The following is a 115,343-nucleotide window of genomic DNA, read 5'->3' as shown; positions in this document are numbered from 1 at the left end:
AGATCGCGGCCATCACATCCTGTTCCAATGTGACAGGGCTGAAGACGCCTTACCACGAGATTGCCGGGCTGATGCACGAACAGGGTGGGCTGTGTTTTGTGGATTTTGCCTGTTCTGCACCTTATATTGATATCAATATGCGGCCGGCGGAGCCAATGCAGCACCTCGATGCCATCTACTTCTCTCCCCATAAATTCCTGGGCGGGCCCGGCTCAACGGGTATCCTGGTCTTTGATCCCAAGCTGTACACCAACCGGGTGCCCGACAACCCCGGCGGCGGCACGGTAGACTGGACCAACCCCTGGGGCGGGCATAAGTATATCGACGAAATTGAAGCGCGGGAAGACGGCGGCACACCGCCTTTTCTGCAAACCATCAAGGTCGCCTATTGCGTCCGGCTCAAAGAGGAAATGGGCGTGGATAACATCCTTGCCCGGGAGCATGAGCTGCTCGACCGGGTTTGGAAACGCCTGGATCAACTACCCAACCTACATATCCTCGCGCCTCACCTGCGAGACCGCCTCGGCGTGGTCTCCTTTTATATTGACGGGCTGCACTATAACCTGGGCGTCAAGCTGCTCAATGATAAATTTGGGGTACAAACCCGGGGTGGTTGCTCCTGTGCCGGCACCTACGGGCACTACCTCCTCAATGTGGATCAGCAGTATTCCAAGTCTATCACCGATGAAATCAGTCAGGGTGTGCTGACCCACAAACCCGGTTGGATACGGATGTCCATTCACCCGGTCATGACCGATGCGGAGATGGATGCCATTCTTGATGCCATTGAGGCGGTGCATAATCATCATGAGGAGTGGGCGAAGGACTATGCGTACAACCCCACGACAAACGAGTATCAGCATAAAGACTTTACAGGCGATGAAACCGAACGGGTCGCTCGCTGGTTTAGTGCAAAAATGGCATAACATGGACCGTATTTATTTTGACAACGCTGCGACCACTCCGCTACTCCCGGAGGTCATACAGGCAATGACCGAAGCGATGGGGACTTACTATGGCAATCCTTCCTCCATCCACAACGAAGGGCGTACAGCCCGGTCGGTGATTGAGCAGGCCCGGCGGACGATTGCGGAGCAGCTGGGCGCTTCGATTGGTGAAATCTTCTTCACCTCCGGCGGCTCAGAGTCGAATAATATGGCTTTGAAATGTGCGGTTAGGGACCTTGGCGTTACCCGTATCATCAGCAGTCCACTAGAGCACCACTGCGTGCTCCATTCTATTGATGCGCTGCAGCGGGAGCACCAAATAGAGCGCGTTGAGGTGAATACCGATCAGGCGGGCCGGATAGATATGGCACACCTTAAAGCACTTTTGTCTGATAGTGATCAGAAGACCCTGGTTTCCCTCATGTACGCCAATAACGAAATTGGCACCCTGATTGATATGGAAGGCATAGCTGCCTTATGCCAGGAGCATGGTGCGCTCTTTCATTCTGATACCGTACAGGCGATCGGCTATTACCCGATCAATGTATCCAAAACGCCAATAGCTTTTTTGACCGGGGCGGCTCACAAGTTCCATGGCCCGAAAGGCGCAGGCTTTGTATACATCAATGGCGATAATACTGTGAAGCCTTTCATTGACGGGGGGGCACAGGAACGCAACATGCGGGGGGGCACCGAAAATATCTATGGTATTTTGGGCATGGCAAAAGCCCTGCAGCTGGCCTACGCGGAATTGCCGGAGCGCCGTGCCAAAATAACCGAACTGCGCGATTATCTGCGCGAACAGCTGGAAGCCAATTTCGATGACCTGGAGTTTAATGGGGATGCCCAAAACGGTCATTACAAGCTACTGAGCGTTAGTTTTCCACCCTCGCCTAAAGCGGAGCTGTTGTTGCTTAGCCTTGATATTGCCGGCATTAGTGTTTCCGGGGGCAGTGCGTGCAGCTCAGGAGCCGATGCGGGCTCTCATGTGGTCAGTGCCCTGCACGGAGATTCGCCCCGTAAGACCATGCGGTTCAGCTTTTCTCACCTGAATACCAGGGCTGAAGTGGATCAGGTCGTGGCAAAGCTCAAGGAAATCCTGCCGGTTGGGGTAGCTGGCTAAAAGTGCAACAGGCCATCCGGAGTGGTCCGGACAGCCTGTTTAAGTGCATGATTTCTGTTGGGTTTAGTTGCCGATAACCTGCTCGATAGGTACCCGTACACCATCTTCATAGGAGGCGATCCAGGCATCCTTGATGCCAAGGTTTTGGATTTGAGATTGCAGCTGCTTGGCTTTCTGGTAATCCCGGAAGCGCCCAAGGACGATTTTCTGGAGACCATCCATAGTCTTGACGCCCAAACCATCCTCGTTGGTCTGTAAATCAGAGTCGATCTTTGGGTCCTGATAAGCACCAATCTGCACGCGGAACCACGTGCCGTAGTCATCGGAGGTAGCCTGCAGTTCGCGGGTAACGGATTCCAGGGCAGCCTGTGCTTCTGCGAGTTCGTTACGCATATTTCCGTACTCCTGCTGCATTTCGGCCATTTTTTCCTGATAGCTGTTGGCTTCCCGGCTCATATCTTCGGCCTTGGCAGCGTAGTGTTGTGATTTTTCGCGGCAGTTGTCCAGTTCCTGCTGTGCGGTTTCGTACTTCTGTGCCAGCTCAGCCGATGACTTGCAGGAGAAAGTAAAAAAGCCAAGGCTAAGAGCAAAAAGAGACAGTTTAATCTTCATATTAATTTTCATTGATGTTTGGCCCACTAAACTAGGCAAGATTTTTCGATTTTCCCACGGGTAAATTTTTAGGGTAAATCTTGCATCAATAGTTCGGTAATTTTTTGAAGCATTTGGATAAAACGAAAGGAAGCATCATTTTAGTGATATGCGACTATCTACTAATGATGCTTCCAGCAAGAGCCAGGCTCTTGTGGAAACGATACTAAGCAAAATTGATGGCTTAAACAAGCCGAGACGAAATTTTATCATTTCGATCATTGTACTGTATTTATCTCTACGAGGTCGATACACGTTCAAAGGCATGGAGCGATATGGCACTTACTGTGAAAAGACCTACCGACTCCAATTTGAAAAGTCATTCGATTTTCTCCAATTCAATATTGAGTTAAGTAAAGAACATTTAGGTGCTCACCGGATTATCGCCTTTGACCCAAGTTATCTTCCCAAAAGTGGGAAGCACACCCCACAGCTTGACAAATTCTGGAGTGGTTGTTTGGGTAAATCCGTCAAAGGCCTTGAAATAGGTGGTTTGGGCGTAGTCGGCATAGATGATCATACGGCTATGCCATTGGAAGCTATCCAGACGCCTGGTCAAAAAGAACTCAAAGAAAAAGGACAATCCCTGGTAGATCACTATGCCCAGTTGATCATCGAAAGGAAAGAGCAGCTTCGCCAGGTATCTAAGTATGTGGTCGTAGATGGCTATTTCTCAAAGATTTCCTTTATCGGCCCGGTTTGCAAGCAGACCGATCTAGAAGTTGTTTCTAAATTTCGTAAAGACGCTGATTTGAAATATCTCTACGCCGGTCCCAGAGAAAAAGGGCGTGGCCGGCCCAAGAAGTATAACGGTAAAATCAAGCTGAAGAAAATTGACAAAGACCAATTCCAACTGCTCCACGAAGATCAGGAGGTGAAAATATGGGGATTGATCTGTTGGGCAGTCCGTTTGAAAAGAAAGGTCAATTTAGCCTATGTTGAGTTCCTTGACGAAGGTCAGCCTACAGGCCGGTATGCCGTATACTTTTCAACGGATCTGGAACTGGATGGCCAGTTGATCTACGCTTATTATAAGGCTCGTTACCAGATTGAGTTCTTATTCAGAGATGCCAAGCAATACACTGGTTTGACTCACTGTCAATCCAGAGATGAAAAGAAGATGCATTTCCATTTCAACACCTCCTTGACGGCGGTTGGAGTAGCCAAGGCCGCCCACTACCTGGACCAGGATGTAGAACTAAGAAATGGATTTTCTTTAGCTAACGTAAAGACCTCGTATTTCAATGAACTGATACTGGATTTATTTTTATCCAACTTCGAAATCGACCCAGAACTGGAAAAAAATAAATCTGCCTTGCAAAGGCTATTGAATTTCGGCAAGATTGCCGCTTAAAAAATTACCGAACTATTGTTGCATATTAGCGGGGAGGTTATTTATCTTTGCCAACCAATTCAAAATTAGGGCATTTAGCTCAGTTGGTTTAGAGCGCTGCCTTGACAGGGCAGAGGTCACTGGTTCGAATCCAGTAATGCCCACTGCACGGGGTCCGGTTTTGCCGGACCCTGTTTTATTAAGCTCCTTCACGCTTCCTTATGCCTTCAACCGGGAAATTAATTATCTACTTTGGTCTTTTCATCGTTTTGGCAGGCGTAATTGTTTACTTCTTTGGCGACAAACTGAGTTGGCTGGGCCGCTTACCCGGCGATATTCGGGTGGAAGGGGAAAATGGTTGGTTCTATTTTCCCGTCACAACGATGATCCTGATCAGCGTTTTGCTTTCTCTGCTCATCCGTTTGATACAGCGGGGTTTGTAGATCAACAGGTTAAGTTATCAACATTTTGTGGAAAACTACTACCACTTCTTGCACGCATTTTTAAAATAAGACCCTTACATTTATCGTAGATAAAAGAGCTTCCCAACTTCAAGCAAGAATAACCACCCTAAATGAGAGAGGGCCTGAGCCCTGTGTGTCGCCTGATGTCAGGCTTACGCTTGGGTACGGTCTGGGTTTCCGCCTTAAAATGGCCAAAACGGTCACCAATTTAAATAATCATTGCTAACACAATTCCAGGCGAATTAAGCCTGTGGATTGCCAAAATAGTATTACCAAAACCAGCCAAACAGATATTAAAATGGAGACGCCAGCAGTTACGACCCCAAAAGTTAAGTCTTACACTAAGAAGTACACCTTCGAAGAAGCTCTGAAGGCTTCAGTGGAGTACTTCAATGGCGATGACCTCGCCGCCAATGTATGGGTAAATAAATACGCCCTGAAAGATTCCTACGGTAATATTTACGAGCGCACACCAGATGATATGCACCGCCGTATCGCTGCTGAAATAGCCCGTGTTGAGACCCGTTACCCCGAGCCCCTTAGTGAGGAAGAAGTCTACGCTGTTTTAAAGGATTTCAAGTACATCGTTCCACAGGGTAGCCCAATGGCTGGCATTGGCAACCCATTCCAGATTTCCTCTTTGTCCAATTGCTTCGTTATTGGCAGCGGCGCAGATTCCTACGGCGGTATTGCCAAGGCGGATGAAGAGCAGGTGCAGCTGATGAAGCGCCGGGGCGGTGTGGGGCAGGATCTTTCCCACCTGCGCCCTAAAGGCTCGCCGGTTATGAACAGTGCCCTTTCTTCCACAGGTATTGTGCCATTCATGGAGCGCTACTCCAACTCCACCCGCGAGGTGGCGCAGGACGGCCGCCGGGGGGCATTGATGCTGACAGTTTCCAGCCGCCATCCGGATGCAGAAGGCTTTATTGATGCCAAGCTGGAGCAGGGCAAAGTGACCGGGGCTAATGTTTCGGTCCGGATCGACGATGCCTTTATGAAAGCAGCTATCGAAGGCAAGCCTTATCAACAGCAGTACCCGGTGGATTCGCCAAACCCGGATTTCAGGAAAGACGTTGACGCTCAGAAGCTCTGGAAGAAAATCATTCAGAACGCCTGGAAGTCGGCTGAGCCCGGAGTCCTTTTCTGGGATACGATTATTCGGGAGTCGGTGCCGGACTGCTATGCCGATCTGGGCTACCGTACCATATCAACAAACCCTTGCGGGGAAATTCCCCTTTGCCCCTACGATAGCTGCCGCCTGTTGGCTATCAACCTGTACAGTTACGTGGAAAACCCTTTCACGCCTGAGGCTAAGTTCGATTTTGAAAAATTCGGGCAGCACGTACAGATGGCTCAGCGGATCATGGATGATATCATTGATCTGGAAATTGAAAAAATTGACCGGATTCTGGAGAAAATAGAGAAGGACCCGGAAGCAGAAGACATCAAAGCGACCGAATACGAGCTGTGGAAAAAGATCCGCAAAACCTGTGTGCAGGGCCGTCGTACCGGCGTAGGCATCACCGCAGAAGGCGATATGCTGGCTTCGCTGGGTCTACGCTATGGCAGTGATGAAGCGATCAGCTTCTCCGTTGACGTTCACCGTACGCTGGCCGTCAATGCTTACCGCTCCTCTGCAATTATGGCAAAAGAGCGGGGCGCATTCCCTGTTTTCGATGCGGAACGCGAATCTGACAATCCTTTCATCAATCGTTTGCGCGAAGCAGATCCTGCGCTCTATGAAGAGATGCTGGCCCACGGCCGCCGCAATATTGCTTTGCTGACCATCGCACCAACGGGCACGACCAGCCTGATGACGCAAACGGCGAGCGGCATTGAACCGGCCTTCCTGATCACGTACAAGCGCCGCCGCAAGGTCAATCCGAACGATAAGGAAGCCAACGTAACCTTTATCGATGAAGTAGGCGACCACTGGGAAGAATATAATGTTTTCCACCATAAATTCCTGGTTTGGCTGGAAGCTAATGGCTACGATGTGGAGAAGGTCCGCCGGATGCCTTCGGAAGAACTGGACCCGATCATCGAGCAGTCCCCTTACCATTTGGCTACAGCCAACGATGTGGACTGGGTGCAAAAGGTGAAAATGCAGGGGGCAATTCAGAAGTGGGTAGACCATTCGATTAGCGTAACGGTCAATATACCGGAAGAAACTTCTGTGGAAATGGTGCAGAAAATCTACGAAACAGCATGGAAAGAAGGGTGCAAGGGCTGCACCATCTACCGTGACGGCTCCCGCTCTGGCGTGTTGGTATCCGATAAGGAAAAGAAAACAGGTGCCGCTAATGAGTTTCAGGAAACTATGCCGCCTAAGCGCCCTGAGGTCCTCGAAGCAGCTGTGGTCCGGTTCAAGAACAATGCCGAGGATTGGATTGCGGTAATTGGATTGTATGCCAACCGCCCTTACGAGATCTTTACCGGCAAGTCGGAGGATATTTTCATTATTCCAGGCTACGTGACAAAAGGTTGGGTGATGAAAAATACAGATGATGAGGGCCACAACCGCTACGATCTGCAGTTTGAAGACAAGCAGGGCTACCGGGTGACGATAGAGGGGCTGTCCCGCTCCTTTGACAAAGAATACTGGAACTACGCCAAGCTGATTTCCGGAGTGCTTCGTCATGGCATGCCTATCCCGTATGTGGTGGATTTGGTTGAAGGGCTCAATGTTGAGGAAGACTACATCAATACCTGGAAAAATGGCGTGGTGCGTGCGCTAAAGCAGTTCGTACCCGATGGCACCAAAGCTGCTGAAAGTGCCTGCCCTAGTTGCAATGATGCCGACGGGCTGATTTACAAGGAAGGCTGTCTCATCTGCAAGAGCTGCGGATACTCTGAATGTGGCTAAATCAGGTGAGGTATTAAAAGCGTATGGTTTATAGCACCTTATGCTGGCCTTGATATACCATTCCTGGTTAATGAAATAAATCTGCAGGCACTATCTGATAACTTCGGATAGTGCCTCTTTTTTTCAGCTGCTGAAAAGTACGTACATGAGTCAGAGGGCAGATGGGGGGGAGGGGCAGCTCAGTACGGGCACACGCTCATCGTCACGAAAGATAAGCCCGTGTTGTTCACTGCCATTAATGCACTCTCCTGGCTTAGGCCGGTTTACTGGCCATCTCCTCCAGTACTTCCACTTCATTTGCGATGCGGTTAGAAAGCATTTGCGCTGTTCCTGTCTCGTAGGGAGAAAGGTCCTCCAGGTCAATGGCGTATTTTGCCAACCGGTCGAAGGAAGCGGTCAGCCCCGTACCCTTAATTTTGTGGGCGTGCCTTTTGACCTCTTGCTCAGGAGCTTGGTTTTGGATAGCCAATTGAAGCGCTTCTGCGTCTTTCCGGAGTTCGCCGGACCGTACAATGCTCCAAATTTCCTCAATGACTTCCTCTAAAATGGCTTCATTCCCACCAAATCGTTCCAATAGAGTACTTCGGTTGAAAACCGGCGTTGAAGATTTTGGTGTTGTAGCCGAAGCAGCTTCACCCGGTTCTTCGGCATCTCTTCCTTGTTGTGTTTCCAGCCATTTTTCCAGCATTTGCTGAAGCTGACTGGCGGTTATCGGTTTGCTCAGGTAGTCATCCATACCTGCCTTCAGGCAACGTTCCCGTTCTCCTTTGATAGTGCCGGCAGTCAGCGCGATAATCGGGGTGCGGCCATTTCGTTCGGATTCCCGTATAGCCTGCGTTGCCTGATAACCGTTGAGTATAGGCATTTGGACATCCATCAGTACAAGGTCGGGCTGAACCTCATGGAATTTATCAATAGCAGATTTACCATTACCCGCCGTATGGATTGTTACCTGATCGAGGATATTGTTGATGAGTTCACGAGCCAGGATGACGTTGACGTGGTTGTCATCAACGATCAGTATGGTAAGTGATTGGCTCTTTACCGTTACAGGAGGTGCCGGAGCACTCGCGATGACTGCCGGCATCGCCTCTTCCTGCCGGTTGACTAGCGATAAGGCATCAAACAGGCATCGAATAGTAATTGGCTTATTGATTTGCTGCAAGACCTTATGTTTTTTGCAGGCTTTGTTGATTAAGCGGTCATCTGAAGCACTATGCAACAGAATGATTTTAAGGTCATCGGCTGTAAGCTCCAGTTCTTCCCTGATTCTCCTTATGACCTCAATGCCATCCATGTAGGGCATATGGTAATCGGTGATCAGGACGTCAATGCTACTATCCTGCTTCAGTTTTTCAAGCGCAGCGATCCCATTTGATGCCGAGGAAGTATAAACCTGTTGCAGGTGCAGCATTTCCCTGAGAATATGGAGGTTGTTGGGGTTGTCATCAACAATAAGCACATGTTCGATATCTGAAAGCCCATCCCATTGATTGCAGTCTCCTTCTTCAGTTTGTAAGTAAACCACAAAGGAAAAGGTACTCCCCAGGTTCAATCGGCTTTGGATTTCAAGCTGAGACCCCATCAGGTGCAGGAGTTTGTTGGAGATCGTGAGCCCGAGCCCTGTGCCCCCATACTTACGGGTGGTGGAGTTGTCTTCCTGAGTAAAAGCTTCCAGGATTTTATCTTTTCGTTCTTCGGCGATGCCAATACCAGTGTCACGGACTACAAACCGAAGCCCCTGATAACCATTTTCATCTTTGCCCGGCAGGGCAGAAATACCGATTTCTATTTCGCCCTCTTCCGTGAACTTGACAGCATTCCCAACCAGATTGACCAGGATTTGCCGGATGCGTACCGGGTCTACCCATGCATAGCGGGGCAGGTTGGGAGAGAGGTTGAGCAGCAGTTCGATACCCTTCTCATTGACTTTATACTTGACGATATCGCCCACCTGACTGACCAGCTCCCAGAGGTCGGTTCGTTCGTAGGAAAGCTCCAGCTTGCCTGCTTCGATTTTTGAGAAATCCAGGATGTCGTTGATCAGGTCCAGCAGAATGTTGCCCGACTGATGGATGAGGCTCATATACTGCTGTTGGGTTTCGTTGAGCCTGGTCTTCAGCAGCAGGTCTGTGAAGCCGATAACGCTGTTGAGTGGCGTACGGATTTCATGGCTCATATTCGCCAGAAAAGAAGACTTGGCGATATTAGCAGCCTCGGCCCGTTCCTTAGAGGCTTTGAGCTCTTCCTCATACTGAATGCGCTGCGTGACATCCTGCCGGATAGACAGGTATTTTTCGATCTGTCCGTCTTTTCCCTTAATCGGCGTGATGGTGGAGTCCACCCAGTAAAATGATCCATCTTTGGCTTTGTTCCTGACAATACCCCGCCAGATTTCGCCCTGATCAATGGTATCCCACATGTCTTTCCAAAAAGCTTTATTGTGGTAGCCCGAGTTAATCATCCGGTGGTCATTGCCTAGCAGTTCTGCTTCTGAATAACCGGAAATTTCTGAAAATTTGGAGTTGACCTCAATGATTTTGCCGTTTTTGTCCGTTGCGGACACCAACGCATTCAAATTCAGAGCAGAGTTGATAGACTTCATGGCATTGACCTGGACAACCAGTTCGCTCTGTGCTTTAGCCAGTTCTTCATTGCTGTTCCGGAGGTGGTCATTCAGGCTTCTTAATTTTTTAGTGTACGAAGCAATTTGTCCCAACAGCGGGTACATGATAAAGGTGGCGATGAACCCCACCAGGCACAAGCTCAGAACCAGCAGCGTACGGTTGAGCACAATCAGCCGGTCATTCTGAGCACTGCTGTTGTATTCGTAGCGGTTGACAATTTGCTCCATCCCTGATAAAAAAGTCTGTTGGTCCTCAAAGAGCATCTTCAATCTGGAAGGCTCCTTCTCTCCCTCAAAACCAATAGCATAGGCATTGCTGATCAGGCGCATTCGGGCATCCTCTATACCGTTGTTAATGGCAAGGGTCAGGGAATCATTCAGCGGATTGTGGAAATTGTTGCCTGGGCTGGCATCAAACAGGTAAAGGTGGGCATCGGTAAAGCGGGAAATACTCTCTCTTAAATTCTGCCGGATGATCTCCTGGTCTTCCTGGGGGATTTCATAGAAGAAACGAAGGGATTGAAGCGCAATTTTCTGAGAATGCGTCCTTTGCCGCCCGGCCAGATTGATGAGAGCAGCGCTGTCCTTGTTCTGTTTGAGGGCATTTTGGAGGGACAGGAAATAGAAAATGAACATGGCCCCAATAAAGGAGACAGAGACAAAGAAGGTTAAGCGGTACTTCCTGGAATCCATTGTGCATATTCGTTTGGGGGAGTAGGGAAACTCCTTTAGAGCCGTAAAATAGGCTTTTTTTGCAGAAGAGTAAAGCCCCGACTTAAAAGAAGCGCTTGATTTTTTCCGGAAAATTGACAAAAGTCAGGGTTTAATGTTGCAACTTTAGGTTGTCTCTGAATCATTTCTGTGATTGTAAACTATAGTATGAAAAAGCAACTATTATTCCTTTTAAGTGTAGCCGTAGTTATGGGATTGGGGTTCCGGCAGCTGCCTTCCGGCCCGGCTCTGGCAGATAACCCGTTCGTACCGGTTGAAGGCCACCAAAACTGGCTGCGGGTCAGGCCTGGTTTTTCACTTGGAGCAGAAGAGGCCTTGCGGCATTTTCAAAACATGCAAAACTGGCCACAGGGTGCGGTTTGGCAAAAGATGAAAATCCGTGAAGAAGGGGAGAGAAGCCACCATCTTTACCAGTTGTTCTACCAGGGCTTTCCCGTTCAGAGCAGTCAGTTGTACGTGCACACGAGGCAGGGCCAGGCTACTCTGATTAATGGTCAATGGCCTAAAGATTGGCCTTCCGTTCAGGGGGTGCCGGTTTTGTCGCCGGAAGAAGCATTGGATCAGGCGCTGTCGGTTGTCCCGGCTGAAGTGTACGCCTGGGAAAACGAAGGGCTGGAGGGAATGCTTAGAAAGGTGCGCCGCGATCCCAACGCTACCTACCTGCCAAAGCCTGAACTGGTATGGGCGGGCACACGTGCGAGTGCCCGTAGCGGATTAACATTGGCTTACCGGATGACCATAAACGCTCAGCGACCGCTGCAACGGGAGCTGGTTTTTATCAATGCCAAAGACGGTACGGTACTCAACCGCATCAACCTATTGCATACCCATAATACACCGGGCACAGCCGAAACCAAATACAGCGGGCAGCGCACCATTATGACCGACTCTATGGACAATGGGCAGTTCCGGTTGGTGGAAACCACCCGCGGGCATGGTATTGAAACCTACAACATGCTGCGCGGTGATGATGCTGAACAAGCCGAAGATTTTCTGGACGATGATAACTTCTGGGATAATTTTAACGCCAATCAGGATGAAGTAGCAACCGACGCGCACTGGGCCGCCGCTGCCACCTTTGACTACTTTGCCGAGCACTTCGGTTATATCGGGGTGGATGGCGATAGCATGGCGCTGATCAGCTACGTGCATTACGAGCGGGATGTGATTAATGCCTTTTGGAATGGCGACTGGGCACTTTTTGGCGATGGCAATGGCACAAGCTTCACTTCTCTGGCCACTACCGATGTGGTTGCCCATGAATTCATGCACGGCATTACCCAAAGCAACGCCAACCTGATTTATCAGGACGAGAGCGGTGCACTGAACGAGTCTTACAGTGACATTTTTGGCACCGTCATCGAATTCTATGCCTCCCCGGAGCTGGCAGACTGGACCATTGCGGAGGATGCGGATCAGCAAGGCAACGGCTTCCGGAATATGCAGGACACCAAAGAAGATGGCCATCCCGATACCTACCTGGGGCAGCACTGGTTTACCAGCTCGGGCGATAACGGCGGGGTGCACACCAACAGCGGCGTGCAAAACCACTGGTTTTACCTCCTGACCGAGGGCGGCAACGGAGTCAATGACCGTTTAGATACCTTCAATGTGGCTGGTCTGGGCATGGATACAGCAGCCCTGATTGCTTTCCACAACCTACGGTACTACCTCACAGAGTCTTCCAACCATTATGATGCCCGCCTTGGGGCCATTCAGTCGGCGGAGGACCTGTTTGGGCCTTGCTCAGACCCTGTGGTTCAGGTTACCAATGCCTGGTATGCTGTAGGAGTGGGCACGCCTTTTGCCGATTCGGACCTGCAGCCGCTGTCCATATCCAATCTTGACTCCCTGTCCTGTGGCTTGCTGGAAGAAACTTTCTTAACCGTCGAACTGGCCTACACCAGCTGCTTCACGGATGCGGGCGTAGGAACGGCAATTCCACTGGCCTTTCAGGTCAACGATGGCGCTGTTTTAGAGGATACTTTGGTCCTGGAAGAAGCTTTGGTGCATCAGGACATCCTGAGTTTTACGTTTAGTATGCCAGCCGCCGCACTTGCCGAGCCGGCAACGCATGAAATTAAGGTATGGGCCGCCTATGGGCCAGACAATATTGCCGCGAATGATACGCTCACTGTTGTGATCGAGAATATCCTGGCTCAGAACTCCGACCTCAGTGTGGAGTCCGTCCGCCACCCGGTTTCCGCCTGCTTTATGGGAGCAGAGACTGTCGAAGTGGAGGTGCGGTTTAATGGCTGCGATTCTATAGCGGCGGGCACGCCCATCACCTTGCATTATCAGCTGAATGATGGGGCCGTCGTTGCTGAAGAAGGCATGGTACCGGTGACGACTTATCGGGGAGAAAGCTTTTTCTACACCTTCCAGACTCCGGTTGATATTCCCATACAGAATGCTAATACGATTGATGCCTGGGTGGCTTACCCTTCTGACTTTCTCAATCAGAACGACACGCTTGCATTAGCGCCGGCCTCCAATCCGGTCCCGGTGGTCGACTACGGCGTACTCACCTTTGAAGCAGGAGCAGCATCACAGGATTCTTTCTTTGTCGATGCGGGCCCTTATGTTCAGATCAGCTTCTCAGAAAGTGCCGCCTTCACAGGTGGGTTCGGACTGCTGATAACCGGTACAAACAGTTTTGAAGCCTATCAGCAGGGGGCCTACACCCTGCCAATAGGCAGCAACGTTTGGAAAGTGAATCCTGATTATGGGGCACGGGTCTGCTTCTGTGCGGATCTGACTAATGTGGAGGACCCGCTGCTACAATTTGACTTGCAGCAAAGCTGGTCGCCGGTATTCCTGGCGAATGGGGTGCAGGGGAGTACCCCATTCGCTTCCGCGCTCCGGGTGCTGGTGAATGGCGATTCGGCTTCTCTCACGCTCAAGCCGGAGACCATAGTACCTGGCCCCTTTGAGACACGGCAGGTAAGCCTCTTACCCTACGCTGGCCAAAAGGTAGAGGTTTGTTTTGAGACCCGTACCGGGATAAGCCAGGAAGCCGACCCTTTTAACCGTGGCGATAAAATCCATCTGGACAATATCATAATTGGGGAGGCGCTGGTGAATACATCAGCTCCTGTTAGCCTTGGAAATCAACTCAAGGTTTATCCCAACCCAGGAAGGGAGGCGGTCACGCTTGAAGTAGCTGTAGCGACGGCCGGGCTGGCAGCCATTAGCGTAACGGCTCTTACCGGACAGGAAGTGCTGCGGCAGGAAGTGGTGTTGAGCCCTGGTACCCAACTACTGAACCTGAATACGGAAAGCTGGGCAGCCGGTGTTTATCAGGTAGTGCTGAATGGTGAAAGCTACCGTATCGTCCAAAAGTGGGTAAAGCTCTAATCCCTTTTGGTGAAGGATCAAAATAACAAAACCGCCTGGTGCATTGCGCGCCAGGCGGTTTCGTGTTTTTAAGGCAAGTAATCATTGTATGCTAAACCGGCCGCTGCCTTGCCGTTGATGGCTGCTCAGGCGGTAAAAGTACAATCCGGCGGGCCATTGTGCAGTGGGTAATTCAACGGAGTTGCCAGCGATGGACTGAGCATAGAGCAACTGCCCGTTGGCGTTCCGCACCTCCAGTTGGTAAACATCTCCGGCAGGATTCTTAAACTGAAGCGAAGCTGGCCCGGAAGCGGGGTTGGGAACGACCTTTGCCTCTAATTGTTGAATCAGATCCCGGGTGCCGGTAGGGGCCTCGTATTCCACACAAGGGTCCAGCAGGTAAGTGACGGTCTGCTCCTGATCGAGGTTGATGATCTCATCAATAACAGATATGCAAATGAAATCCTCCGTGACTTCACTGAAATGCACCCGGCAGAGGGGCTGGAAAGCATTACTTTTGTTAATGGTTGAATCCTGGTAGGAAATACCGATTACGGTTTGCCCGGCACCATAGGGTGAGATCGGATAAATAGTATCATCCACCAGGTTTTCGACCTGCTGTACGACCACGCCCTCCATCGTAAATTGGTAAGCATTGATCCGGGCAGAGGAATTGTGAAGCCCGATATCCACGTAGCCTTCCTCGAAATTGGTATCAAGAATGGTGAGCAGGGTGGTGTCCGTGGTGTTCAGTACGCCCGCCGGGAAGTTGCAATGGTCATGCGCGCCTCCTCCGGTATGCGGGTGCAGCGTGCCATACAGATAGCAGTTGGATAACAGACTGGCATCGTAAACGGTGATGCGGCCATCTTCGTTGAGGTCATTACATGGCGTGGGAGTCAGGTCACCATCCAGCGCATGCCCAACGTAGGCGTAGGCATCGGCCGTTTCCTGATTGCCGTTTTGATCGAGGTCGCCGCGCAGGGCAGTGCCGCCACAGTTGCCTTCACAGTCAATTACAGCATTGCCATAAGGGGTGCCTTCGCAGTCGATGTAGGGATCGCATTCCTCATCGAGGCTCATTTCCAGGCTGCCGGAAGAACGGTCTAAAAGGATGCAAACCTGTGCCCAGTTATTGAGGGTATCTTTTTCAATGCGGCCCAGCTTGTCGGGGGCATTATCCCAGTTGACACGGGTGACGAAGGTGTAGCGCCCGTCTGGTACATCGGTCACATCTATCCACTGGCACTCCAGAGCGGAACTGTATATGTCATGACAACCAGCTGTGATACCCATGTTGTTGCAGCCATACTGCGGGGAGCCGGTGGTGCAGCCGAGGTCAATGACGCAGAATCCGTTTTTGAAGCCAATTGGGATTTCCGTGCCATCTTCCTGGTAGAGTACGTACTCGGCGTAGCCATCGTAGTGGAAGTGTTCATGGCAGTTGTCGTAAGTGAACTGTGTATTGTCTGTACTGGGTTGCCCAATAAAGTAGTCGAGCTCCCCTTCATTGGCAATCCAGGTGGTAAAGCGGACAATATCGCGCTGCCCATAGCCATGCAGGCAGCCCTCTTCGATCAGGCAGGGGTCGGTGGAGTTGATGGTGGACAGATAAATACTGGAAGCCAGTATGCCCTGATCGACAACGAGGTCAGGCGCAGCCGGGCAGTCCGGGTCGCCCTGTGGCAGGCAGGAGCCATCGTCAATGGTGGCCAGTGGGTTGAAGTTGCAGGAGTTAGGATCCGTACAGCCTACCACCGGACCAAGGTAGGTCAATTCCCAGTTGATGCTGTCTGCACAGGCGTTTTCGTGGTCTCCGATCCGGATGTAATAGGTGAATGCCGGGTCAAAAAAAGCTTCTACCGTAGCTGCGGGCGCACAATCTCCCTCATCGTTATTATAAAATATGGTGCCTTGGTTATCCTCGGCTATCTCCCCCCCACAGCCATCATAAATCCAAATCTTGGTATCACAGTCATTCAGGCCACAGGTGGAAATGAGGTACGTACCCACCGAATCCGGGGTGAAGGCATACCAGCTGTCGTCATAATGAGCGGTATAAAACCCTTCAGAGACGGGCACGGCAGAATCACATTCTTCCCCGGGCGCGCAGTTGAAACTGTGGGCAGCTTCTTCTGTAAAGTTCTGCCCGCCCTCGGCAAGGGTATCCTGCTCACCAATCAACCGGTAGAAGCCAGGGGCAAAAATGCCGTCCCCAAAGCTGTCCTGAATCCGGAACCGAAGGCAGGTAGAGTCGGGTACACAAAAAGTAGACTGATAAAAACTGTGGTTGGCGTAATCAAAAAAGCTGGCGGATCCGTACACGGTACCCGCTTGATCGGATACCGTCCATGCCGTTTCATAACCATAGCTGTCGGTTTGCACTTCAACCGTGACCGAAATTTGCCCTTCGGCACAAGGGTCTTGCCCAAAGGCAGCAGTTTGTAAAAGTAGCAGTAGCAGGGGATAGAGTATTCGTCGCTTCATATTTGTGGGTGTTTTGACAAAAGTAAGGTTTCATCCCGGTTTAGAAACACAATTATAAACTGACCTTTCGCACGCGAAAGGTTATGATAATTGAAAAAATTAGCAGTATTCAGGGTGCTTGGCACAGCAATCCCACTCAGTGCATGGCACTGAAAAAGCACTCGCATGAACAAGTTAATCAAAGCCTTACCCCAAAAGAGGGGTGGCTAGCCCGTTTGGCGGCCCAATTGCAGGGACATAGGCTTTGAGCCTTTGCACCTCTTGAAAAGCCGCCCTGAGGGCATTGACATAAATTTTGGTTTTTAGGGCAAAGTGGTTGGTCTGCTCTTTTGCAGACAGCAGTTCGAGTTTAGTCCAGGCAATCATGGCAGCAAAAACATGGTTGCACTGGGATGTCTCGTGCTTGGTGGGGGACTTTTCCAGCCCCACGTTTTGTTTGAGCGATTTGTGGAATACCTCCACTCCCCAGCGTGTCCCGTAGGTTGTGCAGATAGCTGGGCCGCTTAGCTCCAGATCGTTGGTGACCAGGTACAAGTCTCCAGTTGAGCCGTCTTGGTTTATAAAGACCTGTTTGACCAGCTGGACTTGGAAGTCCAGCCCTTTAAGGTAAACAGTAATGGCCTGGCCTGCTTGCAGTTCTAGCCCGTCGACTCGGTGGAACTTGCCTTCCAGTTTGTCTTCCATGGTAAGGGCAGCCTTGCGGTTGCTCTTTAAGGCACTGATAAAATGCTTGCCCAGCTCATAGTGCACGAACTCAAAGTTCTCCTTGGCAGCAAACCAAGTGTCCCAGACCACATAGCGGAAGGGCACGCGGTTGTATTTGACAAGTGCAAAAAGCTGGTCGCGCAGCATCTCGTTCTTGCTGCGGGGGCTGCGCTTCTTTACCTGCCCGCTTTTGGTATCCACGTATTCTTGCGACTTGCGCACGATCTCAAAAGCAACAGGCAGCTCTATGCCCTGTGGGCTCTGGTAAAGGAAATTCAGGATGTTGATCCCTTTGGTGTGCCCCGCTTTCGGCTTCTTGGAGTGGTCCCAGTGCCAAGTGACCACTTCATTCTCCGTAGAGTGCGGCTTCTCCTCGATCGTGTCATCTATCTTGATGACCGCGTCCGGGTGCTCCACTTTACGTACCAAAGGCTTTATGCAACGCCAATAGTCCTTTGCCGTGAAGGCTTCCTGCCCTAAAAAACGGCTGATCTTGTCATGGCTCAGTGCCTGATCGGTCAGCTCGGACAAGCCGGTGGCTGTCGCCATGCGAAACGATGCCAGCAGGTAGTCCGAATACAAGTCTAGTAACTTTGGGTCTTTCATCTTTCGCTCCTTTGAGCTGCAAGATAACTGCCCTGACATTATTAATCAATTTTCCAAATATTTCGCGTGCGAAAGGTCAGTTATAAATGTATGTCCGACAAAAGCCTTTTTTGGGGCGCTCTGTCTTGATTATCAAGGGGCTAACAAAAGGCGCACGATTTTTTTGACTCTAAGCTTGCATGGAAAAAAAATCTCCCCTATATTTGCAGTCCGCTACGAAAGATGTGGCGCGTTAAAATAAAATCGCGGGGTAGAGCAGTAGGTAGCTCGTCGGGCTCATAACCCGGAGGTCGCAGGTTCGAGTCCTGCTCCCGCTACTAATTAGCCCTGTAAGCCATTGGTTTACAGGGTTTTTTGTTTTTCGATATACCGTTTTGTGTTCCGTTCCTACTTTTGAGCAATAAAAAAAGCCCTGCGGCTTGACAGGGCTGATAATTGATTGCGAGTGACGTATAACTCAACCTATGGGGTTAAGAAATAAACATCAAACGCAAGATAATAAAAAACCGTGCTCCCCACAGATAGCAGGGGCACGGCTTGAAAATGGATAAATACAAGCAAAATCTTTACCCTTCGTCAAATGCAGTGTATGCAGAATCCCGGAAGGTCAACCCCTGTACTTTAGGCTTAAAAACAAACCGCTTCCCGTATACGGCTTCTGTTTGCTCCCAGGTCATCAACGGCTGCAAATGGGGGTTGTCTTCAAAGAAACTTCCCGGATAGGTTTTGATGTGGTGGTGCTCACTGGCATAATTCAAAGCATTGGAGACCAAACGGGCATAGTCCAGCAACTGGGCGCGCTCCTGATCTTTCACGTAAATAATGTTCCTGGCGGCAATCCCTTCCTTTTCCTTTTCGGTCACAGGAAGGGGGCGGAACTTTTGCTTTGTGTCACTCCAGTATTTCTTTGGGTCTTTCGAGGTCGGGCCATTATAGTATTGCTCCCAGGCTCCCACCACTTCCAAAACGTCATCCGGTATCTTCCCCAGGGCGGCGGCGGCGTGGCGCGGAAGGATGCCCAATTTGTCATCTATCCGCTTTAGGAACCGTTCAAAAGCCCGTTCCTGAATATCCGCCCGGTCTGCTTCACAGTCCAAAAACGGTTCCAGGTCTTCAAATAGGGGTTCCTTCCTGAGTAGCTGTTTCACGCTCTCGTAAATCGGTTGGAGATTGTCAAAAATAGTGTTCCGGCGTTCTTCCAGGTATTGAATATCCTGGGCGGTCTGTGCTTCGCAGCGGTCAAATACTAGTGCGCTCATATTACATATTTATTTGATGTTTGAAAATCGCTATACACATTAAAAGTTTTTTAAATGCGTTTTGGGCATTTAGGGGGTTTTGGGCTGTTCAAAATAGAAAATCAAAACTGAGCATTTACAGGGGTTCCAGCCGTTTTTTATCGCTGAAAGTGCCTCCAAACGCTTCTGTACCCCGCCTGCGCCTGATGGTAAAATGAATTAAATCCACCTTTTTAGGGGGAAATATGCAGGGCGGGCGCTCACGTCAGGTCTTTTACTACCTGTATTTGCTTCCCTGCTTCGCTTATTTCCTTCCTTAGTGCGCGCTCAATAAACTGGGAAAGGGTAATGCCTTCCCGGTTTGCCAGCTCTCGCGCGGCTTCTTTGATACGGTTGTTTAGCCTCATACATACGGCGCTATCTTTCAGCACCTTTACATCTTGTTTCTTCATGTGATGCGCTTTTGAATTACTCAAAGGTGATACTATTGTTTCCAGAATGAAAGGACAGCCTTTGCCCCTGCTTTCATGCGGGCACATATCCCAGCCAGGAAGCCTTTACGCTTCGGTGGCTCGTTTGGTGCGGGTGCGGCGGCGCTCATCGCCTGGGCTTCCGGCTCCGGCTCCGGCTCCGGTGGCTCCGGTATGGGGGCGGCTGATCTCATTTCCAGCGGTGCTTTCGCCTGGGGGCGTGGTCGCCTTCCGTATTTTAGTCCTATGCCTAATCTTAGTTTCATAACTGTAAATCGAATGTTTGAATTAATGAATTGACCAATGGCTGTTCCGCTATCATTACAGCCAGCGTTTCCCGCTTTGTCCTGGGGTTGTAGTTCCAGGAAGCGGGCAAACCGTCATGGTCGATAAGTACGCGGTGTGTGCCGTGCTTTAGGTTGAGTTCTTCCCACTGCCAGCCAGGCGGAAGGGCAAAGCCTTCCTGGTCTTCCTGATCTGCCTGGGCGGTGGTCTGTTCCTGGTCTGGGGAAAGCAGGCGCTTTATAAAGTAGTCGGCAAGGTCGTAGCCTTCCCGGTGGTCTTCCGGTGGGGTGTTGTCTCTCAAATAGGTGGACACTTCCACAGATTCACAGGCGGCGGCTAATATCTTCGCCCGTTCTGCCCAATCTTCCGTACTGTCCAGGTCTGGGTAAAGTACAACGTTCCGCCCTTCCAGGGCTTGGTAAACTTCCTGCGCTGTCCACCTTGCCCCGTTCTTCCCGCCCGTAGCCAGCCAAAGGCAATCTGGGTAAACCCCTGCCATAATTACGGCGGTCTTTTCGCTCTCAACGATTGCCACAGGGGCGGAAGGGGCGGCGCTCAATAGGTGCTCCCCGAAAAGGCATTGCATAAGGTTCCCCCCTGGCTTTAGCTGTTTGCCTATAATGCGGGTTTTACCTTTGATTCTCCGCCCGGTATCTGGGTGGTACGCCATTATTTTGACCTGCCGGAGGTTCCCGGCTTGGTCGATCTGCCAGAACGCCACAGGAAGCCCCCCAAAGTCTTCCCACTTCTTTGAGGTGCCCAGCTTGTAAAGGTCAGCCAGGCGGGCGGCTTCGGCTTCGCCAAACAGCTTGACCAGGAAGCGGTAAAAGTTGTTGCGCGCCAATTGTTGCCGGGTGCGCTCCAAATACTGGGGCGGTATGTAATCCACTGGGGGTGGTGGCAGTGGTGGGGTGTAGGTCTTCAGGTGCTGATCTGATTGCAGCCAGGCGCGGGTTTCTTCCGTGGGATTGTCCAGGAAGTATTGGCGGGGCGTGTAATTATAGCCACATTTGTTTTCCCGGTTGCATCTACCAACGTGCGCGGCTATGTGTTGCCCGGTCTGGGTATCAATATACCGGGTGAACTCCCTGGGCTTGCCACAGCCTGGGCAGCGGTGCCGGGTGCTTGGCCCTTTGTACGGTTCTAGTATGGGACGGTGCTGTGTGGTGGTCATTGCTCAAAGGTTTATGCAAAACAGGTTGCCAACTTTGCCAACTTTGCCAACTTCTTTATAAGTCATTGGTTTTCAGTTGCTAAAGTTGGCAAACCTGATTGCCAACTTTTGCCAACTTAGATATGTATGGGATTGCAAGTACTTTTGCGGGTCTTGCCAACTTTTGCCAACTTTTTGCCAACTTTCGAAACAATTAAAAAATTGGTTTTCAATATATTAGCAAAATTCACTTTGTACACTTGGCAGAGTTGGCAAGGTTGGCAAGGTTTAGTATATCCTAGCGTAATTGCCGTAGCTGATTTTCTCAAAATAGGTTGGGTCATTCAGCCATTTCCTAAAGGTTCTATCGGGCATTCCATTGTTCTTTGCGATTTTAACGGCTTCTCCTGTTTTGAATATTTTGTTTTCAGGTAAGGCAAGGTAAACAGCTTGTTTATCCGCTGGCAATCGGTCTACGGGTGTTTCTCGGTTGATACGGTCGTAAACCTTTACGGATTGTTCCCGGAAGTATTCAGCGGTCAGTATTGCGCGCTCTACGGTGTCCAGCTCAATTTTGTCGTGGCTGTGCCCTTCAAAGGCAAACCAAATCATTTGCAGCAGCAAAGCCAGGCGGGCGGTATGTGTATCAAATTTACCGTGGATTCCTGCTAATTGGTCATTCTCTGCCGTGTTGCAAATCTTATTGTTTACATCGTTGTAGAACTCGAATAAACGCTTTTTGGCTTCCAGTGTGGGGCGAAGCTTCAGGGGCTTTTTTTGTATCCGCCCTTCCTGTTCTTCCATTTCCAAATTCAATAGGTTTTCTATGCCTTCCCGGTATTGGTTCAATAGGCTTTCGGGAAACTCGCTATCTGTCCAGGTGGGCTTTTTGATACCCTGGGGCCATGTGAACAGAAAGCGGTCAATAAACCCGTTTTTGTCCCCGTCTCCTTTGGTCATCTTTTCCAATACTCCCGGCTGAATAGTCCCCACAACTGAAATATAGGGGCTTCGAACATAGACAGGCGGGCGGTTCAATCGATCTACCTTCATAGGGGCATAACTCCACCACTCCAAAAACTTTTCCTGGTCTCCGCCTTTGTTGTATCGGTTGAAAGATTCAATAAACCCGCTGATCTCATCACGGAAGGCAGTTACCCCCCTGGGGTTGTCTTGGTGGACAACTCCCAAAGCTTCCACAGTAATATCATTAACCAGGCTTCGTTTCCAGGTGGGCTTTGGTTCTCCGCTTTCGTCATCGTGGTTGCCTAATTCCCGGCGGTAGTTTTGGTAATTCTCATTGTCCCGCTGCTCCACTGGGGAAAGGGCAAATTTAAAGGGCGCGCTTTTATTGCTGTTGGGGTTGCCAATGGCAGCAAAGTATAAATTCCCATATTGAACGGTGCCCCGCTTGATCTCAAAGGCGCGCGTCTTTCCGATAGCAGCGGAAGCGCCACAAAGGATTGCAGGGGCTAAATAGTCCGGGTGCATACCCCAACTTTCCTGGGCTTCAGATATGAATTTTTGAAAGAATGGGGGGAAGACTTCCGAATATGGGAATTGGGGTTGGTTGGATTTTGGGCGGGTGGTCTTGCCCTTGCTTCCATTGGTGTGGCGCTTTATATCTTCGCCCAGCCCTTCCGGTGATATGTTGCCTTTAGGCTGTTCGCCCCTTGTTTTGTCGGTATAATTAGCGTATCTTGCCATCACGTTATTGATTTATCAAAAAGCTCGTTCGGCTCTATCCGTTTGGGCTTTTTTTGTTTGAAAAGAGGTTGGGAAAAGCCCCAGGCTTTGGCACAAAGCCCAGGGAATTCCAAACCACATGAAACGAGAGTGTCTTACCTGCCTTGTGCCTGCTTCCATGCTTTCTCCATAGCCTTGTTGGCATCTTCAATTATGCGGCGTTCGTCTCGCGGCAATTTTGCCAGACTGGCTTTGCGGGCTTTCCGTTCTTGCTCCTCATCGGCTTTCACCACTGATTCCATAAAGGCACGGATTAAGTCCGCCATCGTGGTATTGTTGCGTTTTGCAACACGGGAGAAAGCTTCTTTCAGACCGCTGTTTAGTCTTACGTTCAGGTCTGTATCTTGCCGTATTACAGTTGTGATATTGTACATAGTCGTTTAATTTTTCATCAAAGTTAAGCAGGTGCCCAGGCAAGCGAAAGGACAGGGGTGCAGGGGCGTTTGTGCCCCTGCTTTCCGCCTTATTCCGTGCCTTCCTCAAGGATGCGCAAAAGGTCGCTTTCCTTGTATCTCACACTGCCTTTGATGTAGGAGGGTTTCAAATATTCTTCCCGTCTTAGCTTGTCAACGGTGGCAATGGAAACTCCCATAAACTGGGCGGCTTCCTTCCTGGTGTGAAACTTTTCCCTGGCTTCGGGTGCTGCTTTCGCCTGGGCTTGCTCAATCGCGAGGGCGGCACCTTTGCGGGCGGCATCTTCCAGGGCGGCTTTGTACTCACTTTCTGTCAAAACCAGCAGGTTTACAACGGGTACGGTGGTCGTTTTCAAAGTAGCTTCTGACATATCACACAATTTTTAGGTTCAGCTCAATTACAATACCCTTCCGGCGGAGGTGGTCTTTAAAGACTTCCTGCATATAGGCGGTAAGGGTCATTCCTTCCTGCTCTGCCAGCTCCACCAAAGCGTCTTTGATGTGGCTGTTTGTGTTTAGCCCTATGTAGGCATCGCGGGGGATTGTTGGTTGTGTTCTCTTTTTCATTGGTGGTATTTTTTAATGTTGGTACAAAGATGTGGGGACAGCAGGACAGGACAAAGGACAGCTAAAGCCCTAAAAATGCCATGTATGCTGTATTTTTTGAATTTGTAAAACGTTGTCAATCAATAGAGGGCTAAAAAATGCGGTTTTTACCACAGGACAGGGTGTTTTTGCCCTTTTAGCCCTTCAGCTCAGTATTGGCGGGCGTTCCAGCCCCAAAGACATTTCTGGTCAAAGAAAATTTGCCACAGGACAGGGGGTATTTGCATTTTTTGCCCTTCAGCCCAGTATTGGCGGGCGTTCCAGCCTCAAAGACATTTCCGTATGCGAAAAACTTGCCACAGGACAGGGTGTTTTTGCACTTTTCGCCCTTCAGCCCAGTATTGGCGGGCGTTCCAGCTCCAAAGACATTTGAGGTAAAAAAAAGAGGTTTAAAGCTTGCTGTGTTGGTCAGTGCGGGTAGTTGACTGTTTCAGTTGCTGCCCTGCTTTGTAAAAATGGTCACGTTTTAGGGTCAGCAGCATGTCAAAAGCTTTGGTAATGCCACTGTGGTAGGCTGCCCGCTTTATCTGCTCGTCTTTGTCATCGCCTGCAAAAGCTTCTTTAGTCCGTTTCCCGGATTTATTCAGCTCTGCCCCTAACAGCTTTTGCAGCTCATCTATCAAATTGGCTTTGTCAAGTTCTGCCCGGAGTAGTGAATTTAGTTCTGTCATTGGTCAGCTATTTTTTTAGGTTGGTAAAATGATCTTTGATAAAGGTCTTCAGCTCTTTTTCCGCTTCGATCAGTTGCTTTGTATTGCGGGCGGTCTTGGCTTTCCTTCGGAGGTGGTCCACGGTCTTCAGGTCTCCGTTGGTGGCTTCGACAATTCCCCGCAACCATTGGAAATTTTCATCTTCGCAAATGTCAATATTGAGGACCAACAGGGAAGGCGGTAACAACTCTTTACTTATTGTTGGGGCTTGGTGGCTCCCGTTCAGCTTCGCCACTTGCTGGGCGGCTTCCTTCCTGGTGGCGTGGTCGCTATCTGGGTGCCATTCTCCATTGGGGGAATGAAAGCCAACGGTGAAAAGGGTGGGTTCGGTCTGGATATATACATACATCGTTATACTGTTTTGAGGATGAATAGAATAAGCAGCACGGCGGAACCTATCAGAATATCGCGTAAGATGTTCCGCCCTTCGCGCTTCAGCTCTTTACGGTCGGTCTGTATTTTCACTTTCATGCCTTCCGCTTTGTGGCTTCCGCCTGGTTTATCAAATTGGCGTAGTGTTCCACCCACTGGGCGTTGTTGTCCAGGGCGGCGGCGGTGCGCTTTGGTACGGGCTTGCCTTCCTTCTCATACCGGAGGGCTTTTTGCTGATGTTTGCCCAGGCGCTTTTTGTACTCTTTCAGGCGTTGTTTGAGGTGCCGGAGGTCGGGCGTTTCATAACTGCTTTTCGTGTGTTGCTCCGGTGCTTCCGGTTCGTGTTTCGTGTGTGGTGTTCGTGCGTTATAAAGGGCACGGGAAGTATTGGCGGCTTCCGGGTCTGTGCCGGCGGTCTTAAATCCTATCTGCCGGCGCTTTGGCTGTATGTAAATTGTGTTGTCATCGTCTTCCCCTTCCACCTGCAAATTGATAACGATGTTTGCCAATTGCGTAGGGTCGTACAATTCAGCAGGGCGGGCGGGCAGTGGTGCGGCGGGGGTCTTTTCGGCAAAGGCGGTGATCTTTGACCGGAGGGCGTATTGCACCCGTTCCCGGAGGGCTTCCCAGGCTTCCACCAATGCGGGCGGGTTAACATCGTATTGGGAAAGCTCCACTGTTTCCGTTATCCCGCTGCCCTTGCGGTGTATGCGTTCCAGGACAACGGAAGCGGCAAATACCATTAATGCAACCACAGTAAACCAGCCCAGCCCGCCCCCATAGGCGGCAACGGTGGCGGCACGTTCGCCCGCTGCGGCTTCATTTGCTGCCTTCACTTCGCCCGCTGCGGTGCGGCGGTCAGCCTGGGCGGTGCCCAGTGCGGCTTTGTAGTCATTGCGGGCAGTGCTAAGGGCTTCCGCTTCCTGTGCTTTGAGTCCTGCCAGTGCGGCGGCGGCTTCCGCTTCCCGGTCTGCTATCAGTTGGCGGGCGCGGTCTTTCTGGGTGCCGTAGCTGTCACCCGTGCGGCGCTCCCGGTTGTACCAGTTGGACAGCTCCCGTTTGGCGGCGTTGACCTTCCCGGCTCCGGCGGTCTGGGCGGCGGTGATCTGGGCGGCGTACTGTTCCACAATACGGGCGCTATCATTTGCCCAGGCGGAAGCCAGGCGGGCGGCTTCAGCTTGGTAAATACTGTCAGCCTGGGCGGTGGTCTGTTCCGTAGCTTCCGGGGTGAACTCGTTTACTATCGTCTTTGAGTTACGGAAGGAAAGCAGACCGGAAGCGGTAAATAATACGGCGGTCAGTACCCAAATACTGATGGTCATTGCCAAATGAAGCCCTTTGTACCTGCAGTAAAGTATCGCGTCAACGGTCTGTGGTGCCAGCACTCGCAAACCTAGCTCAATGATAGCGGTGCCGATAATGGCAACGGCGGCGGCAAAGTAAAGGGCAAGGGTAGGGAAGACAGGCAGCAGGGCAGTATAAGCGGCGGCGTATATTCCGCCAACTTCCGTAAGACCTGAAACGATCTGGGCAAATAGCCCGCTTGCCTTGATTGATCTGGCTAAACGTGCGTACACGTCGAAAAATGCGCGCTCCTTTGGCGCGCTCTGTAAGGATTTCATAACTTTAACGGTTGTTTTTATTAACAATACCCGCCCGCTGGTGTCACTCGCCAAAGTACGTTCCAGCGGTGCGGGTTTTTACTTCCTCATTTATTCGCGCTTTTTCAGCACTTCCAAAGCCATTTTGGCAAATTGCCTGGCGGCTTGTTCCTGGCTTATGTCGATGTATTCAAAAAACTGCTTTTCGGTGGCGTGCCCGGTGATCTGCATAAGCAGGGCGGCGGGTATTCCAGCTTCCCAAAAATTACTGGCAAAGCTCCGGCGGGCGGCGTGGCTGCTCACCCGTTCCCATTTCTCCACTATTTCCGTTTTTGTCTGTCCGCCTTTGGAGTATATCCTTTGGAACTGGCTGTCTTTCAATACCAACTGGCATACTTCTTTGATATAGGCGTTAAACTTCTGGATTGAAATGTCTGGCAATTGGTACTCGTATTTGTCCAAAATTCCTTTGAGGATGGGGAAGACGGGAATTACAACCCTATTTCCTACCTTCTTTGTGACGATCTGGAGTAATTCCCCTTCCGGCTCCTTTAGGATGTGTTCCCGGCTCACCTTGTGCCAGTCAGAAAAGCGGGCGCCTGTGAAACAGCCCACCAAAAACAAGTCCCTTACCCGTTCCAGGCGGGGCGTATCGGAAAGGTCAACGGCTGCCAGGTCTTCCAGCTCGGCAAAGGTCAGCCGTACTTTGTTTTTCACCTTTGTACGGCGAAGCCCAAAGCCCGTTTGGTTGTAGATGGTATTTGAGTGCAGCCCCCTTTTCCCGGCTTCGCTCATAAACTGTTTGGTCACGGTAATAATCTTTGCAGCGTTGTTTTGGGAATGGCTCCGGGGCGGGGAATACAGCCAATTGATAAACTGGCTTCGGAACTCCCAATTTATATCTGAAAAGTCCAGGCTTTCTTTGCCCTGGTCGGCTGCAAATTCCCGTAGGTGGTTAAATACAGTAATGTACTTTTTCCAGGTGCCCCGCTTTGCGGTGGGCTTGCTTTGTTCGGTCTCAATAAATTGCTCTATAAATCCAAATAGGGTAGTGGCTGCGGATCTGGGCGGGTCTTTTCTTCCACTGCGGTAGGCAAGTTGTTCCAGGAAGGTATTTCTATCAAGGCGTTTGCCGTTGTCATATTCGATATAAATATCCTGGGCGATCTCGGAGAACGCTGCCAGGCGCTTGTTTATATCCCTATATTCCTTTTCCTTACCCCTTACCATTTTTAAGCGGGCGGCTTTGGTGTTCCAGTGCTTTGGGTTTACCCTTATCCCGGTGGAAAAGCTTACCCGTTTTTTCTTTGCTATGGTCATTCGTAAAAGAATCATTCGCCCTTCGTTGTTGGGGCTTACCAATAGAAAGCGGGGGGTGGGTATTTTTCGCCTGTATGGTTTCATCTGCTTTACTTGTTTGTCCCCCCAAATATACCGTTTTATTAAAGATATGGAAATATCTATTTTTAAATATAAATATATGGCAACTGTATTAAATTGTAATACAGGTTATTTGTGGCAAATATTGGTGTTTGGGATTTTCTTACGCGCTAAGGGTTCAAAAACTGCTCCCGCTACTAAGTAAAAGCGTAACAGTCGTACTGATTGTTGCGCTTTTTTTGTGCCCCTTATCCTCCTGAGGGGTTTATAAGCCTGCTATACCTGCTCACGGGCGTATAACAAATTGCACAAAACAGAAAGTGCCCACCGGCTATCAAAGTGCGATAGCTGCTGGGGTAGAGCTTCCCGCTCTGCTCCAGCTTATCCATGAATGCTGCCAGGCTATTCAAGTAGTGCAATGTGTTATGCACACCCTGCCCACCTCAAAATTGGAAAATCCAATTTTTCTGCTAAATTAAAGGCAACCAAAGATTCTTAACCAAATCCAGCCTTTTGGACCAGTGGAAACGGTGCCTGTACTGTGGGGCAGAAAACAACATAGCCAACTACACCTGCTCCTGCATTGCAGAGGAGCCGGCGCATGCCTACCGCGCCCTTGGGCTTCGCTTCCAGCTTAACCGGCAGGAAATAGCGGAAGTGAAAGCAGCTTTTCAGAATTATTGCTTTGAGGATGAGCGGGGGATGTTGCAGTACCCGCTATTGCCCAACCGGGAATACGCCGGGGGCATCAACCTGAAAGTCGGTCTAACGCCCCTTCATCTCCTGAAATCCTTTAGCAAAAAGTCTGGAGTACAGGTGTTTATCAAGGATGAGGGGCAAAACCCAAGTGGCTGCTTTAAGGACCGGGAGACCTTGTCCTGCCTGCTCAATACCCGGCGGCGCAAGCGAAGAAAAGCGGTAATTTACTCTTCGGGGAACGCGGCAGCCAGCGCGGCATTGTTTGCCCGGCAGCAAGGGTTGCAGCTCATCACCTTCGTGCCGGGGGACACCTACGCAGAAAAGATCACCTACATTCAGAAATGCGGCTCCGACGTGGTGGTGCTGGGCAAAGCAAGCACGTCCTTTGAGGAGGGCTTCCGGCTGTTTGTAGGCCTGAACGAAGCCAATGTCTTCGAAGAAGCCGGCTTTGACAACTGGGCGGTCCGCAACCCCTACCGGGTACAGGGCGACAAAACCACAGCGGTGGAAATCGCCCGGCAGCTGGAATCACAGATGCATGAACCGATCCCCGATGTCGTCATTGTGCCCTCCGCCAATGGCAGCAATCTGGCGGGCATATGGGAAGGCTTCAAAGAGCTTAAGCACCTTGGGATAACAGATAAACTGCCCCGAATGGTGGTAGCAGGCATCGCTAATGCCAATCCCATTTGCAAAGCGGTCCGGATGCAGGAACAGGAAGTACCGGTTGCGTGCGATCTTTCAGGCTTGCAGGAACAGGATGCAAAAATTGGCAGCATTATTGTAGCCGAAGAAGGGTACGACTCGGTGGAAGCCGCTAAAGCCGTACTTGAATCCGGGGGTACTGCGGTGGAAGTAGGGACGCACAGTATCCGCAAGGTGATGGTCCGCTTTTTGCACCGGGAGCGCAGATTGGCGCTAAAGCATGGGGTATTGCCGGAGCCGGCCTCCTATATCGCTATGGCCGCGGTGGAACAGTTGAGGAGCCGCCGGAAATTACGCTTCGGGGAATCCGCCGTAGCTATTGTGACCGGGCATGGCATTAAGGCGCAGGGCACTACCCGAAGACTGCTAAAAGGATACCCGGGGCTGCTCCGTACCACACAGCAAATCATTGGGCGGAAACGCCGCGAAAGCCCGGTGCTCAGCGGGAAAGCCCGGACCGGGCAGCGCCGTGTGGTTGCCGCCAATTTATCCGCCGTACAGCAGGCATTCTATGATCTGGCATAGACCGCCCATGCTTTGGCACCTTATCAAATGAATAGCTTTTTTACCACATGATACAGAACGCTTTCCAGCAATACGCAGAGACCGCACCATTAAGAGAAGTGATTATTGGCCGTTACGAAGGCTACCGGGCGCATTCAGCCTATGAGGAAATTGTGAATGAAGACCAGAAAAAAGGGCTGCCCGATGAAGCCACCCTGCGGTCTGAATTCCAGGCTTTCCGCTCGGCCCTTGAGGCAGAAGGGGTTACGGTTTACGAACCGGCCTACGTGGGCAAAATGGTCTACGATCAGCTGACGCCCCGCGATATCGGCGTGACCATAGGGCAGCGGTTTTTGATGTGTAACATGGCGCGCCGTAGCCGGCGGTACGAAATTGCCGGTGTATTCCCATTCATTCTCAGTCGGGGAGGAGAGGAGCCTAATCTGATCATTCCCGATGACCCCGCCGCCCTGATGGAAGGCGGAGACCTCGTGGTAGACAAAGGCCGCTTGCTGGTGGGCATTTCCCAGCGTACAAATGAGGCCGGCCTGGCTTTCCTGCAGGTCACCTTCGGGCAGGAATTTGAAGTCGTTCCGGTGCATTGCAAGCCTCTTTCTGAAGGCGAAAACGTGTTGCACCTTGATTGCACCTTCAACCCGGTAGGCCAAAACCACTGCCTGATCTACCCGGATGGGTTCCGCGAAGTGCCTGAGGTGATACGAGAATATTACCAATGGATTGAGGTCCGAAAAGAAGAGCAGGCGGCCCTGGCGACCAACGTCCTCAGCATTAGCCCCGAGGCGGTCATCAGCCGCGACCATCCGGCCTGCGAGCGGGTCAATCAGGAAATGGAGCGTATCGGGCTGCGGGTTATCCGCATTCCTTTTGACGGGGCGCCGGCTACGGGCGGTTCCTTTCGGTGTTGCTCTTTGCCGTTGGTGCGGGGAGGAGGGGGTTAGTCTTCCAGCTCGGCAAGCTTTTCTTTGAGCCAGTTGAGGCTGGCAACGTTTTTTGTCTCTTTCAGTTCCTTCTTGAATTTGTCGACAGCAGACTGATCGCCAGGCATAATCCGGGTAAGTTTCCGGGTGAAGCGGATGAGGTTGCCATAGTTTTTTCGGCGGTTGACCGGTATGTCTTTATGCCGGTTGAGGTAGGCGCGGAAACTTTCGAAAAGGCTGTACAGCGGCTCCATTTCATCTGTTTCGTAGTAGGTGGCCAGGAGCATGGCTTTGGAGCCGAGGTTGTAGGCAACGTCTTCGTATTCTACCTCCCTCAGGAGCTCGATCACCTTCTCGTGCTTTTTTTGATAGAAATAGACCTGAGCCAGGTTGTAAGAGATGGCGTTTTGGCGGAAGGCAAGAGGAAGTTTTTCTGAGTACTTGTTAATAAAGTGCTCTGCCCATGAGTAATTACCTAGCCTGAGGGCCAGAACGACGATATTTTTAAAGTCCCAGGCCCTGAGCCGGTCCTCCCGGAAAAGAATTTTTGTATCAATGAGTTCCTTGAATATTTTAAAACATTCCTCGACATATTTGGATTGGCCCTGATTGATCCGGCCAATACAAAAGTTGATAGCATAACTATACATATTGTAAGCCTCCTCACGGGAGAACTCCATGTTGTTTTCCTTCAGGATTTTGATAAGCTCATAAAAATAATCCTCGTTTTCTTTGTCGTTTAACAGGAGGAAAATCTGGAAATAAACAGCTATAGCAGGAGACCTTGATAGATTGTATTTGGTTACGCTAGAAGTGATCTCATCAATCATTTTGATATCATAGTCCTCCTCAACAATAGACTTTTGCATGAGTACCAAGCAGTAGTATTTGAGCTTTTCTGCAACGTAGAAATAGTCTAAGTTGATCGAAATTTTCTCAACATTGTTCCGTTCAGTACGTTTAATGTCAGAGTCTTTAAGCTCATAAAGGGCTTTTTCAACCAGATAATTGTTGAGGTAGAATTGAGCAGATTTATTGGGGTAATTTTTTAAGTGCCGCCCGGCTTCTCTTATGACAGTTGGAGTCAGGACTTTTGCTCGTCTTTTTTCAATGGCTTCCATCCTGTTTACTGTCTTTTGGAGGTCGCGTTTTTCGTAAATTTCCTGCCCAAGGTATCCTTCCACTAATTTTAGCAAGTCCGAGCAGTACTTCCGAAACCGCACATCATCGTAGGGCTTATCCGGCTGGAGCAATGACCACAAATAGGTTTTATCCAGCCCGCCGTTCTTTTTGCTGCTGTTGATGGCCTTGAGAAAGGCCTCGTACAGGGTAAGTAGTTCCTCGCTTCTGTTGAAATAGGGCGACTGAATGTACTTCCGGCACCGGTTCTGTTCGTACTTATCGAAGTGCTGTAAAATTGCAAACAGCTTACTATTGTACATGTCCATCAGATTGTATATATTTGTCGGTAGCAACGAATAGGAAACTACATCAAATCTACTCAGGCGCACCCTCCGAAGTCTGAGCCTTACAAAAGTAACGATATTTTTTTCACAACTGATACCTTTTTTGGCATCAAATGCCATTTAGGAGGTTTGATTTTAGGGTTAGGGGAGAAAAAATTCAGGACCTAATTTCGAAACAGAGCCTCCTAAATAGCGTAGAATTATCAGAATTGTTGTATTTTAGTCTTACAATAGCAATGCACGTCTCTTTGAGTCCACGGCAAAGAGAACAAATTCACAATCCATGAATGTATTTTTACGAAAGCAAAATCTAATCCTGCTCCTCGTTCTGCTGGGGCTCCCTGCGTTGGGGCTTAGTCAGACTACGGTGAGGGACACGATTTACGAGTCCCAGGGGTACCATCAGATCAGCACCACACTTTCCTTTACCTCCGAGCCAAACGACCCGGCATTGGTTTCTGCACCTGAGTATGGCTCTGTAAGCTGGACGGAAGTTTCTCCTTTCAACTACGAGTTGACCTACACGCGTACGGATGGGCAGATGGGGGCAGATGATTTCACGATGCTGGTCTGGACCAATGTCTTTTCTTACGAGCAAGTTAATTTTCACATTGTCGTTAAGGCTTCAGCAGTGGAGTGCCTTCACGATCACGCGACTACCAACGTCAATACACCGGTTAGTATCGATGTGCTGCAGAATGACCTGACGACCACCGGAATTATTTACCTCAAGAATATTCCGCTGGCCAACAACGGCTTCGCCACTTATTCAGCAACGGATGGTACAATTACCTTTACCCCAAGTACAGATTTTGAAGGTACGGCTTACCTTAACTATGTCGCCTGCGACAGCACAGGAACCTGCGATAATGGCACTGTAAGCATCAGCGTATTGGGGCAGAATGCAGGGCAATCAGACACAACAAGACTTTTTACGAAAAAGAATACCACGCTCCCGGTTTTTATCCCTCAGGAGTATACACTGACTCAGTCACCTGCTGAAGGTACCTATACGAATGATGGGTTTATTCCATATTACGAGCCGAACACCGACTTTGTCGGTATTGATTACCTCGCCTTTGATTATCAGGGCGCCGATAAGGTTATTGAAATTGACGTGATGGACCTGGAGGACAATTCCTTCGCGGTTGATGACGAGTTCCACATGACGCCTTTTGAAGGGCAGGTGGAAATTGATGCTTTGGAGAATGACTTCTTTGGTTCAGATGCCAGCTGTGTGCAGTTGCAGGCTCAGCCAGAGTATGGGACCGCGTCTTACAATCCTCAGGCTGACGGGCGGGGCGTATTCCGCTACACACCGCCGGCAGGCTTTACCGGCGTAGATTGGTTTACTTACACTTCCTGTCCTCCGGGCGGTACCGGCAGTCAGTCCGAAACAGCAACCGTTTACGTCTTTGTAAGCAAATATGAGCCTTCTGCTACCAACTTCCGGATGAGTACGCCCAAGCTGACCCCGCTTGTGGTGGGCTACAGCGTGCCTATTCAGTCCTATTCCTTTGATATTATTGAGAGCGGTAACCTGGGATCTACTATTTTCCTTGAGGGTGACGTGGATACGACCATCTTGGGTCAACCAATTACCGGCCATAACCTCATCATCTATACCCCTAATGATGGCATAGACAGCGGACTGGATGAAATTGAACTGGAATACTGCGTTAAAATTAATGGCAGCTGCGCTTACCTAAAGACAGTAAAAATTGATATTGATATCCTGGATATAGGAGACGGCTCCGAACCCATGTGCTTTGATGATTGTATCTGGTCTGGTGATGCCAACTTTGATGGCATTGTAGATATGGAGGACCTGCTGACAATTGGCTGGGCGATCGGTGAGGTAGGTGTCCCACGTGCAGATGCTAACCCTGATCTTTGGTATGGTAAGTATGGTGATGACTGGAATGATCCATTCCAAAGCCTGCCTATTGACCTGAAACACCTCGATACGGATGGGGATAGCCTAATCACTGCTGCGGATACGACGGCCATTAGCAACTTCTATGGTAATGCCCACTCTATGACGGCTTCCGTTATCCCGTTTTATGAAGATGAGATCGTGCTGGAGGGTGACCTTTATGTCAGCCCTGGCGATTTGGTGGAGCTGAAAATGAAGATGGGAACACCCGGTAATCCGGCAGAGAATGTCTATGGATTCACTTTCCCATTCTCTTATAACTCAGACTTGGTAGTACCAGGCTCTGTATTTGTTGATTTTGAATCCAACAGCTGGCTGACTTACAACTCGCCCATTTTGTATATGCAGCGGGATGATCAGGAGGGAACGCTTAATGCTGGCTTTACACGTACGAATGCCATTGCTGCAAATGGTTATGGGGTGGTAGGATCAGTTAGCTTCGTTATTAATGATGATATAGACGGTTTCCGCGACGACGATGGCGCACTAGCCCTGCAGGTAGGTGGTGGTTCCTCTACCGTGATGAATGGTGGTGGCAGTTCTTACGGCATTAATATAGGTGGAGCAACGATACACATCCGCTTGGACGAGGAAGCAAAAGACGAGCCGCTTGATGCCAATCAGCTGAAGCTTTATCCTAACCCGACCAACCGGGACTTCATCAATGTCCACCTGAACGGACAGCAGGATTTCGAACGCATCGTGGTGCATGACCTGACCGGTCGCCCAATGTTCGACTCCGATAATGTATTGACTAACCGCATGCAGATATCAGTAGGGGCCTTTGCCAATGGTATCTACGTTTTATCTGCCTATACTGAACGAGGCGTGGTCAACAAAAAATTCCAGGTGATCCGGTAAAGCATGCCGGATTGTCCTTTCCCCGTTAAGCCCTTCATTTCGTAAATCATCGAAAAAAGAGGGTGTATCGGGAAGTATGCAGGAAAAATATATACTATTTTGTACCTGCAAAGCGTTAATAACGCATCAAACTTGGTAATACATTCATTGTATATACATTCGTGGAATTATAATCATTGCTATTGAGTCGCACAGAAATGTGCGACTTTTTTTTTCGAGATCTCAATTTTTTTTCACAAGAATGCTTCTTTTTCCTCTTTATTAATGGGCTTCTGCTACAGATTTCCCTTTTTGTTTTTCACAAACCCTTATTTTTGTCTTTGTTCTTCCCTGGATAATGTTGAATATTTGTACTGTGAGAGAGAAGAAACGTTGTCAACGGACCGTAAAGCGCCTTTCACCATTAAGAATTGAATATGTTCATGGGATTATAATTTGTTAGTAGTGAGCCGTTCGCTACAATGGCTGAACGGCTTACTATTTTTTATAATCTCCGATTAAAATACAAGAGTACGATTCCAACTAGGTTAAACAAAGGTCGTTTACGTTTGGATACGTACTATTCGTGAGATTTTTTTAGATATGTTCATGGGATTATAAGCTAAGGCTGTGCTTTTCGCACAGCCTTTTTTAATACCCGTACCAGTCGTCCCACCATTCTTTCAGCTGCCGCTTCAACTTCTGCTCTGCGGCATTATCCTGTGGCTCGAAAAGCTTTTGCCCCTTTAGCTGATCCGGGAGGAAATCCTGCTGCACAAAGTTGCCCGGGAAGTCGTGGCTGTACTTATAGTCTTTGCCATAGTCCAGGTCTTTCATCAGTTTAGTAGGGGCATTGCGCAGGTGCAGGGGCACTGGTAGGCTGCCGGTCTGCCGGACGAGCTGCTGGGCCTGATTGATAGCCATATATGCCGAGTTGCTTTTTGGGGAACTGGCCAGGTAGATGGCCGCCTGAGATAAAATAATCCGGCTTTCGGGCAGTCCGACCGCCTGCACCGCCTGGAAAGTGGTGGTCGCCATCAGTAAGGCATTGGGGTTGGCCAGACCAATATCTTCTGCCGCTGAAATCAGCAGCCGGCGGGCAATAAACTTCACATCTTCCCCTCCTTCGATCATGCGGGCAAGCCAATAGACGGCCCCATTCGGATCGCTGCCCCGGATGGATTTGATAAAGGCCGATATGATATCGTAGTGCTGCTCTCCGCCTTTATCGTACCGGCTGATGTTTTGCTGTAGCTTTTGGGTCACCATTTCATTGGTCACGGTGATGGGCTCGGACGCCTTGCCGTAATTCGTCACCAATTCCAGGATGTTGTAAAGCTTCCGGGCATCCCCACCGGAGTGGAGGAGTATGGCATCGTAGTCCTCTATGTTGATTTTCTGCCCTTTCAAAAACTCATCTTCTTTGAGGGCCCGCTCAATAAGCCCGATCAGTTCTTCCTTGCTAAGCGGTTCCAGCACATACACCTGGCAGCGGGAGAGGAGGGCCGGGATGACCTCAAAGGAAGGGTTTTCCGTAGTGGCTCCAATAAGCGTGATTACGCCCTCCTCCACTGCCCCGAGCAGGGAATCCTGCTGGGATTTACTAAAGCGGTGGATCTCATCGATGAACAGGATCGGGTTGGGGCTATCGAAAAAGCGCTGGCTTTTGGCCCGCTGAATGGTTTCCCGCACATCCTTCACGCCGGAGTTGATAGCCGACAAGGTGTGAAAGGGCCGGTCAAGCTCATTGGCGATGATTTTCGCCAGGGTGGTCTTGCCGATGCCCGGCTGCCCCCAAAGAATAAAGGAGGGGATTTGGCCAGACTCAATAGCCTGCCGCAATACCGCGCCCGTTCCTACCAAATGTTGCTGCCCTACGTAATCTGCCAATTGCCGGGGGCGCATCCGTTCTGCCAGTGGTCTCATAAAAAAATAACTTTTTTTCTTTTCTCACCCAACGCTTCACCCAAATTGTCCGTGAAGGTAACTGAAAGCTTTGCAAAGCTGAATGAATTATCAACAACTGTAGTACAAAAAACGAACATGAAGAAGATTATTACAATGACAACCGCGCTTTTCCTAAGCGTTTTTGTTTTTGCTCAGAATCAGGTGACCGTCAGTGGGACGGTTGCCAATACAGATGGCACGCCGGTCGAAGCACTGGTCGTTGAAGTCTTTACCGACTCTCTGATAAGCGGCGGCTTTTTATCTGCTGTTGCCCTTACCGATGAAAACGGCGCCTACTCGGTTGAGTTCACCCTCGATGATGCGGATACGCAGGGATGGGCATACGCCAGGATAACCAACTGTGATCAAAACTTCCTCTTTGGTGACGGGACTTGGTTCCCGGGGAATAGTGAGGTGGTTATTGACTTCACTTACTGTGATGTTGAGATTACCTGTCAGGCCTATGTTTATCCGGACTGGCAGGATAATGTAGTGGCTGCCACAATGATCGGAACGCCGCCATTTAGCTACGAATGGAATACGGGAGCAACGACTCAGAGTGTTGTCCCGGATGGCAGTGGGTTGTACTGCGCTACAGTAACCGATGCCATAGGGTGTACGTCCACTGCATGTTATGATGCAACCGGAGGCAACGGTTCAGACTCTACCTGCGTAGTAAATCTGGTTTCTACCTCAACCGCTGCCGGGTTGGAAATCGAAGCCTTCGCTTACGGGTTGGGCGCGATTGATTACTCCTGGAGTACAGGTGAGGCGACTTCCTCTATCGAAGTAACAGAAGCAGGGACCTACTGTGTGACCACTACGGATGCAGAAGGCTGCGAAGCTACGGCCTGCACAGATTACTTCCCGACCCCATGTGGCGTTAGTATCGAGATAGGTGCATGGGGCATGGAACTACAGGCATTTCCGGAAGGCGTTGCGCCCTTTGCGTACAACTGGAATACGGGATCCACCTTTTCTTCAACAGATATAGACCCGAATGTGAATTTCTATTCTGTTACCGTTACTGATGCTGCAGGTTGCACGGCCACGGCTACTTACTGGTATCAGGGCGGGACAGACTCCTGCTCTGTTGAGATTATCACAGTTCAGAATGGGACGATGTTGGAAGCCGTTGTTTTCGGGGCGACCGGTGCAGTTACCTATAACTGGAGTACCGGAGCGACTACAGCAACCATTCAGGACGTAGAGCCTGGCAACTACTGTGTGACCATAACGACCGACGATGGTTGTACTTCCACGGATTGTATTTTTATCATTAACCCCTCAGCACCCTTCATCATTGACGGGTATGTTTACCTGCCCGACAGTATTAACGGTGGTGAGATGGAAGGTTGGGTTTATCTGATTGTGTACGATGAGGAAGAAGGCACCCTTACGGCCGTAGACACTACGGAAATGGAGAGCCTGGGCTTTGAGGGCGCAGCGTACTACAAGTTTGATGCGCAGCCTGCCGGTGAGTATCTGATCAAGGCTGCGCTGGCACCCGGTACGAATGGGTATGAAAACCATTTGCCAACTTACTACAGCCATGTCCTTTGGTGGGACGAAGCCAATACGGTCACCCTACCCTTCAACGGTTGGGGTTCTTTCAACTTCACCCTGATACCTGGCACCAATCCCGGCGGTCCCGGATTTATCGGTGGCTACGTTGCAGATGGCGCCAATTTACAGTCCGGCGAGATCGAAGTCCGCGGAAGTGGGCCCATGGAAGGTGTTTCTATTATTCTGCTGGACGAAGAAGAAAACCCGGTAAGCTATACCTATACGGATGCCAATGGTGAATTTATGTTCCCAAGCTTAGCATACGGTACTTACAAAGTGGTCATTGAGCACATCGGATACGAGCAGCAGTACTATTGGGTCACCCTGAGCGAGGATAACCCAGGTGCGGAAGGCCTTTATTTTGAAATCGGAGAAGAAAGCATCACCGATACGGACGAGCTGGCTGCGGAAGCTGTACTGTCTGTTTTCCCTAACCCGGCAACCTCCACGCTACAGGTGGTTGCTTCCGAAATGCAGGGGCAGGGCGCTATACAAGTGTGGAATGCGCAAGGGCAGATGGTCCTCAGCCGCACGAATGTAGACATGAGCGGCACCACTACTACGCTTGACGTGAGCACACTGCCTGCAGGAATGTACTACCTGCAAGTCACCGCAGAAGGCCAGCTGTTGACCCGAAAGTGGATGAAGCAATAACACCCTTTACGATACGGGCTCAATCAGGGAATACCCGGTTGAGCCCGGTTTTTGCTATTTTACACCAGAACAACCCACTATTGTAGCTTGGAAATAGACCCGAAGCTGATCAAGGATTGCCAGAATGGAAACCGGAAGGCACAGTTTGCCCTTTACCGGCTCTGCTATCCTTTGCTCATGGGGGTTTGCCTCCGCTACCGAAAAAACGAACCGGATGCAGCAGCCATGCTCAATCAGGCTTTCCTGAAAATTCTGGACAACCTGGACCGGCTACCCGGGCATGTGCCCTTTGCGGCATGGGCTAAGCGGATCACCATTAATACCCTGATTGACGACTTCCGCAAGAACCGGAAGGTCAAAGAGCTTATTGCCTCCACTTCTATCCAAGACCTGCCGGAAGCGCAGGGCGGGGTGGATTACAATGAGGCAGACAAACAGTTTGACGCGGAGCAACTGGAAGGCTTTATCCGCCAATTGCCCCCAATGAGTTCCAAGGTGTTCAACTTATTTGCAATAGATGGTTATCCGCATACGGAAATTAGTAAGATGCTGGACATCAGTGAGGGGACTTCCCGCTGGCATTTGGCTTCAGCCCGCAAAAAACTACAGGAAATGATACGCAACGCTATGAATGCTTCAAAGATCGTGTGATGATGGAACCAATGGACGAATTTTTCAGGAAGAAAATGGAAGGGTGGGATTTGCCCTTTAACGAAGCGCACTGGGCTGCCGCTCAGCAATTACTGGATGACCGCGATGCCCGCCGCGGGGCGATCTGGTGGTGGCGGTCCGGGTTATTGGCCATTGCACTAGCGGTAGTGGTCGTTGCCCTATGGCCTTCTACATCGAAGCCAGGATCCACTGCTTCTGCGACATTATCAGAAAAACCGGTTGCAGAAGAAAAGGCGGTGGAGCGCTTGCTATCAACTGATGTCTCTGCAGAGCCTGATCAGGCTGCCGGTCTTGAAAAGCTTGTTGATTCAGCAGAGGCCGCTGCCGCTGGCGATAAAAAAGAGCCTGTCTTATCGGCTGCATCCACTGGCAGTGTAAAATCGCCACAGATAGCCCAACCCGCAAATAGCGCTCCAAAGCCGGTCGAACGCAGTGTTCAGGCTGAAGCTTTTAAACTCGAAAATGATATCTTTAAAACGCTAATCTCATCGGAAAAAGCACCTGCCGCTGAGTCCACTGCCCCTCCTGTAGCGATGGAAAGTCAGGAAGAGGAACAGCCGGAAAGGCAAATGGTCGCCGTTTTTGATCCAATGCCTGTGCTCTCATTTGCGGTGGAAGGAGGTAGTCGCAGGGATGTGGGCGAATTACCGGATCCTTGCTGGCCGGTCCGCAAGCGCTGGTCTGTACAAACGATATTGGGAGGCAGCCTGCCTGCTCAGGGCAATCAGGCTGGTGCACTGTTGGGGTTGGGCGCAAGCTGGCCGGGGCGTGATGGCTTTGGGCTTTACGCCGAGGGTTTATACAGGATCAGGCCATTGTCTGGCCTGCCAACGCAAGCCTCCCTGCAGCGTACCTACGGATTTGGCGTTACAGAAAATGCGTTTGAACTGAGGGCCAACAGCCTGAACTACGTTGATGTCAATTTGGGGGCAACCTATACGCTTGCCCGTCATCAGTTGCACGCTGGTGCTGGTGCTACGTATCTGGTTGGTGCAAGGGGGCAGCTGGAGCAGGCGCAAAAGGCCGAAGCAGAGGTGGATTACGGGCCGGTTTCTGCTATTTCAGAAGGATGGATGATAACAGAGGGGCTTTCCCAATGGCTGTTCCGGGCGCAGGCGGGGTATGCATTTGAAGTCTATCCCAATCTACAGCTGGCAGGGCGCGTGCAGTTTAGCATTACCCCAATCCTTTCGGCTACGGCTCCTGAACAGCCCCGGTTATCCCCGGTTTCATTTGATCTGATGCTTAAATATAAACTATGGTAAATTACAAATGGGCAGTGGTACTTTTTGGGAGTATGGTGCTTGCCTTTATGGCATGCGATCCGACGGAGCTGCCGGAGCCTACCGATGGAGATCCTGTATTTCGGTTGGAGGGTAACCTAGGCAGTGCCGCATTTGAGCTGGCCGCCGGAGCAGATAATTTCTTCATGTTCACAGAATTGTCACCGGCCAATGATGGAAATTTAACCTCCTTAAGCCGCCTGGAAGAATTAGATTGCTCCACGGACTGCGCTCCCGGCTGGCAGTTCGAATTCAGTGGTAGCATTGCCGCCCTGGATAGCCTGCTGGGCGTAGGGCAGATCCCATTCATACAGCCCGGAACTATTATTACCGATACGACCTACACGCTTAATCTCACTGCCAACTCCAGCCACTCTGCCGGCGCACCAGCCCTCAGCCATGAATGGGCTTTTTATGATGGTTCCACAGCTGGTACCTCTACCGTGGAAAAAGAGATTCCGGGGCCCGGAACCTATGAAGTCGAGCTTACCACTATTACAGAAGGGGACTGCCAGAGCTATACCAGAAAAAGTTTCTCTTTTAACACCGTTCAGCAGGAGTGCGAGGTGGGCTTTACGATAGATACGACGATTCTTTCCGATTCGCTTATCGTGGCGACTTATGATCAGTTAGGGAACCCTGAACAACTTATATGGCAAGACTCTATTATTAGTCAACCCGGCGCTATTTATAGCTTTTTCCCGCCACAGGGTACCGGTCAGTTTACGCTTTGTTTAGAGGGGCTGTTTCCGGATGGTTGCAATGCCGCCTCCTGCCAGACCATTCTTTTACAGCAAGCTTCAGTTTGCCGTAACCACATAGACGGCGGCATAGAAACTGAAATAAATACAGTAGTGATCCCGGGGCCCTCCAGTGGGGTAGTTATCCGGTATCAGGATGAGCAAGGCAAGCTCTATTCCACCGCAGCAGGTAGCCAGGCTCCGTCGTTCAGTTTCAGTATTGAAAGTGCCGGGCCTTACGAAAACAACAGCCTCGGACAGCCAACCCTTCAGTTGGGCATCCGTTTTCAGTGCCAGCTATACGATGAGGCCGGTGCGCCCTGGAAAACAGCCGAAGCAACAGGTACCATCGCCGTAGCTATTCCTGACTAATGCGAATTAATGGCTGTTACGGCCTTTATAACTTACCTGCAGAAGGAGAAAATTATTCCTTGAATAACCCCTCTAATCTTAGTATCTTTGAAAGGCACTATGAATCAAACCCTATTGCTTTGGCGTAGGGAGAAAAATGGTGACTTTTTTGCAACCTTTGCTATTGCAGTGCCGTAAAAGCTGCTATACCCTCCATATACTCCCCGTTCAAGCATACATTCCTATTCCAGATTGAACAAGCAGCAGGCTACGGTTGCGTCTTGCATGCCGGTTGTGCATCAATAGTCATTTAGTTTAGCTGCTTTGGCATTTACCTCCCTGAATATGTCCCTGCGTTGGCTACAGGCAGCGCACTGTTAACTGTTACGGTCTAATTTACCGGGCATGTATGGCTAACCGTACAAGTCCAACTATGAGAAAACAAAAAAGTATGATACCTGGCCACGTACCCAGGGTGCTGACCTATTCAGGCAGCCCCTATCGGACATTGGAGGAGTTTTTCTTGAAACACCGCCCGCCTGAGCAGGTCTTTCTGATCAATGCTGCCCGCAACAGCACTATCGTTGGGGAAAAAGGGACCCGCCTTACTTTCCCTGCGCATTCGCTTTCCACTACCACCGGTCATCGGATTGATGGACAGATTCAGGTCCGGCTTACAGAAATCAGCAGCCCGCTTGAGCATCTGCTTGCTGCACGGCCCACCGCTTCGGAAGATCGCGTTGTGGATGCGGTCAGCCAGGTACAGTTCAACATATTTAAGGACGGCGCCCCTTTGCAACTCAGCGAGCCGGTTATGATGGAAATTCCGGTAAGCCCGCACAGCGTTCATCCTCCGGGCAGCGCTAAACTATTCGCCCGCAGCCTGCCTACGATACGTTCTGTAAAGAGTAATACTTTACTCGACTGGCGCCCGGTCAAAACCCAGGTGGAAGTACGCAAGGTAGGAAACCGGCGTTACTTTGGCTTTGCGGTGCAGCGCTGCTCCTGGTATCAGTGTGGTCATTTTTACGCCCGAAGAGATGCTAAGGTCATGGTGACCGCCAAAATTATTGCCAATACCGATAGTTTCGAAAGCCAGGAGGCCTTCCTCTGGCTGGATGGTTCCAATGTAATCACTAAATTGTACTCCAGTGACCGCCACTTCAGTGGGTTGAATATTCCGCGGCGGGCCTCCGGGCAGGTCATCGCTTATGGGATGTCGAAAGGGCAAATGCATTTTGGTGCTGCCCGCCTGAAAAAAGCTGCGGACAAATTGCTGAATGTTTATATGCGACCCATGGCGGAAGCCGAAATTATCGAAGCTATACAGCATTTATGACCACCCCCGAAGCCTATGTAAGCCTGCTAAAGGATGCCTTTCAAGCCAACGCTAACCCCGGGCAAGCCGCTCAGATGGAGGCCTATATGAAACACAGCGCCCGGTTTTATGGGATCAAAACTCCGGAGCGCAAAGCTATCGTCAAAAACCATATCGCTTCTGTGGGCATGCCGGAAGGAGCGGAGCTAAAAGCTGTATGCCGGTTGTGTTTCAAACCTGATGCCCGCCGGGAGCTGCAATATGCCGTCAACGATTTGCTACAAAAGTCACTCCGAAGGCTTACCCCTGATTTTCTGGATCTCGTGGAAGAACTAATTCCCCGGAATTGTTGGTGGGATACCGTCGATTTCCTTTCTCCCAAAATTGCCGGTGGGCTCTTATTGCGCTTCCCGGAGCACCAAAAAGATTACCCTGACCGGTGGATAGAATCTGACGACTTTTGGTTTCAACGTGCCGCAATCATTTTCCAGTTGGGGTATAAAGAAAAGACAGACACCGATCGCCTTTTCCGCTACATCCTCCGCCGGGCGGACAGCACGGAGTTTTTTGTGCAGAAAGGTGCAGGCTGGGCGCTCCGGCAGTATGCCCGAACGGCACCCGAAAGCGTCCGTGGTTTTGTCCGCCAGAACCCTCACCTGCCCAAACTTACCGTCCGGGAAGCCATCAAGCATCTGTAGCCCGCTCACTCCTACCGCAGATAAGACCCCCCATTGGCATCCAGCACACATCCAGTCGTATACGCTGCCTGCTCCGATGCCAAAAAAAGGATACAATGCGCCATTTCTTTAGGTTGGGCGACTTTGCCATTTGGAATTTGACTGCGGATGGCATCCCCGCTTTCGCCCTGCAGGTGCTCCGTTGTCATGTCTGTTTCCACAAAACCTGGAGCCAGCGTACCAATGAAAATGTTGTGAGGGGCCAGGGCCTGAGCCAGGGACTGTGCCAAAGCATTCATGCCGGCTTTTGATGCCCCATAGGCCGGGTGCGTAGGCTCTCCGCGGAATGCGCCACGGGAGGATACGAAAACGATACGCCCGCCGCCCTGCTCAATCATCTGTTGCGCAACGCAGTAGGTGACATTCGCGGCCCCCGTCAGATTGGTGTCCAGGGTCTGTTGCCAGGCTTCCTGCCATGCCTGATAACTCACTTCCGCAATCGGGTGAGGTATGAAAACCCCCGCGTTATTGACCAGGATATCGATACCGCCCATTTCTCCAGCTACTGCTTCCACCATGCGTTCCACCGCTTCCGGATGGCTGATATTGGCCCGGACCGCAAAGTGGCCTTCGCCAGTAAGGCTGTTGATGGCATCGGTCGCAGCAACTTTATTGCTGTTGAAATTGATGGCCACGCGTGCACCTGCTTCCGCAAAAGCCTGAGCCGTAGCTTTGCCGATGCCACGGGAGCCGCCCGTAATCAGAACTCGTTTGCCTGTAAAATTCATAGACTTGCAGGGTTTATCGCAATAAAGCGAATAGGAATTGAACGTAGACGATTTTGGTAATTAAAGATACGGGCAACATCAACGTGAAGCCAATATTGGGCAGTTTATTACCTGCTTTCTCCAGGGCAAAATCGAGTACCGCCGGCTGACTGGCCACCATGCCGGTCAGGAAGCTGAAGGGGATCTTCAGTAGTTTGTAACCGATGAACAGGGTCGCAATAGCCGTGATAAAACTGATGATCGTACCAGCCAGGAAAATAATACCGCCGCTGCCCTGCGCAACGGTATCCACGAAGGTGTGCCCGGAATTCACGCCCACTCCTGCCAGGAGCAGGATCAGGCCAATCTGCCGGAGCGTCAGGTTAGCGCTATAGGGCAACGTCCAGACAATTGGGCCCGTACGCCTCAGCGCTCCAAGGATTAGCGCCACGATGATAGGCCCACCAGCAAACCCCAGCTTAAAGGAAGCATCGCCGGGCAATTGAAAGGTAATCATGCCCAACAGCAGGCCAAGGGCCATGCCCAGCCCAAAACTTAGCAGGTTGATGCGGCTGAGGGCATCGTAGGAGTCCCCGAAGAGTTTGGAAATCTTGGGGATGTCCTGCCGGCGGGCTACAAAGCGGACCCGGTCGCCCAGCTCCAGCACAAGCTTAGAGTTGGCCAGCAGGTCAATATCGCCTCTTCTTACGCGGGTGATGATGGCGGCAAAACGCTCGTTAAGATTGAGGGTAGACAGGCGCTCCCCGGCAATATCCGGATTGGAGACAAATATCCGGCGGGTGTCATATTCCGACCGGTCGGAGGACAGGCGGAAGGGCATATTTTTGCCCAGTAGCGGAGTGACCCGCTCAATTTCCTCTTCATCAGCTACCAGTGCTACCTGATCGCCTACCTGCAAGGTCGTATCGTAATTGGTCAGCAGGGTTTCATCTCCTCTGACTAAGCGGCCAAATACAACATTTGCCTGGAGCTGCCGCTTCAAATCGCGTAGGGGGATGCCGGTAACATCGGGCTGAGTAACCTCAACGGTCTTGCTGGTTACCGTCTGCCGTACCGGGTATTTCTGTTTTAGCTCCCGCTCTTCGGCCAGATAGTCGATTTTCAGGAGGCGGTGCATGACATTGATCGCGATCATCACCCCGATGACGCCCATGGGGTAGGAGAGGGAGTAGCCAATTACCGCTCGTTCGCTCATGGACTTTGCGGCGGTATTGCCCAGATTGGCATTACTGATGGCATCCAGCAAGCCCGCCAGGGCCGGCGTATTGGTGGTGCTGCCGGCGTACAGCCCGGAGGTGGTGCTGGCATCAAAATGGAAAAGGAAATGCAGCCCAAAGGCAATGGAGGCCGACAGGGTGAGCATAACAATCACAAAGATAATGTCCCTCGATCCCCGTTGCCGGAAAGTGGCGAAGAAACTGGGCCCACTGCTCAGCCCAATCGTGTAGACAAACATGGCCAGCCCCAGAAAGATGATAATATCCGGAATATGGAGCTCCGGGCTGAGCCCGCCAACGCCAAGCCCGACGAACAGTACCGCGGCTACACCGAGGTTGCTGCCGCGTATCCGGATACTGCCCACACCGTAGCCCAGGCCAGCTACTACGAATAATAGCAATAGAGGGTTTTCGATGAAGGCGTCAACCATGCAGCTGTTTTATTTCAGGTTACCTACATACTTGAAGAGGCGGCTCCAGTTAATACCGTTGCCAATCGACCCTTCCTTGGTAGAGAACCAAATGATGATAGGCTTTCCGACGATGTGGTCTTCGGGGACGAAGCCCCAAACCCGGCTGTCTTCAGAGTTGTGCCGGTTATCGCCCATAGCCCAGTAATAATTCATTTTGAAGGTATACTCGTCCGTTTCTTCCCCGTTGATGAAAATCTTTCCGTCCCGGATGGCCAGCTCATTGCCTTCGTACACTCCAATAATGCGTTTGTAGAGGCTAATGTTTTCAGGGCTGACCTTTATTGTGGCCCCTTTTTCAGGCACATAAACCGGCCCGTAGTTGTCCACTGTCCAGCCGGGGAAGTTTTTCGGGTCGTGCGGGAAGAGCTTCTCCGGGTTGGTATCCAGTTCACCAATGTTCATAGGCTCCATGGTGATGCCTTCGTCGAGGCCCTGGATTTTGGCTTTTTGTTCATTGGAAAGAACGATAATGAAAGTGGTATTGCCCTGCTGAGCGATGATGTCCTCCGAAGAGATGCCCCAGTCCGAAAACTGACGGGTATTGATAGCGGTATTCGGGAAAGTCACCTGATACATATACTGCAGGTGCTCCGGGTTATCTGCCGGTTGCCCATTGATGTACACCTGCCGGTCGCGGATTTCCAGGCTGTCGCCACCTACGGCAATTGCCCGCTTGATGTAGTGGTCCTTTTTGTCCATTGGGCGTACAACGAGTTTCTTATTGCCCGTCTTGATCTGCCGGGCGTACTGTGGCGGGATAGCACCCCGATTGTAATCGTGTATACTCCAGGTCCGGCCGGGGAAAATGTAGACGCTGTCTCCCTCCGGATAGTTGAAAACAATGGGATCGTTGCGGTCAATGCTTTCGAGGGCAGGCAGGCGGTAGTAAGGCAGCTTGGGCTTCTTCAGGTACGACTCTGCGTCGATAACCGGCGCACGGTTATGGAGTAGCGGGATCATGGCCACCGTTTCCGGCGTACGGATGCCATAATGGGCCTTGCTGACAAACAGAAAATCGCCAACCAGCAGTGAGCCTTCCATAGAAGAAGTTGGGATCACATAGGCTTCAATCAGGAACATCCGGATGAAAGCGGCTGCAAATACAGCAAAAATCACCGCCTCCGCCCATTCCCTGACCTGAGACTTATGGTAAGGGTTGCTGCTCTGTAGTTTCTTTAGCTTGCGGGTTTGGTTCTCCTCTTGTGCCTCCAGGAGCTGTTGTTTGTACTCCGCCTCTTTGATCAGTGTGGGGCCATCGTACTGTTCCTCCGGCTTGAAGGCTAGATAAAAAAAGTAAAAAGGCGCGAAAAGCACCGCCAGCACACTGTCCAGAAAGCCATAGTGCCGGAACGAGCGCACCATATCAATAGCCATGCCGGCATAAATGAAAATATTGACAATGGGGAACAGCAGCCAGGCCGCATGCGTGCCTTTACGGCCGATGAGTTTGCACCATTCCACGAAATTCAGGCCAGGGACCAGGCCTTTCCACCCGTCCACACCCGCTTTCGGGAACAAAAAGAAAAGGCTGATGCTGAGCAGGATATAGCTGATCAATAAAAAGAGAAAGAAACCCATGCGGTGTTGATTTACTATTAGTAACGCGCAAATATACTCCTTCGGGACGGAAAAAAAATATACGGCCGCACTTTCGGCCGTTTGTCGCGTTGACAGCAGCCGTTACGGAGGTGCTTGTCAAAGCCGGGAAAGGCTGTTCCGGAGGATTAGCATAAGCAAAACGCCGGTCAAAGGCTTCCATTGCCGGCGGATGGACGAACGCCAGCGATTATCAGATGAACCGCTGAATTTTGGGTTGATTATGGTCCGGGTTTTGTATAATATGGAGGGCAGAACCAGGGGGGATTCCTTTTGTTTACAATAAAGACAAGGGTGATCCCTTCCCCGCCAGCCAATCGCCGTTTTTCGGATGATGGTCGAAAAAAAGTGGCAGCTTCGGGCAAAAGCGCTTATCATTGAATCTGAATCAATTCAGTCTATGGAACCGAAAGATTTCTTCGATTACGGTATCAAAAAAGTAAAATCGCAGTTTATGAGCGAATCAACAAGCGAGCGTAGTAAGCACGTCGATACAATTATCCGCAACCACGTGGTCTGGTCTATGGGGTCAGGTTTAATTCCGGTGTTGATTGCCGATATTTTTGCAGTCAGTGCGGTACAGCTGGACATGATCCGGCAAATGAGCAAGGTGTACGATGTGGATTTCTCAGAAACGCAGGGAAAGGCCATCGTTACTTCCCTGACGAGCTCCACGCTGGCCCGGATTGGTGCGGGCAGCCTGGCGAAAATGATTCCCGTGGTCGGTTCTGTAGTTGGCGGCATTACGGTATCGGTATTTGCCGGTGCTTCGACTTATGCCCTTGGGCAGGTCTTCAAGCGCCACTACGAGTCAGGAGGCACTATTTTAGATTTTGACCCCGCCCGCCTGAAGAAGATGTACAAAGAACAGTTTGAGAAAGGCAAAAAAGTGGCAGAGCAGCTGCGCAAAGACAAAGCCGCCAAACAAGCGGCCGAATCTGCTGCTGAAGGCAATCAGGCAGATTACGCTCAGCCGGGAGCTACTGACCCCACTGCCACTGAGCCTCCAAAAAGCAAAGAGGACGTGCTTGACCGCCTGCGGGAGCTGGGCAAATTGCGGGACGAAGGCATCATCTCCGAGGAGGAGTTCCAGTCGATGAAGGCGAAGCTGATTGCGGCATTTTAGCAAAAGATTTTCACGAATCCATCAAAACCGGGCTGCCGGCTGCACTGACTGATCTGTGAATTGCCCGGCCTGGTACTTAAAGTAGCCCGCTACGGCAATCATAGCGGCATTATCGGTACAGTATTCAAATTTGGGAATACAAGTTTGCCAGCCTTCTTTTTGGCCCATCTCGGCCAGCCCACTGCGTAAGGCCGAGTTGGCGGATACGCCGCCGGCAATAGCGATTTCTTTTATGCCGGTGCGCCGGGCTGCCTTGCGGAGCCGCTTAAGCAGAATGCTTACGATCCGGTCCTGTACGGAAGCACAGATGTCATTCAGGTGATGCTGAATGAAGTCCGGATCCTCTTTAATTTGTTCTTTAAGAAAATAAAGGATGGAGGTTTTCAGCCCGCTGAAGCTGAAATCAAGGTCCGGTATTCTCGGTTCCGGAAAGTCGTAAACGGGTTTGCCCTGTTGCGCCAGCTTGTCGATAATCGGCCCGGCAGGGTATTCCAGTCCAAGTAATTTGCCGGTTTTATCAAAGGCTTCCCCCGCGGCATCGTCCAGCGTTTGTCCGAGTACTTCCATTTGGTCAGGCGCATCCACTTTAACGATTTGGGTATGTCCACCGGAAACAGTCAGGCAGAGGAAAGGAAATCGGGGTTTGGGATCCTCTGCAAAATGCGCCAGCACATGCGCATCCATATGGTTGACCTCAATAAGCGGAATGTCAAGGCTGAGGGCCAGCGATTTAGCGAAAGCGACCCCTACAATGAGGGAGCCCATCAGGCCCGGGCCCCGGGTGAAGGCTACTGCATCAAGGTCGGTTTTTTTGATCCCTGCCTGCCTGATGGCCAGGTCCACAACCGGAATAATATTAATTTGGTGAGCGCGGGATGCAACCTCGGGCACGACCCCTCCGTATAAACGATGCGCATCCTGACTGGCAACACAATTGCTCAGGATTTTCCCATCCATAAGCACAGAAGCAGAAGTATCATCGCAGGAGGACTCTATCGCCAGTATGGTGGTAGGCATATTGCTGAATTTATTTTATTGACTGCAAACATAAGTAACAATCCCAAAATCAGTATAGATTATGCCTACAACGGGAGCTGCCGAATTGGAGCATAAGCAGGGTTGGCCTGTCATTAGCTAGCAGGCTGAAGGTCAGCAAGATTTGTTCCGGGAAGGTCTGAGCCGGTGCCTTTCTGCCACGATAGGGTAAAATTGCTCGCGGGCTGATACCAGTTTTTCGGGGGAAATTATTTATACTTGCGTCAAAACAAACCGAAAAATGAGAATAGTCATTAACCTGATTCTAGCCGCCATCGTAGTAGGTTTGGTCTGGGTACTGATCAGCAGTATTCAGGAGCCTATCGCTTTTAAAGCCGAGAAAGAAAAGCGGGAAAATGCTGTGATTGACAAACTGATGAAGATTCGTACGGCTCAGGAAGCCTTCCGGAATATCAAAGGCGGGTTTGCACCATCCTTTGATTCTTTATCTTATGTCTTGAAGAACGACAGCTTTGCCATTGTTAAAGTGATTGGTGACCCTGATGATCCGAACTTTACCGGTAAAATCATTTATGACACGACTTATCTCCCTGCCTATGATTCCATTCGTGCGGTGATGGGAATGTCATTAGATTCTCTGCGTTATGTCCCTTACGGTCGTGGTCAATCCTTTGATATCAAAGCGGATACCATTACCTACCAAAGCACAACGGTACCTGTTGTTGAAGTGGGCGTGCGCCGCAAAGAGTTTATGGGTGCCTTTAAGGACCCCCGCTTTGCTCGTTATGACAGCGGCTATGACCCCAATAGCGTACTGAAGTTTGGTAACATGAATGCACCAAACCTCTCCGGCAATTGGGAAAGATAATCCAACAGCTCATATCGCCAACTTTTGAAGCAAGTCATACGAAGACCTATGAACTGTCCATCCTTGTGGGGGTGGACAGTTTTGGTTTTGCCATACTTAGCGATCAGCAGCGGCTTCTGGCGCTTCGGCAGTATAGCCTTGAAGATACGCCCTTAGATGCGGATATGCTGGAGCAGCTTCACCGAAAGGATGAGCTCTTATCTGCCTCCTTTCGGAACATCCGCCTGGCTTTTGCTACCCCGAGGCAGGTCATTGTTCCGGACCGGCTTTACAACCCGGATGACCACCTCACTTATCTGGAAGGTACTACCCGGCTTTCGGATCGGGATACCGTTCTTGCCGATCAGGTGGCATCACTCCATACCTGTTTTGTTTATGCGGTGGAAGATTCGCTCGAAGCGGCTGCCCGCCGCCTCTTTTCGGGTTGCAGGATTTTCCATCTGGGCCATGTGCTTCTGGAAGGACAGCGCCGGTTGGTCAATTATAAAGATGGAGCCTATTTTCACCTGTTGGATGGGCATCTTTTTGCCAGCGTGCTGCAGAATGGGGCTCTGGCTTTTTTCAATGCCTACCGTTACCGGAGCGCCAAAGATTTTGTCTATTACGCTATGCTGGTCTTCGAACAGGCCGGGCTTAGCGCAGAATCCACGCGGGTGTATCTAAGTGGCCAATTGGTCGAGGCCTCCGAAATCTATCGCTTGCTTGCCCGTTATCTTCCCCTCATGGAGTTTATGGACACCCGGGCCATTTTCAAGTTTGATTTGGAAAACGACCGCGAGGTGGCTTACCAATACTTTGATTTGCTCAGCCTGAGCTTGCTATAATAATCTGTCTATGCGCATTATAGGAGGAGCCTTTAAAGGACGGCGCTTTAACCCGCCAGCGAAGAACTGGCCCACCCGGCCTACCACTGACTTTGCCAAAGAGGGGTTGTTTAATATCCTTTACAACACGTTTGACTTTGAATCTCTGAGGGTTCTTGACCTTTTTGGTGGCACGGGCAATCATAGCTATGAGTTTATTTCCCGGGGCTGCCGTGATGTTACGTATGTGGATAAGTTTCCAGGATGTGTCAAGTTTGTTAAAAAAACGGCACAGGAGCTGGGAATCGAAGACCAACTCCGGATCGTGCATAGTGACGTATTTAAATTTATGCCGCTGGACGGCCAGCAGTACGATTACATCTTTGCCGGCCCGCCTTATGGTTTGCCCGTTACTGACAGCATCCCTGATCTGGTATTTGAGCATGGCCTGTTAGCAGCTGATGGCTTGTTTGTGATGGAGCACAACCCCAACCATAGTTATCAGGATCACCCTAACTACGAGCAGGAGCGGCATTACGGGAAAACCATTTTCAGCTTCTTTGGCCATACTGCGGATGAACAAGCCTGATCTTCGTTTTTAGCTTGAAGGGAACTACCCACCAGACTGAGGTGTTGTCCAGTCAGCCCGGTTCCTGAAAATGTAAGAAATCTAATTTGCATGCTGCTATGAAATGGTCTTATCTACTACTGATCCTGGTCTTTCCGGCGCTTACTCAAGCCCAATATGACTTCACGGGTACCTGGACAGGCACTCTCACTCAAAATACAGGAGGGTACGCCCCGGAGTATGATTTTACGCTTTACCTGCAACAGGAAGGGAATAAAATCACCGGTCGTTCCTACGTTAAATATGGAGATATTTTTGCGGAAATGAAGCTGGAAGGGCAGTTGGTTGGCGATAAAGCCATTCACTGGGAGGAAAGTAAGATCATTGATCACTGGAAGCACGAAAACATGGAGTGGTGCTTTAAGCAAGCCACTCTTTTCATCGTATCTCAGGGTAAGGAGGATAAGCTCGAAGGCCCCTGGAGCGGCAATACCGGCGATTCAGAGTGCATCCCCGGCAAAATCATACTCAGGCGTACTTCTCCCCGCGCCTGATACGGTTATGCAAATGGGCTGCAGAAAGCTGCACGAAACTCCTCAAAAATTGATACTTTTGGCGCTTTGCCGCAATACCCTTATTAGATGAATATTATAGAAACGATTCAATCTGGCGTAGTACAGGCTGTTAAAAGCCTTTATGATGCTGACGTTACCGCTGATTCCGTGACCTTGTCTCCGACACGCAAAGAGTTTGAGGGCGACTATACCGTGGTGGTATTCCCCTACACGAAGATAGCGCGCAAAAAGCCGGAACAAATTGGGGAAGAACTGGGGCAGTACCTGAAAGATCAGGTGGCGCATGTTGCCGATTTCAATGTGATCAAAGGTTTCCTTAATCTGGAAGTCAGCGATAGCTTCTGGGCAGCTTTTGTAGGCGATATCTATGCGAAAGAAGACTTTGCCCGCTTGCCGGCTAACGGGCAAAAGGTGATGGTAGAGTTCTCTTCCCCTAACACCAACAAGCCGTTGCACCTGGGCCACATCCGGAATATCCTGCTGGGCTGGTCGACTTCCCAAATCCTGGACGCGGCTGGCTATGAAGTGGTGAAAGTGCAGGTGGTTAACGACCGGGGCATTGCCATTTGCAAAAGCATGCTGGCCTGGGAGCGGTTTGGAAATGCAGCCACACCTGCCTCCGCCGGTCAGAAGCCTGACCACTTCGTAGGGCATTTCTATGTAAAGTTTGAGCAGGCCTTCAAGGAAGAATACAAAACCTGGCAGGCTTCCGAAGCCGGACAGCAGGTATTCGCAGCCTGGAAAGCGGATGAGAAGGCTGTGAAAAAAGCGGAGAAAACGCTGGACGAGAAAGCCCGCAAAGCTATGGCGAAAGCAGAGCGGGAAGGCAAAGGCTTTGAGCCGGCTGAATACACGCTGGAAAAGCATTTTTTCGGAACGATTTATAAAAACACTTACTTCAACGAACACAGTGAGCTCGGGCAGGCTGCCAAAGCTATGCTGTTGAAGTGGGAAGCAGGCGATGAAGAGGTGATCGCGCTTTGGAAGCAGATGAACGGCTGGGTATACGAAGGCTTCGATGAGACCTATGAACGGCTTGGTGTGGAATTTGACAAATTGTACTACGAGTCTGATACATATCTGCTTGGCAAAGACACGATCAAGACGGGCCTTCAAAAGGGGATTTTCTACGAAAAGGAGGATGGCTCGGTATGGATTGACCTGACGGATGCCAAGCTTGATCATAAGCTGGTGCTGCGGAGTGACGGCACCTCCGTTTACATCACTCAGGATATCGGTACGGCACAGGAACGGTACAAAGATTTCGGCGTGGACAAAATGGTCTACGTGGTAGCCGATGAGCAGGACTATCACTTCAAGGTCCTGTTTGAGACCCTGAAGCGGCTGGGCGAGCCCTATGCTGAAGGGCTTTACCACCTCAGCTACGGCATGGTTGACCTGCCTTCCGGCAAAATGAAGAGCCGGGAAGGAACCGTGGTGGACGCGGATGACCTGATGGCTGAAGTAATTGCTGAGGCCCGGCAAAATACAGAAGAACGGGATACCCTCAATGATCTGAATACAGAGGAACGGGAAGCCATCATCCGGCAAATCGGACTGGCGGCGCTGAAGTTTTTCATCATCAAGGTGCAGCCGCAGAAGCGGATGGTATTTGACCCCAAGGAATCGGTGGACATGCAGGGGCAGACCGGGCCCTATGTGCAAAACGCCTATGTGCGGATTCAGTCGGTGCTGCGCAAAGGCGGAGAACAGGATCTGCAGGCTGCCGCTGAATACGCGACACTGGAAACCATCGAAAAGGCTCTGGCTGGCCAGTTGTATGCCTTTCCTGTTGTGATTCAGGAAGCTGCGGCTAATTATGACCCTTCGGGGGTTGCTAATTACTGTTATGATCTGGCCAAGCAGTACCATCGGTTTTACCATGACTTTAGCATTCTGAATGCAGAGTCGGATGCGGCTAAAGCCTTCCGGCTGAAATTGTCGCAGGCGGTAGCGCATACACTGAAGGCCGGGATGCAACTCCTGGGCATTGAAATGCCGGCCCGGATGTAATTTGCGATTTCAAAAAAGACTATTAGATTCTAAGAATATGAGCAACGAAACCAAAGAATCTCTAAACTTCATTGAGCAAATCATTGAAGAAGATATCAAAAATGGCAAGCACGGCGGGCGGGTACATACCCGTTTCCCACCGGAGCCCAATGGCTACCTGCACATCGGTCATGCCAAGGCTATAACAGTCAATTTCGAAATTGCTCAACGGTACGGCGGTAAAACCAACCTCCGCTTTGACGATACTAACCCCAGTACGGAGGAAACCGAATACGTGGAAAGCATCAAGCGCGATGTTAAATGGCTGGGTTTTGACTGGGAAGGGGAGGCTTTGTTCACCTCCGATTACTTTTCGCAGTTGTACCAGTTTGCAGTGGACCTCATCCGAAAAGGCCTGGCCTATGTAGACGACTCCTCTGCTGAGGAAATTGCGGAGCAGAAAGGGGATATTGGGGTGCCGGGTAAGGAAAGCCCTTACCGGAACCGCAGCGTGGAAGAAAACCTGGAGCTTTTTGAAGGGATGAAGGACGGGAAGTTTCCTGACGGTTCCAAGGTACTGCGCGCTAAAATCGATATGGGTCACGACAACCTGTTGCTCCGCGACCCGGTGCTCTACCGTATTAAGCGGGAAGACCACCACCGTACTGGCAGTGATTGGAACATTTATCCCATGTACGATTTCGCGCATGGGCAATCGGATTCCATTGAGGGCATTACCCACAGCTTATGTTCGCTGGAGTTTTTCCACCATCGGCCATTGTACAACTGGCTCATCGAAAAGCTGGAAATCTTCCCCAGCCGGCAGATTGAGTTTGCGCGTATGAACGTGGCCTATATGATCACAAGTAAGCGAAAGCTGCTCCGGCTGGTCAAGGAAGATCACGTGCACGGCTGGGATGATCCCCGTATGCCAACGCTTTCCGGTATGCGCCGCCGGGGCTATCCACCAATGGCTATCCGGACATTTTGCAACAAAGCCGGTACGACAAAGCGGGAAAACCTTATTGATCTCAACCTGCTCGAATTTTGTGTGCGCGATGAACTGAATAAGACCGCTCCGCGAATTATGGCGGTGCTTGATCCGCTCAAGGTGGTAATCACCAACTATCCGGAAGGGCAGGTAGAGCAAATGGAAGTGGAGAATAACCCGGAGGATGAGTCGATGGGCACCCGGGAAATGCCATTCTCCAGAGAGATTTATATCGAGCGCAAAGACTTTATGGAAGACCCGCCGAAGAAGTTCTTTCGGATGGGGCCTGGCCGTGATGTCCGCCTGAAAGGCGCATATATTCTGCACTGCGAGGATTATGTAAAGGATGAGGCTACGGGCGAGATTAAGGAAGTACACTGCACGTACTACCCAGACAGCCGTTCCGGTGATGACACTTCCGGCATCAAGGCGAAAGGCACCCTTCACTGGGTTTCCATTGCACATGCACGAAAGGCAGAAGTGCGGCTTTATGACCGCCTGTTTACCGATCCTACGCCAGACCGTCACGAGGACAAGGACTTCCTGGAGTTTCTCAACCCGGAATCACTGAAGGTACTGGAAGAGGCTTATGTGGAGCCGAATGTTGGGCGCATGGAAGCCGGGCAGCAGTTCCAGTTCTTACGGATGGGCTATTACTGCGTTGATCCCGACTCCACGGCTGACCATTGGGTATTCAACCGGACGGTGACACTGCGGGATACCTGGGCGAAGCTGCAAAACAAAGGTTAGTCAGACGGAGTGTAAAAAGGTTTAAAACCCCGGAGATTACTGTTTTTCTCCGGGGTTTTCTTTTGGATCATCGATATGGTCCTTCTTTTGGATTAGCCGCAGGACCTCCTTAAACTCTTCGATATCCTGCTCTTTTCGGTCTTCGAACATGCGGGCAATATTTCTGCCGCTCATGAACTCGCCGCTGCGGTGTATGCCCCGCAGGAAGGAATCATACCCTTTGCCGTGGTGGTAGTAGCCCAGGGGGGCAATCACATAACTGGCCACGAATGACCCGCAGGACTGGCACTGCACAAAAACCTTATCTGACTCGCCGATTTTCCGGACCAGGATATTCCTCATATCCGTAGAATCACAAAATTGGCAATGCTGAGCGTGAAGTTCCATAGGTTAGGGTTTAAAAGAATAGGGGAATATAGAAAATACTTGTGATCGCAGTACCGATCAAAGCCAATAAAGTTAGGATAAGGCCTGCAATTAGCATATCCTTTGCCTGCAATAGGCCGGAGCCAAAGGCAATCGCGTTAGGCGGAGTACTTACCGGTAGCGCCATTGAGGTGGAACACATGATGGCGATAGCAATGGAGAACAGCAGCTCATTGCCGGGCAGAGAAACTGCGACCGGTATCAGGAGGTTGGCCGTAGCTGTATTGCTCATCACGGTAGTCATGCCGGCCGCCATAAGGAGCAGAATAGCAAAGACGAACATAAAGCCCTGATCCATAGGTATGGCATGAGCGATAGTGTCGGTCAGCCCGCTTTCGTCCAGTACCACGCCCAGGCAGAGGCCGCCACCGAGCATGAAGAGGATGTCCCAGGAAATATTCCGGAAATCAGCCGTATTGAGCAAGCCAATACCGAAGCTGGTAATAATACATAACAGCCCAACAAATCCAGTACTGAGCCCTGTCATGCCACCGGTAAGCCAGCCCAGGATAGTGAGAACGAAGATGACCATGACAATCTTTTGCCTTACAGTAAAGTTATCTGCTGAAGCCGGGTCTTCATCTATGGTAATTTCAATTTCTCCGGGAGGATAGAGCCGCAGCAACAGTTGCCATAGCGCCGCAAGCAACAGTAGCAATAGCGGAATACTGATGATCATCCAAAGGGCGAAGGAAATTTCTATGCCCGCCCGGTTGAGGTATTCCATGGCGATGGCGTTGGGCGGCGTACCAATAGGCGTACCCAGCCCGCCAATATTACAGGCAAAGGGAATGGCCAGAGCGATGGCTTTGGAAAAGGCAGACCCTGCCGGGATTTGAAGAATCAGGGGCCCCACAATGGCAAACATCATTGCAGCCGTAGCTGTATTGCTCATCCACATGGACAAGAGTGCAGATATGGCAATCAGGCCCAGGAGTACCCGTTCGGGGGCACTGCCGGTCTTTTGGATCATCCAGTTAGCGATGCGGCGTGCCAGCCCGAATTTGTTGAGCAGAGCAGACAACACAAAGCCACCCATGAATAAAAGGGTGATATCCCCAAAAAAGGCTTGAAGGAAATCATCCTTTTGGGCTGTTTTGCCTAGTCCTTCGAGGACAGGGAGCAACCAAAGGACACTCATTGCCAGTACCCCCATACTCGTAATATAAAGGGGGACTGTTTCTGTAATCCAGAAAAGTGCTGTGATCAGAAGAATAGTCAGCGCCACAGATTCGCCCGGCCCCAGCCCCAAGACAGCCCGGTACAGACCGAATGAATGGGCCAATAAAAAGGCGATTGCGATGCTTAAAGCAGGCCAGTGAGGTCGGAGTCGTTGGAAAATCAGTTCCATCTCTTTAGAATTAAGCGCCAATATTAGGTGATCTCACCGGGATGCCAAAGTTTGGCCTGGCTGATATTTATCACTTTGAAAATGAGTGTATTCTGTATTGTTTGTTTTGAAGGGGTATTTGCCAATTATTGACGGGTGAATTGCCAGTTTTATCGAAAAAAATAGAAGAAAAATGTAAGTGTGAGAAAATTTACTATATTTATCCCCCAACTAACAGCAGGGCTAAATCACAAATCTGCACCCCGGTTCCAGCCCGTCAGGTTATTGGGACACAAGCAAAATTAGCGATTCATAAGACCGGAAGCTGTCTGGCTTTTTTAGTTCAGCAGTATAAAAACCATGTGCCACGGATGTGTACCTGGCTCTATTATTATGTCAAAGTGGCTTAATGCCACCGTGCTTTGCATTCATTAGTTCATTAAACTCAAAATTGTATGAATTACGCTACAAAGTTCAGCATGCTGCTGGCTTTGCTGTTCACTACTGCAACAGCAATGGCTCAGTTCAATGTGACTGGCAACGTAACCGATGGGAGTGGGGAACCTCTGATTGGGGTTTCCATCATTGTCAAAGGTTCCACAACGGGTACCGTTACTGATTTTAACGGTGATTTCAACCTAAATGTTAAAGGGGAGCGTGCAGTCCTTCTGTTCTCCTACACCGGCTTTGCCTCCCAGGAAATAGAGGCTACTCCGGACAACAACCGCCTGAATGTTACCCTGGAAGAAGACATTGCCGATCTCGAAGAGGTGGTGGTGACGGGCCTTGCTTCTGGTGTGAAACGCTCCAATCTGGCGAACAACGTATCTACCATTTCGAGCCAGGAACTTACCGAGGTGACCACTCAGCAGACCATAGATGGTGCTTTGTACGGTAAAATGACCGGCGTAAACATCATTTCCAGCTCCGGTGCGCCCGGTGGTGGTATTGCTATGCGCCTGCGGGGGATTTCCTCCCTGACGGGCAACAACCAGCCGCTGTTTATTATTGATGGGGTCTATATCAGCAATGCGGAAATCCCGAGTGGCCTGCGTTTTGCTTCCGGTGCGAACTCCGGCTCTGAGGAGAATGCTTCCAACCGTTTGGCAGACCTGAACCCTGAAGATATTGAAAGCATCGAGGTCCTGAAAGGCGCTTCAGCCGCTGCTATCTATGGTACCCGGGCCAACGCCGGTGTGGTCATCATCACGACCAAGCAGGGGCAGGCTGGCAAAACCAAGGTCCGCTTCGAGCAGGACTTTGGTGTGAACACCATTCAGCGCTTCGTAGGCCGCCGTCAGTACACGGCTGCTGAAGTGGAAGAAGCCTTCGGTCCGGATGAGCGGGCTCGTTTCGAGCGAGCCGTAGCAGATGGTGAAGTGTTTGACTACGAGCAGGAGATTTATGGCAATGACGGTTTCATCACAGATTCCCGTTTGTCCATCTCCGGTGGTAATGAGAAAACGACGTTCTACTTCAACACCAGCTACCGGGATGAGGAAGGTATTATTGAAAATACCGGCTTCGAACGCTTCTCCATGCGTTTGAATGTGGACCACCGCATTTCTGATAAGATCAAAATGGGCGTTAATGCCAACTACATCAACTCTTTCGCCAGCCGGAGCTTTACCGGTAACGAAAACGAGGGTGGCCTGAGCTACGGTTACAACCTGGCATTTACACGCGACTGGGTGAACCTGTTCCCGGATGCGCTGGGCAACTACCCGACGAACCCTAATGCGGCAGGTAACCCTATTTTTGTTCGCGATAATACCTGGAACGAAGAGCGTAATAACCGCTTCATTTCCGGTGCCAATATGGAGATCAATCTTTATCAGACCGACCGTACGATCTTTAAGCTGACGGGTAATGTGGGTGTTGACTTCCTGCTGAACGAGACCTCCGTTTACGTGCCGGAAACCCATCAGGCACAGGCGGGCGGCAACAACGGCTTTATTGGTGAGGGCCGCAATGGCTTGCTGAACTACAATTATCAAGCTTTTGCCGTTTTGGACCATTATACGGAGAGCAATATTAACTTCAACACACAGGTAGGGGTGACTTACCTCAATTTTGACCGTGATCTGGTTCTCAACCGGGCCACACAGCTGATTCCAGGACAGACGAACCTGCAGAACTCTGGTGCACAGCAAATCAGCCAGGCTTTGGCTACAGAAGAAGACTTTGGTTTTGTTGCTCAGGAGCAAGTCAACTGGGACGACAAAATCATTGGTACTGTAGGTATCCGCTTTGACAAGTCGAGCCTGAATGGTGACCCCAATCAGTTTTTTGCCTTCCCACGGGCATCGCTGGCGGTCAACGTAGCCAACTTTGACTTCTGGAGCATCAATAGCATGAATCAGTTCAAGCTGCGGGTAGCTTACGGTGAAACGGGCAGCAGTGCCTCTTTTGGATCGCTGTTCACGACGCTGGCTTCCACTAATATTGGCGGACAGGTAGGTATCCGTGCAGGCGGTAGTCTTGGTAATCCAAACCTGGAGCCTGAAACTTCTCAGGAACTGGAATTTGGAGCTGACTTTGGTATCCTGAACAACAAACTGAATCTTGGCGTAACTTACTACATCCGTGATGTAGAGAACCTGCTTTATGACTTTGACATCCCATCTTCTACAGGCTGGGCGGATGAAAGCCGGAGCGATTTTGACCTTCGTAACCAAGGCTTGGAGGTACAGCTGGGCTTCACTCCGGTCAATCGTGAGAAATTCCAGTGGAACTCTACAGTAAATTACTGGTACAACCGTTCGGAAGTGACCCGCCTGGGCGTACCGCCATTTGTTCCGACCGGTGTTGCTTTTGGTCTGGGGCTGGGTACCTTCTTTGTTGAAGAAGGCGAGCCTATCACACAGCTAAAGGGTAATGGTGCAGAGGGCCCTGTAACCATTGGTGATGTGGAGCCTGACTTCCAGTTGGGCTGGTTTAACCAGATTAAGATTGGCAACAACATCGACTTTACCTTCCTGACCCATTGGAAAGAAGGAGGCGACGTACTCAATCTGTCCCGCCTGCTAACCAACCTTGGTGGTACAACACCTGAGGAATACGCTGACCTGGTTGGGTTTGTAGAGGATGCTTCCTACTTCCGTTTGCGTGAGGTTGGTCTGTACTACACCCTGCCTAAATTCAGCAATACCATTAGCCGTCTGCGTGTTGGTGTTTCCGGCCGTAACCTGCTTACACTGACAGACTACAGCAGCTACGACCCTGAAGTTTCCACCAAAGGAACAACTGGCTTGTCTACAGGTATTGAAGTAACGCCTTTCCCAAGTACACGTCAGGCTTATTTCCATGTTACTGCTGAATTTTAATGACACCGACCTATTGTTGAATTTAAAAAGGAAACATTCCTATGAAAAATATAAATCTGATCATAAGCACATTATGCCTGCTGGTCCTTGGTGCCTGCACTATCGACGAGCAGTTTGATCCCAACGCGCCCAGTGTGAGCGCAATTCTTTCCGAAGCAGAGCCTAATGAGCTGGACCTCTTGGTCTACGGGGCAGAAGCCCGGATGCGGACGGCCTGGGATACCTATATCACTTCCACAGGTACGATTGCCAGAGAGCTTTACATCTTCAATGCAGACCCTCGTAACACCGAGGATTTGCTGGGCAAAGAGGGGCGCAGCCTGGACAATAATACCTTTTACCTCACTGCACCGCGGGGGACCCGCTATCAGGTAGTGAAGAACGTAAACCTGCTGCTGGAAGCGCTCCCCAATGCTCAGGGGGCTTCTGAAGCGGAGCTCGCCGGCTACCGTGGCTATGCAAGAACCGTTAAAGCACTGATGTTCCTGCAGGAGCTCATGCGCCTCAACGACAACGGCATTCGTGTGGATGTCGCTGATCCGGAAAACCTGGGACCATTTGTCAGCAAAGCAGATGCTTTCACTGAGATTTTCAGCCTGCTGGACGATGCCTATGATGATCTTCAGGGTGCCGAATTCCATTTTGCACTCTCGGCAGGCTATGCCGGCGGCTTTGATACACCGGAAGGTTATGCTGAGTTTAACCGCGCTATAGCAGCCCGGGCGGCTACCTATGCACAGCAATACGATAATGCGCTCAGCTACCTGGAGGATTCCTTCCTGGACCTGGATGGCGATATCACTGTTGGACCGGAAATGATCTTCAGCACCGCTTCCGGTGATGTACTGAATCCGGTATTCAAAATTCCCGGGCAGAGCGGCGACCAAATTATTGTCCACGACTCCTACATTGAAGATATCCGGGAAGGCGATATGCGTTTGTCGAAGTTCCGCCCACGGGTGGATGCTACCTCTCAGGACGGGCTGAATGGTACGCATGAGACAGCTCTGTATGAGTCTGCGCTTTCGTCAATCGATATCATCCGTAACGAGGAGCTGATCCTGATCTATGCGGAAGCGAGCATTCAGGAAGGTAGCCTGGATGATGCAGTGACGGCACTCAATGTGATCCGCAATGCGCATGGATTAGGCGATTATGATGGAGATGTTAACCGCGATGCACTGATCGACGAAATGCTGTACAACCGCCGCTATTCTTTCTGGGCGGAAGGGCACCGTATGTTTGACCTGCGCCGCTATGGTTTGCTGAATGCGGATAACCTGTCGATTGACCGGCCTGGTGATCAGGTATTCCAGCAGTTCCCGATTCCGCTCAATGAGAATCAGTAAATAGCAAGTAAGGGCCTTAGGTACTGATTGCAGTATGCCCCGGAAGCGAAATAATGGCTTTCGGGGCATTTGTATTTTAACAGGCCGAAACCGACCGTTCCGTAAAGCTTCATTTCAACCGGGCTGTACTTATGGCAGATTGTTATATCTTTGCCGCTACTACAGCAACAAATCAAATCTCCAATCTTGATTACCCCGGTCAGCCTTAAATCAATTTCCAGGTATTGGAAACGGGCGGTCTGATCTATAGTACAGGCCGGGCTCCTTATGCTTTTTGTTTCCGAAAAAATGAATCGCTATGAATATTCGCTTAGCAGGCTTTGGTCTCTTTTTGCTGCTGTTTGGAAGGATAGGTTTTGCTCAGGATTGTGATAATTTCACCATCACGGTATCAGGAGACACCACGCTGTGCACGCCTGGCGAACCGGTGCCGGTTGCTGCTTCTTTTTCGGTCACGCCATTTAATTTTCAGTGGTCGCCCGGTGCGGGGCTGGCCGACCCCTCAGCTGCTGTGACGACTGCAACCCCGGCAACGACTCAAACCTATACCATCACCGCACAGGCGATAGGCGAAAACCTCATTTTCAACGGCGACTTTGAACTGGGCAATGCCGGGTTTACGACCGATTACGGGCAGGGGAGTGGCGGGCCAAACGGGCCCCTGCATAACGAAGGTGAGTACCTGATTAGCAACAACCCGATGTCTACCCATGAGGACTTTGCCCCCTGCGGCGACCACACCACCGGCAATGGCAATATGATGGTGGTGAACAGCTCCGATCAGCAAAACGACGTCTGGTGTCAGGTGGTGAGCGTTACGCCCGGTACAGACTATGCCTTTTCGGCCTGGGTCGCTTCCGTGACTATCGAAAACCCTGCGAATCTACAGTTCTCCTTCGATGGGGTTTTGTTGGGCAATACCGCAGCAGCCACCCCGGTGACCTGCGATTGGGTGCCCTTCTATGCCACCTGGAATTCGGGGGGCGCCACTGATGTGGAAATTTGTATCACCAATGTCAACAGTGAGTCTACAGGCAACGACTTTGCACTCGATGATATCAGCTTTGGGCCGGTTTGTGAAGCCACTGCGGAGCTAACCATCACCGTGGGCGAAACGCCAGATACAGTAACGGATGTAGTTTGCGAAGTTGGTACGAACAGCATACTCTTATCCTGGTCGCCTACGATGGGGGCAAGCACTTACCAAATAGATGTACTCGACGGGCCGGTAGGGACCTTCACTTCCGATACGACTTACCTGATCGAAGGGCTGACGGAGAATCAGCAGGTCAATTACGAGTTGTTTGCTTTGTCAGCAGAAGGTTGTCTGAGTGATGTTTATTCCGGAGGGTGCACCACACTGGAATGCCCGGGTTACACGTTGGAACTGGAAGGGGCAACCGAGATTTGCGAAGGGTCGCCTCTGGACCTGGCCCTGCTGATTGAGACAGAAAGCCCGGGCCCCTTCACTTTGGAGTATACTTACAACGGACTGACGAGTACCCTTCCGGGGTTGCAAGCCGGGGTGAACACCTTGTCTGTGCCGGTTCCCGGCAGCGGGAGCATCGCCATTTCCAGCTTTTCTGACAGTAGCGCCCCGGCCTGTACCTACGATGGCCTCTTTCCGGCTCTGGACTTTACTGTCGTGCCTTTTCCAGCTGCCGGAGTAGGGAAAGATCTGGACTTTTGCGCAGGACTGGACAGCCTGTTAGAGCTGAGCGCCATTCTGGCCGGAGCTGACACAGGAGGGACATGGGCGGTTACAGGAGGAGGTGTGCCCGATGATGCACTTGATGCCTCCACCGGACAATTAAACCTGGCGCAACTGGCTATTCCGGGAGCGGTTCAAATTGCCTACCTGCAAAACAATGGCATTTGCCAGCCGGACTCAGCCTTTTTCAATCTGGATATTCTTCCGGTACCTGTGGTGGAAACCGGTGGGCCATACAGCCTCGACTGCGATAGGGAGGAGGTCGTTATTGGCAGTCCCGCTATGGCCGGGTTTGCTTATGCATGGACCCCCCTGGACGGAGGCGTGCTTTCCGATACCGGCATCGCTAACCCCACTGCCTCTGAAGCGGGCGATTACGTGCTGGAAGTTACGAATACGAGTACCGGATGTGCCAATGCCGACACTATAACTGTAGCCGACAACCGCGCTACCCCTGAATTGGTCGTCAGTGTCACTAATCCGGGCTGCACGCCAGATGGTACAGGAAGCCTAAGCGTGGATAGTGTCGTTGGTGGTCAGGCGCCCTATTTGTTTGGCATAAATGATCAACCCTTGCAGCAATCTCCGTTTTTTTCGGGGCTGGAAGCGGGGAGCTACAGCCTCCTTGTACAGGATGGCGGGGGCTGTGAAGGCGTGGCTGTATTCGACCTGGAATCAGAGGCTCCGGCGGCGTTTCGGCTGTTCTCGCCCGGGCAGGGGGATGAGCCTATCATTATCCCAGGCGATTCTATAGACCTGGTAGCGCAACCGCTGGATGCGGGTACGGAGCTGCCCGATAGTTTGGTTTGGGAGCCGACAGTATGCCAGGGTTGTGCAACGGTGCGGGTGAGCCCGGAGCGCACCACCACCTACACCGTTACCGGCCTAACGAGTGAAGGCTGTACCGTTACGGCAAGGATCGTAGTGGAAGTGAATAATGTGGAGCGGATTTATGTACCTACGGCCTTTTCACCGAATAACGATGGTATCAATGATGTGCTCCGGCCCTACGCCGGTCCGGAATTTGTCCGGGGGGTCAGCTTCCGCGTTTTTAACCGCTGGGGTAGCCTGGTTTATGAAGCAAGCGATTTCCAGCTTCCTGCCAGTCAGATGGGTTGGGAAGGCATGTACAAAGGGGAAACGGCTCCGGCAGGCGTTTACGGGTATCATTTGGTGCTGGAACGAGGCAATGGCATCACCGTGGAGCGGTCAGGTGAGGTGAATCTGATCCGGTAGCTCGTCAGCTAACTCCCCTTTTTGAGGGTGAACCCAAAAGTAGAGCCCAGGCCGGGCGTACTGCGTACATTGATGGTCTGCTTGTGCGCCTCAATGATGTGCTTCACAATGGACAAGCCCAGCCCCGAGCCGCCACGTTCTCTGGAACGGCTTTTGTCCACCCGGTAGAAGCGGTCGAAGACGTGGTTGAGGTGTTTTTTTGGTATGCCCAGCCCATTGTCCGCAACTTCGATGAGGATGTTACCGTCCATGTCGTAGAAACCGATGCGGGTGCGTCCATTTTCTTCCCCGTACTTGATGGAATTGCTTACTAGGTTGGTCAGCACCTGACGGATGCTTTCCCGGTCAGCCTGCACCTTGAAGCCCTGAGAAGCCCCATCCTTAAACTCCAGGGTGATGTTGCGCTGCTTGGCCTTGAACTCCAGATCTTCAAAAACCTCTGCTGCCAGGGCGTGTATGTCGAAGCTTTGAATTTCCAGCATCAGCTCTCCGGATTCGAGGCGGGAAATGGCTTCGAGATCCTCCACTATGATGTGCAGGCGCTCCAGGTTTTTGGCGGCTTTTTTGAGAAAGGTAGTGTTTACGTTTGGGTCTTCCAGTGCCCCGTCGAGCAGGGTGTGCAGGTAGCCCTGAATATTGAAAATAGGTGTTTTGAGCTCGTGGGAGATGTCGCCAACAAAGTTGCGGCGGTACTCCGCCCATGCCTTATACTTGTCCAGTTCCTCCTGTTGTTGTTCGGCCCATTCTGCGACTTGTTTTTCCACCTCGTCGATGATGTTTTCGCGCACATCAATGTTCTTATTTTTCTCCTGTGGGGAGACTTTGTGCTTATGGATGGTTTTATAGATGAGTTTGATCTTGCGGTAGATATATTTACGCAGGTAAAAAATGGTAATCAGGTAAGCAGAAGCAAAAAGGGCTATGCCGAGCAGTGCCAGGGTGAACATCCAGGTGAGCTCAAAGCGGGCACGGACGCCCTCAAGCACGCCCCAGACCAATAGGGAAGAAACCGTAATATACAGCGCTACAATTTGTGCGATTTGCTGTGGCGTAGGGTTTTTCAGCATTAGGTTGTGGTGGTTATCTTTAAAGGGGATTATGAGGCGGCTGTACCGGGCCTAAAACTCAAACTTATAGCCAATACCTTTGATGGTTTTGATGTAGTGGTCTCCGATCTTTTCCCGGAGTTTCCGGATGTGGACATCAATGGTGCGGTTGCCGACGATGACATCGGTGCCCCATACTTTGTTGAAGATTTCCTCTCTGGAAAAGACTTTTCCGGGTTTGGATACAAGCAGGAAGAGCAGCTCGAATTCCTTTTTAGCCAGTTCTATAACGTCTTCTCCTTTGGTGACCGTGACCCGGTCCCGGTCGATGATGAGATCGCCGATAGACAGGGTGTTCGGTTCCTCCTGTTCTTCCTCCCAGCGTTCGGATCGCCGGAGCAGTGCTTTGATCCGGCTGAGAAATACCCTGGGACGGATGGGTTTGGTGATGTAGTCGTCGCCACCCACATCAAGGGCTGCAATTTGGGAGTAATCCTCCTCCCTTGCAGTCAGGAAGGTGACCAGGGTATTTTCAAATCCTGGTTTACTACGCAATTGCCGGCAGACTTCCACGCCGTCCATTTTTGGCATCATGATATCCAGGATGATCAGGCGGGGTTTGACTTGTTCGGCAGTCTTGATCCCATCTTCTCCATTGGATGCGGTAAAGACTTCAAATCCTTCCTTAACGAGATTATACCGGATGAAATCAAGTATATCTGGTTCATCATCCACAATGAGAATTTTGACAGGGTCCATCTATGTGAGGATTGGTTGAAAAAGGGGCTATATAGAGTAGCCTAAGTCGCATGCCGTCAAAGTTAATGGCTTCGAAAGCTGGATTTAGCGAATGAGGCATTAAGTATATGTTAAGAAATGGAGGTCAGTCCCGCTCTTCCGGTTTTTTGGCCTTGGCGTTGAGTTGTTCCACGCGCTCCATCACCTTGTCATAGAGGTCCTTCATTTCTGCCGGTTTTTCGCGCATGGTTTCCAGGGTTTCCTGCACCTCCACTGAGTCTACCCCGTGTATGGTGTAGATTTGCTGGTAATAGGCCTGAGACATGCTGTCTTTGGTTTGCCCTCTGAGGGCCTGCAGGGCAGCTTCTGCAATATGGATATCAGCCAGCACCTCAACCAGCTTTTCCTCTGGCATAGTAGGTTTTTCTTCTGGGGTATGACAGCCAGAACACCATAAACCAAGGAAGCAGGTTAGCAATAAATAGGCAGTATATCGCATCAGGAAAAATACTGTTTAGGGTAATGAAATTCACTCAGGCGGCCGGTTTGAGCGGTAAATGCAGCCCAGTCGTCCACTTCCGCATCTACTCTAAACGTCCCACAGGTCGGAATATTGGCAATAAAAGTCTCGGCAAAGGAATTGGCAAGGGTGGTCCAGGTAGGGTTGTGCCCGAAAAGGTACACCACTTTCCATGCAGGATCAAACTTTTCGATCAGCCGCAAAATATCTTCCGGGAAGGCTTCGTAAATGAGGGGCTCCTCCTGCACCTGGGCTTCCGGGTATTGAAATGCTGCAGCATAGAATTTAGCAGTAGTACGGGCGCGAACGGCAGGGCTTGTGATGATGCGGTCAGGGGCTAAGCCCTTGGCATGCAGCAGCTTGCCCATGAATGGTGCGTCCCTGAGCCCCCGCTTATTCAGGGGCCTTTGAAAATCTCTTAAACTGGGATCCTCCCAACTGGATTTTGCATGTCTGACAAAATAAATGGTCTTCATAGTTTGATGTGCGGATCGGAGGTAGCCTTTTTGCAGGCGCCTCAGGGTTATGGGAAGGTAATTTAAGGCTTTTTGCAAAAGATTAAATCGTTTACAGTTGCAATGTCGTTTTGTGGGTTTCGAAGGTGGCCCTAAGAGAGATTTTGGAGGCAGCATCTGAGGATTCGACTTTTTTCGGTTAATTTGCAAAAAAAACGAGGGATGCATTTCAAGGATAAAGTAATTTGGATTACGGGGGCTTCTTCCGGGATAGGCGAGCATTTAGCGTATGCTTTTGCTGAGCACGGAGCAGATCTGGTATTGTCTGCCCGTAATAAGCAGGAATTGGAGCGCGTGCAGCAAAATTGCCCCCGTAGCAGCCGGGTATTGCTCCTGCCGATGGATGTCACGGAATACGATAAGGTTTCTGGTATAACTGCCCGGGCGATCAACCATTTCGGTAAGATTGATGTGCTGGTCAATAATGCGGGTATCTCTCAGCGCTCCCTTGTGGCGGATACAGATTTGTCAGTAGACCAAAAGATCATGGATGTCAACTTCATCGGTACGGTGGCGGTAACCAAGGCGGTGTTGCCATACATGTTGCGCCGCAAGCAGGGGCAAATTGTTGCCATAAGTAGTGTGATGGGGAAAATCGGTACACCGAGAAGGTCCGCTTATGCAGCGTCCAAGCACGCATTGCATGGGTTCTTTGACTGCCTCAGGGCTGAAGTCTATGAGAAAAACATTGGGGTGACCCTGATCTGCCCGGGCTACGTGCATACCAATGTCAGCATCAATGCGCTGACCGGTGATGGTTCTCCCAATAACAAGATGGCACAAACGACTAAGCAGGGGCTGGAGCCCAATGATTTTGCCCGCAAAGCACTGCTGGCGATCTATAAAAAGAAAGAAGAGGCGTACATTGGCGGTAAGGAAATTATGGGTATTTACCTAAAGCGTTTTCTGCCAGGTGTACTGTCCCGTGTGGTGCGGGGCATGGATGTAAACTAGTGGTCTGTCAAGGCTAAAACTAAGGGTTGCCTGCGGCGACTTTTGAGGCTACTCTTCGTTGGATAACCCCTTACGTAGCGCTGCTATGCGCGGGAACATCCGCCTTGATTAGCCTCAAAATTCGCTCCCACTCAACCCATAAATTAACACTTGACAGACCACTAGTGCAGCGGCTCCTCACTCCAGGTTGTTGCATTGTAAACTAAAAGCCCCGGCAGAAATTCCTGCCGGGGCTTTTTAGCGCTGTTTTCTTACTGCTTCACTACACTTTTCGTGCTCGTCCCGTCTTGAGTCGTGATTTGGACCTGGTACAAGCCAACTGGCAGGCCGCTCAGGTCAAATGCTGCCTGATGCGTGCCGGAAGGCAGTGTCGTGAACTCCTGTGTGAGGAGGGCTTGGCCTGTAGCATTGATGCAGTTGAGTTGCACCGGGCTACTTTCATTCAGCACATACTGCACCTGCACCAAATCCTTTGTGGGGTTTGGGAAGACGGACCACCCGGCTACCGCTTCCGCATTAGGAGTACCGCTCACATTGGCTGCAGCCAAAAACTTCACAAATACTTCTGTACCCTGAAAATTACTGATGTCGGCAATAGAGGTGCCATACTCATCCAGTACGAGAATAAACCCGCCTTCATTGATGCCGTCACCTTCCTCATCGTAGAATCGCAGTTCATAGCAGCCTTCCGCTTCAAGGGACAGGCTAACTTCTTCATAGGTACTGTTGGCCAGCGTACCTTCTGCTACCGCATTGCCATTCTCATCGACAATTTGCCAGCGGTTGTTATGGTCTTCTGCATCGCTGTCAGATTGGATATAAAGATCAAGATTCACAGAGACCAGAGGGGCTTTGACGAAAGGTACCAGGACCTCGTTGTTGGAAAGGTCATCATCGTCAGAAGGGAGTACCAGGGAGAAGGTATTCAGTCCCGGCTGTAAGTCTACGTTTTCAAAAAGGACAGGGGCTTCCGCACCGGTAGGCAATTCGCCAATCCAATCGTAAGTGTCTACAAGTTCTCCATCGCGCCGAAGTTCTATTGTAGCAGCGGTCAGCGGTTCACTGCCTGTGTTGTAGAGGTTAGCGCTGACAAAACCATCGTAGCAGGAGCTGTTGCCGATTTCATAGGTGTGAATGGCCGCGTCCTGTTCCAGTAGAGGCTCATCATTGCAGGAAAAAGCCTGACTGACCACGTAGTTGACAGTCCAGGTATTTATTCCAGACCACATCTGCGGAACTTTTACTTGCATATCAGGACAGATCATGACCACCGTGGGGTACCCCAGCAAGCCATAAGCCGCCTGAAGCTGAAAGTCTTCCACATCAATTATAGGGTAGGGGGTGCCATTGATCCAGTTGCCTTGTGAAGGCCAGGCTTGCCCGGTGAGTTGTTCGTAGGAAGTGCTGGGGTCCCCCTCTATGAAAAGGACCATGATTTCGTCGCTGCCATCCGGGCCATAGGTTTCATAGACTTCTTCCATTACACCGCTTGTATGCAAATTCCAACAGGGCGCGCACCACGTTGCTGAGATGATCATTACCACGGGTTTGCCTTCGCTAAGGTAATCGTAGAGCCTGTGGTCATTGCCATAGATATCAGTTAGGGTGAAAGGGGTTGCCCAATCGCCTGGCTGTAGCTGGGCTTTGCCTGCAAATGAAGTGATCAGGGAAAGAAGGAGAATGAGGTAGTGTTTTTTCATGTTGATTCAGGTGATTTAATGGTGAAAAATTACCACTTAAAAATACCTGAATTGCCGGTCTGTCGCAACAGGATTTGACGAACACCATCCTTTGACCGATAAAAGGTTGGCGTGAATACCCGAAGCGGATCACCAGAACACAACAAAGCATCTGATTATTTTACCGCTGTTCTGCCGCACCCAAACCATGGGTGACCGTTTCTGATCTGTTTCGGTTTTTAGAATCGGGCGGGCCTCAGGGTAGGGGAGCCATTGTACCTTAGGGTGAGGCGAGATCAGCCAGTCGGGCTTTTGCGGGATGAAGAAAGCTGCATTCCGGAAGGCCTCTAATTCCGGCAGGGTTAAGTAACAGCCTGCAATACAGTCCTGGTTAAGTGGGGCAACGTCAAGTTCCTGTTGCTGATAAGGCAAAAAGAGTTGTGCCTTAAAGCATAGCCTTTGCTCCAGCGCCCCGGCCACCAACCCGTATGGTCTCAGGTACGTACTTGTTACTTCACTGTGCAAAAGGGGGAATTGTTTGCGGTGCAGCTTTTTCAGTTTCTGTACCAAACGGTCCTTTCGGTTGGGCCCAATCCAGGCACCTAAAGGTGTTTCGTGTTTTTCAAGGGTATCGAAGAGGTAAAACTTGTACGCCACTTCGAGGTGAACGGGCTGGCCTTCGAGGTAAAACAGGGCATCGATTTCACCCACCGTTCGTTTGTCCTGCTGTATTTGAAGATTGTCGCAAATCCAGGAGACCGAAGGGCGCTTTTTGAGCGCATTAAAAACAAAAGCCTCCGCCAGTTTGCCAAGCCGGTGCTGATCAAAGGAAGCTTGCTCCGCCAAAGGCTCAGGGCTAAGAGAAAGCGCTATTTGCCGGAAAGGGGATACGGTCGTGCCTTCCCAGAGTGGTGGGGTGGCGAGGCAGCCGAGATAACGTTGCTGAGTGCGTGGATCCATACTTTGCTGAAAGTACGAATCATTTAATAGATTTTAGAGTAGTTTTCCCGGTACCAGGTCTTCCAGTCTGCGGGAGTGATAGAATTAAAGATGACGAGTTGTTTCTGAAGCTGCTGCGTAGAGTAGCCGTCCAGCTCTTTGGCTTTTTTGCTGACCAATTCTGAAACCGAAATGGCCTTTTCTGCGCAAGGCGCATCAGGAGGGACCATCAGGAGCATATCGATGGCTTTGCTGAGGTCCTGCCGGGAGCCGCTATTGGCAAGGATGGTACTCTTTTTAATGATGACATCACAGGCGTAGGCCTGATGCTTATCCAGTATGGCCTGCTCCGCATTGCTTTTAGTTTCCTGACAATTGCTTAGGGCATCATAGTATCCCAGCAAGCTGTTCGCTTTTGCCATTTCATGGTTGGCGAGCCGTTCATTAATGACGCTTGTTATTTTTGTGCAGGTTCCAAGGTTTTCCTGAATGTATTCCTGTATAAAGGCATGGACCTCATCATAATGCGCCCTGTCTCTAGCCATGGTAGTGCCTAATTTGGTGGCCAGGTCTTTCTCATTGGTGCCTTTGCATTTGATGGAAAGCGTTTTGCTGCGGTTTGGCAGCCCCTCAGCAGACAGGGAGTAGGTCAAATCTGCATCAGCGACGGTGTAGGTATCCATACCATTGATGGTGTGCATCTCACCGAAGTTGCCTGTTACATGCAGTGTGATGTAGCTGGAGGATAGTACATCGTAGTCCTTTTTTAGTCTGTTTTCCAGTTTCTGCTTTACTCCGCGAGCTGCGAAGGCATTGTCCTCTATTTCTACCTGTCCTATTACGAGGCTTGGTTTGGCTTCCTGCGCGAAAGCAAAAGGGCTGCCAAAGAGCAGCGTCAACATTACGGATACCATTATTCTCATGATCAGAGGCTTGAAAGGGTGATGGTAATGGCGCTACCGGTGATGGTTCGGTCTGCTTTGATGCCTTTTTCCCGGAAGTGCCGCCTGAAGTCTGTCGCAAATGTTGAAATCCGGTAGTTTCTGCCCATATCATCTTTGAGAGGTAATTTTATGATATCGAATATCATTTTAGTTTCGCTTTGCCCCTGTATATGGAAATAATGGTTGTGGGCGTTTTCAGCAACCCATTCTTCGATCAGTTCAGAGAGGTAGTAGCCGCTGTCGTCTACTTCTGTGTCCAGGTTGAAGTCTGTACCGATTTCAATGCCCACTTCCATGGTAATTGTACGGCCGTTTTCAACCATGTCGTTGAATTTTTCCTGTATGGTATTGAGCAGGTTGTCCACTTCGGCTTCGATGGCTTTTTGGGTAAGCTTTTCGAAGTTTTCAGTATTGAATTTCGGACTGGAAGATACCTTATTCGCCAATGACTCACCGGAAAAGGCATCGTAAGCAGTCAGGATACAGGTAACGCTGTTGCCAGTGTTAGTACGGTCTTTATTGGCCTCTATTTCCACATAAATATCAGCGCCGGACATTTTAATGACCTCATCCTTAAGCGACATTTCCTGGTCTTCTGTCAGTGCCTCAGAATTTTGCAGCTGCTTTAGCTTTGCCCTGAAGTCAATGGTGTTCACGCCTCTTTGGTCAAAGGCTTCCTTCACTTTGGTGATGGCTATCCTGTTGAGCTCGCTGTACTCATAGGCTTTCCTGGTGCTATTGCCCTCTTTGGCGAAAGGAATGACCATGATCGTGGGCTGAATCGTCGGTTGTTCCTGTGCAGTCAGACTTACTGTCAGGAAACATATGGATAAGATTGTCAGTAGCTGGTTCATAAAATTTAGTTGAGGCTAAAGTCCAAATTTTTTCGTGATGCCTTCTTCCTGCAAGAAGTTTCTTAATCCCCGAAGGTCAATTTTAATGACCTGATCCACAAAGGTGACCCCGCAGGAAACTGAGGAGTGGCTGGTATAGGAGTCCATAATAAACCGTTTATAGCCCTGATTTACCAGCAGTCTTTCCAGTATAACACCATTGTCTTCAAGGGCCAGATATTCATTGGGGACCATTGGTGATTCCTGATTGGTGTTGGGAATGCCTTTGAAAAGCAAATTTTCGAAGGCATTCCGCTCCGCATGGTAGACGGATTTGTCCAGGTGCTCCGCCTGCCCCTGACTGCTGAGCACGACGATGGCATTCTCGTGGCTTATGGCGTTAACTTTTCCTGTTCGCTCATAGGGGATTATGGTTTTGCTGCAACTCCATAAGAGCAGAACAAGCACTAAAAAACCGAATGGGTACTTCATATGCCTTTAATATCTGACTTTAAATCTGATTTTATCACCGTTGTCCAATGCCTGCTGTAGTTCCTTCTCACCTTTCGTGACCTTAACTTCCGCAATGGTGTTCGTTTTCTTTCTTTTTGCCCACACTTGCCCTATTTCTTCTTCTCTTTCTACCGTTCTTCCGCCAACCGTTTCCTCGGTGATTTTCATGATGTATAAAGTTGAGATATTCTCAAACCCAAAGGCACTGTAACCCAAAAACTCCTTGATTTTACCTTTTTTCTCTTTGGTGATTTCCAGGATTTCCAGGTCTTTATTCATGATATCCATGCACATATTGACGATCTGTACTTTCCTGTTAGGCGGTAGCTTGAGCAGCCCGCCGACCCCACTGGCTTCTTCGTGCTCCAATCCCACAATCCTTCCGGTTTGTACATCCGTTGCTTTCATTCCGGTTGAAGTTTTTTCGAAAATCACTTCCACACCCTCTTGTTTATCCTGTACGGCTTCCATTTTGAAGTCCATGAATTTTTCAGCGGTATACTGGTCTGTGAAATAGCTGCGCTGCTGGTCAAAGTTTCGTTCTATAAGCTTTGTAGTCGCCACATCCAACAGGATGCTTTCCAGGTACAGCTCGCACATAAAGCACTCCCCTTTGACTTGTACACGCTTCATAGGCTCATTCCTGCGATTCGCCTCATTGATCAAGGCCGTGCTCCTTGCGAATACAATTTCGTCTCCGCTTTGCAGGGCTTCGGTCATCTTTTTCTTAGCAAATACAGAAGGTACGGCTTTCGTCCGGTCCGGCCCAGCCTGGGTTACTTCCACTATGGAAAAGCCGGAAACCGGGGTATACATTTCAAAGTCTCCATATTTAGAAAGCTGATACATACTCAAAACATCGCCTTTGGCAATGTTTTCGGTAGATTTGGCATCTAAGTAGAGCTCACCCCATTTATCTTTTTCATCCAGCGTGAATTCATCCACTTTAAATAATCGTTTGTCTCCGGAAGCTTTGACCAGTCTTGCGAGGTCTATATTTTTGCCATACGATTGGACTTTTTTGGTATAAAATTCATTAATACGCTTGAGTTCCACCTTTTTAAAAGCCTTCATTTTTTCATTAAAGACCTTTCTATTGCGCTCCAGTCGTTTCGGGTTGTCTCCAAAATACTTTTTGAAGTCGGTTACCTGATAATGTTCCTGAATTCCCCAGTCTTTGGTATCAAAGGCATGCACCGCGATGACTTCCGAGGTAGGCAGGTCAATCATCTTAAGCCGCGGCCCTATCTTATGCGGGTAGTAGACAAACATCCGCAAGACATTGCCTAAAGTATCTACCTGATAATTGGTTTTCAGTGTTTTTTCAAAACTGAACTGGGTATCGAGGTAGAGTGCTTGTTTGATGGGGATTGTACCAAAACCCTCGCCGTTCAGCACTTCGATGGGTTCCGGATTGGATTCGGGGTTTTCATTCCAGGTATAAAATTCGGTATGTGGAGGGCTTTGATTGTTGTACTTTTCTACGATGGCCTGAACAAAAATCTTGTTGAATTCCCCCTTATTGGGAGCTGTATCCATGAGTACAGCGGTGCCAAAGTTTTGAGAGAAAGCATAGACAGTTACCAGGACGAGTAGGCTGGTGAGTTGGCTTTTCATGATTTGTTATAATGCTTTTGTTTGTATAAAAATATTATCGGATTAATGCTCCGTATAGCTGTTCATTAGCGTTCAGCGCATTCATTACTGCTTCACCATTTTTGGTGACTTTCAGGATAGAGAAGTTGGCATCCTGAATTTCATCGATTTCGCCCATGGCAATCACTTCTTTGCGTTCGTATTCTTTGCCACCAACGGACTCTACTACGAGCTTGTAAATTTCGTAGGTATCTTTTTCCTTAGCTCTTTGATTGTAGCCAATTGCAAAAAGTAGATTTTTTGCTTTTGACTTCATTTTTTTGTCTGTGCACCTCAGGATCTCATACCTAAATTCAAAGCAATCTGCATTTACTTTTTCGATGACTTTGTTGATGGCAGACTGCAGGTTTTTGGGTGTACCAAGGATGGTGTGTCCCAGTTCTACTTCCTGGTTTGATATGACCGTCCCTTTTTCAATATCATACACTTTGACCGAAAGAAGCTTTTCCTTTTTGTCATAAATCGGGTAGTAGCAATACTCAAAGCCTTCCTGCTTGCCCTGATTAACGATATAGCCGTCAATGAATTCTTCAGACTTTTGGCGGTCCTGCTCATCTTTAATGAGCTGTATATTGGCTTTGTCGATAACGATGAAGCGGTCATCGCTTGCATAATGGGCAACGATCTGACTGCTGACCTGTCCCAGGCCTGCTATAGAACCGGCGGTGGTCTGTACATTAAAAATAGCAATTCTATGCTGCCCGAACAGAGATAGGCTAAAGAAGAGCCCCAACGATAAAAAAGAGAGTCTCATATTAGTTAATGCCTTTGTAATTTAGAGCCTAAAATTATTACAATTGCAACAGAATACTGCAATCTTAGCCCGGTAAATTGCAAGTGGTTGCGAGGCATGTGCTTCGCTTTTTCGATTTTGGAACCTAATACAAAGGCAATTTTCTTTGTTGATGCAGAGCTTATGCTTTACTGGACCGCATCAAACTCATGAGCTTCTGGTACACTCCTCCGTTTTGGAAATTCACCCTGAACATCAGGGAGATCAAATTTCCGGTTTCTTCTCTTCCGAGGTCGATTCGCTTTGTTTCGCAGAGGGCAATCAGCTTGCTTGCCTTGTCAGCATCCTGTTCCTGTATCCCTTCCTCTATTCCGCGCAGTAACACTTTGGATAGCTCAAAATTGCTCATATCCGGGATCGCTTCATTATTTAAGATAGTGGCGAGGATCTCCGAATGATTATTAGCGGTTTTCACTTTTCTTAGCGCCAGGATTGTCATATCATCCTTTTGCAGGTCCTTGTATTTATGATAAATCTGCTTCAGCCCCTGCTCCAGGCTAATGGTGTTGATGGCCTCGCGAATATCTTCTTCAAAGGTGGTGGACAACCCATGGAATCCATCGGTTGATAACACCATACCATCAATACCCTCCGCGTCTTTTGTTTCAATTCCGAAACTAACCTGTTGGCTACCCATGACATTGGTTATGCCTTCTGCGGTAACGGCTATGCCCGAAACAATCATGGGTTTACCATCTTTTTTCCGGAGGATAACGGATTTTACTTCATCTGTGCTGATTTGGCTCGCCTTGTTATTCGAAAAGGCATAAATCCTGGAATCCCCAATGCTGGTATAATGCACTTTTTTCTTTCCGATGTCCCATACCACCCCGCAGAATGTGGTTTTCATCCCATTGCACCGGTCTGTGGTGAGCAAGACTTCCTGATTAGCGGCTTTCAGGGCTTGCAAAAAGCGCTCAGTGATATCCTCATTGTTATCCGCCTTAAAGGCTTCAATGAATTTTTGGCAACTGACCATTGAAGCTTTCCAGTCACAGGGGCTGCTCCCCACACCATCCGACAGGGCCAGAACAGCCAGGTGCCCGTTTTCCAGAAGCTCAAACGTACAAAAATCACCGTTCCTGTTTTTCTCCGGGTCTTTATAGGACTGCTTCGAGAGTTCTACTTTCATTTTTGGTTTTTTAGGGTCGTGATTCAGGGCTGCTCCGCCGGCTGCTCCGCCGGCTGCTGTAAACGGCTCTGAACGTTAAAAACGGCTGCAAAAATAGGCTGATCCCAATCAACCTTTCAGCAGCAGGAGTGTCATATCGTCGAATTGGGTCAACTGGTTCAGGTACATGATTTCGTCAAATTTGCTCTCCCAGTTATCGGAACCCAAAACGAGGGCAATTTCCTGCTTGTAGTTTTTCCGGTTCGTGTAGACCCCGTCAGACATTAGGGCAAAGCAGGTCCCTTCCTTTAAAGAGCCTCCGCTTTTCACCCTGGACGGCAGTAGGTCCGGCTGTATGCGAAATTCGCATTCCGGAGTCAGTTCTTCAATTGCGCCCTCTTCAAATTTAAGGATCAGGCTGTCCCCAATCCCGAAGTAGAAATATTCCCCTGACTGCCGGTCAATGATAACGGCCACCAGGGTAGTCAGCATACCCTCGCACCTGCCTTTGGTCCAGTATATCCTGGCAAAGGTCTTCCTCAGGCTTTGTGCGATGCCTTCCTGCACGCCAAGGGATGCAAATTCATTCTTATAAAAATAGACCAGGTCCTCACAGGCCTGTTCCGATGCTTTCCAGTCGCAGGCATTTCCACCCACACCGTCCGCCACACAGGCAATCTGCACCCGCTCGTCCTCGTAAAAACCGAAGTGGTCTCCATTTTTAAGTTTCCCTTTTTTGGGGAGGCTTTTGGCGATGTATTGCATTGGTTTTGAAGTATATATTTGCCTTTGATCGTTATCTGTTGTGTTGTTGCCTCAGGAGTCAATAGCACTTATGCCCCCTTGGATCGAAAATAAGTTAGCGAACAAGGCTATTGGGATATCCAGTATTTTACCGCAAATGGCAAGGAATTTCAAGTACTAACAACAAAGAATACCGGATGAGTTCCAGCGAGTGCTCTTTCCTAGTGCCTCAAGTCATAGATCTCTGAAATTTGGGGTGTCAAGGGTTTATAGCTTGATGTACTAGTGATTGAGAGGGGAGGTTACTCTCCAAAGTCTTCTAATGAGAGTGTGGTGGGAGAACAAGGAGGGATTCCGTTATAGAGCTGTGATGGGCTTCTCGTCTCATTATGGCGAAGTGGCCCCGCCAGGACTCGAACCTGGATCTAGTGTTTAGGAAACACCTATTCTATCCCTTGAACTACGGGGCCTGTGTGGGTGGATTTTGAACGCCCCAAAGATAAAAAAAATATCAAGCCACAAAATGTCGATGTGCTTTCCTGCCAAACGATTAACTTGAGGGAAAAAGAACACCATGAATATCGAAGCTTTCCGGGCCTATTGTCTCAATAAACCGGGCGTGGAGGAGACCCTTCCCTTTGGGCCGGATACCCTGGTCTTTAAGGTGATGGGCAAAATGTTTGCAGCTACCGGGCTGGACGAGGAGGCTTTTCGGGTCAACCTCAAATGTGACCCGGAGTGGGCACAGCAGTTGCGGGAGGAGCATCATCAAATCATTCCGGGATGGCATATGAATAAAAAGCACTGGAATACGGTTTACTTCGAAGATGGACTGGAGGAGGCTTTGTTGCTCAAACTGATTGATCACTCCTATGATCTTGTGGTTTCTAAGCTACCTAAGAAAGACCGGGCGTTTATTGAGGAGGCACAGGAGCGACGCTAAGCCCTTGCTTTTTCAACAGGCGGAGCACGCCTTTGCCGCCGTACAGGTGGCCGGCGCCAACTGCGCAAAATACGGGCTGTCCGGCGATCATCTTTCCGATACGCTCCGCCATAATGGCATTGCGCCGGTACAACATGGGATACCGCATACCGGAAAGGCTGCGCTTTGAGGATTGATGCAACTGAGGGAGATTGCCTGCTGCATACAATGCCGCCAACCGGAGCAAATGCCGCCGGTGCTGCCTGAAATGGCGTGCCATAGCGACAATAGACTGTGCCTGCACTTCCGGTGGGATTTTTTGCAGTACCTTCAGCTGCTCTTCGTAGGTTTCAATGCCCAGTATGGTTTTGTCTGCCTGACGGGCGTATTGCCATAGCATTTCATCCAGCGCTATAGGGTGGTCTTCTTCCAGCAGGCGCTCGTTGATGATGTTGCTGACCAGCAAAGGGGACAGATGCCGCAGCGGAAATATGTCTACGCTCAGCGCCCGCAGGAAGAACTTCCGGATTTTCTCCAGTTTACGAGAGGGCAGCAGGGCTTCCAAAGACTGAGCAGGCACCTGTTGCATAATAACGGCCTGAGTATCCTGATCCATACGGCCCAGGTCGAACTCCAGCGCCATCGCTTCGCATTGGTCTATGCAGCGGCAGGCTTGTTCATAAAAGGTATAGGCGCGGTGGTCTCTGACATGCATGGTGCCAAAGAGGTAGGACGGTGCCATCAGGTCGGGAGACCGAACAGACCACAGCATGGTATGGTGTTGCTTTGCTGCCATAATAGAAGTTGTGCCAACTACAAAACGCAAAGCCGTTGCTGTAGGTAATTCAGCAACGGCTGTGATCGGTGTGTCATGCCATAGTATGCCGGGCGCTTACTCGTAGCGGTAAGGTAGGACTTTGGCGTCTTTTACAGTGGAAAGGGTCATGAGCGTCTTAAGGCGCTCAATTTCATCAATCTGTGAAAGTGTCTTGAACAAGAGTTTTTCGTAGGTTGGAATATCCTTGCAAACGATCTTGATCAGGAAGTCCGCTTCCCCGGTGATGATGTAGCATTCCGTGATTTCCTCGATTTCCTTGATTTTCTCAAGGAAGTGGTTGAGGGCATTTTCCTTTTGCCAGGCCAGGGATACCAGTACGAAGGTCTTAACGTTCAATCCGATTGACTGCGGATTAACCTTGGCGTGGTAGCTTTCAATTACGGTAGAGTTTTCAAGCTTCTTCACACGCTCCAGGGTGGGAGCGGGGGAAAGACCAATACGCTTGGAAAGCTCCAGGTTAGTAATTTTGCTGCTTTCCTGAAGGATTTTCAGAATTTTGAGGTCAATTTTGTCCAGTTTGTCCGACATTTTCCTGTTGATTATTCAGTTTTTACAAAACCGCTCCAATATATTGACAAAAACAGCTAATTGCAAACCTCATAGGGGTATTTGATAATAAAATATTTTGCAAAATAGCTTTTCGCCAAATATACTAAGGGTGTATGTTTAGACAGCGGGCACGTTTTGGGTGCCCGCTGTACGTTGTATATTGAGGAATGCTCCGCAGTTTATGGGAAAATTCCAAGCGACAGGTAGTCGCTGCTGATCTTGTTGATCGCGCTTACGAAGGAGGCCGTCCGCAGATCTTCCACCTTGCGCTTGCGCATCATGATCTCCCGAATCTGCTGATAAGCAGTGATCATCGTCTCTTCGAGCCCGGAGCGGACCAGGTCGATTTCTTCCGCGCCGCGGGCAACCATCATACGCTCCCGGTCGGTCACGCTCTTTCCGGTTGTCCGCTCGATCAGGTCAACCAGGTTTTGGTTGATTTGCTGATTGAAGCGTTTCTCCATACGGCCAAAGCGCATGTGCGACAGGTTCTTGAGCCATTCAAAGTAAGAAACCGTCACACCGCCGGCGTTGAGGTATACATCAGGAATGATCAGCTTGCCATTCTTAAGAAGTACTTCCTCTGCCATAGATGTAATCGGACCGTTGGCCGCCTCAGCGATGATTTTCGCCTTGATGCGGTGGGCATTTTCGGTCGTGATCTGATTTTCCAGTGCCGCAGGGATCAGGATGTCGCACTCGAACTCCAGTACCCGGGTACGGTCCTTTTTGTCCAGATTTTGGGCACCGGGAAAACCAAGGATGGAGCCGGTTTCTTTTCGGAATTTCAGCAATTCGTGAATGTCGATGCCTTTCTCATTATAAATGGCACCTTCCACTTCGCCCACGCCCACGATGATCGCATCGCCTTCGTCCTGCGAAATGGTAGCGGTGTAGGAGCCCACATTACCAAGGCCCTGCAGTACAATCTTCTTGCCTGCAATACCCGGTTCCAGCCCCAGTTTTTTCATATCCTCCACCTGATCGCAGGCTTCGCGGATACCGTAGAACACACCCCGGCCAGTTGCTTCCGTCCGGCCACGGATACCACTTTGGTTCACGGGTTTGCCCGTAACACAACCAGCAGCATCAATGTCGTCGCCCTTAAAGGTGCGGTAGGTGTCATAAATCCAGGCCATCTCCCGGGAGCCGGTCCCGTAATCGGGCGCGGGTACATCCACAGAGGGGCCGATCATGTTCCGGCGTATCAGTTCGGTGGTGTAACGGCGGGTAATCTTCTCCAGCTGCGAAGGCGTGAACTCCCAGGGGTTGATTTTTACTCCACCCTTGGCACCTCCGAAGGGAACATCAACGATGGCACATTTGTACGTCATCAGCGTTGCCAGTGCCATCACCTCTTCCTGATTGACGTGATTACTGTAACGGATACCGCCTTTGGTAGGGGTACGGTGGTGGCTGTGCTGTACGCGGTAAGCTTCGATGACTTTGTACTCATTGCCTACTTTGACGGGGAAGCGGATTTGGTAAACGGCGTTGCACTCCCGGATCTGATCCAGCAGCCCGCGGTGCAGGCCTGTGTGCTGCGCTGCTTTTTCAAAGTAGTTCTGAACACTCTGATAGAAGCTCGTTTGTGATTTCGGTTCGAGATCAATCATTGTCCTTAATTTGGTTCTCTAATTTGGTTAGTTTCCTGTCGAGGTAAATGAGGAAAAGGACAAGACCGGCAAATATGGCCAGGATGACGGCGACTACGACGTAGATCTTCCCCGTGCTACGCATGAAGTCTGTGTCTCCGGTTTGGGCCTGGAGCGCAGAAAAAAAGGTCAGGAAGACCAGGATTGAAGATAGGCGTCTCTTGATCATAAATGGTCCTATTTGTTTGGCTTGGTTAGGATTTCCCCATCCGGTTACCGACAATAGAATTTCGGGGGCTAAAGTCGTTTTTATTTTCCACTCCGCAAAATAAAATTTGGCTTTTCGGAGTCAAATTTTGGGTTTATTTAAAAACGGCTGCAGCCTGCGTTTCTTCCAGAAAACACTAACGGTGCTTTACTGTTCGTAGTGTGCAATGAGGGCTAAAGTTTTCGATTCGTCCAGCCAGCCTTCAAAGGTATTGGTGCCCAGCCCGTCGTAGTACAAAAACCAGGTTTCAATAATGTGGCGCGCGCCATCATAATGGATGCTGAAATCGGTGAAATCCTCAGGTGTGATGGTCTGCAGCGTGGCATCCGTAGGAATAGCGATGACCTTAGTGTCCAGTTCGCCTTCATCTATGAGCTGCAGGGAACCAATGGGGCGCGCCTCAACTACAGTGCCGGTAGGCAAAGCTGCACAGAGCAGCAGTACATCCAGGGGGTCTCCATCACCACCTGCCGCTTTGTCCATTTGAGTGGATGGGATGAAGCCATAGTTGCCAGGGTAGGGGAGAAAGTCAATCTGCCTGTCTTTTCCGTCGCGTTGATCCGCTTCGAAGCGCTGACTATTTTTTTGATATTCTATCTTTATGTTGGTGCCGGCGGGGATTTCCACGACCACGTTAATGCCATTGGGCGTGCGTGCAGGATAGGCGTCCGGGTCGGCCGGAGCGGCTTCCGGCTGACAGCTATATATAAGGAGTGCTAAAAAAAAGAAAGACCAGTGGTTTTTCATCGGAATGGGGTTTAGCTTTTTCGTAAAAACAGGGGCAACTGCTTTACAGCGCCCCTGTCATTTTACCATTAAGAAGGTAACTTTATGCATTCACCGCCTGCCCCTGTACAGGAACAATCCAGCCGTGCTTGTCTTCAATTTTGCCCGAACGCATGCCATCGATTTGAGCTTTGATGAACGGCCCGACCTTGCGTTCTTCCACCGGCGGAAGCTCCATCTCAAAGCCATCGTAAGCGACCTTGGAAACATGCGCCACCACCGCAGCTGTACCGGAGCCAAATACTTCCTGTAATTTGCCGGCTTTGTAGGCGTCTACCAGCTCGTCAATTGCGATAGGGCGCTCTTCCACTTTATACCCATGCTCAGGCAGCAGTTTGAGGATCGTGTCCCGGGTGATGCCAGGCAGGATACCGCCGTCCAGTTTCGGGGTCACTACAGTGCCGTCGATCACGAAGAAGATATTCATAGTGCCCACTTCCTGAATGTACTTGAACTCACGGCTGTCAAGCCACATGACCTGATCGTAGCCTTTCTCATTCGCCAGTTTGGCAGGAAGAAGAGAAGCGGCGTAATTGCCGGCGACTTTGGCCTCTCCGGTACCGCCTTGTACGGCTGCACGGGCGAATTGCCTGTCCGCTATCAGGCTTACTGGTTTGGGGTAGTAAGGACCTACAGGCCCGGTGAAAATGATAAACCGGTAAGTCGCAGATGGCTTTACCCCGATGAATTCATCTGTAGCAAACATGTAAGGGCGGATGTAAAGCGCACTGCCTTCCTGCGGAGGGATCCAGTCGCTATCCAGGTCGACCAGCGTATGAAGAGCTTCAAGAAACAGCGCTTCAGGGACTTCGGGCATGCACATGCGGCGGGCTGAGTTGTTGAGCCGCTTGGCGTGCATCTCGGGGCGGAGGAAGAAAGGCGTGCCATCGTGAGATTTAGAAGCCTTCATGCCTTCAAAAATAGCTTGCCCGTAGTGGAGGACCATAGCAGCAGGGTGCATTTCGAACCGGCCAAAGGGGACAATCCGCGGCGACTGCCACTCACCGTCTTTGTAGTCGGCCACAAACATATGGTCTGAAAATACCCGTCCGAAAGGAATGTCGTCAAAATCCACTTGTCCGAGCTGTGAATTTTGAGCTTTCGTGATTTTTATATTAAATTTCATCTGCAATATTTTTTATGCGAAAATAAGAAAAAATTATAATTATTCTATATTTGGAATAAATCCATATCTTTTCTTATTGATTATTTGGTAGAAAGCCTTAATTTAAATCAAAAATTTTGAAGTCAACCTTTTTAGATTTCCATCTTTTTCCTGTTCCGGAGCAAGCTCAGCCTAAAAATGGCGTCAAAGGAGCAGGAGATAAGGGCATTTGGGTATGGTACGAGGCCGAAGTGGCGCAGCAGGAAGAAATAGAAGGCTTTCTGGCCAAAGTGTTCGGTGCTGCAAAAATTGACCTCGCACAACAGGCAAAACACATCTGTTTAACAAAAGAGGAATCCATTAGTTTCAGCCGGGTGGAGGGGAGCAAAACGGCGAAATTCGTTTTTCTTTTCGGAGTCAGTGGCAAACGGCTGGGTTTGCATTTTCAACTGCAACCGTATCAGCCTGTGCAATTTGGCGCTGCCACCTTCATCCTTACCGACAGCATCGCTGATATATTCGAGGAGCGGCAGGCGGGCGGAAAAGAAAAATCCGGACAGCTTTGGCGTACCCTCAAAGCTTGCTTCAACGTTTAAATCCTATCAACAAAACCTAATTATACTCCATGCAATCTATTGTATTCGCAACCGGCAACCCCAACAAAATATCTGAAGTCAGCCAGTTGCTGGAAGGCAAAATTGAAATCCGGGGGCTAAAGGATATCGGCTGCGACGAAGTACTGCCGGAAACCAGCCCAACTATTGCCGCCAACGCCTCAGAAAAAGCGTGGTACGTCCACAATAACTACAAGGTTGACTGTTTCTCTGAAGATACCGGCCTGGAAGTGGACGCGCTGAATGGCGAGCCGGGGGTCTATTCTGCCCGCTATGCCGGCCCTGCCCATGACGATGAGGCTAACATGAGCCTGTTGCTTGCCAATATGAAAGGGGAGGAGGACCGCAGGGCCCGCTTCCATACGGTGATTAGCCTCATCATTGATGGGAAGGAGCATCAGTTTGAAGGCACCGTGGAAGGGCAGATTATCCATCACAAAAAAGGCAATCAGGGGTTTGGCTACGACCCCGTCTTTATGCCTGATGGCTTCAACCGCACTTTCGCACAAATGTCTGCTGAAGAGAAAAGCAGCATCAGCCACCGCGGGCAGGCCGTGCGCAAGCTTGTGGCCTTCCTGAAAACGAAAGTTTGATTTAAAGGAAGTTTTTCTTAATTTGTTTGGCTGGAACAACGACTTTAAGTTGTTGCAGAGAGCTTATATGCCTCATTAATGTATTTCAATCATGAATGCCGAAACCTTTAGCCGATATCTGCAAGACCGGTCTTTGCTGCATCAGCTGCCCTACGAGGAGTTGAAGACCATGGCGATGCAGTATCCTTTTTGCCAGCCATTGCAATTGTTGCTGCTGAGAAAAAGCCTGCAGGACCGCCGGGAAGACTGGGAAACTGCCCTGGCAAGGGTAGCGGCAACCACGAGCGACCGGAGCCTGCTGTATGCGGAAGTGGAAGCCTACCTGGAAACGGCACCGGAAGAAGAGGTCTTTCAGCTGTCAGAGGATTATCTGGAACTGAACAGCCTTGAAGAAAAACCTGCAGAAGCCCTGGAGCTCTCTGATTTGGATATTAACCCTGAACCCTCAGAATCTGTTTTGGAACTTGATTTTGGTTTCGATACCGATGCCTCCGGTGAGGCAGATCATAGCCCCGAAAGCGATACGCCTGCTGCTGGTGTGGGTGAAGAACTTAACCTTTCAATGGCAGATGAACTGAATTGGCAGGAAACGGATATTGAAGCCTGGAAAAACCAGGAACTGCAGGCCTTAGAGTCCGCTCTGAATGAAGTTACACCGGACGGAGCTGCTCATCCCGAACTGGAGGAGCCATATTTCAGTGGCATAGCCGAGGAACAAGTGGGCGATCCCTCACTTGAAGCCTCCTTTTTTAACGCCATAGCCGATGCAGTAGCCATAGCGGGGCTTATCAGCCAGGTTACTTATTCCGAGCAGGAAGAGTCACCTGGTGCAGACCGTATGGCGCCACATGAGCCATTGCATGGGCCTAAGCCCTCTCCACGCCCCAAGAGTTCCTTCAGCAGCTGGGTGGCGCAGTTCCAGCCCCCGGATATACAGACTCAGCTTAGCGAAATCATGGAGTCCAAAAAAATGGAGGACAACCGGAAAACGCAAAAAAAGGAGAAAAAAGCTAATCCCAATAGTAAGGTAGATGAAATTGTGCTGCAGAGCATAACTGAAAACGGCGACCTTGTCTCCGAAACGCTGGCCAGAGTGCTGGCACAGCAGGGGCAGCACGAAAAAGCCGAAGAAATGTATCGCCGCCTGATGTTGGTTTTTCCAGAAAAAAGTGATTACTTTGCGCAGCAAATTTTGAATATAAAAAGCGATTAAGATATGCTGACTACCATGACTGTACTGATTGCCCTTGTCTGTGTGCTACTGATGGGCGCAGTTTTGATCCAGAACCCTAAGGGCGGTGGCGTTGACTCCACCTTTGGTGGAACGCAAGCCAATCAGATGTTTGGCGCAGCCAAGTCTACCGATTTTATTGAGAAAGCGACTTGGTACCTCGCCATTGCTCTGTTCGTGCTTTGCATCGTAACAAGCATGATGGTAGGTGGTACAGAGGGTGCGATTGAGCAACTGCAGTCTCAGTAATAAAATCTGACAGCATCTGTTGCTGTTGAAAGGGCTGAATGAAAGTGTTTACCGCTTTGTTCAGCCCTTTTTAATTTAATGAAGCTTTCTGAAATGCGCCCCTTGTTCGTTTACGGTACCTTGCTCTTTCCGGAAATCCTGCGCTTGCTGCTCGGCCGCCTGCCCGGCTCGTCCGAAGCAGTACTTCATGGTTACCATCGTTTTTCGATACACGATGGGGCTGATATCCGCCCGTACCCGGCTGTGTTCCCGCGGGCTGCCTCCGAAGTCCGAGGATTGTTGCTATATGGGCTTTCGCCGAAGGAGCATACTGTGCTAGATGCCTATGAGGGTGAGGATTACGTGAAAACGGCAGTCTCTGTTTTACAGGATGATCAAAGGGTTGAAGCCAGTGTTTACATCTGGCGTGCAGACAAAAGAGGGCAGCTGAGAGGAGTATGGGACCCGGAACAATTCATGAGGCAGCACCTTGGCGCCTACCTTAAGCATATGAAATAAAAAAACTTGTCAGGCAAGATTCACCTGGCCATCCTGATGGCGTATTTCCTCTGGCAGAGTTTCGAAAATATAATTTCTTTTTCCTAAATTGTGAGCCTTCCTAACGACCAATTACCGGCAACACTATATCAAGACTTTTATAACCCATTTGACCATTTGCAGCGCTTGTAAATGGTGCACAAAACACAAGTAAGCATGAAAAAAACGCTCTACCCACTTGCATTGCTATGCCTGTTTTTAACCCTCCCTCATTTTTCATCCGCACAACAATGGTTTAAAGATGCCCATTTGCAGGACGCGCAGCGGCTTGGCGGCATCCGTCAGATACAGCCCGATGAGGCCCGGATCATCAATGTAGATATGGAAGCGGTGATCTCTGCTTTGTCTGAAGCCCCAATGTGGCATACGCCTGATGCGAGAGCTAACGCGATATCCCTGGAATTGCCTCTGCCCAACGGGCACAATCGGACTTTCAAAGTCGTAGAGGCACCGGTGATGGCGGAAGGCTTGTCCGCCCGGTATCCCGGGATGCGCTCCTTTGCGGCCTATAGCCCGGAGGATGGCACGGCTTATGCCCGTTTTGGGTACACCCACAAGGGATTCCATGCTATGATTCTGTCCGGGCTGTACAGTACGGTTTTCATTGATGTCTTCTCAGAAGGGCAAACCCGCTACTATCAGGTGTATTACAAATCTGACTATAACGGCATCCCCGGTAATGAATTCAGCTGCCGGATGGATACCGATGCAGCCAGTACTGCCGGTCATTCAGACACAGCGCCCGCAGCGTTGCTCGGCGATTGTTCCCTGCGTAACTACCGGCTTGCTATTGCCTGTACAGGCGAGTATGCACAGTTTCACGGTGGTACGGTACCGGATGTCCTTGCGGCTTACAACGTGGCCATGACCCGGGTCAATGGCGTGTATGAGCGGGACTTCACAGTTCATATGGAGCTCATTGACGAAACCGATCAGGTCATTTTCCTGGATGGAGCCACAGATCCTTTTACTAACAACAGCGCCGGTACGCTGCTTAGTGAAAATCAGGGTGTCGTAGATGGCCTGGTGGGCTTCGATAATTATGATGTCGGGCATGTGTTCAGTACAAGTGGAGGTGGTGTGGCCTCTCTGGCTTCTATTTGCACCAACCGAAAGGCCCGTGGCGTTACAGGGTTACCATCGCCAGTCAACGATCCGTTTTACATTGATTATGTAGCCCACGAGTTTGGTCATCAGTTTGGCGCAAATCATACCCAGAACAATAATTGTAACCGGGTGGCTGCTGCAGCCATGGAACCTGGCAGCGCCTCCACGATTATGGGGTACGCCGGGATTTGCAGCCCTAACGTTCAAAACAATAGCGACGACCACTTCCATGCCATCAGCATACAGGAGGTTACCAACACGATAGAGTTCGGCGCTGGCAGCACCTGCCCGGAGCTGATTGATGTCGGGAATACAGGGCCAATACTTACAGATGAGGAGGACGTGCTGTTCCTGCCTGTATCCACGCCTTTTTTCCTCAAGGCACAAGCGATGGATGCTGAAGGGGATGCATTGACCTATTGCTGGGAACAAATGGATAATGAGATAGCAACCATGCCTCCGGTTTCGGCCAGTACAGGTGGGCCGGCTTTCCGGTCCTTATCGCCAACTCCTGATCCGGTGCGCTACTTTCCCAATTTGAATGCAGTGGTTGCCAATACGCAAGATACCTGGGAGGTGTTGCCTTCCGTTTCCCGCACCATGAGCTTCCGGTGTTCCGTCCGGGACAATTTCCCGGGGGGCGGATGCGTGAAGGCTACGGATGTGGAGCTGGTTTTTTCTGATGACGCCGGGCCATTTGTAGTACAGCAGCCCAATACCAGTGTAGTCTGGGAAGTAGGCGATCTGGAGACCGTCACCTGGGATGTAGCGGGTACCGATGGTGCACCGGTGAATTGCAGCGCTGTGGACATTTACCTGTCCAAAGATGGTGGTTTCACTTATCCGGTTCTACTGGCTCAGGGCGTGCCTAACGATGGGGAGCAGGAGATTCTCGTTCCGCTTGAACTGACGAGCACGGCAAGGATTCAGGTGGTCGCTTCCGGTAGCATTTTCTTTGATATCTCAGATGAGGATTTCGAAATTCAGCTGCCGCCCAGTCCGACAGTCTTGATGGCCTCCACACCTTTAGCTCAGGCGCTGTGCAATGACGAAAGTGCTACGTTTGAAATTTTCACCACTCCAGTTGCCGGGTTTTCTGAAATGCTGGACTTGTCGGTGACCGGGCTTCCGGATGGCGCCACGGCTACTTTCAGTGCCAATCCGGTCGGGGCAAACGCCTCAAGTATTCTTACCATCAGCAATCTGGCGGATGCCGCTTCGGGCGTGTATGAACTCTCCCTTATGGCGGTCAGCCCCTCTGTCAGCAAGAGCATAGAGCTTACTCTGGACGTCGCTGCGGGTGCCCCTGTGGCGGCCACTCCTGCCGCACCGGCTGCGGGCGCCCAATCGGTGCCCTTGAATCCTACAGTCAACTGGTCCGCCTCCGCTTTTGCTGATCATTATCTGCTGGAGGTCGCTACCTCGCCGGCATTTGGTGCAAACACAGTCATCGAAGAGACCGTCTTAGATACGACTTATGAGCTGTCAGGGCTCGATGAATTCACCGTCTACTACTGGAGGGTCATACCCGTTAATGAATGCGGCGGGTCTCCTGATCCGGTATGGTCAAGTTTTCAAACCCTCGGTAACAACTGCACGGTTTACACCGATGCCGAACCTGATTTGGTGATCCCACCCAGCGGATCGGGTGAATTCACCACCACACTGGCTACTGATGGGGACTTTACGATACAGGACCTCAATATAGGCTTAGCTATCGATCATACCTGGCTTGGCGACCTCTCTGCGACCCTTTCGTACGAAGGTGGCCCATCCGTCACCCTGTTTGATCAGCCGGGCGTCCCGGGGTCAGACTTCGGGTGTTCTCAGGATAATATGCTGGTGGGTTTCGATGATGAGGCATTGCTCACCGCTGATGATTTTGAGAATTCGTGTGAGGCAAGCGGGCCCTATGGTATTTCCGGCAACTTCCAGTCTCTAGACCCACTGTCTGCTTTTGCAGGCTTACCAGCCTCCGGTACCTGGACCCTCACCATTAGCGATGCCTTCAATCAGGATGGCGGCAACCTGGTGTCCTGGTCGATTGAAGCCTGCCCGCCTTCCGATGTGCCAGATCCTGCAGAAGTTTTAGCTAATCAAACACTGGAAGTCCCTTATGCACAGCAGGAGGCCATTACCGCTGATTTTCTGGCTTTTGAGAAGGGTGCCCTTGCTCCGGAAGACATTTTCTATACCCTGACCGCTCTGCCTGAGCATGGGGTACTGCAACGGAATGGCAGCGAGGTACTTTCCATTGGTGATGAGTTCAGTCAGGCAGACATCAATAACGGGCTGCTGTCCTATCAGCACAATGGGAGCGCTGCCACAACCGATCAATTTATGTTTGATCTCACGGATATAGAAGGCGGATGGCGCCCGGGCGAGACGTTCGAACTGCTGATTTTGGAGCCTGCTGTATTATCAGGCCTGGCCAGCATCACTAATCCACTTCGTTGTGCCGGAGATACGGATGGTGCGATTGAAGTCGCCATAGCCGGTGGGCTGCCGCCTTACACCTTTGTGCTCAATGCAGGAGCACCACAGGATACCCCGGTTTTCGAAGACCTGGCTGCGGGGGCATACTCCATCGTCGTGACGGATGATGCGGGTCAGGAAATCACCCTCCCTGTAGTCGATCTGCAGGAACCCGACCCGCTGGAGCTGTCCGCAGGCTTATCGGTCAATACGCTGGTTTTGGAAGCTACGGGGGGCACGGCGCCTTATCAATACAGCCTGGATGGCGGTGTGGCCTTCGGTCCGGAGTCCTCCTTTGAGGGACTGCCCAATGCCGTCTACAATATCGTGGTGGAAGATGCCAATGGCTGTCTGGCTTCCCTTGACCTGGAAGTGAATTTGTTGCAAAGTGCAGCCTTTTCGGTAACGGATAACAGTTGTGCCGGTGCCGCTGATGGCAGTATCACTGCTACGAATATTCAGGGTGGGGTAGAGCCTTACAGCTATAGCCTTAATGGCGGGGACCCCCAGCCGGGCCCGGAGTTCACGGCTTTACCTGCCGGCAATTATGACCTGCTGATTACGGATGCGAACGGTAGCGTGTTGCAGTTGGATAATATAGAGGTCGGCGCACCGGATCCGCTGCAGTTCAGTACCGGTCTAACCGGTAACGATCTAACTCTTTCCGCCACAGGTGGTACACCGCCCTATCAATACAGTATTGATGGTGGCGCCACTTTTGGCGCAGCTTCGGCGTTCAACGACCTGCCCAACGAGACCTACGAGCTGGAAGTCCTTGATGCGAATAACTGTTCGGTTACAGGTAGCATCACCATCAACCTGATTGTTGCCGCGGAGTTCAGTATCACCGATGCTTCCTGCAGCAATACCGCCGATGGCAGCCTAACGGTCGTCTCCATCGAAGGAGGAGAAGCCCCTTACACCTATCAGTTAGGAACCGGCGCTGCGCAGGACAGCCCGGTGTTTGAAAACTTGTCCGCTGGCGATTATGCCCTTACGATTACGGATGCGAATGGCAATCTGTACCAAATAGCTGGCTTATTGGTTGGCGCTCCGGCCCCACTTACCTTATCTGAAGAGGCTACACTTAATGACCTCGCCTTGTTGGCTGAGGGTGGTACACCGCCCTACAGCTACAGCATTGATGGCGGCGCTACATTTGGCGATGACTTCATATTTGCCGGGCTGCCTAACGGCACCTATGCTATTGTAATAGAAGATGCGAATGGCTGCACGGTTGCGGGACAGGCAACAATCAATATCATCACAAGTGCTGCTGCATCCGTAGTGGAGGTAAGCTGTGCCGGTGCCGCAGATGGGCGCATTGATGTGGACGAGGTATCGGGTGGTCTGCCTCCCTATACCTATAGCCTGAACGGAGGGGACCCACAAAGCAGCAGCATATTTGAAAACCTGACAGGCGGTACCTACACCCTAACCATCATCGATGCCAACGGCAGTACTTTCCAGGTGACGGAGATTGTGGTGGGAGAGCCCCCGGTGCTGGAACTATCCGCCAATGTGGAGGACAACACCCTGACCCTGCAGGCATCAGGTGGTATACCGCCTTACGCCTTCAGCATTGACGGGGGGAGCAATTTTCAACCTTCCGGTGTTTTCTCCGGGCTGGACAACGGAGACTATACCGCTCTTGTGGTGGATGTGAATGGCTGCACCGTTTCGATTGGCGCTAACGTCAATATCATTGTTGAGGCCAACATTGAGGTGCAAAATGTATCTTGTGCCGGTGAAGGCGATGGGGCCATTGAGGTACAAAATGTAACCGGTGGCATAGCCCCTTACACTTACCAGCTCAATGAGGGAGGCTTTGGAGGCAGCCCGGTATTTTCAGATCTTGATCCTGGTATTTATAATCTGGAAATCCAGGACAGCGAAGGGTTTATTTATAGTGCCGCAATTGAGATTACTTCGCCCGCACTGCTTGAGGCCACCGTTGAAGTCGTTGAAGATGTGATTACTATTACAGCCTCCGGTGGAACGCCACCCTATGTCTACAGTATTGACGGAGGGGCAAATTTTGATAGCCCATCCTCCAATACCGGCCTGCCCAATGGCGTATACGAGGTAATAGTGATGGACAGCAACGGCTGTCAGAGCGAAGTGCAAAGCGTCACCGTTATGGTTTCCGGTGTAGGTAGCTTCCCGGCGGACTGGGCTGTACGGCTTTCGCCTAACCCCACGAACGGTCCTTTGATGATGGAGGGCAATGGCTTTGAAGTGTCCGAACTGCAGTGGTCGCTCGTAAGCCCGCTGGGGCAGGTGCTGCAATCGGGACAGGTGCCGGTTGCCCATCAGCAGTGGCAATTACCGCTTTCACTCGGACAGCTGCCCTCAGGCATCTATTGGGTGGAATTGCGTACGGCAACAGCCCGCGGTGCCTGGCCTGTGATTAAGCAGTAGATTGATTAAATTGAAAGGATCGAAGGAGCGCTGGGTTATTCAATTTCCCAGCGCTCCTTTCATTTTTTGCATCAGGCGAGCCACCCGGCTGTGGCGAACAAGCCATATTCCAAAAAGAACAGCCCCCACACGGCCTGGTAGTAGCGCATGATGGACGCCTTTTCCGAGAGGTCTACCCGGCTGGCCAGGAGGAGAAAACCCAATAACAGGCTCAGGTGCCCCAGGCCAAAGAGCAAATGATGTACCTGGAGGTCAGCCCATAGAGGAAGAGTGGCCAGCAAGAGAAACAGTCCGCCCAACAGGCTGTTGCCAATCCAAAATACGCGCCGGAGGCCAACTTGCAGGGAGAGGGTCTGAATACGGTGGGCCTCATCTCCTGCCGTATCCGGCATGTCCTTAAACCAGGCAATAATGAGCCCGTAAATGAAAATGGCAACAGTGAGCCAGATAATGATGGGCGGAAGTGCCGTATCTCCGCTCAGTTGATTGTAAAAGTGGAGGAACAGAAGTAGATTCACAATTAGCCCGCGCACCGCAATAATGCAGAAGGCGGCCCAGAAGTGAAACCGCTTCAGCCTCAACGGGGGCAGGGAATAGGCAATGCCCAGCAGCAAGCTCAGCCCAACGGTCCACATCAGATAGGGCCCTCCGTACACGGCAAGGGCCAGCGCAATAAATAGTGCAATACCAATAATGGCTTGTCCGGTACGTACAGTGTAAGCACCCGATGCGAGCGGCAGGTAAGGCTTATTGATGCGGTCAATTTCGATATCGGTCAGCTGATTGAGCCCAACGATGAAAATATTGGCACCCAGGCAGCTGACCCAGGCAGTCAGGAAGATATTCCAGTCTCCGGTTGCTTTGCCCGCGTAGCTGAGGGCGAGCAGGTAAAGGGCCAGCACACTCAGGCTTGTACCAATGATCGTATGCGGCCGGCTGAATCGGATGAAGTCCATCATAAGATTACACAGGTTTTTGAGCTTGCAAAACCCCAAAGCAGATCGTCCCCTGCTTAAACCCCCGGGTCATATGCCGCATGGCCAGTGCACCGCGAATGGTAGGCAGGCCGGCTTTGAGCAACCCACTCAGGCTTTTCAGTTTCAGGGCAGACTGGATCACCGCCTGCCAGAAGGGAGCTACCTGAGCACTCCAGTCCTCCGTTTGCAAACCGGTGAAACCAGCTTTTTCTGCATCCTGCCGCAGCCCGGACAAGGGGGCCAAAGGCGGAAGGTGGTACAAATGCCGGATACGGCTTAGGATATGTTCGTCTTTTGAGTTCAGGGGCGGCGGGGTTTCGCGGTGGCACCAGGTAGCCATGAGGAGTTGGCCACCGGGCGCCAGTAAGTCATAAAACAACTGTAGCATTTGGGCTTTGTCCTCAATATGTTCTGCGCTTTCCATCGACCAAACCAGGTCAAACGGGCCGTCCTCAGCTCGGAGCGACATCATATCTCTGGCTTCGGTTTTGACAATGGTGCTTAGGGCTGCTTCCCGGTTGTAGGCGGTGCCGCGCTCCGCCTGTACGGTACTCAGGGTGCAGCCCAGGACATGCTTTGCCTGCAGTTTCTCCGCCAAATACCGGGAGCTGCCGCCTACGCCACAGCCGGCATCCAAAATCCGGTCTGCTTGTTTAACATGGCCCCATTCCAGCATCACATTGACCAGGTCAAGCTGCGCCTGCCGGTGGTCCTTGGCGGAAGCCCCATCCCCGTAGTAGCCATGATGCATGTGTTCTCCCCAGGTGTCAAGCCACACCTGAGTGGAGCGGTCGTAAAAATGAGCGATCTTGTCGTTGAGCACGGGCAGTGATTTTACGGTATGAATCAATTGTTTTACCGAAACAAAGCAATAAGCAGGATGATCATTAGTGCTGTAACGATCAGCGCCGCAATTTGATACCGGTTGAGGCGCTCCCGCTCGGCTTCCGGGATATGCGACTGATCAGTAAAAGCCATGCGGACGTAGCCCAGCAGGGCTGCCGGTATGAAAAGGAATCCTGCCAGCGACCCAATCAGTACCCGGAGGATCATGAGCAAACGCCTGCCCGGGCCCATTTTTTCAGGTTCAGGCTCAGTTTCAGGTATAGGGGGTTCGGGTTGCCCTGTGTTTGCGGTCAGCGGTTTACGGCCGGCCAGTGCAATGCCATATTTCCCTTTGCCATCCACCCACTGCGGCTTGACATAGCAGACTTGCAGGTCCTCAAAGCCTGCCTCCCGGAACCATTGCCAGTATTCTTCTTCTTTGGGAAAGAGCATCCAAAGTTCTGCGATAAACCGCCCCACGGGATTAGCCGGCTCCAAAGGGCCAATCATCAGTGCCAGCCCGCCAGGCTTCACTATCCGGTAGGCTTCGCGTATGCCTTTGGCGGGGTCTGGCCAGTATTCGATACTCCCCGCAGAGACATAGCGGTCGAAGCTATTGGAAGGCAGGGGAAGATTTTCGGCATCCCCCTGAAGGAAGGTGCATCCCTGTAGTTCAGGCTTGGCTTTCGCCTTTGACATTTGGTGCGGGCTTTGGTCCACACAGGTGACCTGCTGGGGAGGGACGATCTTTACAATCCCCTCTGTGTTAAAGCCGGTGCCCGACCCTACATCCACAACTTTAATACCGGTTTCCTCCAATTGCCCGAGCTGCAGCGCCTTGTCCCGCATGGGGACCGTCCAGAAAAGCGGATTGACAATTTTGTCGTAAAAGATGGATAGAAAGCGGTAAAACCAATACGCTTCCTGCTTGTGTTGTACTAATCTCATAATGCCGAAGGGTTAACGCCAGATATTGTTGGCGAGGATCGTCAATATAAGACTTAAAATTGACCTACAGCCTGAAAATGGGTTTCATTTTTAGCTCATTTTCTGTCCGTATGCTGTAGTGTTTTGGGCGCATACCTGAGTCTTGTTTTTATTAGACTCTATTGTGAATTCGCTTTTGGAGCGAATGTGGTCAAATTTCATTCTGAACAAAGCGCGATATACTTATAGTTCTCCAAGGCGAGATTAATGCATTTTGACTTGCTCTTTTTTCCGCTCGCTGCGTTGAAAAGCCTCGCCGTCCGTACGGATGCCTGCGTTTTTCGCCTTGCGAGCGAAAAAAATACCTGCGTCAACTTTGCACAAATCCTGCCTTGGAGAACTATAGATTCAAGAATGAGAAAAAAGAGACTTACTCTTGAATCACTTAGCCAGAGCTAAGCGACTGAAGAGTAGCATTATTCCTCTTCTTGAGGAAGTAGTTGGGTAAATAACGGTTATTCCAATGCGATTTTAAGAACGCTTGGTCGGCTACCATGTGTATAAATAGGCGGCATTCTTGCATCAAAAACAACGCTGTCAGGGGTGATGACGAGCCCTTTCCTTATAACATCTGATCCAAGCAGAGAACAGTAAAGCAGACTATCAACAGGATTGACCTCTACGGCAGCAATGGGGTCATCTACGTTTATTAATTTAGACTTTTGGGTTTCAAGATCGGCAATGCCGATTTGCCGGGACTTAGGGCTGGCCCAAAAAAGCTGGTTGTGGATGCTGTCAACAGAAAGTCCATCTGGGTAAAGCCCGGCATTGGAAATAAAGTCGGGCTCTACCTCGAAGGTAAGCAAGTCTATTCTTCCTATTTTATGATTGGACACATCTGTCCAGTAAAGTTTCTGGTTCACAATATCCAGCTCTACAGAAGAGGGCTTGCCCGGCAAATGGTTTCCAAAGGCGGAGTCGAGAAGTTGCCCCTCATAGTTAAAGACTTTAATGGTAGAATCGCCATAATCAGCGCAGAACAGCATCTCTTTGTCCGGGTATAGCGCAATGCCTGCGGGGTACTTTACCTGTTTAATATGCTGGTCCTTTAGGCTGCCAGGGATGATTTGTGAGTTGGTACTGTTTAACCGGGCGCAGGAAATCCCCAGATAAGATTCGCTGGAATTGGAATTGGCCCAGAAAAGCAAGTGGTTTTTATGGTCATAGTCCATACCGGTGAGGTATCTTCTGTTTGAGATCACTTGAATGGGCAGGTCCTCTTCTGCAAGCATTACTGCAATTCCATTATCATTTCTGAAGAGGAGTAAAGTTGCTGGGAGGGAATGAGTTGGTGCAGAGATACTAATGATGATAAGAAAACCGACCGTAAGAATAGCACAAACGGCAACGATTGCAGGCTTAAAGAAAGCATTTCGGGGAGAATCAGCTACCGGGATTCGATTGTCTTCCATATCCTCGGCTTCTTCTTCTGCAATATCGATGATGGCAGGAACTTCGGGGGTATTGGTTTTGGCATGGGCAATTCTGCCATAATCATCGTAGGACTGGTAACCCATGTATATGGCAAACATGTTTCGGGTAGTCCGGTTGCCTTTGCTCTCACCAGTGATGAAAATCCGCCGGAAGGAATCATAGGAAATGGTAGACCCACTAGGTATTGCCCCGTTTTTAGGCTGTTGCCAGCCACAGACTTCAATCAGGGCAGGATTTTCAGCACAACGCTCTTGCAATTGCTGATGGAAGTATGTGAGAAAGGGGTCGATCTCTGACTTTGTCCATTTTTCAGGTGGTTCTCCACCGGTGTCCTTGAAGATGTGTTCGGCTACATCAATCCAAAATTGTGTTTTTGTGCTCATTTGTTTGCAGAAAGTTTGCAAAACGCAATTGCAAAGGCGGCTTTTGATTGCGTTTTGGGATTTTGTCTGATATTGACATTGTGAATGTATGGAAATTCAATGGTAGCAGCCCCAATTGGAGGAGGCAAATTTCCAGGTGAAGCCATCTTTTTTAACCATTAAATCCCGGTCATGAAGCGAATCGCTTTCCATTTTTTGTTTGGGTGCGTTTTTACCCTGTGCCCTCTGTTTTTACTTGCTCAGCCGGATGGGGGCTGCGGTGCAGAGCCAACCGTATCATCTATTGCAATAATGGATAGTTTGCAAAAAGAAGTAGATGCCTATGTCGCGCAGTATTTTTCCGGTGAAGTTTTAGCTCCTCAGGCGAGTGTGCCCGTACAGGTGCACATCATTAGGCGTACTAATGGTACCGGTGGGCTTAGTATTAGTGCATGGAATAATGCTTTGAATAACCTCAATAGTCTTTATACTGGTGCCAATCTTAACTTTTTTGAGTGCAGCCCGCCGAATATCATCAACAGCAATACCTATTTTGATCTCAACCAATCCGAAGAAGGAGCGCTCCACAGTCTTCATGGGGTAAGCAATGTCCTAAATATTTATATCCCGGGAGGGGATCTTATCAGCAGTTCCGGAGGAAGCCTTTGCGGCTACGCTTACTTCCCCTTTGGAGGTTCGCCTGATCTTATTGTGGTGAAATCCAGCTGTATGACAAGTGGTAATACTTTTGCGCACGAAATCGGGCACTATTTCGGGCTTTATCATACCCACGGAAAAATCAACTGTGGGTCCATCACCGATGAATTGGTAAACGGCAGCAACTGTAGCTTTGCCGGAGATGACGTGTGTGATACTTCGGCTGACCCTGGTCTTCAGGGGATTGACTGTGACGTATGGCAGGTCAATACCGCTTGCCAGTATACGGGTACCTTCGTAGATGCCAACGGGCAGCCATTTGACCCTGACCCCACCAATATTATGTCCTATTCCCGCAAACAATGCCGCGATTTTCTGTCAAACGGGCAACTGGGACGAGCCAGCTTTTACCAATCTAACTATCGCAACAACCTTAACTGCCAAGTGCTTTGCGGGCCACCTACCGGGCTGGAAGAAACCAACAGCGGCTATGCTTTTATTTCGCTTGACTGGGATGCAGTCCCTGGAGCTACGGGGTACCAAACACGTTACAGAACTTTGGGGAATACCAGTTGGACAGAGGGGTTAGTGTTCTCCACACCTGGTGTGACCTGGGGTAACATCCCCCCCTGTTCAACCTATGAGTTTCAGGTGCGGGCCGACTGCGGAAGTGGCTTAGGCGACTATAGCAGCAGCCTGATCGCCAGTACAGATGGCTGTGGGGATAATTACTGCTACAGCTATGGCATTAGCTGGGACAACTGGATTGAAGGAGTAAGCATGGCCAATCTCAACAATTCAAGTGGAAATGGTTTTGGATACACCAATTACACCAACCTCTCTGCTACTGTCGACCGGGGAGAAACATACAGCATTACGCTGGACCCAGAAAGGGACAATAACGTCTCCACCGTGTACTGGCGTGTTTGGATAGATTTTAATCAGGATGGAGATTTTGCTGACGCTGGCGAACAAGTTGTTTCCACTAGCGGTAGCGGTTTCGCACCAGTGACGGTCAGTTTAGATATCCCTTCCTCTGCAAGCCTGGGTACGACTCGGATGAGAGTCGCTATGAACCCTAATGTTTATCCCGGGTATTGTGCTACCGGAAATGAAAGGGATGTGGAGGACTATTCAGTGAATATTCAGGGGTTTAATTGTACGCCTCCCACGGGGTTGACCACATCATCTGTAGGCTATTCTCATTTTCAACTTAGTGCGAATCTTGTCCAAGGTGCGGATTTGTACCAATCCAGGGTTCGGGCTTCAGGGTCTACATCCTGGACGGTAGGAAGTTGGTTCACTAATCCAGCTAATATAGTTTGGGCTAATGCACAGCCCTGCACCACTTACGAAGTACAAATCAGAAGTGACTGTGATGGCATTTTTAGCGACTATTCTTCATCCCATCTGTTTACTACGGCAGGATGCGGAGATGACTATTGCTATAGTTACGGCTTTTCATGGGACCAATGGATAGATGGGGTAATCTTTTCTAATCTTAACAATAGCTCCGGAAATGGTTATGGCTACACTAATTTTACAAATCTATCCGCTGCCGTGGAGCAAGGGGGGAGTTACAACATAGGGTTGAATGCGGAGACTGATGTTAGCGCTACCACAGTATATTGGAGGGTTTGGATTGACCTTAACAATGATGGAGACTTCAATGACTCTGGAGAACAAGTACTTTCTGTTACGGGCAATAGTAACGGATTGGCATCTGGCAATATAGATATCCCCGCAAGTGCTAGCTTGGGTACCACCCGTATGCGGATTGCGATGAGCCCTAATGGATACCCATCCATTTGTGGTACCGGTGGTAACCTGGATGTCGAGGATTACGGACTGACGATTTCTGCCCCGCCTTGTCCACTGCCTGATAATTTCAATATACAATCCACTGGGGTATCCCACGTGGTCCTCGATTGGGACAATGTAACTGAAGCTTCCAGTTATACCACACGAAGGCGCAAACAAGGTACTACAACGTGGGAAGATGGGAATAGCTTTGCTTCATCCTCTGTCATTTGGGGCAATTGCGAGCCTTGCACCACTTACGAATTTCAGGTTATGACCAATTGCAGTAATAGTAACAGTAATAGTGGTTTCAGTAACACCATCACTGCTACAACACAGGGCTGTGGGGATAGCTATTGTTATAGCTATGGACTTTCTTGGGATCATTGGATTTCCGGGGTCAATGTGGCTAGTATCGCAAATGCCTCCGGAAATGGATATGGCTATACGGATTACACAAACATCAGTGCAAATCTCACCAAAGGCGACAGTTACACCCTCAATCTTACTGCAGATACAGATGTAGTACCTTCCAGCGTTTATTGGCGGGTTTGGGTGGATTTCAATAATGATAATGACTTTACAGATGCTGGTGAGCAGGTGTTTTCTGCTACCGGGCTCAGCAACGGAATTACCACCGGGAGCGTTAACATGCCTTCAACTGCAGTTACCGGAACTACCCGAATGAGGGTAGCAATGGGTAGAGATAATTATTCTTTACCCTGTGAAACAGGGAGTTCTATAGATGTAGAAGACTATACTGTTAATATACTGGCGCCCAATTTTTTCCTAAATGTTACACCTCTTAATTTGTCCTTCTCTTCGATCGGTGGCTCGTCCGGCATATCATTGAGTTCAAATACATCATGGACGGTAACCGACAACGCCAGCTGGATTTCAGTAACGCCCTCCAGTGATACTGGTAATAATACCCTCACAGTAGATTGTAATGTTTACACCGGGCTGGTACCCCGTACTGCAGAAATCACGATCGCCACTACTGATGGGCTGATTGTCCGGCAGGTTCAAGTCACTCAGCAGCCAGCAGACCCACTATTGGAAATCAATCCTGCCGTGCTGAATTTTGGAGCAAATGGTGGAAGCGCATCCGTCAACGTGACCTCCAATCAGGACTGGTTAGTCGGTACGCCCGGAGTAAGTTGGTTTCAGGTACTTACAACAGGCGGTACAGGAAACGGTGCCATCACAGTACAGTGTAACCCCAACCCCAACCATAATAGCCGGAGTGCTACAGTAACCCTCACTGGCAGCAGCGGCGGTACGGCAACCCTTAGCGTCACACAACAAGGCAGCCAAATATGTGGTACGCCACAGGCCCTGTCTGCAACCCTTCTTAAGCCTACTCGGGCAACGGTATCCTGGGAAGCGGTCAGTGGGGCCACCGCCTACTCGCTTGAAGTGAGACTATTGGGCAATAACAGCTGGGAATTTTTCACAGTTGCTACTACACAGGTAGAGCTGGCAGGCTTTGCCCCCTGTGAATTTTACGAATTCAGGGTGATGGCCAATTGTGGTAATACGTTCTCAGTACCTTTTACCTTTCAGACCGAAGGTTGTGGTCCTTATTGCGACAGTTATGGTACGCGCAATCTGCAGATACTGGATTAATTCTCTTAAAGAACTATTCAAAAGATCGGAAACGATGAAAAATAATATAGTATTCGGCATTCTGGCGGTCCTTTTTTTACCGTGCCTGGCTCAGGGTCAAGCAGAAGCGGTTAAGCTTTCCAACCGTTTTGAGAAAGCCTATGAAGAAGTCCAAAAAGCGACTAACCATGAGCGGTTACAACAAATTATTCAGGAGCAAAGGAAGGAAAATGCCCGTTTAAAGATTATTCTGGATTCTCTGGAGCAGGCAGGTGTGAAAACCCGGGGCGAAGGCTGGCAGGTAACCGGTATTGATGAGGCAGGAAAACTTATTTATACGGCTAATAACAGCAATCTCATTGCCGCCGGCACAACTTCTACTGATCAGCTTTGGGGGGGGAGTTATAACCTGAATGGTGATGGGATGTTTGCAGGTATTTGGGAGGTTGGTGAGGTGCCATTGGTTTCGCATCAGGAGTTGGAGGGAAGGGTAATTCTAAAGAATAGTACCTCAGCCGATGATCATGCCACCCATGTTGCAGGTACGATGATTGGAGCAGGAGTAGAGCCTAGTGCCAGAGGGATGGCTAATCAGGCTTTGCTACATGCCTATACCTCGCTATTTGATAATTCCGAAATGGCATCAGCTGCCTCAAATGATAATCTGCTTATATCCAATCATTCATATGGTCAGATTACGGGCTGGTACTACGGAGAATTTGTAGCGAGTCTAGGTACAGGATATTATTGGTTTGGTGATTTTAACGACACCGAAGATGATCGTTTTGGTCGTTATACGAGTAGGCCTCGTGGATGGGATCAAGTGGCCTATAATGCTCCTTACTATCTAATTGTTAAGTCAGCTGGTAATGACCGAAATGATACCGGACCTTCCTCTGGAGAGTATTTCGTTAGAAATGATTTTGGTAGTTGGGTCAGTAGCAGCGCCTTTCGGGAAGATGATGGTGGAGCGGAGGGATATGACTGTATACCTGAGGGCGGTGTAGCTAAAAATATCCTTACAGTAGGTGCAATCAATGATTTACCGGGTGGATATACCAATAGCATGGACGTAAGTATGTCTTCTTTCAGTAGTTGGGGTGGGGCCGATGATGGTCGCATTAAGCCGGATATTGTAGGCAATGGAGTAGGGCTGTATTCTTCTACCGCAGGTTCAGATACCAATTATAGCTCCTTTAATGGAACCTCTATGTCGGCTCCGAACGTATCAGGGAGTTTATTACTGTTGCAAGAGCTTCATGCAAGGGAGACGGGTAGTTTTATGCGTTCTGCAACGCTAAAGGCGCTTGCCATTCACACTGCTGATGAGGCGGGCCCTGCGCCAGGGCCCGATATGGCCTATGGTTGGGGAGTGCTGAACGCTAGGAAAGCGGCAGATTTCATACTCAGTAGCCTCGATAATGATGGTGCAACAACCATTGAGGAAACACTCAATACCAATGGCACATTCTCTCAAAATATTGATAGTGAAGGTGGACCGATCCGGGTAACGCTGGTTTGGACTGACCCCCCGGGACCATCCTGCTCTTCGTCAGGGTGCCAGCAAGCATTGGTAAATGACCTGGAGCTTCGAATCGTGTACAATGGAACTACTTATTTCCCTTACACTATTCCCCAGCCCGGAGCTCCCGCTCAGACCAATCAGCCAAATAGTGTAGACAATGTAGAACAAATATTTTTGCCTTCTACAAACTCAGGCTCCTATCAAGTACAGGTTTTCCACAGCGGTCAACTGCAAGGCGGTAACCAGGATTTTAGCCTGTTAATTTCCGGAGGCAGTGGTTCGGGCAGTGCCTCTAACCAGGTATTCATTCAGAGCAGGCAATTGAGTGGACAACTAAAAGACTCTGGGCCAGATTATGGGTATGCTGACTTTACAAACGAGTTTCCTGTAAGCCTGGACCCCGGACAAAACTTCAACCTAACGCTTACTGCCAATGGTGATGGTGCCTTCCTGCCGGTGTATTGGTATATTTGGATAGACTTAAATCAAAACCAGGTATTTGAATCGCCCGGTGAACTCATACTGAACAGTGGCCCGGTTCAAGATGCAGTTTACAATAGCAGTATTTCGATTCCATCTACAGCAATCAGTGGAGGTACTCGTATGCGAATTACAGTAAGCCAGGAATCGGGTACTGGGCCCTGCGCAGTACATAGCGGTGAGACGGAAGATTATTCGGTGCTAATCGGTGCTCCTGCAAGTATAACTTTATCTCCCGGTCAGCTGAGTTTCCTGCCAGCCGGAGGCAGTCAATCGGTCGCTTTATCTACTAATTGTAACGATTGGTCCTTCTCTAATGTCCCCTCGTGGTTGCAGGTACAGCCGGCTTCTGGAAGTGGGAATGCCAGTATTTCGGTAACGGCAACAGCCAATGGTCAACCCAGCCCCAGAACCGCTACCGTGACCGTATCAGGCTGCGGAGCCAGTACTACTCTAAGCGTCACCCAAAATGGTCAAAGTGGTGGTAGCGGGATTAGTTTTACACCAGCTAATATTACCCTGGACTGGACACAAGGGAGCTCGGTACAGGGAGATGTTGTAGTTGGTAGCAGTGCTTTTTGGACTGCCCAGCCTAGCGCTTCCTGGATACAGCCGAGCCAATTTACAGGAACTGGGCCTCTTACCCTTACTATCTCGGCTTTATCTGACAACACCACCGGGCAAGCCAGGTTTGGCACTATTACTATGGCCTCCGGTGGGAACAGCTTTGTCATCAATGTAGAACAATTGCCTGAGCCAACCACCGGTATTTTGCCTCCATGGGGAGAAACCACACCGACAAATCAGGCAGGTACTTTTATTGGGCAGGTCCAGGTAGAAGGAGTGCCTGCAAATGCGGCAGACTGGGTCGCAGCCTTTGACGAAGAGGGCAATGTGGCTGGTAGCAGCCAGGTACTTATCAGTCAGGGCATCGCCTATATTAACATGGTAATTTATGGAGACGACACACAGACCCCTGAGGACGAGGGGGTTGGTGCTGGTGAAGCCTTTACCCTTCATCTTTGGGATGCTAGTGAAGATGAAGTCTTGGATTATCCGTTTACTGGAGCTGCTACTCTTTTTACAGATTGGGTTAACACTAATGGGGCTCCAATGCCAGCTTACAGCAACCCTAATGCCATTTACAATTTCGAGCGCTCCATCATGGATATTATACCCTTGCAACCGGGATGGAACTTGGTTTCCACCGATGTGGTGCCCACCGATAGCAGTGTAGTCAGTTTGTTTAGCGGTTTGCTACCAGGTAACCTCAGGTATGTTACGGGTTTTGATCAGGAAGCTTCTTTTTATGATCCAAACCTGCAACTATTTAGTACGCTAACTCATTGGACGAGGGGGTATGGATATTGGGTTCGAGTCACCCAGGAAGATACTTTGCGCATACCCGGACAGCGTATTCCGGATACCTACTTCAAGCCTATGGACGATGGGTGGAATCTAATAGCCTATTTGCCACAGGACACACGAACTCCACAAGACTATTTAGGTGATTTTATCAGCGAAAGCCAATTGGAAATTGCTACGGGTTTTAATGGTGACTATGTCTATTTTGATCCCGAACTCTTGCCCATCTTTAATGGCTTACAGGAGATGGAAAATAGTCTGGGGTATTGGATTAGGCTTCAGGATGTTGATCCCCTTCAATCTGTGGATATTCGAAACCTTTCACAGCGCCCGAACCTGAATTATGCATTTTTGTGGGGTAAAACCAATGCACCAGCAGGCTCCATTATTGAGGTACTTAACGAGGAACAGCAACAGGTAGGAGTTTTGGAAGTCCGTGAAGAGGGCTTAATTAAGCCGAAGTCTTTCTACGGTGACGATTTGTCTACAGATGCTGTAGATGGCATTGCCGAGGGCTCCCGTTTGTCTTTTCGGTACCGTAACCAGTTGGCTGACACTTTACTTACCTTTTACAGCGACCGTTTGCTACATCAGTTGTCGATCCAATTCCCAAAATTACCTGCCCGGAAAGCTTTGGTCGCCTCACCTGTGCCTTTTTCAGAGGTGCTAAATCTGGAGTATACGCTGCCTGAGGGTGGTATGGCTCTGATCATAATTCGGGATGCGCTGGGAAGAACCATACATCAGCAGCAACTAAAACATAATTCTGGGGGAACCTATCAAACGAGTTGGGCGAGCATATCTGTTCCGGAAGGTATGTATACAATCAGTTTAATTCACAATGGGAAAAAAGTAGAAGCCTTGCCTGTAGTCCTGCAGCGGTAGTTGAACCCTTGAAGCAAAAAAAACTGAGATCATGAGATTAATTTTTTACTTTTTGGTTACTCTTTGTTTGTGTATGCTGCTCAATACGCAATCTCTTAGGGCTCAACCCTCTGGCTTTGTCTATACTCCAACTATATTTTCTGGTACCCTATTGGGACAAGTAGAACTCGATGATTCACCTGTTCCAGTGGGCAGCTGGATTGCCGCTTTTGATAGTGCGGGGAATTGTGCCGGGGCATCGGAGGTGATTCTGTTTGAAGGTATCACTTATGCCAATCTCAATATTTTTGGAGATGATGCTACAACGGATACTATAGATGAGGGCATGACGGAAACAGATGTGTTCACATTACTGCTTTATGATCCTGCGCAAGAACAGGTTTTGGTGTATTCAGAAAATGGGCAAACAGTACAACTAGATGGCTGGATAAATAATAATGGTGCACCTATACCTGCATATAGCGACCCTTCCCGGGTGTTTTCTTTTTCTTCGGAATCAATAGCATTAGAGGTTGCTTACGTGGAGACCGATTCCCCCACCTGCGCTGGTGACGCCAACGGGAGTATCGCGATTACTGCAGAGGGTTTCTTCCCTCCATTTTCATTTGTTTGGAATACTGGCGCAATAGGTTCTACATTGACCGGGATTGGGGATGGAAGCTATACCTGTACAGTTACAGATGCACTAGGGCAGATTTTTACGTTTGGGCCTGTTTCGCTGCAAGAGCCTTCTCCACTGCTACTAGAAGTTGCAGATGGTCTTGATACCTGTAATGCCGGTCTGGGACTGCTGGCGGCGGTAGTGGATGGAGGTACTCCACCGTATAATTATTCCTGGACACATGGGGCAGAGGGAGAACTGGCACAGAATCTTTCTGAGGGCATTTATACCTTACAAGTAACAGATGCAAATAATTGCAGTATCTCCGCAAATGCTACAGTTCAGGCTTCTCCTGGACCGGATATTATTTGGCAGAAAGAAGGACCTTTTTGTTTTGGAGGAGAAGATGGAAGTATTGAGATAGAAACAGAAGGCGGAGTTCCTCCTTTCTCCTGGTTATGGAGTACGGGAGAGGATTCTGGCTCTATTCAAGACCTGCCAGCTGGCACTTACAGCCTCACGGTAACAGATGCGTATGGCTGTACCTTTGTATCCCAAGAGCAGTTGCTTCAGCCAGACTCACTAGCCGTATCCTTTGAGGTAGAGCCAGCTACAGGGCTAAGCGGTGGCAATGTATTTACTACTGTAATTGGCGGCACACCTCCGTTTTTCTACGAGTGGGGCGATCCTGTTTGGCAAACTACCGCTAACCTGCTGCAAATAGAGATGGGCACTTACACATTAACAGTCACGGATGCGGCGGAATGCATCTTAGTAGACAGTGTACAGGTGCCTCTTGAGGTGAGTACAACATGGGATGGCTGGGAAGAAAAAGCCCGGTTATTTCCTAACCCCTCAGCCGGGGAGTTTGTGTTTTTCGAGCTTGGAGGCAACCTTCCACCCTTAGGTAGGATTGAAATCTATAATATTGACGGCCGGTTTATCGGCGTGTTCCCAGTGAGCAAGCATGGGGAGCGCTACCAAGCTAGTATATTAAGTATACCAGCTGGAGTCTATCAGGTCTTTTTTCCCGAACTAAAGAAAAGCCTCCCGGAACTGTGGATTGTAGATGAATGAGGTTTCGTAAATGTACATTCGTAGCGACTAAAGCTGGAAAACCACCTCCATTTCCACCCACTTCGTCCCGGCCTCCACTCCCGGCAGCGCTTGCTGGTAGTCCCACATTAGGGTCTCCCACTCCTGTACCTTAGGATTGACCGCATCAAGACGGGCTTTTTCTGCCGGGTCGAAGTCATCCTCGGTTTCCATGATCATGCACAGGCGGTTGGACCAGCGGTAGATGGTCATATGCCGGATACCGCTGCCTGTTATGCTGTCGAGGATTTCCGGCCAGACAGCTTCGTGGTAGCGTTCGTATTCTGCGATGAGTGCCGGGTCGTCTTTCAGGTCGAGGGTATAGCAGTACGTTTTCATCAGCTGTATTTAGAGGGCACGGTCCAGGTGGACGTAGCCGCCATCGATAAAGAAATGCTGCCCGGTGATGTGGGAGGCGCGGTCGGAGAGCAGGAAGAGGGCCATGTCTGCCATTTCTTCACAGGTCGTCATGCGCTGCCCGAGCGGGATTTTACTTTCGATACTGCGTTGTTTGGCAGCCGGGTCATCGAAAGTGTCCAGCCAGGTCCGGTAGAGCGGGGTCATCACCTCGGCAGGTACCAGGGCATTGACGCGAATGTGGTAGGGGAGGAGTTCCACCGCCCACTCCCGGGTGAGAGCCAGTTGGGCGCCCTTTGCGGCAGCGTAAGCAGAAGTATTGCCCTGTCCGGTTACGGCGGTTTTAGAACTGACATTGATAATACTGCCTTTACGCTGCTTAAGCTCGGGGAGCAGGTAGTGTGCCAAATAAAAATAGTGGTGCAGGTTCTTTTGCAGGGAGTTGATCCAGGCTTCCGGGCTGCCATTTTCCAGCCCTACGCCATCATTGGCACCGGCGTTATTCACCAAGCCGTCTACTCTGCCGGTAAGTTGAAGGGCTTCTTCGACGACCTCGCGGCAGCTCTCTGTGGTGCCCAGGTTTTTTACAATTTGAAAGCCCATCCCCAGTTCTTCCAGGATTGCGTCCCCTTTAGCTTTATTGCGGCCAACGATAACGGGCAGGGCGCCTTCTGCTACCAATGCCCGGCTGATGCCGGCTCCTATTCCGCTTGCGCCACCGGTGACGAGGAATACTTTATCTTTTAGGTTTAAGTCCATGGTTTTTTAGTTGAGTTGGTAAAATTGGGTAGCCGTCGCTCCCAGAATAGCCGGTTGGGCTTCCGGGGCGTATTGCTGAAGGTACATCTGCACTACATTCACCGTTTCGTGGTAGGAATCAGCAGCGAGCAGGCATACGGGCCAGTCTGAGCCAATCATCAGCCGCTCGGGCCCAAATGCTTCCATTGCGATATCCAGGAAAGGGTAGAAGTCCTCTCGTTGCCAGTTGTTCCAGTCTGCCTCGGTGACGAGCCCGGATAGCTTGCAGTACACGTTGGGGTGGGCGGCGATGGACCGGATATGGTCTTTCCAAAGCGGACTGGGCCCTCCTTCTATAGTGGGCTTTCCCAAATGGTCCAGCACAAAAGGTTGATCGGGGCAGGCATCCAGGAACTTCAGGACTACCGGGAGGTGGCGCTCGAAGACGAGGATGTCATAGGTATAGCCCTGCTGTCCCAGTTTTTGCACACCACGCAGAAAGTCCGGGCGAAGCAGAAACTCATCATCCGGTTCGTCCTGAACAATATGGCGTATCCCTTTGAGCAAAGGGTTGCTTTGGTAGTGGCCCAGTGTTTGTGCTACATCAGGTGCCTGCAAGTCAATCCATCCCACCACACCTTTAATGAAAGCATATTGTTGAGTAAGATGTAGCAGAAAGTCAGTTTCTTCGGGAGATTGCCGGGCCTGTACCGCCACACAGCCACCTATGCCTTCCTCTTTCAGTAAAGGGCTAAGGTCGGTGGGCAGGTGGTCCTTCCGGAGTTTAGGCATCGCCTCAGAAATCCAGGGATAGGCAACCGGGTCATATTCCCAAAAATGTTGGTGGGCATCAATGCGCATTTTTATCGTTTTTGCCAAAGTACTATTTAAAGTGTGCGGGCGGTAGGCATTTGTAACCCTATGGTGCAGCGGGATTATCTGCGGGGGCGGAGAAATCCACAGAAATGCGTATCTTTTATGAAAAATATGCCCAGGATATACGTCAATCAAACGGAACTTTACTACGAAGAGTATGGTCAGGGAACGGAAACCCTGCTGTTTGCTCATGGCTTGCTTTGGAGCAGTCGCATGTTTGCTGATCAAATTACGTTTTTTAAAGACCGATACCGGGTCATCGCCTACGACCACCGGGGGCAGGGGCAGAGTTCAGTTACAGAAGGTGGGTACGACATGGACACGCTCACCGGGGATGCTGTGGCTCTGCTTGATGCACTGAAAATTGATCGTTGCCACTTCGCGGGGCTGAGTATGGGCGGCTTTGTCGGGCTGCGCCTTGCCAGTCGGCACCCGGATCGAGTCCAGTCATTGACACTTATAGATACTTCTGCCCAGGCAGAGCCTGAAGAGAACATCCCGCGTTATCGGATGCTCAACCGGATCGTGAAAATGCTGGGGGTTTGGGTGGTCAAGCGCCCGGTCATGAAAATCATGTTTGGCCCATCCTTTCTGCAGGACCCAAACCGGCGTTCGCTCAGAAAATATTGGGAGCAGCAACTGACCTGCAACAGCCGGAGCATTACGCGTGCGGTGGAAGGTGTCATTGAGCGGGAAGCAGTGCCACCCGAGGCCTTAGCTGATATTCAGTGCCCAACGCTGGTATTGGTCGGGGCGGAGGATGTTGCCACTGTTCCCGCCAAATCAGAATACCTTGCTGAGCACATTCCAAATGCCCAATTGCTCATCATACCCCGTGCCGGCCATACCTCATCCGTAGAAGAGCCGGAGGCGGTTTGTGAGGCTATGGCTGCCTTTCTGGATAAACAATAAAGCAGGGCCTACTCCGGATGATAAATCCGAACCGCGCCGTTTAGCACCGCCTCCTTATCCAGCGTCATCGGCTTAAGTTCCTGGCTGGTGAAGCGCTGCATTTGGTCGGTATAGTGCGGGCTGTCGGGGCGGGCGGAAGCCCCGTAGGCGTTGATGCTTTCAATTTGAACCCCTTCCTCACTGTAGCGGACAAACTGTATATAGGAATCACCGGAAACCGGGCGGAGGCGGCCATCCTTTTGTAGTTCACTGCGTACTGCGGCGAGCACATCCGGGCCGCCGCCCATAGGCAGGCTGATATCGCCCCGGCGGTGCTGCTGTAGCTTGCCGAGACGAACTGTAGGTTGCCCAAAGTGCTTAACGAAATGCTCCTGCGCGAATCGCAGGGCTTCCGCAAGCTCTTTCTCTGGAAGGGTGCCCGGTTCCAGCATCGACTGTCCGGATTTTAGCGCAGATTCCAGGTGGTAATAGGCAAGAATGGCCGTGGCAGCGGCCTCGCTATTTGCATCTGCCACCCGGTCCCAATCCCGCAGCAGCCGGATTTGCTCCTGAATATCCGGATAATCATCAGGGTTGAGATGGAATATGGGCTCAAACCAGGGTACAGCTACCATGGGCTGCTCATAAGCCTGATCGTACTTGATGCGCTTGAAGTCCTCGTAGCTTACCTGATCGTATTGCTGCATCAAAGCCTGGAAGCGGGCGCCCCGGTTGGTGAGGTCGTTGGGGCGTTTGTAACCCATGTGGGGCGGTATGGCAGTGGTGTCAGGGTTGTCTTCGGGAGCGGTACTCCGGAAGGGAGTGTGGTTGCAGTTGTAGACATAACCTGAAGGCGGGTCAAGTACCTGCACCAGCTGGTCTACCGGGTAAAAGTCATTCTCCCATAGGGTGGCGGAAGTGTCGCCGGGCAGTATGCCTGACCAGTCGTAGTTGGGGTCTCGTTTGGGCAGCAGCCCATTCCCGAGGTGATAAATATGCCCTTCTCGGTCCGCATAAACGATGTTGGTACAGGTAATGCCCTGCAGGTCCAGCGCCGCCCGGAATTCATCCCAATTTTGGGCTTTATTCATGCGGTACCACTGCTCCGGTGCTTTGATGGTCTGATTGGCTACCGTGCGCAGGGCGAAAAACCCATTGGGCGTTTCGAAAGTAATGCCGTATTTGCTCTGGTAGAACTTCTGCTTTTTGCCTACCGGCAGAAAGCCCAGTAGCCGGATGCGTGCCTTGTAAAAGTCAGGTTGCAATTCCAGCCATTTTCCGTCAAAACGGTAGGTCAGTTTCCGTTCCGGGTGCATCTTCAGTTTGTAGATATCTGTAAAGTCAGGATAATTGACCGTATGTGCCCAGCCGAGGTAGGGATTGGTACCCAGGAAGAGGCTGACACCACCCGGGAAATTCGCGCCCAGCATATTCCAGCCCTCCTCGCTGCACACATGGGCCTCGTACCAGGAGTAAAGCCCTTCCAGGGGCTGATGGGAATTGGCGAGCAGGAAGGTTTCGCCGGTTGTCGTTTTATGGGGGGCAACGGCGGCGGCATTGGAGCCTCTTTCCTGATTGACTTCCTGCCCCATGCGCCCGCTGAAAATGGCGCCCAGGGGTTCATCAATTTGCGAAAGCAGTGCCAGCCCGAGCATGTAGGAGGGAATGAGGTCTTGCCCATCCACCGGGAAAAGCTTGCGGTGGAGGACTTCCTTTGGGTGCCTGGCGGCATAGGCGTTGAGCCCATCGGCATAAGCTTCGAGAATCTTTCGGAAATCCGGGCTGAGGTCGGTGGTGTAGCGCTCCCGGGTCGTTTTTCTTGCGCCCAGCAGGTGCACAATGACATCAAGCTGAGCGCCTTGTTTGCCAAAGACCTGCCCCATCAGCCCCTTAGCGGGCAGCAGCTGCTTTTGCATGGTGAGAAAGTCATCCTCGGCAGAAGCCCAGGCGAGCCCGTAGGCGACTTCCGCATCCGTAGGGGCAAAAATGTGGGGCACCCCCCATTGGTCGCGGGCGATTTGGATATTTTGGGGGTCTACCTGCGCGCGCAATGGTATGGCGATGGTCAGGACCAGAAACAAGCGGAAAAAGAGCATTATTTTCTATTTTTGATAAGGCATTTTTTGGGAACTGAATGTAAGCAGAACCTTTTGAGTAACGGAGGATATTTTATATTTTTGCTTCTGACATTGTTTCATTAACTTAGGATGCGTTTCTCTCGTTGACTTCCTCCCAAAATTCAAGTAAAACGGATAAGCGTTCCAAATTATCATTTTTATCATGAAGTATCTACCCTTGTTGCTTAGCCTGATGGCTTTGATGATGAGTTTTGATGTAGCCGCTCAGGACGATTTGGCTGCTAAAATGAAAAAAGAAGGCGTTGTCCCCGGCGCTATTTACCAAAAAGGTAAAAAAACTGAGGGGTATATAAAGACGATCACCTATCGGAGCGATAATGGGGAGTACACTTCTCCCTGGGCTTATCAGGACGACTTCAAATTTATTGAGGCTGAAAAATTTCTCAAGAAGGATAAGGTTAAAAATAAGGATTTTGAAAAGTACGGACCTAAAGATATTGATGGCTACGACTATGAGGATTTGACATACGTATCTGCGAAGTACTCAGATATGACTGCTGTAGGAACTAATATGATCGCCCGAACCCGTTTCTTCCGGAAGATAAAGGACGGTAAGGTTACCATCTACCACTATTATTCGGCACCACCGCCGGTAACAAGCGGTGATTATGATTACACACCACATTTGACGCCGCAGCCGGTCTACCGTATCGGTGACAAAGGTAAGCTGACTCTTGTCGCCGATATGAAAGTGGAAGAGGAGCTTAAGGATTGCCCTGATGTGGTTGAGCAATACAAGAGTGGTGCTTACGATGTAATCGGAGGCGATAAAAAAGGGCTCTTCGCCATTAATAGTGGGTTTTGTATTTTTAGCAGATGAAAGACACCGAACTATTTGCAGCAGCCCTAGCGCTAAAGTCACCGTGGTATATCAAGAAAATTGACTTTCGAGATGCAGCACAAGGAGAAAAGGAGCTCCATATTGAAGTAGACCACCATAAGCGGGTCAAATTTGAGTACGAGGGCGAGCTGTGCCCTGTGCACGATCATCAATTGCGGAGTTGGCGGCATCTGCGTTTTTTCCAACATGACTGCTATCTGCACGCACGTGTGCCGCGGGTGAAGACGGAGTCAGGAGAGGTACGCCTGGTAGCTGTGCCCTGGGCTGAGCCGGGCAGCTCCTTTACCCTTTTGTTTGAGCTTGACGTTCTAAAGCTTATGGATAAAGGCATGAGACCCCCTGCATTTGCCCCCACTTCG

91 protein-coding genes and 3 tRNA genes (1 of these 94 running past the window's edge) are annotated in these 115,343 nt (G+C 50.3%); 42 read left to right on the top strand and 52 right to left on the bottom strand.

Annotated features, from left to right (window positions below):
- Both IX84_RS26515 and IX84_RS26510 read left to right on the top strand, forming a co-directional pair.
- Positions 1 to 926, top strand: partial view of an aminotransferase class V-fold PLP-dependent enzyme gene (locus tag IX84_RS26515; RefSeq protein WP_044228326.1) — the 3' portion only. Its footprint begins 568 nt before the window's first position; 926 of the gene's 1,494 nt are visible here — the last part of the coding sequence; its start codon lies off the left edge, out of view; the stop codon is at positions 924 to 926.
- Between the two features lies 1 nt (position 927).
- A complete protein-coding gene (locus IX84_RS26510) occupies positions 928 to 2,070 on the top strand; it encodes a cysteine desulfurase family protein (RefSeq protein ID WP_044228323.1) in 1,143 nt (380 codons plus the stop codon).
- Positions 2,071 to 2,133: 63 nt separating this feature from the next.
- Here IX84_RS26510 and IX84_RS26505 read toward each other — a convergent pair whose 3' ends face one another.
- Positions 2,134 to 2,682: an SPOR domain-containing protein gene (locus tag IX84_RS26505; RefSeq protein ID WP_152605260.1), complete on the bottom strand. Its 549-nt coding sequence runs from the start codon at positions 2,680 to 2,682 to the stop codon at positions 2,134 to 2,136.
- Between the two features lie 148 nt (positions 2,683 to 2,830).
- Here IX84_RS26505 and IX84_RS26500 point away from each other — a divergent pair, with 148 nt between their 5' ends.
- From IX84_RS26500 to IX84_RS26485, 4 genes are all read left to right on the top strand, one after another.
- The gene (locus IX84_RS26500; protein WP_052515835.1) at positions 2,831 to 4,075 is read left to right on the top strand and encodes a transposase; all 1,245 of its coding nucleotides are present in this window, start codon (positions 2,831 to 2,833) and stop codon (positions 4,073 to 4,075) included.
- A gap of 68 nt (positions 4,076 to 4,143) precedes the next feature.
- Positions 4,144 to 4,218: transfer RNA gene (locus tag IX84_RS26495), tRNA-Val, on the top strand.
- Positions 4,219 to 4,275: 57 nt separating this feature from the next.
- On the top strand, positions 4,276 to 4,497 hold the full coding sequence (locus IX84_RS26490) for a DUF2905 domain-containing protein (RefSeq protein WP_044228317.1): 222 nt from the start codon (positions 4,276 to 4,278) through the stop codon (positions 4,495 to 4,497).
- Positions 4,498 to 4,816: 319 nt separating this feature from the next.
- Entirely contained in the window at positions 4,817 to 7,384 is a 2,568-nt protein-coding gene (locus tag IX84_RS26485; protein WP_044228314.1) for an adenosylcobalamin-dependent ribonucleoside-diphosphate reductase, read from the top strand.
- A 253-nt stretch (positions 7,385 to 7,637) separates the two neighbouring features.
- On the opposite strand, the gene IX84_RS26480 is transcribed toward IX84_RS26485, so the two are convergent.
- The gene (locus tag IX84_RS26480; RefSeq protein ID WP_052516432.1) at positions 7,638 to 10,703 is read right to left on the bottom strand and encodes a response regulator; all 3,066 of its coding nucleotides are present in this window, start codon (positions 10,701 to 10,703) and stop codon (positions 7,638 to 7,640) included.
- Positions 10,704 to 10,889: 186 nt separating this feature from the next.
- Here IX84_RS26480 and IX84_RS31595 point away from each other — a divergent pair, with 186 nt between their 5' ends.
- The gene (locus IX84_RS31595; RefSeq protein WP_081968967.1) at positions 10,890 to 14,099 is read left to right on the top strand and encodes a M4 family metallopeptidase; all 3,210 of its coding nucleotides are present in this window, start codon (positions 10,890 to 10,892) and stop codon (positions 14,097 to 14,099) included.
- A gap of 81 nt (positions 14,100 to 14,180) precedes the next feature.
- On the opposite strand, the gene IX84_RS26470 is transcribed toward IX84_RS31595, so the two are convergent.
- Both IX84_RS26470 and IX84_RS26465 read right to left on the bottom strand, forming a co-directional pair.
- Positions 14,181 to 16,565: a lysyl oxidase family protein gene (locus tag IX84_RS26470; RefSeq protein WP_044228310.1), complete on the bottom strand. Its 2,385-nt coding sequence runs from the start codon at positions 16,563 to 16,565 to the stop codon at positions 14,181 to 14,183.
- Positions 16,566 to 16,751: 186 nt separating this feature from the next.
- On the bottom strand, positions 16,752 to 17,876 hold the full coding sequence (locus IX84_RS26465; RefSeq protein WP_044215897.1) for an IS701 family transposase: 1,125 nt from the start codon (positions 17,874 to 17,876) through the stop codon (positions 16,752 to 16,754).
- A gap of 244 nt (positions 17,877 to 18,120) precedes the next feature.
- On the opposite strand from IX84_RS26465, the gene IX84_RS26460 reads away from it, so the two are divergent.
- Positions 18,121 to 18,193, top strand: a tRNA-Met gene (locus tag IX84_RS26460).
- 249 nt (positions 18,194 to 18,442) lie between these two features.
- On the opposite strand, the gene IX84_RS26455 is transcribed toward IX84_RS26460, so the two are convergent.
- The 8 genes from IX84_RS26455 to IX84_RS26420 form a co-directional block, all read right to left on the bottom strand.
- The gene (locus IX84_RS26455; protein ID WP_044228307.1) at positions 18,443 to 19,135 is read right to left on the bottom strand and encodes a hypothetical protein; all 693 of its coding nucleotides are present in this window, start codon (positions 19,133 to 19,135) and stop codon (positions 18,443 to 18,445) included.
- A 239-nt stretch (positions 19,136 to 19,374) separates the two neighbouring features.
- Positions 19,375 to 19,566 carry a YlcI/YnfO family protein gene (locus IX84_RS26450; protein WP_044228304.1) on the bottom strand — a complete coding sequence of 64 codons (192 nt, stop codon included), beginning with the start codon at positions 19,564 to 19,566 and terminating at the stop codon, positions 19,375 to 19,377.
- A gap of 32 nt (positions 19,567 to 19,598) precedes the next feature.
- The gene (locus tag IX84_RS26445; protein WP_044228301.1) at positions 19,599 to 19,850 is read right to left on the bottom strand and encodes a hypothetical protein; all 252 of its coding nucleotides are present in this window, start codon (positions 19,848 to 19,850) and stop codon (positions 19,599 to 19,601) included.
- Entirely contained in the window at positions 19,847 to 21,043 is a 1,197-nt protein-coding gene (locus IX84_RS26440) for a DUF6371 domain-containing protein (protein ID WP_052516430.1), read from the bottom strand. The genes IX84_RS26445 and IX84_RS26440 overlap by 4 nt, the downstream gene beginning before the upstream one ends.
- 267 nt (positions 21,044 to 21,310) lie before the next feature.
- Positions 21,311 to 22,729 carry a DUF3987 domain-containing protein gene (locus IX84_RS26435; protein ID WP_044228298.1) on the bottom strand — a complete coding sequence of 473 codons (1,419 nt, stop codon included), beginning with the start codon at positions 22,727 to 22,729 and terminating at the stop codon, positions 21,311 to 21,313.
- A gap of 134 nt (positions 22,730 to 22,863) precedes the next feature.
- Complete coding sequence (locus tag IX84_RS26430; RefSeq protein ID WP_044228295.1) at positions 22,864 to 23,142, bottom strand: hypothetical protein; 279 nt, start codon at positions 23,140 to 23,142, stop codon at positions 22,864 to 22,866.
- 89 nt (positions 23,143 to 23,231) lie between these two features.
- Positions 23,232 to 23,552 (bottom strand): helix-turn-helix domain-containing protein, encoded by a 321-nt coding sequence (locus IX84_RS26425; protein ID WP_044228292.1) that lies wholly within the window; start codon positions 23,550 to 23,552, stop codon positions 23,232 to 23,234.
- A 1-nt stretch (position 23,553) separates the two neighbouring features.
- Positions 23,554 to 23,748 (bottom strand): hypothetical protein, encoded by a 195-nt coding sequence (locus IX84_RS26420; protein ID WP_039723655.1) that lies wholly within the window; start codon positions 23,746 to 23,748, stop codon positions 23,554 to 23,556.
- A 112-nt stretch (positions 23,749 to 23,860) separates the two neighbouring features.
- Between IX84_RS26420 and IX84_RS26415 the strand changes: the two genes are divergently transcribed.
- A complete protein-coding gene (locus IX84_RS26415; RefSeq protein WP_044228286.1) occupies positions 23,861 to 24,160 on the top strand; it encodes a hypothetical protein in 300 nt (99 codons plus the stop codon).
- 16 nt (positions 24,161 to 24,176) lie between these two features.
- Here IX84_RS26415 and IX84_RS26410 read toward each other — a convergent pair whose 3' ends face one another.
- The 4 genes from IX84_RS26410 to IX84_RS31590 all read right to left on the bottom strand — a co-directional run bounded on the left by IX84_RS26410 (position 24,177) and on the right by IX84_RS31590 (position 27,874).
- Positions 24,177 to 24,458: a hypothetical protein gene (locus tag IX84_RS26410; protein ID WP_044228283.1), complete on the bottom strand. Its 282-nt coding sequence runs from the start codon at positions 24,456 to 24,458 to the stop codon at positions 24,177 to 24,179.
- Between the two features lie 7 nt (positions 24,459 to 24,465).
- Positions 24,466 to 24,846 (bottom strand): hypothetical protein, encoded by a 381-nt coding sequence (locus IX84_RS26405; RefSeq protein ID WP_044228281.1) that lies wholly within the window; start codon positions 24,844 to 24,846, stop codon positions 24,466 to 24,468.
- Positions 24,847 to 24,964: 118 nt separating this feature from the next.
- Positions 24,965 to 26,491, bottom strand: a complete 1,527-nt coding sequence (locus tag IX84_RS26400; RefSeq protein WP_044228277.1) for a hypothetical protein — start codon at positions 26,489 to 26,491, stop codon at positions 24,965 to 24,967.
- Between the two features lie 90 nt (positions 26,492 to 26,581).
- Positions 26,582 to 27,874, bottom strand: a complete 1,293-nt coding sequence (locus IX84_RS31590; protein ID WP_081968966.1) for a site-specific integrase — start codon at positions 27,872 to 27,874, stop codon at positions 26,582 to 26,584.
- 489 nt (positions 27,875 to 28,363) lie between these two features.
- On the opposite strand from IX84_RS31590, the gene IX84_RS26385 reads away from it, so the two are divergent.
- Positions 28,364 to 29,779 carry a pyridoxal-phosphate dependent enzyme gene (locus IX84_RS26385; protein WP_044228271.1) on the top strand — a complete coding sequence of 472 codons (1,416 nt, stop codon included), beginning with the start codon at positions 28,364 to 28,366 and terminating at the stop codon, positions 29,777 to 29,779.
- A 47-nt stretch (positions 29,780 to 29,826) separates the two neighbouring features.
- Positions 29,827 to 30,717, top strand: coding sequence for a dimethylarginine dimethylaminohydrolase family protein (locus IX84_RS31585; RefSeq protein WP_052516428.1), 891 nt, complete (start codon positions 29,827 to 29,829; stop codon positions 30,715 to 30,717).
- Here IX84_RS31585 and IX84_RS26375 read toward each other — a convergent pair.
- Positions 30,714 to 32,138, bottom strand: coding sequence for a hypothetical protein (locus IX84_RS26375; RefSeq protein ID WP_152605259.1), 1,425 nt, complete (start codon positions 32,136 to 32,138; stop codon positions 30,714 to 30,716). The two genes, IX84_RS31585 and IX84_RS26375, sit on opposite strands and share 4 nt — an antisense overlap.
- A 307-nt stretch (positions 32,139 to 32,445) precedes the next feature.
- Here IX84_RS26375 and IX84_RS26370 point away from each other — a divergent pair, with 307 nt between their 5' ends.
- Positions 32,446 to 34,959 carry an Ig-like domain-containing protein gene (locus tag IX84_RS26370; RefSeq protein ID WP_044228266.1) on the top strand — a complete coding sequence of 838 codons (2,514 nt, stop codon included), beginning with the start codon at positions 32,446 to 32,448 and terminating at the stop codon, positions 34,957 to 34,959.
- A gap of 630 nt (positions 34,960 to 35,589) precedes the next feature.
- Here IX84_RS26370 and IX84_RS26365 read toward each other — a convergent pair.
- Positions 35,590 to 36,864 (bottom strand): replication-associated recombination protein A, encoded by a 1,275-nt coding sequence (locus IX84_RS26365; protein WP_044228264.1) that lies wholly within the window; start codon positions 36,862 to 36,864, stop codon positions 35,590 to 35,592.
- Between the two features lie 117 nt (positions 36,865 to 36,981).
- Between IX84_RS26365 and IX84_RS26360 the strand changes: the two genes are divergently transcribed.
- The 6 genes from IX84_RS26360 (at position 36,982) to IX84_RS26335 (ending at position 44,167) form a co-directional block, all read left to right on the top strand.
- A complete protein-coding gene (locus IX84_RS26360; protein ID WP_044228261.1) occupies positions 36,982 to 39,105 on the top strand; it encodes a T9SS type A sorting domain-containing protein in 2,124 nt (707 codons plus the stop codon).
- Positions 39,106 to 39,192: 87 nt separating this feature from the next.
- Positions 39,193 to 39,756, top strand: a complete 564-nt coding sequence (locus IX84_RS26355) for an RNA polymerase sigma factor (protein ID WP_044228259.1) — start codon at positions 39,193 to 39,195, stop codon at positions 39,754 to 39,756.
- Positions 39,756 to 41,042 (top strand): hypothetical protein, encoded by a 1,287-nt coding sequence (locus IX84_RS26350; protein ID WP_044228256.1) that lies wholly within the window; start codon positions 39,756 to 39,758, stop codon positions 41,040 to 41,042. The genes IX84_RS26355 and IX84_RS26350 overlap by 1 nt, the downstream gene beginning before the upstream one ends.
- Positions 41,036 to 42,172, top strand: coding sequence for a PKD domain-containing protein (locus tag IX84_RS26345; RefSeq protein ID WP_044228254.1), 1,137 nt, complete (start codon positions 41,036 to 41,038; stop codon positions 42,170 to 42,172). The genes IX84_RS26350 and IX84_RS26345 overlap by 7 nt, the downstream gene beginning before the upstream one ends.
- 412 nt (positions 42,173 to 42,584) lie before the next feature.
- Entirely contained in the window at positions 42,585 to 43,490 is a 906-nt protein-coding gene (locus IX84_RS26340) for a hypothetical protein (RefSeq protein WP_152605257.1), read from the top strand.
- Positions 43,487 to 44,167 carry a DNA alkylation repair protein gene (locus tag IX84_RS26335; protein WP_044228249.1) on the top strand — a complete coding sequence of 227 codons (681 nt, stop codon included), beginning with the start codon at positions 43,487 to 43,489 and terminating at the stop codon, positions 44,165 to 44,167. Before IX84_RS26340 ends, IX84_RS26335 begins: the two co-directional genes overlap by 4 nt.
- An 11-nt stretch (positions 44,168 to 44,178) precedes the next feature.
- On the opposite strand, the gene IX84_RS26330 is transcribed toward IX84_RS26335, so the two are convergent.
- From IX84_RS26330 to lepB, 3 genes are read right to left on the bottom strand one after another with little or no spacing between them, the layout of a single operon-like run.
- Positions 44,179 to 44,934 (bottom strand): SDR family NAD(P)-dependent oxidoreductase, encoded by a 756-nt coding sequence (locus IX84_RS26330; protein ID WP_044228246.1) that lies wholly within the window; start codon positions 44,932 to 44,934, stop codon positions 44,179 to 44,181.
- 13 nt (positions 44,935 to 44,947) lie between these two features.
- Positions 44,948 to 46,582, bottom strand: a complete 1,635-nt coding sequence (locus IX84_RS26325) for an aspartate:alanine exchanger family transporter (protein ID WP_044228243.1) — start codon at positions 46,580 to 46,582, stop codon at positions 44,948 to 44,950.
- A 9-nt stretch (positions 46,583 to 46,591) separates the two neighbouring features.
- Positions 46,592 to 48,202, bottom strand: coding sequence for a signal peptidase I (gene lepB, locus IX84_RS26320; RefSeq protein ID WP_044228241.1), 1,611 nt, complete (start codon positions 48,200 to 48,202; stop codon positions 46,592 to 46,594).
- A gap of 472 nt (positions 48,203 to 48,674) precedes the next feature.
- Here lepB and IX84_RS26315 point away from each other — a divergent pair, with 472 nt between their 5' ends.
- On the top strand, positions 48,675 to 49,346 hold the full coding sequence (locus IX84_RS26315) for a DUF697 domain-containing protein (protein ID WP_044228911.1): 672 nt from the start codon (positions 48,675 to 48,677) through the stop codon (positions 49,344 to 49,346).
- 21 nt (positions 49,347 to 49,367) lie between these two features.
- Here IX84_RS26315 and tsaD read toward each other — a convergent pair whose 3' ends face one another.
- Positions 49,368 to 50,363, bottom strand: a complete 996-nt coding sequence (tsaD, locus tag IX84_RS26310) for a tRNA (adenosine(37)-N6)-threonylcarbamoyltransferase complex transferase subunit TsaD (RefSeq protein ID WP_044228238.1) — start codon at positions 50,361 to 50,363, stop codon at positions 49,368 to 49,370.
- Between the two features lie 259 nt (positions 50,364 to 50,622).
- On the opposite strand from tsaD, the gene IX84_RS31580 reads away from it, so the two are divergent.
- From IX84_RS31580 to IX84_RS26280, 6 genes are all read left to right on the top strand, one after another.
- Complete coding sequence (locus tag IX84_RS31580) at positions 50,623 to 51,210, top strand: hypothetical protein (RefSeq protein WP_052516427.1); 588 nt, start codon at positions 50,623 to 50,625, stop codon at positions 51,208 to 51,210.
- Positions 51,198 to 52,034, top strand: coding sequence for a DUF3822 family protein (locus IX84_RS26300; RefSeq protein ID WP_044228236.1), 837 nt, complete (start codon positions 51,198 to 51,200; stop codon positions 52,032 to 52,034). Before IX84_RS31580 ends, IX84_RS26300 begins: the two co-directional genes overlap by 13 nt.
- Positions 52,035 to 52,044: 10 nt before the next feature.
- Entirely contained in the window at positions 52,045 to 52,602 is a 558-nt protein-coding gene (locus tag IX84_RS26295; protein WP_044228232.1) for an RsmD family RNA methyltransferase, read from the top strand.
- 98 nt (positions 52,603 to 52,700) lie between these two features.
- Positions 52,701 to 53,135, top strand: a complete 435-nt coding sequence (locus IX84_RS26290; RefSeq protein WP_044228231.1) for a hypothetical protein — start codon at positions 52,701 to 52,703, stop codon at positions 53,133 to 53,135.
- Between the two features lie 87 nt (positions 53,136 to 53,222).
- The gene (gene argS, locus IX84_RS26285) at positions 53,223 to 55,169 is read left to right on the top strand and encodes an arginine--tRNA ligase (protein ID WP_044228227.1); all 1,947 of its coding nucleotides are present in this window, start codon (positions 53,223 to 53,225) and stop codon (positions 55,167 to 55,169) included.
- A gap of 37 nt (positions 55,170 to 55,206) precedes the next feature.
- Positions 55,207 to 56,889 (top strand): glutamine--tRNA ligase/YqeY domain fusion protein, encoded by a 1,683-nt coding sequence (locus tag IX84_RS26280; protein WP_044228224.1) that lies wholly within the window; start codon positions 55,207 to 55,209, stop codon positions 56,887 to 56,889.
- 36 nt (positions 56,890 to 56,925) lie between these two features.
- On the opposite strand, the gene IX84_RS26275 is transcribed toward IX84_RS26280, so the two are convergent.
- Together IX84_RS26275 and IX84_RS26270 are read right to left on the bottom strand one after the other, a co-directional pair.
- Entirely contained in the window at positions 56,926 to 57,276 is a 351-nt protein-coding gene (locus IX84_RS26275) for a hypothetical protein (protein WP_052516426.1), read from the bottom strand.
- Positions 57,277 to 57,286: 10 nt separating this feature from the next.
- On the bottom strand, positions 57,287 to 58,600 hold the full coding sequence (locus IX84_RS26270; RefSeq protein WP_160213950.1) for an SLC13 family permease: 1,314 nt from the start codon (positions 58,598 to 58,600) through the stop codon (positions 57,287 to 57,289).
- A 500-nt stretch (positions 58,601 to 59,100) separates the two neighbouring features.
- Here IX84_RS26270 and IX84_RS26265 point away from each other — a divergent pair, with 500 nt between their 5' ends.
- The 3 genes from IX84_RS26265 (at position 59,101) to IX84_RS31575 (ending at position 66,267) form a co-directional block, all read left to right on the top strand.
- The gene (locus IX84_RS26265) at positions 59,101 to 61,971 is read left to right on the top strand and encodes a SusC/RagA family TonB-linked outer membrane protein (protein ID WP_044228217.1); all 2,871 of its coding nucleotides are present in this window, start codon (positions 59,101 to 59,103) and stop codon (positions 61,969 to 61,971) included.
- A gap of 41 nt (positions 61,972 to 62,012) precedes the next feature.
- Positions 62,013 to 63,320, top strand: coding sequence for a RagB/SusD family nutrient uptake outer membrane protein (locus IX84_RS26260; RefSeq protein WP_044228214.1), 1,308 nt, complete (start codon positions 62,013 to 62,015; stop codon positions 63,318 to 63,320).
- Between the two features lie 298 nt (positions 63,321 to 63,618).
- Positions 63,619 to 66,267, top strand: a complete 2,649-nt coding sequence (locus IX84_RS31575; protein WP_052516425.1) for a gliding motility-associated C-terminal domain-containing protein — start codon at positions 63,619 to 63,621, stop codon at positions 66,265 to 66,267.
- An 8-nt stretch (positions 66,268 to 66,275) separates the two neighbouring features.
- Here IX84_RS31575 and IX84_RS26250 read toward each other — a convergent pair whose 3' ends face one another.
- From IX84_RS26250 to IX84_RS26235, 4 genes are all read right to left on the bottom strand, one after another.
- The gene (locus tag IX84_RS26250; protein WP_044228210.1) at positions 66,276 to 67,334 is read right to left on the bottom strand and encodes a sensor histidine kinase; all 1,059 of its coding nucleotides are present in this window, start codon (positions 67,332 to 67,334) and stop codon (positions 66,276 to 66,278) included.
- A gap of 51 nt (positions 67,335 to 67,385) precedes the next feature.
- A complete protein-coding gene (locus IX84_RS26245) occupies positions 67,386 to 68,072 on the bottom strand; it encodes a response regulator transcription factor (protein WP_044228207.1) in 687 nt (228 codons plus the stop codon).
- Between the two features lie 124 nt (positions 68,073 to 68,196).
- Positions 68,197 to 68,466: a DUF4296 domain-containing protein gene (locus IX84_RS26240; RefSeq protein WP_044228204.1), complete on the bottom strand. Its 270-nt coding sequence runs from the start codon at positions 68,464 to 68,466 to the stop codon at positions 68,197 to 68,199.
- Between the two features lie 83 nt (positions 68,467 to 68,549).
- Positions 68,550 to 69,047 (bottom strand): SixA phosphatase family protein, encoded by a 498-nt coding sequence (locus IX84_RS26235; protein WP_044228902.1) that lies wholly within the window; start codon positions 69,045 to 69,047, stop codon positions 68,550 to 68,552.
- 201 nt (positions 69,048 to 69,248) lie between these two features.
- On the opposite strand from IX84_RS26235, the gene IX84_RS26230 reads away from it, so the two are divergent.
- Complete coding sequence (locus IX84_RS26230) at positions 69,249 to 70,040, top strand: SDR family oxidoreductase (RefSeq protein ID WP_044228202.1); 792 nt, start codon at positions 69,249 to 69,251, stop codon at positions 70,038 to 70,040.
- Between the two features lie 251 nt (positions 70,041 to 70,291).
- Here IX84_RS26230 and IX84_RS26225 read toward each other — a convergent pair whose 3' ends face one another.
- From IX84_RS26225 to IX84_RS26180, 10 genes are all read right to left on the bottom strand, one after another.
- Positions 70,292 to 71,740, bottom strand: a complete 1,449-nt coding sequence (locus IX84_RS26225; RefSeq protein WP_044228199.1) for a T9SS type A sorting domain-containing protein — start codon at positions 71,738 to 71,740, stop codon at positions 70,292 to 70,294.
- A gap of 129 nt (positions 71,741 to 71,869) precedes the next feature.
- Complete coding sequence (locus IX84_RS26220; protein ID WP_044228196.1) at positions 71,870 to 72,679, bottom strand: DUF1853 family protein; 810 nt, start codon at positions 72,677 to 72,679, stop codon at positions 71,870 to 71,872.
- A gap of 23 nt (positions 72,680 to 72,702) precedes the next feature.
- Positions 72,703 to 73,581: a hypothetical protein gene (locus IX84_RS26215; protein ID WP_152605256.1), complete on the bottom strand. Its 879-nt coding sequence runs from the start codon at positions 73,579 to 73,581 to the stop codon at positions 72,703 to 72,705.
- Between the two features lie 2 nt (positions 73,582 to 73,583).
- A complete protein-coding gene (locus IX84_RS26210) occupies positions 73,584 to 74,456 on the bottom strand; it encodes a DUF6175 family protein (RefSeq protein ID WP_044228190.1) in 873 nt (290 codons plus the stop codon).
- 15 nt (positions 74,457 to 74,471) lie between these two features.
- A complete protein-coding gene (locus IX84_RS26205; RefSeq protein WP_044228188.1) occupies positions 74,472 to 74,927 on the bottom strand; it encodes a hypothetical protein in 456 nt (151 codons plus the stop codon).
- Positions 74,928 to 74,933: 6 nt separating this feature from the next.
- Entirely contained in the window at positions 74,934 to 76,565 is a 1,632-nt protein-coding gene (locus IX84_RS26200; protein WP_044228186.1) for a hypothetical protein, read from the bottom strand.
- Between the two features lie 34 nt (positions 76,566 to 76,599).
- Positions 76,600 to 77,358, bottom strand: a complete 759-nt coding sequence (locus tag IX84_RS26195) for a hypothetical protein (protein ID WP_152605255.1) — start codon at positions 77,356 to 77,358, stop codon at positions 76,600 to 76,602.
- Positions 77,359 to 77,518: 160 nt separating this feature from the next.
- On the bottom strand, positions 77,519 to 78,529 hold the full coding sequence (locus IX84_RS26190) for a PP2C family protein-serine/threonine phosphatase (RefSeq protein ID WP_044228180.1): 1,011 nt from the start codon (positions 78,527 to 78,529) through the stop codon (positions 77,519 to 77,521).
- Between the two features lie 108 nt (positions 78,530 to 78,637).
- A complete protein-coding gene (locus IX84_RS26185) occupies positions 78,638 to 79,273 on the bottom strand; it encodes a protein phosphatase 2C domain-containing protein (protein ID WP_044228178.1) in 636 nt (211 codons plus the stop codon).
- A 377-nt stretch (positions 79,274 to 79,650) separates the two neighbouring features.
- Positions 79,651 to 79,722, bottom strand: a tRNA-Arg gene (locus tag IX84_RS26180).
- A 104-nt stretch (positions 79,723 to 79,826) separates the two neighbouring features.
- On the opposite strand from IX84_RS26180, the gene IX84_RS26175 reads away from it, so the two are divergent.
- Entirely contained in the window at positions 79,827 to 80,195 is a 369-nt protein-coding gene (locus tag IX84_RS26175) for an MmcQ/YjbR family DNA-binding protein (protein WP_044228177.1), read from the top strand.
- Here IX84_RS26175 and IX84_RS26170 read toward each other — a convergent pair.
- The 6 genes from IX84_RS26170 to IX84_RS26145 all read right to left on the bottom strand — a co-directional run bounded on the left by IX84_RS26170 (position 80,167) and on the right by IX84_RS26145 (position 85,336).
- The gene (locus IX84_RS26170) at positions 80,167 to 80,970 is read right to left on the bottom strand and encodes a TraB/GumN family protein (RefSeq protein ID WP_081968961.1); all 804 of its coding nucleotides are present in this window, start codon (positions 80,968 to 80,970) and stop codon (positions 80,167 to 80,169) included. The genes IX84_RS26175 and IX84_RS26170 overlap by 29 nt on opposite strands.
- A gap of 96 nt (positions 80,971 to 81,066) precedes the next feature.
- Positions 81,067 to 81,540: an Lrp/AsnC family transcriptional regulator gene (locus IX84_RS26165; protein ID WP_081968960.1), complete on the bottom strand. Its 474-nt coding sequence runs from the start codon at positions 81,538 to 81,540 to the stop codon at positions 81,067 to 81,069.
- A gap of 200 nt (positions 81,541 to 81,740) precedes the next feature.
- On the bottom strand, positions 81,741 to 83,177 hold the full coding sequence (locus IX84_RS26160) for a Glu/Leu/Phe/Val family dehydrogenase (protein ID WP_044228175.1): 1,437 nt from the start codon (positions 83,175 to 83,177) through the stop codon (positions 81,741 to 81,743).
- Positions 83,170 to 83,385: a CcmD family protein gene (locus IX84_RS26155; RefSeq protein WP_052516423.1), complete on the bottom strand. Its 216-nt coding sequence runs from the start codon at positions 83,383 to 83,385 to the stop codon at positions 83,170 to 83,172. Before IX84_RS26155 ends, IX84_RS26160 begins: the two co-directional genes overlap by 8 nt.
- A gap of 186 nt (positions 83,386 to 83,571) precedes the next feature.
- Positions 83,572 to 84,171: an inorganic diphosphatase gene (locus IX84_RS26150; protein WP_044228174.1), complete on the bottom strand. Its 600-nt coding sequence runs from the start codon at positions 84,169 to 84,171 to the stop codon at positions 83,572 to 83,574.
- Positions 84,172 to 84,253: 82 nt separating this feature from the next.
- The gene (locus IX84_RS26145; protein WP_044228173.1) at positions 84,254 to 85,336 is read right to left on the bottom strand and encodes a branched-chain amino acid aminotransferase; all 1,083 of its coding nucleotides are present in this window, start codon (positions 85,334 to 85,336) and stop codon (positions 84,254 to 84,256) included.
- A gap of 116 nt (positions 85,337 to 85,452) precedes the next feature.
- Here IX84_RS26145 and IX84_RS26140 point away from each other — a divergent pair, with 116 nt between their 5' ends.
- From IX84_RS26140 to IX84_RS31565, 6 genes are all read left to right on the top strand, one after another.
- Positions 85,453 to 85,911, top strand: coding sequence for a hypothetical protein (locus IX84_RS26140; RefSeq protein ID WP_044228172.1), 459 nt, complete (start codon positions 85,453 to 85,455; stop codon positions 85,909 to 85,911).
- 29 nt (positions 85,912 to 85,940) lie between these two features.
- Positions 85,941 to 86,522, top strand: a complete 582-nt coding sequence (locus IX84_RS26135) for a non-canonical purine NTP diphosphatase (RefSeq protein ID WP_044228170.1) — start codon at positions 85,941 to 85,943, stop codon at positions 86,520 to 86,522.
- A 91-nt stretch (positions 86,523 to 86,613) separates the two neighbouring features.
- On the top strand, positions 86,614 to 87,735 hold the full coding sequence (locus IX84_RS31570; RefSeq protein WP_052516422.1) for a hypothetical protein: 1,122 nt from the start codon (positions 86,614 to 86,616) through the stop codon (positions 87,733 to 87,735).
- Positions 87,736 to 87,738: 3 nt separating this feature from the next.
- Positions 87,739 to 88,002 (top strand): preprotein translocase subunit SecG, encoded by a 264-nt coding sequence (gene secG / locus IX84_RS26125; protein WP_044149171.1) that lies wholly within the window; start codon positions 87,739 to 87,741, stop codon positions 88,000 to 88,002.
- Positions 88,003 to 88,080: 78 nt separating this feature from the next.
- Positions 88,081 to 88,500, top strand: a complete 420-nt coding sequence (locus IX84_RS26120) for a gamma-glutamylcyclotransferase family protein (protein WP_081968959.1) — start codon at positions 88,081 to 88,083, stop codon at positions 88,498 to 88,500.
- 195 nt (positions 88,501 to 88,695) lie between these two features.
- A complete protein-coding gene (locus IX84_RS31565) occupies positions 88,696 to 94,542 on the top strand; it encodes a reprolysin-like metallopeptidase (RefSeq protein WP_052516421.1) in 5,847 nt (1,948 codons plus the stop codon).
- Positions 94,543 to 94,613: 71 nt separating this feature from the next.
- Here IX84_RS31565 and IX84_RS26110 read toward each other — a convergent pair whose 3' ends face one another.
- From IX84_RS26110 to IX84_RS26095, 4 genes are all read right to left on the bottom strand, one after another.
- Positions 94,614 to 95,501, bottom strand: a complete 888-nt coding sequence (locus IX84_RS26110; protein WP_044228168.1) for a homogentisate phytyltransferase — start codon at positions 95,499 to 95,501, stop codon at positions 94,614 to 94,616.
- Positions 95,502 to 95,505: 4 nt separating this feature from the next.
- On the bottom strand, positions 95,506 to 96,342 hold the full coding sequence (locus IX84_RS26105; RefSeq protein WP_202965300.1) for a methyltransferase domain-containing protein: 837 nt from the start codon (positions 96,340 to 96,342) through the stop codon (positions 95,506 to 95,508).
- A 32-nt stretch (positions 96,343 to 96,374) separates the two neighbouring features.
- Positions 96,375 to 97,292 (bottom strand): methyltransferase domain-containing protein, encoded by a 918-nt coding sequence (locus IX84_RS31560; protein ID WP_052516420.1) that lies wholly within the window; start codon positions 97,290 to 97,292, stop codon positions 96,375 to 96,377.
- Between the two features lie 494 nt (positions 97,293 to 97,786).
- On the bottom strand, positions 97,787 to 99,148 hold the full coding sequence (locus IX84_RS26095) for an NHL repeat-containing protein (RefSeq protein ID WP_044228165.1): 1,362 nt from the start codon (positions 99,146 to 99,148) through the stop codon (positions 97,787 to 97,789).
- Between the two features lie 171 nt (positions 99,149 to 99,319).
- Between IX84_RS26095 and IX84_RS26090 the strand changes: the two genes are divergently transcribed.
- From IX84_RS26090 to IX84_RS26080, 3 genes are read left to right on the top strand one after another with little or no spacing between them, the layout of a single operon-like run.
- On the top strand, positions 99,320 to 103,213 hold the full coding sequence (locus IX84_RS26090; protein ID WP_081968957.1) for a GEVED domain-containing protein: 3,894 nt from the start codon (positions 99,320 to 99,322) through the stop codon (positions 103,211 to 103,213).
- A gap of 34 nt (positions 103,214 to 103,247) precedes the next feature.
- Positions 103,248 to 107,447: a S8 family serine peptidase gene (locus tag IX84_RS31555; protein ID WP_052516419.1), complete on the top strand. Its 4,200-nt coding sequence runs from the start codon at positions 103,248 to 103,250 to the stop codon at positions 107,445 to 107,447.
- Positions 107,448 to 107,478: 31 nt separating this feature from the next.
- A complete protein-coding gene (locus tag IX84_RS26080) occupies positions 107,479 to 109,125 on the top strand; it encodes a hypothetical protein (protein ID WP_081968955.1) in 1,647 nt (548 codons plus the stop codon).
- Between the two features lie 27 nt (positions 109,126 to 109,152).
- Here IX84_RS26080 and IX84_RS26075 read toward each other — a convergent pair whose 3' ends face one another.
- The 3 genes from IX84_RS26075 to IX84_RS26065 are packed head-to-tail and all read right to left on the bottom strand — an operon-like array spanning position 109,153 to position 111,099.
- Positions 109,153 to 109,482: an L-rhamnose mutarotase gene (locus IX84_RS26075; protein WP_044228157.1), complete on the bottom strand. Its 330-nt coding sequence runs from the start codon at positions 109,480 to 109,482 to the stop codon at positions 109,153 to 109,155.
- 9 nt (positions 109,483 to 109,491) lie between these two features.
- Complete coding sequence (locus tag IX84_RS26070; RefSeq protein ID WP_044228155.1) at positions 109,492 to 110,259, bottom strand: L-fucose dehydrogenase; 768 nt, start codon at positions 110,257 to 110,259, stop codon at positions 109,492 to 109,494.
- A 6-nt stretch (positions 110,260 to 110,265) separates the two neighbouring features.
- On the bottom strand, positions 110,266 to 111,099 hold the full coding sequence (locus tag IX84_RS26065; protein ID WP_044228152.1) for an amidohydrolase family protein: 834 nt from the start codon (positions 111,097 to 111,099) through the stop codon (positions 110,266 to 110,268).
- 126 nt (positions 111,100 to 111,225) lie between these two features.
- On the opposite strand from IX84_RS26065, the gene IX84_RS26060 reads away from it, so the two are divergent.
- Positions 111,226 to 112,026 carry an alpha/beta fold hydrolase gene (locus IX84_RS26060; RefSeq protein WP_044228879.1) on the top strand — a complete coding sequence of 267 codons (801 nt, stop codon included), beginning with the start codon at positions 111,226 to 111,228 and terminating at the stop codon, positions 112,024 to 112,026.
- 8 nt (positions 112,027 to 112,034) lie between these two features.
- Here the strand turns inward: IX84_RS26060 and IX84_RS26055 are convergent, their stop codons facing one another.
- The gene (locus IX84_RS26055; RefSeq protein ID WP_044228149.1) at positions 112,035 to 114,101 is read right to left on the bottom strand and encodes a penicillin acylase family protein; all 2,067 of its coding nucleotides are present in this window, start codon (positions 114,099 to 114,101) and stop codon (positions 112,035 to 112,037) included.
- A 184-nt stretch (positions 114,102 to 114,285) separates the two neighbouring features.
- On the opposite strand from IX84_RS26055, the gene IX84_RS26045 reads away from it, so the two are divergent.
- The gene (locus IX84_RS26045) at positions 114,286 to 114,963 is read left to right on the top strand and encodes a hypothetical protein (protein WP_044228145.1); all 678 of its coding nucleotides are present in this window, start codon (positions 114,286 to 114,288) and stop codon (positions 114,961 to 114,963) included.
- Positions 114,960 to 115,343: transposase family protein (locus tag IX84_RS26040; protein WP_160213948.1), on the top strand; the 384-nt coding region annotated here is incomplete at its 3' end. The genes IX84_RS26045 and IX84_RS26040, both read left to right, overlap by 4 nt.

This window comes from Phaeodactylibacter xiamenensis (assembly GCF_000759025.1).
Taxonomy (GTDB): Bacteria; Bacteroidota; Bacteroidia; order Chitinophagales; family Saprospiraceae; genus Phaeodactylibacter; species Phaeodactylibacter xiamenensis.
This window is presented reverse-complemented; position numbering and strand designations above follow the sequence as displayed.

Coding starts and splice junctions, on each gene's coding strand:
- IX84_RS26510 (WP_044228323.1), top strand. CDS start 928: ATGGACCGTATTTATTTTGACAACGCTGCGACCACTCCGCTACTCCCG.
- IX84_RS26505 (WP_152605260.1), bottom strand. CDS start 2,682: ATGAAGATTAAACTGTCTCTTTTTGCTCTTAGCCTTGGCTTTTTTACT.
- IX84_RS26500 (WP_052515835.1), top strand. CDS start 2,831: ATGCGACTATCTACTAATGATGCTTCCAGCAAGAGCCAGGCTCTTGTG.
- IX84_RS26490 (WP_044228317.1), top strand. CDS start 4,276: ATGCCTTCAACCGGGAAATTAATTATCTACTTTGGTCTTTTCATCGTT.
- IX84_RS26485 (WP_044228314.1), top strand. CDS start 4,817: ATGGAGACGCCAGCAGTTACGACCCCAAAAGTTAAGTCTTACACTAAG.
- IX84_RS26480 (WP_052516432.1), bottom strand. CDS start 10,703: ATGGATTCCAGGAAGTACCGCTTAACCTTCTTTGTCTCTGTCTCCTTT.
- IX84_RS31595 (WP_081968967.1), top strand. CDS start 10,890: ATGAAAAAGCAACTATTATTCCTTTTAAGTGTAGCCGTAGTTATGGGA.
- IX84_RS26470 (WP_044228310.1), bottom strand. CDS start 16,565: ATGAAGCGACGAATACTCTATCCCCTGCTACTGCTACTTTTACAAACT.
- IX84_RS26465 (WP_044215897.1), bottom strand. CDS start 17,876: ATGAAAGACCCAAAGTTACTAGACTTGTATTCGGACTACCTGCTGGCA.
- IX84_RS26455 (WP_044228307.1), bottom strand. CDS start 19,135: ATGAGCGCACTAGTATTTGACCGCTGCGAAGCACAGACCGCCCAGGAT.
- IX84_RS26450 (WP_044228304.1), bottom strand. CDS start 19,566: ATGAAGAAACAAGATGTAAAGGTGCTGAAAGATAGCGCCGTATGTATG.
- IX84_RS26445 (WP_044228301.1), bottom strand. CDS start 19,850: ATGAAACTAAGATTAGGCATAGGACTAAAATACGGAAGGCGACCACGC.
- IX84_RS26440 (WP_052516430.1), bottom strand. CDS start 21,043: ATGACCACCACACAGCACCGTCCCATACTAGAACCGTACAAAGGGCCA.
- IX84_RS26435 (WP_044228298.1), bottom strand. CDS start 22,729: ATGGCAAGATACGCTAATTATACCGACAAAACAAGGGGCGAACAGCCT.
- IX84_RS26430 (WP_044228295.1), bottom strand. CDS start 23,142: ATGTACAATATCACAACTGTAATACGGCAAGATACAGACCTGAACGTA.
- IX84_RS26425 (WP_044228292.1), bottom strand. CDS start 23,552: ATGTCAGAAGCTACTTTGAAAACGACCACCGTACCCGTTGTAAACCTG.
- IX84_RS26420 (WP_039723655.1), bottom strand. CDS start 23,748: ATGAAAAAGAGAACACAACCAACAATCCCCCGCGATGCCTACATAGGG.
- IX84_RS26410 (WP_044228283.1), bottom strand. CDS start 24,458: ATGACAGAACTAAATTCACTACTCCGGGCAGAACTTGACAAAGCCAAT.
- IX84_RS26405 (WP_044228281.1), bottom strand. CDS start 24,846: ATGTATGTATATATCCAGACCGAACCCACCCTTTTCACCGTTGGCTTT.
- IX84_RS26400 (WP_044228277.1), bottom strand. CDS start 26,491: ATGAAATCCTTACAGAGCGCGCCAAAGGAGCGCGCATTTTTCGACGTG.
- IX84_RS31590 (WP_081968966.1), bottom strand. CDS start 27,874: ATGAAACCATACAGGCGAAAAATACCCACCCCCCGCTTTCTATTGGTA.
- IX84_RS31585 (WP_052516428.1), top strand. CDS start 29,827: ATGATACAGAACGCTTTCCAGCAATACGCAGAGACCGCACCATTAAGA.
- IX84_RS26375 (WP_152605259.1), bottom strand. CDS start 32,138: ATGTACAATAGTAAGCTGTTTGCAATTTTACAGCACTTCGATAAGTAC.
- IX84_RS26370 (WP_044228266.1), top strand. CDS start 32,446: ATGAATGTATTTTTACGAAAGCAAAATCTAATCCTGCTCCTCGTTCTG.
- IX84_RS26365 (WP_044228264.1), bottom strand. CDS start 36,864: ATGAGACCACTGGCAGAACGGATGCGCCCCCGGCAATTGGCAGATTAC.
- IX84_RS26360 (WP_044228261.1), top strand. CDS start 36,982: ATGAAGAAGATTATTACAATGACAACCGCGCTTTTCCTAAGCGTTTTT.
- IX84_RS26350 (WP_044228256.1), top strand. CDS start 39,756: ATGATGGAACCAATGGACGAATTTTTCAGGAAGAAAATGGAAGGGTGG.
- IX84_RS26345 (WP_044228254.1), top strand. CDS start 41,036: ATGGTAAATTACAAATGGGCAGTGGTACTTTTTGGGAGTATGGTGCTT.
- IX84_RS26340 (WP_152605257.1), top strand. CDS start 42,585: ATGAGAAAACAAAAAAGTATGATACCTGGCCACGTACCCAGGGTGCTG.
- IX84_RS26335 (WP_044228249.1), top strand. CDS start 43,487: ATGACCACCCCCGAAGCCTATGTAAGCCTGCTAAAGGATGCCTTTCAA.
- IX84_RS26330 (WP_044228246.1), bottom strand. CDS start 44,934: ATGAATTTTACAGGCAAACGAGTTCTGATTACGGGCGGCTCCCGTGGC.
- IX84_RS26325 (WP_044228243.1), bottom strand. CDS start 46,582: ATGGTTGACGCCTTCATCGAAAACCCTCTATTGCTATTATTCGTAGTA.
- lepB (WP_044228241.1), bottom strand. CDS start 48,202: ATGGGTTTCTTTCTCTTTTTATTGATCAGCTATATCCTGCTCAGCATC.
- IX84_RS26315 (WP_044228911.1), top strand. CDS start 48,675: ATGAGCGAATCAACAAGCGAGCGTAGTAAGCACGTCGATACAATTATC.
- tsaD (WP_044228238.1), bottom strand. CDS start 50,363: ATGCCTACCACCATACTGGCGATAGAGTCCTCCTGCGATGATACTTCT.
- IX84_RS31580 (WP_052516427.1), top strand. CDS start 50,623: ATGAGAATAGTCATTAACCTGATTCTAGCCGCCATCGTAGTAGGTTTG.
- IX84_RS26295 (WP_044228232.1), top strand. CDS start 52,045: ATGCGCATTATAGGAGGAGCCTTTAAAGGACGGCGCTTTAACCCGCCA.
- IX84_RS26290 (WP_044228231.1), top strand. CDS start 52,701: ATGAAATGGTCTTATCTACTACTGATCCTGGTCTTTCCGGCGCTTACT.
- argS (WP_044228227.1), top strand. CDS start 53,223: ATGAATATTATAGAAACGATTCAATCTGGCGTAGTACAGGCTGTTAAA.
- IX84_RS26280 (WP_044228224.1), top strand. CDS start 55,207: ATGAGCAACGAAACCAAAGAATCTCTAAACTTCATTGAGCAAATCATT.
- IX84_RS26275 (WP_052516426.1), bottom strand. CDS start 57,276: ATGGAACTTCACGCTCAGCATTGCCAATTTTGTGATTCTACGGATATG.
- IX84_RS26265 (WP_044228217.1), top strand. CDS start 59,101: ATGAATTACGCTACAAAGTTCAGCATGCTGCTGGCTTTGCTGTTCACT.
- IX84_RS26260 (WP_044228214.1), top strand. CDS start 62,013: ATGAAAAATATAAATCTGATCATAAGCACATTATGCCTGCTGGTCCTT.
- IX84_RS31575 (WP_052516425.1), top strand. CDS start 63,619: ATGAATATTCGCTTAGCAGGCTTTGGTCTCTTTTTGCTGCTGTTTGGA.
- IX84_RS26250 (WP_044228210.1), bottom strand. CDS start 67,334: ATGCTGAAAAACCCTACGCCACAGCAAATCGCACAAATTGTAGCGCTG.
- IX84_RS26245 (WP_044228207.1), bottom strand. CDS start 68,072: ATGGACCCTGTCAAAATTCTCATTGTGGATGATGAACCAGATATACTT.
- IX84_RS26240 (WP_044228204.1), bottom strand. CDS start 68,466: ATGCCAGAGGAAAAGCTGGTTGAGGTGCTGGCTGATATCCATATTGCA.
- IX84_RS26235 (WP_044228902.1), bottom strand. CDS start 69,047: ATGAAGACCATTTATTTTGTCAGACATGCAAAATCCAGTTGGGAGGAT.
- IX84_RS26230 (WP_044228202.1), top strand. CDS start 69,249: ATGCATTTCAAGGATAAAGTAATTTGGATTACGGGGGCTTCTTCCGGG.
- IX84_RS26225 (WP_044228199.1), bottom strand. CDS start 71,740: ATGAAAAAACACTACCTCATTCTCCTTCTTTCCCTGATCACTTCATTT.
- IX84_RS26220 (WP_044228196.1), bottom strand. CDS start 72,679: ATGGATCCACGCACTCAGCAACGTTATCTCGGCTGCCTCGCCACCCCA.
- IX84_RS26215 (WP_152605256.1), bottom strand. CDS start 73,581: ATGAGAATAATGGTATCCGTAATGTTGACGCTGCTCTTTGGCAGCCCT.
- IX84_RS26210 (WP_044228190.1), bottom strand. CDS start 74,456: ATGAACCAGCTACTGACAATCTTATCCATATGTTTCCTGACAGTAAGT.
- IX84_RS26205 (WP_044228188.1), bottom strand. CDS start 74,927: ATGAAGTACCCATTCGGTTTTTTAGTGCTTGTTCTGCTCTTATGGAGT.
- IX84_RS26200 (WP_044228186.1), bottom strand. CDS start 76,565: ATGAAAAGCCAACTCACCAGCCTACTCGTCCTGGTAACTGTCTATGCT.
- IX84_RS26195 (WP_152605255.1), bottom strand. CDS start 77,358: ATGAGACTCTCTTTTTTATCGTTGGGGCTCTTCTTTAGCCTATCTCTG.
- IX84_RS26190 (WP_044228180.1), bottom strand. CDS start 78,529: ATGAAAGTAGAACTCTCGAAGCAGTCCTATAAAGACCCGGAGAAAAAC.
- IX84_RS26185 (WP_044228178.1), bottom strand. CDS start 79,273: ATGCAATACATCGCCAAAAGCCTCCCCAAAAAAGGGAAACTTAAAAAT.
- IX84_RS26175 (WP_044228177.1), top strand. CDS start 79,827: ATGAATATCGAAGCTTTCCGGGCCTATTGTCTCAATAAACCGGGCGTG.
- IX84_RS26170 (WP_081968961.1), bottom strand. CDS start 80,970: ATGGCAGCAAAGCAACACCATACCATGCTGTGGTCTGTTCGGTCTCCC.
- IX84_RS26165 (WP_081968960.1), bottom strand. CDS start 81,540: ATGTCGGACAAACTGGACAAAATTGACCTCAAAATTCTGAAAATCCTT.
- IX84_RS26160 (WP_044228175.1), bottom strand. CDS start 83,177: ATGATTGATCTCGAACCGAAATCACAAACGAGCTTCTATCAGAGTGTT.
- IX84_RS26155 (WP_052516423.1), bottom strand. CDS start 83,385: ATGATCAAGAGACGCCTATCTTCAATCCTGGTCTTCCTGACCTTTTTT.
- IX84_RS26150 (WP_044228174.1), bottom strand. CDS start 84,171: ATGAAAAACCACTGGTCTTTCTTTTTTTTAGCACTCCTTATATATAGC.
- IX84_RS26145 (WP_044228173.1), bottom strand. CDS start 85,336: ATGAAATTTAATATAAAAATCACGAAAGCTCAAAATTCACAGCTCGGA.
- IX84_RS26135 (WP_044228170.1), top strand. CDS start 85,941: ATGCAATCTATTGTATTCGCAACCGGCAACCCCAACAAAATATCTGAA.
- IX84_RS31570 (WP_052516422.1), top strand. CDS start 86,614: ATGAATGCCGAAACCTTTAGCCGATATCTGCAAGACCGGTCTTTGCTG.
- secG (WP_044149171.1), top strand. CDS start 87,739: ATGCTGACTACCATGACTGTACTGATTGCCCTTGTCTGTGTGCTACTG.
- IX84_RS26120 (WP_081968959.1), top strand. CDS start 88,081: ATGAAGCTTTCTGAAATGCGCCCCTTGTTCGTTTACGGTACCTTGCTC.
- IX84_RS31565 (WP_052516421.1), top strand. CDS start 88,696: ATGAAAAAAACGCTCTACCCACTTGCATTGCTATGCCTGTTTTTAACC.
- IX84_RS26110 (WP_044228168.1), bottom strand. CDS start 95,501: ATGATGGACTTCATCCGATTCAGCCGGCCGCATACGATCATTGGTACA.
- IX84_RS31560 (WP_052516420.1), bottom strand. CDS start 97,292: ATGAGATTAGTACAACACAAGCAGGAAGCGTATTGGTTTTACCGCTTT.
- IX84_RS26095 (WP_044228165.1), bottom strand. CDS start 99,148: ATGAGCACAAAAACACAATTTTGGATTGATGTAGCCGAACACATCTTC.
- IX84_RS26090 (WP_081968957.1), top strand. CDS start 99,320: ATGAAGCGAATCGCTTTCCATTTTTTGTTTGGGTGCGTTTTTACCCTG.
- IX84_RS31555 (WP_052516419.1), top strand. CDS start 103,248: ATGAAAAATAATATAGTATTCGGCATTCTGGCGGTCCTTTTTTTACCG.
- IX84_RS26080 (WP_081968955.1), top strand. CDS start 107,479: ATGAGATTAATTTTTTACTTTTTGGTTACTCTTTGTTTGTGTATGCTG.
- IX84_RS26075 (WP_044228157.1), bottom strand. CDS start 109,482: ATGAAAACGTACTGCTATACCCTCGACCTGAAAGACGACCCGGCACTC.
- IX84_RS26070 (WP_044228155.1), bottom strand. CDS start 110,259: ATGGACTTAAACCTAAAAGATAAAGTATTCCTCGTCACCGGTGGCGCA.
- IX84_RS26065 (WP_044228152.1), bottom strand. CDS start 111,099: ATGCGCATTGATGCCCACCAACATTTTTGGGAATATGACCCGGTTGCC.
- IX84_RS26060 (WP_044228879.1), top strand. CDS start 111,226: ATGCCCAGGATATACGTCAATCAAACGGAACTTTACTACGAAGAGTAT.
- IX84_RS26055 (WP_044228149.1), bottom strand. CDS start 114,101: ATGCTCTTTTTCCGCTTGTTTCTGGTCCTGACCATCGCCATACCATTG.
- IX84_RS26045 (WP_044228145.1), top strand. CDS start 114,286: ATGAAGTATCTACCCTTGTTGCTTAGCCTGATGGCTTTGATGATGAGT.